The sequence below is a fragment of the Enterovirga sp. CN4-39 genome (genome assembly GCF_049446235.1).
Taxonomy (GTDB): domain Bacteria; phylum Pseudomonadota; class Alphaproteobacteria; order Rhizobiales; family Beijerinckiaceae; genus Enterovirga.
On record NZ_JBMSEF010000007.1, the window covers coordinates 1 to 112,823 of the forward strand.

99 protein-coding genes, 1 tRNA gene and 1 pseudogene (1 of these 101 running past the window's edge) are annotated in these 112,823 nt (G+C 67.2%); 50 read left to right on the plus strand and 51 right to left on the minus strand.

Going from position 1 to position 112,823, the window contains the following annotated elements:
- The first annotated feature begins 343 nt into the window (after positions 1–343).
- The 3 genes from ACO2SS_RS12990 to ACO2SS_RS13000 all read left to right on the plus strand — a co-directional run bounded on the left by ACO2SS_RS12990 (position 344) and on the right by ACO2SS_RS13000 (position 2,609).
- A complete protein-coding gene (locus ACO2SS_RS12990; protein ID WP_423278097.1) occupies positions 344–505 on the plus strand; it encodes a DUF559 domain-containing protein in 162 nt (53 codons plus the stop codon).
- A 326-nt stretch (positions 506–831) separates the two neighbouring features.
- A complete protein-coding gene (locus tag ACO2SS_RS12995; RefSeq protein ID WP_423278098.1) occupies positions 832–2,061 on the plus strand; it encodes an HD domain-containing protein in 1,230 nt (409 codons plus the stop codon).
- Entirely contained in the window at positions 2,058–2,609 is a 552-nt protein-coding gene (locus ACO2SS_RS13000) for a hypothetical protein (protein ID WP_423278099.1), read from the plus strand. The genes ACO2SS_RS12995 and ACO2SS_RS13000 overlap by 4 nt, the downstream gene beginning before the upstream one ends.
- A gap of 351 nt (positions 2,610–2,960) precedes the next feature.
- Here ACO2SS_RS13000 and ACO2SS_RS13005 read toward each other — a convergent pair whose 3' ends face one another.
- Positions 2,961–3,173 (minus strand): DUF2283 domain-containing protein, encoded by a 213-nt coding sequence (locus ACO2SS_RS13005; protein ID WP_423278100.1) that lies wholly within the window; start codon positions 3,171–3,173, stop codon positions 2,961–2,963.
- A gap of 295 nt (positions 3,174–3,468) precedes the next feature.
- Here ACO2SS_RS13005 and glyA point away from each other — a divergent pair, with 295 nt between their 5' ends.
- The 10 genes from glyA (at position 3,469) to ACO2SS_RS13055 (ending at position 11,374) form a co-directional block, all read left to right on the plus strand.
- Positions 3,469–4,773, plus strand: a complete 1,305-nt coding sequence (gene glyA, locus ACO2SS_RS13010) for a serine hydroxymethyltransferase (RefSeq protein WP_423278101.1) — start codon at positions 3,469–3,471, stop codon at positions 4,771–4,773.
- Between the two features lie 32 nt (positions 4,774–4,805).
- Positions 4,806–5,312 carry a transcriptional regulator NrdR gene (gene nrdR / locus ACO2SS_RS13015; RefSeq protein ID WP_423278102.1) on the plus strand — a complete coding sequence of 169 codons (507 nt, stop codon included), beginning with the start codon at positions 4,806–4,808 and terminating at the stop codon, positions 5,310–5,312.
- Positions 5,309–6,415: a bifunctional diaminohydroxyphosphoribosylaminopyrimidine deaminase/5-amino-6-(5-phosphoribosylamino)uracil reductase RibD gene (gene ribD, locus ACO2SS_RS13020; RefSeq protein ID WP_423278103.1), complete on the plus strand. Its 1,107-nt coding sequence runs from the start codon at positions 5,309–5,311 to the stop codon at positions 6,413–6,415. The genes nrdR and ribD overlap by 4 nt, the downstream gene beginning before the upstream one ends.
- Positions 6,415–7,044, plus strand: a complete 630-nt coding sequence (locus ACO2SS_RS13025) for a riboflavin synthase (RefSeq protein ID WP_423278104.1) — start codon at positions 6,415–6,417, stop codon at positions 7,042–7,044. Before ribD ends, ACO2SS_RS13025 begins: the two co-directional genes overlap by 1 nt.
- 53 nt (positions 7,045–7,097) lie before the next feature.
- Complete coding sequence (ribH, locus tag ACO2SS_RS13030; protein WP_423278105.1) at positions 7,098–7,592, plus strand: 6,7-dimethyl-8-ribityllumazine synthase; 495 nt, start codon at positions 7,098–7,100, stop codon at positions 7,590–7,592.
- Positions 7,585–8,073, plus strand: a complete 489-nt coding sequence (gene nusB / locus ACO2SS_RS13035) for a transcription antitermination factor NusB (protein WP_423278106.1) — start codon at positions 7,585–7,587, stop codon at positions 8,071–8,073. Before ribH ends, nusB begins: the two co-directional genes overlap by 8 nt.
- A gap of 8 nt (positions 8,074–8,081) precedes the next feature.
- Complete coding sequence (gene thiL, locus ACO2SS_RS13040) at positions 8,082–9,086, plus strand: thiamine-phosphate kinase (protein WP_423278107.1); 1,005 nt, start codon at positions 8,082–8,084, stop codon at positions 9,084–9,086.
- A 153-nt stretch (positions 9,087–9,239) separates the two neighbouring features.
- Positions 9,240–9,944 carry a L,D-transpeptidase gene (locus ACO2SS_RS13045; protein ID WP_423278108.1) on the plus strand — a complete coding sequence of 235 codons (705 nt, stop codon included), beginning with the start codon at positions 9,240–9,242 and terminating at the stop codon, positions 9,942–9,944.
- Positions 9,945–9,961: 17 nt separating this feature from the next.
- Positions 9,962–10,300, plus strand: coding sequence for a YciI family protein (locus ACO2SS_RS13050; RefSeq protein ID WP_423278109.1), 339 nt, complete (start codon positions 9,962–9,964; stop codon positions 10,298–10,300).
- A gap of 66 nt (positions 10,301–10,366) precedes the next feature.
- The gene (locus tag ACO2SS_RS13055) at positions 10,367–11,374 is read left to right on the plus strand and encodes a hypothetical protein (RefSeq protein WP_423278110.1); all 1,008 of its coding nucleotides are present in this window, start codon (positions 10,367–10,369) and stop codon (positions 11,372–11,374) included.
- A gap of 33 nt (positions 11,375–11,407) precedes the next feature.
- Here ACO2SS_RS13055 and ACO2SS_RS13060 read toward each other — a convergent pair whose 3' ends face one another.
- Positions 11,408–12,583, minus strand: coding sequence for a helix-turn-helix transcriptional regulator (locus ACO2SS_RS13060; RefSeq protein WP_423278111.1), 1,176 nt, complete (start codon positions 12,581–12,583; stop codon positions 11,408–11,410).
- Positions 12,584–12,804: 221 nt separating this feature from the next.
- On the opposite strand from ACO2SS_RS13060, the gene ACO2SS_RS13065 reads away from it, so the two are divergent.
- From ACO2SS_RS13065 to ACO2SS_RS13085, 5 genes are all read left to right on the plus strand, one after another.
- Positions 12,805–14,103 (plus strand): GNAT family N-acetyltransferase, encoded by a 1,299-nt coding sequence (locus ACO2SS_RS13065; RefSeq protein ID WP_423278112.1) that lies wholly within the window; start codon positions 12,805–12,807, stop codon positions 14,101–14,103.
- Positions 14,104–14,460: 357 nt separating this feature from the next.
- A complete protein-coding gene (locus ACO2SS_RS13070) occupies positions 14,461–15,672 on the plus strand; it encodes an MFS transporter (protein ID WP_423278113.1) in 1,212 nt (403 codons plus the stop codon).
- Between the two features lie 128 nt (positions 15,673–15,800).
- The gene (locus ACO2SS_RS13075) at positions 15,801–17,957 is read left to right on the plus strand and encodes a sodium-translocating pyrophosphatase (RefSeq protein ID WP_423278114.1); all 2,157 of its coding nucleotides are present in this window, start codon (positions 15,801–15,803) and stop codon (positions 17,955–17,957) included.
- Positions 17,958–18,042: 85 nt separating this feature from the next.
- Positions 18,043–18,120, plus strand: a tRNA-Pro gene (locus ACO2SS_RS13080).
- A 294-nt stretch (positions 18,121–18,414) separates the two neighbouring features.
- Positions 18,415–19,632, plus strand: a complete 1,218-nt coding sequence (locus ACO2SS_RS13085) for a transglycosylase SLT domain-containing protein (protein ID WP_423278115.1) — start codon at positions 18,415–18,417, stop codon at positions 19,630–19,632.
- Between the two features lie 20 nt (positions 19,633–19,652).
- On the opposite strand, the gene pbfA is transcribed toward ACO2SS_RS13085, so the two are convergent.
- The 10 genes from pbfA to ACO2SS_RS13135 form a co-directional block, all read right to left on the minus strand.
- Entirely contained in the window at positions 19,653–21,005 is a 1,353-nt protein-coding gene (gene pbfA / locus ACO2SS_RS13090) for a (R)-1-hydroxy-2-aminoethylphosphonate ammonia-lyase (protein WP_423278116.1), read from the minus strand.
- Positions 21,005–22,129, minus strand: a complete 1,125-nt coding sequence (locus ACO2SS_RS13095) for a TIGR03364 family FAD-dependent oxidoreductase (protein WP_423278117.1) — start codon at positions 22,127–22,129, stop codon at positions 21,005–21,007. Before ACO2SS_RS13095 ends, pbfA begins: the two co-directional genes overlap by 1 nt.
- On the minus strand, positions 22,126–23,844 hold the full coding sequence (locus tag ACO2SS_RS13100; protein ID WP_423278118.1) for a putative 2-aminoethylphosphonate ABC transporter permease subunit: 1,719 nt from the start codon (positions 23,842–23,844) through the stop codon (positions 22,126–22,128). The genes ACO2SS_RS13095 and ACO2SS_RS13100 overlap by 4 nt, the downstream gene beginning before the upstream one ends.
- 2 nt (positions 23,845–23,846) lie before the next feature.
- Positions 23,847–24,929: a putative 2-aminoethylphosphonate ABC transporter ATP-binding protein gene (locus tag ACO2SS_RS13105; RefSeq protein ID WP_423278119.1), complete on the minus strand. Its 1,083-nt coding sequence runs from the start codon at positions 24,927–24,929 to the stop codon at positions 23,847–23,849.
- Positions 24,930–24,964: 35 nt separating this feature from the next.
- Complete coding sequence (locus tag ACO2SS_RS13110) at positions 24,965–25,993, minus strand: putative 2-aminoethylphosphonate ABC transporter substrate-binding protein (protein WP_423278120.1); 1,029 nt, start codon at positions 25,991–25,993, stop codon at positions 24,965–24,967.
- 121 nt (positions 25,994–26,114) lie between these two features.
- Positions 26,115–27,566 (minus strand): phosphonoacetaldehyde dehydrogenase, encoded by a 1,452-nt coding sequence (gene phnY / locus ACO2SS_RS13115; RefSeq protein WP_423278121.1) that lies wholly within the window; start codon positions 27,564–27,566, stop codon positions 26,115–26,117.
- Positions 27,567–27,573: 7 nt separating this feature from the next.
- Positions 27,574–28,827 carry a phosphonoacetate hydrolase gene (phnA, locus tag ACO2SS_RS13120; protein ID WP_423278122.1) on the minus strand — a complete coding sequence of 418 codons (1,254 nt, stop codon included), beginning with the start codon at positions 28,825–28,827 and terminating at the stop codon, positions 27,574–27,576.
- A 10-nt stretch (positions 28,828–28,837) separates the two neighbouring features.
- On the minus strand, positions 28,838–29,995 hold the full coding sequence (locus tag ACO2SS_RS13125) for a 2-aminoethylphosphonate--pyruvate transaminase (RefSeq protein ID WP_423278123.1): 1,158 nt from the start codon (positions 29,993–29,995) through the stop codon (positions 28,838–28,840).
- Positions 29,996–30,005: 10 nt separating this feature from the next.
- Positions 30,006–30,845, minus strand: a complete 840-nt coding sequence (locus ACO2SS_RS13130; protein ID WP_423278124.1) for an EamA family transporter — start codon at positions 30,843–30,845, stop codon at positions 30,006–30,008.
- A 164-nt stretch (positions 30,846–31,009) separates the two neighbouring features.
- Complete coding sequence (locus tag ACO2SS_RS13135; RefSeq protein WP_423278125.1) at positions 31,010–31,774, minus strand: DeoR/GlpR family DNA-binding transcription regulator; 765 nt, start codon at positions 31,772–31,774, stop codon at positions 31,010–31,012.
- An 84-nt stretch (positions 31,775–31,858) separates the two neighbouring features.
- Here ACO2SS_RS13135 and ACO2SS_RS13140 point away from each other — a divergent pair, with 84 nt between their 5' ends.
- Positions 31,859–32,383: an RNA pyrophosphohydrolase gene (locus tag ACO2SS_RS13140; protein WP_423278126.1), complete on the plus strand. Its 525-nt coding sequence runs from the start codon at positions 31,859–31,861 to the stop codon at positions 32,381–32,383.
- Positions 32,384–32,461: 78 nt separating this feature from the next.
- On the opposite strand, the gene ACO2SS_RS13145 is transcribed toward ACO2SS_RS13140, so the two are convergent.
- Both ACO2SS_RS13145 and ACO2SS_RS13150 read right to left on the minus strand, forming a co-directional pair.
- A complete protein-coding gene (locus ACO2SS_RS13145; protein WP_423278127.1) occupies positions 32,462–33,298 on the minus strand; it encodes a MipA/OmpV family protein in 837 nt (278 codons plus the stop codon).
- A 144-nt stretch (positions 33,299–33,442) separates the two neighbouring features.
- The gene (locus tag ACO2SS_RS13150) at positions 33,443–34,501 is read right to left on the minus strand and encodes an amidinotransferase (protein WP_423278334.1); all 1,059 of its coding nucleotides are present in this window, start codon (positions 34,499–34,501) and stop codon (positions 33,443–33,445) included.
- A 261-nt stretch (positions 34,502–34,762) separates the two neighbouring features.
- On the opposite strand from ACO2SS_RS13150, the gene ACO2SS_RS13155 reads away from it, so the two are divergent.
- The 4 genes from ACO2SS_RS13155 (at position 34,763) to hpnK (ending at position 39,571) form a co-directional block, all read left to right on the plus strand.
- Positions 34,763–35,776, plus strand: a complete 1,014-nt coding sequence (locus ACO2SS_RS13155) for a flippase-like domain-containing protein (RefSeq protein WP_423278128.1) — start codon at positions 34,763–34,765, stop codon at positions 35,774–35,776.
- Positions 35,773–36,918 carry a bacteriohopanetetrol glucosamine biosynthesis glycosyltransferase HpnI gene (gene hpnI / locus ACO2SS_RS13160; protein WP_423278129.1) on the plus strand — a complete coding sequence of 382 codons (1,146 nt, stop codon included), beginning with the start codon at positions 35,773–35,775 and terminating at the stop codon, positions 36,916–36,918. Before ACO2SS_RS13155 ends, hpnI begins: the two co-directional genes overlap by 4 nt.
- A gap of 10 nt (positions 36,919–36,928) precedes the next feature.
- Positions 36,929–38,362 (plus strand): hopanoid biosynthesis associated radical SAM protein HpnJ, encoded by a 1,434-nt coding sequence (gene hpnJ / locus ACO2SS_RS13165; RefSeq protein WP_423278335.1) that lies wholly within the window; start codon positions 36,929–36,931, stop codon positions 38,360–38,362.
- A gap of 375 nt (positions 38,363–38,737) precedes the next feature.
- Positions 38,738–39,571, plus strand: a complete 834-nt coding sequence (gene hpnK, locus ACO2SS_RS13170) for a hopanoid biosynthesis-associated protein HpnK (protein WP_423278130.1) — start codon at positions 38,738–38,740, stop codon at positions 39,569–39,571.
- Here hpnK and ACO2SS_RS13175 read toward each other — a convergent pair.
- Positions 39,559–42,132 (minus strand): MMPL family transporter, encoded by a 2,574-nt coding sequence (locus ACO2SS_RS13175; protein ID WP_423278131.1) that lies wholly within the window; start codon positions 42,130–42,132, stop codon positions 39,559–39,561. The genes hpnK and ACO2SS_RS13175 overlap by 13 nt on opposite strands.
- 307 nt (positions 42,133–42,439) lie before the next feature.
- Between ACO2SS_RS13175 and ispH the strand changes: the two genes are divergently transcribed.
- Together ispH and hpnH are read left to right on the plus strand one after the other, a co-directional pair.
- Positions 42,440–43,396, plus strand: a complete 957-nt coding sequence (gene ispH / locus ACO2SS_RS13180) for a 4-hydroxy-3-methylbut-2-enyl diphosphate reductase (RefSeq protein WP_423278132.1) — start codon at positions 42,440–42,442, stop codon at positions 43,394–43,396.
- Between the two features lie 18 nt (positions 43,397–43,414).
- Positions 43,415–44,569, plus strand: a complete 1,155-nt coding sequence (hpnH, locus tag ACO2SS_RS13185; RefSeq protein ID WP_423278133.1) for an adenosyl-hopene transferase HpnH — start codon at positions 43,415–43,417, stop codon at positions 44,567–44,569.
- On the opposite strand, the gene ACO2SS_RS13190 is transcribed toward hpnH, so the two are convergent.
- From ACO2SS_RS13190 to ACO2SS_RS13225, 8 genes are all read right to left on the minus strand, one after another.
- Positions 44,510–45,223 carry a phosphorylase gene (locus ACO2SS_RS13190; RefSeq protein WP_423278134.1) on the minus strand — a complete coding sequence of 238 codons (714 nt, stop codon included), beginning with the start codon at positions 45,221–45,223 and terminating at the stop codon, positions 44,510–44,512. The genes hpnH and ACO2SS_RS13190 overlap by 60 nt on opposite strands.
- On the minus strand, positions 45,220–47,193 hold the full coding sequence (gene shc / locus ACO2SS_RS13195) for a squalene--hopene cyclase (RefSeq protein ID WP_423278135.1): 1,974 nt from the start codon (positions 47,191–47,193) through the stop codon (positions 45,220–45,222). Before shc ends, ACO2SS_RS13190 begins: the two co-directional genes overlap by 4 nt.
- A gap of 2 nt (positions 47,194–47,195) precedes the next feature.
- Entirely contained in the window at positions 47,196–48,470 is a 1,275-nt protein-coding gene (gene hpnE / locus ACO2SS_RS13200) for a hydroxysqualene dehydroxylase HpnE (protein ID WP_423278136.1), read from the minus strand.
- A 2-nt stretch (positions 48,471–48,472) separates the two neighbouring features.
- Entirely contained in the window at positions 48,473–49,309 is an 837-nt protein-coding gene (gene hpnD, locus ACO2SS_RS13205; RefSeq protein ID WP_423278137.1) for a presqualene diphosphate synthase HpnD, read from the minus strand.
- Positions 49,306–50,184 (minus strand): squalene synthase HpnC, encoded by an 879-nt coding sequence (hpnC, locus tag ACO2SS_RS13210; protein WP_423278138.1) that lies wholly within the window; start codon positions 50,182–50,184, stop codon positions 49,306–49,308. Before hpnC ends, hpnD begins: the two co-directional genes overlap by 4 nt.
- The gene (gene hpnA, locus ACO2SS_RS13215) at positions 50,181–51,176 is read right to left on the minus strand and encodes a hopanoid-associated sugar epimerase (protein ID WP_423278139.1); all 996 of its coding nucleotides are present in this window, start codon (positions 51,174–51,176) and stop codon (positions 50,181–50,183) included. Before hpnA ends, hpnC begins: the two co-directional genes overlap by 4 nt.
- Positions 51,177–51,192: 16 nt before the next feature.
- Positions 51,193–53,139, minus strand: coding sequence for a 1-deoxy-D-xylulose-5-phosphate synthase (gene dxs, locus ACO2SS_RS13220; RefSeq protein WP_423278140.1), 1,947 nt, complete (start codon positions 53,137–53,139; stop codon positions 51,193–51,195).
- Positions 53,140–53,203: 64 nt separating this feature from the next.
- Positions 53,204–54,136: a polyprenyl synthetase family protein gene (locus ACO2SS_RS13225; RefSeq protein ID WP_423278141.1), complete on the minus strand. Its 933-nt coding sequence runs from the start codon at positions 54,134–54,136 to the stop codon at positions 53,204–53,206.
- 109 nt (positions 54,137–54,245) lie between these two features.
- On the opposite strand from ACO2SS_RS13225, the gene ACO2SS_RS13230 reads away from it, so the two are divergent.
- Positions 54,246–54,479, plus strand: coding sequence for a hypothetical protein (locus ACO2SS_RS13230; RefSeq protein WP_423278142.1), 234 nt, complete (start codon positions 54,246–54,248; stop codon positions 54,477–54,479).
- Here ACO2SS_RS13230 and ACO2SS_RS13235 read toward each other — a convergent pair.
- Both ACO2SS_RS13235 and mfd read right to left on the minus strand, forming a co-directional pair.
- Entirely contained in the window at positions 54,476–54,892 is a 417-nt protein-coding gene (locus ACO2SS_RS13235) for a hypothetical protein (protein ID WP_423278143.1), read from the minus strand. The two genes, ACO2SS_RS13230 and ACO2SS_RS13235, sit on opposite strands and share 4 nt — an antisense overlap.
- A 33-nt stretch (positions 54,893–54,925) precedes the next feature.
- A complete protein-coding gene (gene mfd, locus ACO2SS_RS13240) occupies positions 54,926–58,195 on the minus strand; it encodes a transcription-repair coupling factor (protein ID WP_423278144.1) in 3,270 nt (1,089 codons plus the stop codon).
- A gap of 344 nt (positions 58,196–58,539) precedes the next feature.
- Between mfd and ACO2SS_RS13245 the strand changes: the two genes are divergently transcribed.
- From ACO2SS_RS13245 to ACO2SS_RS13290, 10 genes are all read left to right on the plus strand, one after another.
- A complete protein-coding gene (locus ACO2SS_RS13245; RefSeq protein ID WP_423278145.1) occupies positions 58,540–59,616 on the plus strand; it encodes an inositol-3-phosphate synthase in 1,077 nt (358 codons plus the stop codon).
- A gap of 34 nt (positions 59,617–59,650) precedes the next feature.
- Positions 59,651–60,229: a histidine phosphatase family protein gene (locus ACO2SS_RS13250; RefSeq protein ID WP_423278146.1), complete on the plus strand. Its 579-nt coding sequence runs from the start codon at positions 59,651–59,653 to the stop codon at positions 60,227–60,229.
- A complete protein-coding gene (locus ACO2SS_RS13255) occupies positions 60,226–61,317 on the plus strand; it encodes a CgeB family protein (RefSeq protein WP_423278147.1) in 1,092 nt (363 codons plus the stop codon). The genes ACO2SS_RS13250 and ACO2SS_RS13255 overlap by 4 nt, the downstream gene beginning before the upstream one ends.
- Before the next feature lie 3 nt (positions 61,318–61,320).
- Positions 61,321–62,127 carry a sugar phosphate nucleotidyltransferase gene (locus tag ACO2SS_RS13260; RefSeq protein WP_423278148.1) on the plus strand — a complete coding sequence of 269 codons (807 nt, stop codon included), beginning with the start codon at positions 61,321–61,323 and terminating at the stop codon, positions 62,125–62,127.
- On the plus strand, positions 62,124–62,894 hold the full coding sequence (locus ACO2SS_RS13265) for a TIGR04290 family methyltransferase (protein WP_423278149.1): 771 nt from the start codon (positions 62,124–62,126) through the stop codon (positions 62,892–62,894). Before ACO2SS_RS13260 ends, ACO2SS_RS13265 begins: the two co-directional genes overlap by 4 nt.
- A complete protein-coding gene (locus ACO2SS_RS13270; protein WP_423278150.1) occupies positions 62,891–63,811 on the plus strand; it encodes a beta-xylosidase in 921 nt (306 codons plus the stop codon). Before ACO2SS_RS13265 ends, ACO2SS_RS13270 begins: the two co-directional genes overlap by 4 nt.
- A gap of 108 nt (positions 63,812–63,919) precedes the next feature.
- A complete protein-coding gene (locus ACO2SS_RS13275; RefSeq protein WP_423278151.1) occupies positions 63,920–64,729 on the plus strand; it encodes a PIG-L deacetylase family protein in 810 nt (269 codons plus the stop codon).
- Positions 64,726–65,781 (plus strand): glycosyltransferase family 4 protein, encoded by a 1,056-nt coding sequence (locus ACO2SS_RS13280; protein WP_423278152.1) that lies wholly within the window; start codon positions 64,726–64,728, stop codon positions 65,779–65,781. Before ACO2SS_RS13275 ends, ACO2SS_RS13280 begins: the two co-directional genes overlap by 4 nt.
- Positions 65,778–66,764, plus strand: coding sequence for a GNAT family N-acetyltransferase (locus ACO2SS_RS13285; protein WP_423278153.1), 987 nt, complete (start codon positions 65,778–65,780; stop codon positions 66,762–66,764). The genes ACO2SS_RS13280 and ACO2SS_RS13285 overlap by 4 nt, the downstream gene beginning before the upstream one ends.
- Complete coding sequence (locus ACO2SS_RS13290) at positions 66,757–67,644, plus strand: class I SAM-dependent methyltransferase (protein WP_423278154.1); 888 nt, start codon at positions 66,757–66,759, stop codon at positions 67,642–67,644. Before ACO2SS_RS13285 ends, ACO2SS_RS13290 begins: the two co-directional genes overlap by 8 nt.
- Here ACO2SS_RS13290 and ACO2SS_RS13295 read toward each other — a convergent pair.
- From ACO2SS_RS13295 to ACO2SS_RS13335, 9 genes and pseudogenes are all read right to left on the minus strand, one after another.
- On the minus strand, positions 67,641–68,762 hold the full coding sequence (locus ACO2SS_RS13295) for a CgeB family protein (RefSeq protein WP_423278155.1): 1,122 nt from the start codon (positions 68,760–68,762) through the stop codon (positions 67,641–67,643). The genes ACO2SS_RS13290 and ACO2SS_RS13295 overlap by 4 nt on opposite strands.
- Positions 68,759–69,853, minus strand: coding sequence for a CgeB family protein (locus ACO2SS_RS13300; RefSeq protein ID WP_423278156.1), 1,095 nt, complete (start codon positions 69,851–69,853; stop codon positions 68,759–68,761). Before ACO2SS_RS13300 ends, ACO2SS_RS13295 begins: the two co-directional genes overlap by 4 nt.
- Positions 69,850–70,962 carry a CgeB family protein gene (locus ACO2SS_RS13305; RefSeq protein WP_423278157.1) on the minus strand — a complete coding sequence of 371 codons (1,113 nt, stop codon included), beginning with the start codon at positions 70,960–70,962 and terminating at the stop codon, positions 69,850–69,852. Before ACO2SS_RS13305 ends, ACO2SS_RS13300 begins: the two co-directional genes overlap by 4 nt.
- The gene (locus ACO2SS_RS13310) at positions 70,962–72,062 is read right to left on the minus strand and encodes a glycosyltransferase family 4 protein (RefSeq protein ID WP_423278158.1); all 1,101 of its coding nucleotides are present in this window, start codon (positions 72,060–72,062) and stop codon (positions 70,962–70,964) included. The genes ACO2SS_RS13305 and ACO2SS_RS13310 overlap by 1 nt, the downstream gene beginning before the upstream one ends.
- 49 nt (positions 72,063–72,111) lie before the next feature.
- Complete coding sequence (locus ACO2SS_RS13315) at positions 72,112–73,212, minus strand: NAD-dependent epimerase/dehydratase family protein (protein WP_423278159.1); 1,101 nt, start codon at positions 73,210–73,212, stop codon at positions 72,112–72,114.
- Entirely contained in the window at positions 73,209–74,318 is a 1,110-nt protein-coding gene (locus ACO2SS_RS13320) for an NAD-dependent epimerase/dehydratase family protein (RefSeq protein ID WP_423278160.1), read from the minus strand. The genes ACO2SS_RS13315 and ACO2SS_RS13320 overlap by 4 nt, the downstream gene beginning before the upstream one ends.
- Before the next feature lie 325 nt (positions 74,319–74,643).
- Positions 74,644–74,922: pseudogene (locus ACO2SS_RS13325) on the minus strand (hypothetical protein); the annotation flags it as partial.
- Positions 74,923–75,033: 111 nt separating this feature from the next.
- Complete coding sequence (locus ACO2SS_RS13330; protein ID WP_423278161.1) at positions 75,034–76,812, minus strand: hypothetical protein; 1,779 nt, start codon at positions 76,810–76,812, stop codon at positions 75,034–75,036.
- On the minus strand, positions 76,812–77,366 hold the full coding sequence (locus ACO2SS_RS13335; RefSeq protein WP_423278162.1) for a protein-tyrosine phosphatase family protein: 555 nt from the start codon (positions 77,364–77,366) through the stop codon (positions 76,812–76,814). Before ACO2SS_RS13335 ends, ACO2SS_RS13330 begins: the two co-directional genes overlap by 1 nt.
- 283 nt (positions 77,367–77,649) lie before the next feature.
- Between ACO2SS_RS13335 and rpsM the strand changes: the two genes are divergently transcribed.
- The 4 genes from rpsM to rplQ all read left to right on the plus strand — a co-directional run bounded on the left by rpsM (position 77,650) and on the right by rplQ (position 80,303).
- Positions 77,650–78,018 carry a 30S ribosomal protein S13 gene (rpsM, locus tag ACO2SS_RS13340; RefSeq protein WP_423278163.1) on the plus strand — a complete coding sequence of 123 codons (369 nt, stop codon included), beginning with the start codon at positions 77,650–77,652 and terminating at the stop codon, positions 78,016–78,018.
- Between the two features lie 229 nt (positions 78,019–78,247).
- Entirely contained in the window at positions 78,248–78,637 is a 390-nt protein-coding gene (gene rpsK / locus ACO2SS_RS13345; RefSeq protein ID WP_423278164.1) for a 30S ribosomal protein S11, read from the plus strand.
- A 58-nt stretch (positions 78,638–78,695) separates the two neighbouring features.
- A complete protein-coding gene (locus ACO2SS_RS13350; RefSeq protein ID WP_423278165.1) occupies positions 78,696–79,745 on the plus strand; it encodes a DNA-directed RNA polymerase subunit alpha in 1,050 nt (349 codons plus the stop codon).
- 138 nt (positions 79,746–79,883) lie between these two features.
- Positions 79,884–80,303, plus strand: coding sequence for a 50S ribosomal protein L17 (gene rplQ, locus ACO2SS_RS13355; protein WP_423278166.1), 420 nt, complete (start codon positions 79,884–79,886; stop codon positions 80,301–80,303).
- 60 nt (positions 80,304–80,363) lie between these two features.
- Here the strand turns inward: rplQ and ACO2SS_RS13360 are convergent, their stop codons facing one another.
- The gene (locus ACO2SS_RS13360) at positions 80,364–81,437 is read right to left on the minus strand and encodes a catalase family protein (protein WP_423278167.1); all 1,074 of its coding nucleotides are present in this window, start codon (positions 81,435–81,437) and stop codon (positions 80,364–80,366) included.
- 165 nt (positions 81,438–81,602) lie between these two features.
- On the opposite strand from ACO2SS_RS13360, the gene ACO2SS_RS13365 reads away from it, so the two are divergent.
- The 4 genes from ACO2SS_RS13365 (at position 81,603) to ACO2SS_RS13380 (ending at position 86,498) form a co-directional block, all read left to right on the plus strand.
- Complete coding sequence (locus tag ACO2SS_RS13365) at positions 81,603–82,826, plus strand: glycosyltransferase (RefSeq protein WP_423278168.1); 1,224 nt, start codon at positions 81,603–81,605, stop codon at positions 82,824–82,826.
- 61 nt (positions 82,827–82,887) lie between these two features.
- Positions 82,888–84,276 carry a Do family serine endopeptidase gene (locus ACO2SS_RS13370; RefSeq protein WP_423278169.1) on the plus strand — a complete coding sequence of 463 codons (1,389 nt, stop codon included), beginning with the start codon at positions 82,888–82,890 and terminating at the stop codon, positions 84,274–84,276.
- A 129-nt stretch (positions 84,277–84,405) separates the two neighbouring features.
- Entirely contained in the window at positions 84,406–85,380 is a 975-nt protein-coding gene (locus tag ACO2SS_RS13375) for a tripartite tricarboxylate transporter substrate-binding protein (protein ID WP_423278170.1), read from the plus strand.
- 41 nt (positions 85,381–85,421) lie between these two features.
- On the plus strand, positions 85,422–86,498 hold the full coding sequence (locus ACO2SS_RS13380; protein WP_423278171.1) for a tartrate dehydrogenase: 1,077 nt from the start codon (positions 85,422–85,424) through the stop codon (positions 86,496–86,498).
- Between the two features lie 95 nt (positions 86,499–86,593).
- On the opposite strand, the gene ACO2SS_RS13385 is transcribed toward ACO2SS_RS13380, so the two are convergent.
- From ACO2SS_RS13385 to ACO2SS_RS13405, 5 genes are all read right to left on the minus strand, one after another.
- Entirely contained in the window at positions 86,594–87,367 is a 774-nt protein-coding gene (locus ACO2SS_RS13385; protein ID WP_423278172.1) for a cold-shock protein, read from the minus strand.
- Between the two features lie 482 nt (positions 87,368–87,849).
- Complete coding sequence (locus tag ACO2SS_RS13390; protein WP_423278173.1) at positions 87,850–89,151, minus strand: O-antigen ligase family protein; 1,302 nt, start codon at positions 89,149–89,151, stop codon at positions 87,850–87,852.
- Positions 89,151–90,671: an undecaprenyl-phosphate glucose phosphotransferase gene (locus ACO2SS_RS13395; RefSeq protein WP_423278174.1), complete on the minus strand. Its 1,521-nt coding sequence runs from the start codon at positions 90,669–90,671 to the stop codon at positions 89,151–89,153. The genes ACO2SS_RS13390 and ACO2SS_RS13395 overlap by 1 nt, the downstream gene beginning before the upstream one ends.
- Before the next feature lie 51 nt (positions 90,672–90,722).
- Positions 90,723–91,919 (minus strand): glycosyltransferase family 4 protein, encoded by a 1,197-nt coding sequence (locus tag ACO2SS_RS13400; protein ID WP_423278175.1) that lies wholly within the window; start codon positions 91,917–91,919, stop codon positions 90,723–90,725.
- A 23-nt stretch (positions 91,920–91,942) separates the two neighbouring features.
- Positions 91,943–92,509, minus strand: coding sequence for a polysaccharide biosynthesis/export family protein (locus tag ACO2SS_RS13405; protein WP_423278176.1), 567 nt, complete (start codon positions 92,507–92,509; stop codon positions 91,943–91,945).
- Between the two features lie 201 nt (positions 92,510–92,710).
- Here ACO2SS_RS13405 and ACO2SS_RS13410 point away from each other — a divergent pair, with 201 nt between their 5' ends.
- The gene (locus ACO2SS_RS13410; protein WP_423278177.1) at positions 92,711–94,843 is read left to right on the plus strand and encodes a GumC family protein; all 2,133 of its coding nucleotides are present in this window, start codon (positions 92,711–92,713) and stop codon (positions 94,841–94,843) included.
- Positions 94,844–94,850: 7 nt separating this feature from the next.
- Here the strand turns inward: ACO2SS_RS13410 and ACO2SS_RS13415 are convergent, their stop codons facing one another.
- Positions 94,851–96,035: a GNAT family N-acetyltransferase gene (locus ACO2SS_RS13415; protein WP_423278178.1), complete on the minus strand. Its 1,185-nt coding sequence runs from the start codon at positions 96,033–96,035 to the stop codon at positions 94,851–94,853.
- A gap of 130 nt (positions 96,036–96,165) precedes the next feature.
- On the opposite strand from ACO2SS_RS13415, the gene ACO2SS_RS13420 reads away from it, so the two are divergent.
- Entirely contained in the window at positions 96,166–97,212 is a 1,047-nt protein-coding gene (locus ACO2SS_RS13420; protein WP_423278179.1) for a polysaccharide deacetylase family protein, read from the plus strand.
- Between the two features lie 3 nt (positions 97,213–97,215).
- Here ACO2SS_RS13420 and ACO2SS_RS13425 read toward each other — a convergent pair whose 3' ends face one another.
- Positions 97,216–97,425, minus strand: coding sequence for a DUF2842 domain-containing protein (locus ACO2SS_RS13425; RefSeq protein WP_423278180.1), 210 nt, complete (start codon positions 97,423–97,425; stop codon positions 97,216–97,218).
- A 112-nt stretch (positions 97,426–97,537) separates the two neighbouring features.
- Between ACO2SS_RS13425 and ACO2SS_RS13430 the strand changes: the two genes are divergently transcribed.
- On the plus strand, positions 97,538–98,656 hold the full coding sequence (locus ACO2SS_RS13430; protein WP_423278181.1) for a COX15/CtaA family protein: 1,119 nt from the start codon (positions 97,538–97,540) through the stop codon (positions 98,654–98,656).
- On the opposite strand, the gene ACO2SS_RS13435 is transcribed toward ACO2SS_RS13430, so the two are convergent.
- From ACO2SS_RS13435 to ACO2SS_RS13450, 4 genes are all read right to left on the minus strand, one after another.
- Positions 98,562–100,421 carry a glycoside hydrolase family 15 protein gene (locus tag ACO2SS_RS13435; RefSeq protein WP_423278182.1) on the minus strand — a complete coding sequence of 620 codons (1,860 nt, stop codon included), beginning with the start codon at positions 100,419–100,421 and terminating at the stop codon, positions 98,562–98,564. The two genes, ACO2SS_RS13430 and ACO2SS_RS13435, sit on opposite strands and share 95 nt — an antisense overlap.
- Positions 100,422–100,512: 91 nt before the next feature.
- Positions 100,513–101,799, minus strand: coding sequence for an O-acetylhomoserine aminocarboxypropyltransferase (locus ACO2SS_RS13440; protein WP_423278183.1), 1,287 nt, complete (start codon positions 101,797–101,799; stop codon positions 100,513–100,515).
- A gap of 175 nt (positions 101,800–101,974) precedes the next feature.
- Positions 101,975–102,631, minus strand: coding sequence for a PRC-barrel domain-containing protein (locus ACO2SS_RS13445; RefSeq protein WP_423278184.1), 657 nt, complete (start codon positions 102,629–102,631; stop codon positions 101,975–101,977).
- A 529-nt stretch (positions 102,632–103,160) separates the two neighbouring features.
- Complete coding sequence (locus tag ACO2SS_RS13450; protein ID WP_423278336.1) at positions 103,161–104,327, minus strand: hypothetical protein; 1,167 nt, start codon at positions 104,325–104,327, stop codon at positions 103,161–103,163.
- Between the two features lie 89 nt (positions 104,328–104,416).
- Between ACO2SS_RS13450 and ACO2SS_RS13455 the strand changes: the two genes are divergently transcribed.
- The 3 genes from ACO2SS_RS13455 to der all read left to right on the plus strand — a co-directional run bounded on the left by ACO2SS_RS13455 (position 104,417) and on the right by der (position 107,281).
- Entirely contained in the window at positions 104,417–105,010 is a 594-nt protein-coding gene (locus tag ACO2SS_RS13455; RefSeq protein ID WP_423278185.1) for an NnrU family protein, read from the plus strand.
- 251 nt (positions 105,011–105,261) lie between these two features.
- Positions 105,262–105,924: a tetratricopeptide repeat protein gene (locus ACO2SS_RS13460; RefSeq protein WP_423278186.1), complete on the plus strand. Its 663-nt coding sequence runs from the start codon at positions 105,262–105,264 to the stop codon at positions 105,922–105,924.
- Between the two features lie 10 nt (positions 105,925–105,934).
- Positions 105,935–107,281 carry a ribosome biogenesis GTPase Der gene (der, locus tag ACO2SS_RS13465; RefSeq protein WP_423278187.1) on the plus strand — a complete coding sequence of 449 codons (1,347 nt, stop codon included), beginning with the start codon at positions 105,935–105,937 and terminating at the stop codon, positions 107,279–107,281.
- 12 nt (positions 107,282–107,293) lie between these two features.
- Here the strand turns inward: der and ACO2SS_RS13470 are convergent, their stop codons facing one another.
- The 5 genes from ACO2SS_RS13470 to alr form a co-directional block, all read right to left on the minus strand.
- Entirely contained in the window at positions 107,294–108,037 is a 744-nt protein-coding gene (locus ACO2SS_RS13470; RefSeq protein ID WP_423278188.1) for an SDR family NAD(P)-dependent oxidoreductase, read from the minus strand.
- A gap of 15 nt (positions 108,038–108,052) precedes the next feature.
- Positions 108,053–109,567, minus strand: coding sequence for an amidophosphoribosyltransferase (gene purF, locus ACO2SS_RS13475; protein WP_423278189.1), 1,515 nt, complete (start codon positions 109,565–109,567; stop codon positions 108,053–108,055).
- 97 nt (positions 109,568–109,664) lie between these two features.
- Entirely contained in the window at positions 109,665–110,228 is a 564-nt protein-coding gene (locus ACO2SS_RS13480; protein WP_423278337.1) for a CvpA family protein, read from the minus strand.
- A 145-nt stretch (positions 110,229–110,373) separates the two neighbouring features.
- A complete protein-coding gene (gene radA, locus ACO2SS_RS13485; RefSeq protein WP_423278190.1) occupies positions 110,374–111,771 on the minus strand; it encodes a DNA repair protein RadA in 1,398 nt (465 codons plus the stop codon).
- Positions 111,771–112,823, minus strand: the 3' portion of a protein-coding gene (alr, locus tag ACO2SS_RS13490) for an alanine racemase (RefSeq protein WP_423278191.1). It continues 126 nt past the right edge of the window; only the last 1,053 of its 1,179 coding nucleotides appear in the window; its start codon lies beyond the right edge, outside the window; its stop codon occupies positions 111,771–111,773. Before alr ends, radA begins: the two co-directional genes overlap by 1 nt.

A 112,823-nucleotide genomic window follows, 5' to 3' on the forward strand; every position in this document is an offset into this window, starting at 1 on the left:
GAGCGGCAGCCGCGCAGGGCGGGGCGGCCGCGGCGGGTGATCCTCCCCCGCGTCCACGCGGGGGAGGGGGACCGGGCAAAGCCCGGTGGAGGGGGCGAGGGGCGCAGCCGGGACGATCCGTGCTCATAACATAGGAATATAAGCCGAAAAGCCGGCATTCGTCAAGGCGCCGCGGGATCCTCCCCCGCACCGAATCTCGGCTGTTGCCGAGATCAGCAATCAGGCATGCGCAACTCGGGCAGGCCCGACATGCGGCGGGGGAGGGGGACCATGCGGCCCCGGCGCAGCCGGGCTGCATGGTGGAGGGGGCCGCTAAGCCCGACCCGAGAGGCCGCTATGCACGGTGCGGAAGAAGCCTTCGCCCGATCCCGCCGCCTCCGCCGCACCATGGCGCTTCCCGTCGGTCCTGCTCTGGCGGGAGTTGCGGCGCGGGGCCATGAACGGCCACGGCTTCCACCGCCAACACCCGATCGGCCGCCATGTGCACGACTTCTACTGCGCATAGGCCCGCCTCGCCGGGGAGGTCGACCGCGCGGCGCACGATCAGCCCGGCTAGGCCGCCCACGACGACCGCCGCGGTTCCTGGCTGGCCGACTAGCACATACGGATGCTGCGTCTGCGGGTCGACGAGGTTGTGAAGCGGGAGGTGGCGCCAATTCCCTGGGCCCGGATTGGGATGGCGTCGAAGTAACGTTCGCGCAGGTTTGACCTGCAGTTTCGGCGCACGTACGGGTGGTGGGTCAAGGCTGACAAGTAGCAGCCCATCACTTGCCAGGTTTGGTGATGTCGAAGCTCACACAGCGGTACTCTGTCCGGGATCCCGTACACGGTATGATCGACTTCAATCCGCTGGAATGGGACATAATAAATTCAAAGCCGTTTCAGCGTCTGAGACGCATCAAGCAACTCGCCTGGACAGATTACATCTACCCAGGAGCAATGCACACACGTTTTGAGCATTCTCTGGGTGTCTGTCATACGGCGACACGGCTGTTTGATAGCATTGTTAGGAAAGATGCTGAACTTCTAAGAAGCGAGCACGGATTCGACGACGCTGGTCTGCTTCGGCAGAAGCAAATCATTCGCTTGGCGGCACTGACACATGATCTCGGTCACGGGCCTCTCTCTCATACCGCAGAGGATTGTCTCCCATTTCAGGGTGGTTCAGAGAAACGCTACACGCATGAGCAGTACTCGGCTGCTATAGTACGTTATGAACTTGCCGACTTGATCGAAAATCATCCATCAAACAAAAATAACTACGGAATAAAGTACTCTGATATCTCTTCGATGTTTGAGGGCGGGCTAGAGCTTGGGCGGTCAATTGTCTGGAAAGAGATCATTGCCGGCCAAATGGATGCTGACCGCATGGATTATCTGTTGCGAGATAGTTACCACAGTGGTGTCACATATGGCCGATATGATCTTGATAGAGTGATAAATACGGTTTGCCTGTGCGAGGATGAAGATGGGTCTGGGCACGTCATCGGCATCGAAGATGACGGAATTCATGCGGTTGAGGGGCTTCTAATCGCAAGGTACATGATGTTTACACAGGTTTATTTTCATAAGACGCGAGTGATTTTCGATTATCATTACGGTGAAGCAGCGCAGCACGTGCTGTCGAGTAAGGGCGGCACATTTCCTGCTCCGACCAAAGACGGAGTGAAGGAGTACCTCGCTTGGGACGACTGGCGGATGCTCTCAGAAATAACAGCTAATCAGAACGATCTAGACTGTAAAGCAATCCGGGCTAGGGATCATCACCGGCTTGTTTATCATACGCCAGAGTGTCCGAGCCTAGATGATCTTGAAGCATTCGAGGTTGCGGAGGAACGCCTAAAAGACTTGGATGTGGTGGTTCGCGATGCCACGAAATCATGGTACAAGTATCAGCGCGAGGAAATCAGACTGCGGGAAGCGAGGAGTGGAAAAATCCGCTCGGTTCCCTTGGCGACTCGATCGCCTGTCGTTAACGGACTTCAAACTGTGAATCAGCGTCGTATCTACGCGGCGCCATCGGCGCGAGGCGAAGCGCTCCGGCGACTGGAGGAATCATGAGCACGGCGGCTCCGGTCGGCATCAGGACTGCGGACAAAATCGCCCTCATCACTCGGCTGTCTGAGCGCTTCGGGGGTGATGGCCAGCTTGGAAAAAAGGCGCTTCAGAAGATTGTTCACCTTCTCGAAGAGGGCTTCAATTTCCGTACCGGGTACAGCTTTTCGCTGTACACTTACGGAGCGTTCAGCCGCGATCTAGCAGGCGACTTGGATATCGCCCGCGGCATCGGCGGCGTGAAGGTCGACTACATCTCGTCTGAAAATCGATACGTGGTCACTGGTGGTCCGGCGGTAGATGCGATTAAGGCGAAAGCTCCGTCTTACCTCTCAGCTCTGGATGGAGAGCTCGACCGCTTCGATGCACTCTTCGGTAAGCCGTCAGTTCGTCAATTGGAACTCGCTTCGACGCTAGTCTTTCTTCTCCGTCGGCGACGTAGCGATCAAGACGACCGTGAGATCGTGGAGCAGCTGGTTCAGCTCAAGCCTAAGTACTCGATCGACGAAGCTGCTCGGGAACTCGATGGCGTCAAACGTCTGATCGCCAGCTGATGCTGGGTTAGGGGGCCTAGCGCGCGCCTGCGAGGAGCTGACGGTCTGCGGCGAACCTGCATCTAGCTGGTCATCATCTGGGGGCGTGCTGCCCCCGGTTCTCCCGTTGCGCACCCCCGTGTTAACCCGCGCGCCTTCCGCGTTGGCCCGAATCCCATAGGCGCATCCCGGTCGGGCGGCTACCAGCCGTTGCACTCGTTCTTTTCCGGCGGCCTCGGCGAGGCCGATCCGGAGATCGCCCGGGCGATCTCGCTGAAGCTCGGGTGGTAGCGCGACGAGATCGAGATGAATCGTCCGTGCACCGCTTAACAGCGGCTGGCTGACGTTCGAGGCGGCCGCGTCGCGCCCGCCTTACTCGGCCGCTTGCGCGTGCGGAAGCGCGGCGGTCTCGACCAGCGACAGATCGAGCTTGCCCGAGGCGTCGTCGATGTCGAACCCGACGACGTTTCCGACCGCGTCGAAGTCGGTGAGGACGCATTCACCGATCTCGCGGGTCTCCGCGCCAGGCCATCCTTGAGCTCGATGTAGAGAGAGTCCGTCTCGGGCTTCGTAGTCCAGTCTCATGGCCCGTTTCCGCTTCGTCTCTCTTCGCGCAAACTGGGGCGCCCCCTCCGTCAGGCGCTGCGCGCCTGCCACCTTCCCCGCAGGCGGGGGAGGATCCAGGGCTCGCTGCCCCGCGAGGGCGGGGTGTCAGGTTCCTCCTCCGCGAGGCGGGGGAGGAGACAGGGCCCCCTCCGGCGCTTCGCGCCACCTCCCCCGCAGGCGGGGGAGGATCCCCCGCCGTTTGCCCCGCCCGCACCCCCCGTGCTAACCCGCGCGCATTCCGCGTAGGCCCTGATCCCGCGAAGGCCCGAGTCCCATGAGCGCATCCCCGTCCGGCAGCTACCAGCTGTCGAATTCGTTCTTTTCCGCCGGCCTCGCCGATGCCGATTCGGAGATCGCCCGGGCGATCGCGCTGGAGCTCGGGCGGCAGCGGGACGAGATCGAGCTGATCGCCTCGGAAAACATCGTCAGCCGCGCCGTGCTCGAGGCGCAGGGCTCGGTGATGACCAACAAGTACGCGGAGGGCTATCCGGGCCGGCGCTATTACGGCGGCTGCCAGTTCGTGGACATCGCCGAGCAGCTCGCGATCGAGCGGGCCTGCCGGCTCTTCGATTGCGGCTTCGCCAACGTGCAGCCGAATTCGGGAAGCCAGGCCAACCAGGCCGTGTTCATGGCCACCATGAAGCCGGGCGAGACCTTCATGGGGCTCGACCTCGCCTGCGGCGGGCACCTGACGCATGGCGCGCCCGTGAACATGAGCGGCAAGTGGTTCAACGTCGTGTCCTACAAGGTGCGCGAGGACGACGAGACGATCGACATGGACGAGGTGGCGCGCCTCGCGCGCGAGCACCGGCCGAAGGTGATCGTGGCGGGCGGGTCGGCCTATTCGCGGGTGTGGGATTTCGCGCGGTTCCGCGAGGTCGCGGACGAGGTGGGCGCGATCTTCATGGTGGACATGGCGCATTTCGCCGGGCTCGTGGCGGGCGGGGCGCATCCCTCGCCCTTCCCGCATGCGCATGTGGCGACGACCACCACGCACAAGACGCTGCGCGGGCCGCGCGGCGGCATGATCCTGACGAACGACGAGGCGCTGGCGAAGAAGATCAACTCCGCCATCTTCCCCGGGCTGCAGGGCGGGCCGCTGATGCACGTCATCGCCGCGAAGGCCGTGGCCTTCGCCGAGGCGCTGCGGCCGGAGTTCAAGCTCTACGCGAAGGCCGTGGTGGAGAACGCGAAGGCGCTTGCGGATTCGCTCTCCTCGGCCGGGTACAAGATCGTCGCCGGCGGGACGGACAACCACCTGATGCTGGTGGACCTGCGCTCCAAAGGCCTCACCGGAAAAGCCGCAGAAGCAACCCTAGGTTGTGCACATCTCACCGTCAATAAAAATGGGGTCCCTTTTGACCCCGCGAAGCCGACGGTGACCTCCGGCATCCGGGTCGGCACCCCCGCCTGCACCACGCGCGGCTTCGGCGTGGCCGAGTTCAGGCAGGTCGGCGGGATGATCGTCGAGGTGCTGGACGGCCTGAAGGCGAATGGCGAGGGGAACAACGGCGCCGTCGAGGCGGCCGTTGCCGAGCGCGCCCGCGAGCTGACCCGCCGGTTCCCGATCTACGGCTGACGCGCGCCGCGAGAGCGGGACGAGCCCCCGACATGCGCTGCCCCTACTGCGGAAGCCTCGACAGCCAAGTCAAAGATTCCCGCCCGACCGAGGACTCCGCCGCCATCCGGCGGCGGCGGGTCTGCCCGGATTGTGGCGGCCGGTTCACGACCTTCGAGCGCGTGCAGCTGCGCGATCTGACCGTGGTCAAGCGCTCCGGCCGCAAGGTCGCCTTCGAGCGCGACAAGCTGCAGCGCTCCGTCGAGATCGCGCTCCGGAAGCGGCCGATCGAGCCTGAGCGGATCGAGCGGCTGATCAACGGCATCGTGCGCCAGCTCGAAAGCTCGGGCGAGCCCGAGATCGCGAGCGAGACGATCGGGGAGTTGGTGATGGAAGGGCTGCGCACGCTCGATGCCGTCGCCTATGTCAGGTATGCCAGCGTCTACCGGGACTTCCGCGACGCCCACGATTTCTCGGAGCTGATCGGCCGGCTGGATTCCGAAGAGAAGGCGCAGGCCGAGGCCGACGAGAGCCGGCCTCTCGAGCGCAGCGGGGCGTGACCACTTCGGCTTCCGACGAGCGCTTCATGCGGCTTGCCCTGGCGCTCGGCTACCGGAACCTCGGCCGCACCTGGCCGAACCCCTCGGTCGGTGCGGTGCTGGTCGATCCCTCGGACGGTCGGATCGTCTCGGCCGGCGTGACGCAGCCGGGAGGGCGCCCTCATGCGGAGCGCGTCGCGCTGGCGGAGGCCGGCGAAGCGGCCCGCGGCAAGACGCTGTATGTCTCGCTGGAACCATGCTCGCACCACGGCAGGACGCCGCCCTGCGCCGAGGCCGTGATCGCATCAGGTGTCGGCCGCTTGGTCACCTCCCTCGAGGATGCGGACCGGCGGGTCGCGGGCCGGGGCCACGCGATGATCTGCGAGGCCGGGATCGCGCTCGCGACTGGAATTCTCTCGGCGGAGGCGGCTCGCGATCACCGGGGACACTTCACTCGCGCCCGCGAGGGCAGGCCGGCGGTCATCCTCAAGCTCGCCCGGACCGCTGACGGCTTTGCTGCCGCGGGTACGGCCCGCCTCATGATCACGGGCGAGGGGGCGAACCGGCGCACCCACATGCTCCGCGCCCATGCGGATGCTGTCCTGGTGGGTGTTTCGACGATCCTTGCCGACGATCCCGGCCTGGATGTGCGCCTGCCCGGCATGGAGGCGCGCTCGCCCGTCCGGGTCGTGGCGGACAGCCACCTCAGGACGCCGCTCGGCTCCAGGCTGGTGGAAACCGCCGAGGACAGGAAGACCTTCATTCTCTGCGGACCCGAGGCGGATCGTGCGGCGGAGGAGCGGCTGGAGGCGCGTGGCGTGACGGTGCTGCGTGTGCCGGCCCTTGATGGCGGCAAGCTCGAGCTCAGGTCGGCTCTCCGGCGTCTGGGCGAGGTCGGGCTCACCCGCATCCTGTGCGAGGGCGGGCCGACCCTTGCCGATGCGCTGGCGCGGGACGATCTCCTCGACGAGGCCGTCGTGATCACGAACGAGCGCCCGCTCGGCGCACGGGGGCTGGAGGCTGTCGGCCCGCATCTGTCCGCGGCACTGGCGGCCAAGTTCCGGACCCTGTCGGACGAGCCGGTCGGCCCCGACCGGATCCGGCATCTCGAAAGGGCGATTTGATGTTCACGGGTCTCGTCAGCGATGTCGGGCGGATCGTCGCGGCGTCGGCCGGCGACAAGCTCCGCCGCTTCCGCATCGCGTCGGCCTACGATCCGGCCTCCATCGCGCTGGGTGCCTCGATCGCCTGCTCGGGCCCCTGCCTCACCGCGGTGGGCTCGGGTCCCCGCGAGGGGGGCTCCTGGTTCGACGTCGACGTCGCGGCGGAGACGCTCGCCCGGACGAATGCAGCAGGCTGGGGTGAGGGGACACGGCTCAACCTCGAGCGCTCGCTCAAGATCGGCGACGAACTCGGTGGGCATATCGTGACCGGGCATGTGGACGGCGTGGCAGAGATCGCAGCGCGCGAGGAGGTGACGGGCGGCGGCAAAGGGGGGCCGACGGCGCGCTTCGTTCTGCGAGCGCCGGCGGAGCTCATGCGCTTCATCGCCGAGAAGGGCTCCATCACCCTGGACGGGACGTCGCTGACGGTGAACGCGGTCGAGGGCGACACCTTCTCTGTCCTCCTCATCCCGCATACCCTGGCGGTGACGACCTGGGGGGATCGCCGCGCCGGCGACCGGGTCAATCTCGAGGTCGATCTCATGGCGCGCTATGCCGCACGCCTTGTCGAGGCGGGGCAGGGCAGGTAGTCAGCCCCACCTGCCGCGTCTCCGTCCGAGCCGGGCAGCTTTCGCTGGACAAGATGATTACAGAGACAAGAACTCAGGGACGCGAACCGGTCCCGGGCGCACGCGTTCTCATCGTCGAGGCGCGCTACTACGACGGCATTGCCGATGAGCTCCTGGCAGGTGCCTGCGCGGCGCTCGAAGCCGCCTCGGCGGCCTTCGACATCCTCACGGTCGATGGCGCCCTCGAGATCCCCGCCATGATCGCGCTTGCGACGGATGCCGCACGGGCGGCGGACAGGCCCTACGACGCGGCGATAGCCCTCGGCTGCGTGATCCGGGGCGAGACGGGCCACTACGACATCGTGGCGGGCGAGAGCGCCCGCGCCCTCATGGATCTGTCGGTTCATGAGCGCCTGCCGCTCGGAAACGGCATCCTTACGGTGGAGAATGAGGACCAGGCCTGGGCCCGGGCGCGCGTTTCCGAGATGAACAAGGGCGGCGGCGCGGCCGAGGCTGCGCTCAGCGTCCTGCGGCATGTCCGCCGCATGAAGGATGGCGCCAATGGCTAAGCCGGCCGAGCGCAGCGCCGCTAGGCTCGCGGCCGTCCAGGCGCTGTATCAGATGGACGTTGCTGGCAAAGGCGTCCTCGATGCCATGGCCGAGTTCGAGGCCTTCTGGATCGGCCGCGAGGTCGAGGGTGTCAGCTTCAAGCCCGCCGAGAACAGGTTTTTCCGCGACATCCTGCGCGGCACCGTCAGCGAGCAGGTCGCGGTGGACCAACTGGTCGACAAGGCCCTTGCGACCGGCTGGCCACTGGCGCGCGTCGAGGCCGTGCTGCGCGCGATCCTGCGGGCGGGCGCCTACGAGCTCCGCTTCCGGAAGGACGTGCCCGCGCGCGTCGCCATCTCGGAATATGTCGACGTGGCGCACGACTTCCACAGCGGCGACGAGCCGGGCCTCGTGAACGCCGTTCTGGACGCCATCGCCCGGGAGGTCCGCGAGGACGAGATGAAGGATCGCGCCCGCGGTCCGTCGCGCCCGCGAGGCTGAGCGGCGCGGTGGCCCGCCCTGGCGAGGACGAACTGATCGCCCGCTATTTCGGGCCGCTGGCCGGCCCCGGGGCGCTGGACCTCAAGGACGATACAGCCCTCCTGTCCCCGCCTGCCGGGCACGACCTCGTCCTTACGGCCGATGCCGTCGTCGCTGGGGTGCATTTCCTGCCTGACGACGCGCCGGACACGATCGGCCACAAGGCGCTCGGCGTAAATCTCTCCGACCTCGCGGCGAAAGGCGCCGATCCGCTCGGCTTTCTCCTGACGCTCGCGCTTCCGGCGGATTGGACCGAGGACTGGCTCGCGGGGTTCTGTGCGGGGCTCGGCGCGATGGCGGGCGAGCTCGGCTGTCCTCTCCTCGGCGGCGACACCGTTAAGACGCCTGGCCCCCTCTCCATCTCGGTTACGGCGCTTGGGTCGGTCCCGGCCGGCACCATGGTCCGGCGAACGAATGCAGGCGCGGGCGAGGCCGTCTGCGTGACCGGCACGATCGGGGACGCGGCGCTCGGCCTCGAACTGGCGCGCGCCGATGCCGGCCTGGCCGCGGCGGAGCCGGCCTGGGCGGGGGCACTGTCGGATGGGGACCGGGCCTACCTCCTCGACCGCTACCGTCGCCCGCGCCCCCGCACCGCGCTCGCGGCTTCGCTCCGCCGCCACGCGAGGGCCGCCATGGACGTCTCCGACGGCCTCGCGGGGGACCTCGCGAAAATGCTGCGGGCGAGCGGCGTATCAGGCACGCTGGAACTCGACCGGGTGCCGCTCTCGCCCGCCGCCCGCGCCGCCCTCTCGGCCGCGCCGGATCTCCTGCCGAGGCTCGTCTCCGGCGGCGACGATTACGAGATACTCCTCACGGCCTTGCCGGACAGGCTCGACATAATCGCCCGCGACGCGGCGGCGCTCGGGCTGGGATTCGCCGTGCTCGGGGAGGTGAGGAGCGGGACGGAGCCGCTGGCGATCCTGCGCGACGGGGCGCCTTACGGTCTGGTCGACGGGTCGTTCCAGCACTTCTGACCGTGGCGCCGCCGATACACTTTTGGCAGCAATTCACGTGTAATCTCTCGCCGGGTCGAGCCGCCTGACTGCGCCTCGCGCCCGGAAAGGACTTTTAACGGGCGGATGCGAAGGTCATCGCTCGCCCGCAACCAGGATTGGAAAGTCCGGCACATGATGAAGGACGGTACAGCCAGCTCTCTCGGCGAGATGGACGAGACGGCTTCACCTGGGCGCAAGCAGGGCCTGATCGGGCGCCGGTCGTTCCTGTTCGGCTCGGGAAGTCTGGCCGCGCTGGGGCTCGCGGGCTGCCAGACCGACGGCATGAGCCTCGCCGAGGCGAGGAAGCTCTACGGGCCGGTGCCGGAGGAGAAGTTCCCGATCCCGGCTGCCGATATCAGCAAGGTCGACCCGAAATACTACCGCCAGACGGTCGCCTACGACACCAAGGAGGCTCCGGGTACGATCATCGTCGATCCCGCCAACTACTACGTCTACCGCATCGAGGGCGACGGAGCCGCCACCCGCTACGGCGCCAATGTTGGCCGTGACGGGTTCCGGTGGAGCGGGCACGCCTATGTCGGGCGGAAATCCGAATGGGCGACCTGGACGCCGCCGAGGGAGATGATCAAGCGCCAGCCCGAGGCGGCCAAATGGGCGCGCGGCATGCCCGGCGGCCTCGACAACCCGCTCGGCGCCCGCACGCTCCATCTCTACCAGAACGGCGCCTACACGCTGTACACGATCTACGCCTCGAGCGATCCCGAATCGATCGGCTCGGGCGTGACGAGCGGCTGTGTCGGCCTGCTGAGCCAGGACATGATCCACCTCTACAAGCAGACGCCGGTCAAGACGAAGGTGGTCGTCCTGCCGGCCTGAGCGGCAGGGCCAGCGACATGGCCAAGTACCTCATCTCGTTCCCGAGCGCGGCGATGGTGGTCGCGCAGGAGGAACTCCCACTCGTCGCAGCCGCGGCTCATGCGGTAATCGAAGAGGCCAAGGCGGCCGGGGTCTATGTCTTCGGCGGCGGGATCGATGAAAGCGTCGATCCCGTGCTGGTCTCCGCCGACGGAGCGGTGTCGTCGGGGACCTACCCGGGCAGCCGGCTCGACGGCGGCTTCACTGTCCTCGAAGTGCCGACGCGCGAGGACGCGATCGCTTGGGCGCAGAAGATCGCAATCGCCTGCCGCTGCGCGCAGGAACTCCGCGTCTTCGGCTACGACCCGGCGAGCTAGGGCCAGGCACCCGAGGCGTCGCAGCCTGGATTGACGAAGCCGGACAAGGATTATAATCCTTGGTCCATGACGGCAACAAGCGATCCCGCCGACCAGACCGCACAATCCTCGCCACCCCTCCGCGAGCCGTGCCGGCGCGGGCGACCCTATCGGGCCGAGGTGGTGGAGGCCGTCCGCGCGCTTCTCGGCACGGAGCTGCGCTTCGCCGAGATCGCCGCCCGGACCGGTATCGGGGAGGCGACGGTCGGGCGCTGGTCGCGCCAGTTCCGCTTCGCGGACGGGGAGGGTGGCCGCGCGCCGGGATCCCTCTCCGCAGGGGAGGGTCGAGTCGCGCGAAGCGCGAACCGGGGTGGGGAGCCGCTTGCCGCGTGTCCCCCTCCGTCAGGCGCTCCGCGCCTGCCACCTCCCCCTTCGGGGGAGGAGAAGGCCCACGTGGAGGGAAGGCGCCGCGGCCGCCACCCGCCCGAAACGCGCGAGGCGGCGCGCAAGATGGTCGAGGGCACCCAATTCGGCCTGGAGCGGATCGCGCTCGAACTCGGAATCGGCACGGCGACCCTGGCGCGCTGGGTGAAGCGCGGACGCTGGGCGCGGCCGCCTGGACCGGGGCATATCAGGCCGCCCCGCTCCCGCATCCGGCGCGGTCGGCCCTATCTGGCGGATGGGGTCGAACTCGCGCGCGATCTCGCGACCGGCACCCTCCTGTCCCAGAAGCGCATCGCCGCCCAGGCCGGCGTGAGCCAGGCGACGATCTCGAACTGGATCCGGAAGCGGGGCTGGACGCGGCCCAGCCCGCGGCCCGGCAGGCGGCGCTTCGCAGCAAGAGCCCGGACGGCGCCGCTCGCCGAAACCGGAAGCCGGCGTGGCAAGCCCTACGCGCCCGAGATCGTCGCGGAAGCGCGGCGGCTGTTCGTCCAGACCGAGCTGCCGACGCTGATCATCGCCTCTCGGCTGTGGGTCACGCCCGTCACGGTGGCGCGCTGGGCGAGGGAGGGCGGCTGGACCCGCCCGCGCGACCTACCCGAACCCGACGGAAGCCGTCGGCGTCGTCGGCGGCGCCGGCGCAGAGTGTTGTAGGCTGCCGTCCCGCGGAGTTCGGCAGCGCGGAGTTCAGCAGCCGATGCCGCCCCGAGGCGAGCATCTGTGCTTGCCCTTGTGGGGGTCAGATTCTCCCAGCATTGCCGGCGGTCGCTGACGGGCGACGCGGGTCAGGAGCGAGAGGAGCTCAGCCTGATTCCGAGTGCCCGTCTTTGCGAGAATTGACTTCAGATATGTACGAGCTGTTTCGTACGACACTCCCACCTCTTTGGCGGCGAGAGGAAGCTGGAAGGCTCCGGACAGAGAAACGGCGAGGCGCGCCTCTGCTTCGGTCAGATCGAATAATAGCCGAAGCGTTTCTCTCGCCGGCGCGCAGCGCTCGTCGGGGTCCGTGACAAATACGATGGCCCTTCCCGGAGCGAAGAAGTCCGAGCCCGCCCCCCTCAGCGACTGCGCCTGCAGGATCAAAGGCCGGCGTCCCGGTCGTGGCACAGCGACAGGAGAGAGAGAGGGTGCATCCGGGTAGATCGGGGACCACAGGACGGCCGCCACGTGGCGACGTATGGCGGCGCTAACGCCAGCCTCGCGTGGCGCTAGCAATTCGCCCCTGGCGATCGCCAGGTCCTGGCCCAGGATCAACTCTGCGCGGCGGTTGGCGCGAGTGACGTGACCGGCTCGATCGAGCAAGAGGCTGGCGCAGCCCACGGCTTCAAGGACGTCCGTCAAACCGGCAAGTCGGGCAGCGCTGATTCTTCTTCCCAAGGTCGCGGCTCGCGAGAGCGGTGCGGCGAGTCTGCGCAGCCCAAGCTGCTCGTCCCTCGTGAAAAAACCCTGCTCTTCCGTGCGTTGGAAGGCCAGGCACCAGACATCCTCGTCCGCCCGGACGGCTACCCCGCTGAACCAGCGCAGCCCGAAAGGGGCAAGCAACTCCTGATAGTACGGCTCCTTCCGCATTTGCGCTTCCGTCGTGAAATCCTGCTCCACGACGACACCGGTCCGGCTAAGCTTGGGTATCCCGCGAATACGAAAGTCCCGCTCCGCCCAACCACCGCGAAAGTAGCTGTCGGCGAGTTCCGAGAGGCTGTCGGAGTGCGGCGTCCCCGGAACGCGACCTTCCAACGGTAGCATCGTCGCACCGTATGCTCCCGCCGATCTGCAGATTTCGCCGAGTGCCAGCGACCAGGCCCCGGGATCCGTCGCAGCCTCGAGTACCAATGCCTCTGCGCGCCTGACTGCGTCGTCCATCATGCGGAACGGCCTCCCAAATCCGCAGCACTGTCCCGCAGCGCGGTTGGGTCGCCCCCGATCTCACCCGATTGGGGGGTGTGAGACACTACACTCGATGTTACTTGCGATCAAAGAGGTGCGAGGAGCCAATGCAAGGATAGTAAGATACATACATAGTCTTGACCTTGCGTTTCCTCCTGCATCGCGGAATTCGCCACGCTTGCTTCGAGTAAGGATCGAAGATGGCCGTTCTCTTTGCTGAAAAGATGCGGCGCGTTGCGCTTGCAGGTGCTGGCGAACGCAGGTTGGTCGCTCCCGCGAGGAAGGATGGTCGCCACAAGTCCGGTTCTCTGGATGTCGAGGTCGCCGGCCCCGAGCGATATCTGAAGTTCGAGAGTGAGTGGCGCGATCTTGTAAGCCGGGCATGGACCCCGAACGTCTTTATGGAGCCAGCCGTGGTCGCGGCTGCCGAGAGCGAAGCGGCCTCGACGCACACGCTGCTCGTTTGGGCTACCGAAAGCGACGGACGCCGACGGCTCGTCGGGGTGTGGGCCTTTGCGGTCGCCCCTGCAGCTCCTTGGTTTCCGATGAGACTTCTGCGGTCACCCCTCAACCGCCATTCTCACCTTGGAACTCCTGTGGTCGACCGAACCCTCGCGCGCGAGGTCATCTCGGCCATGGTCGAGGAATTTCAAAGGAACGCCAATCTGCCTAGCGTGATCGATGCAAGCGACTTCGAGGACGGCCTCCTCCTTGAACTGCTTCTGGGCTCAGTCAGGACGCGCCAACTCCCGTGGCTGTTACTCGATACCCGCCGGAGACCGAGGCTGGATTGCGAGTTCGACCCCGCATCTTACCTTTCAAAGCAACTCTCGCGCTCTCGACTGAAAAGGATCGCGCGCCTCAGGCGGCGACTGGAGGAACTTGGTCGCCTCGAGTACGAGATAGTGGAAGAGCCTGATGCGGTGTGCGCGGCTTTCGAGAAGTTCCTGGCCCTCGAAAGCGCGGGGTGGAAGTCAAGTCGGATCAGGCGTGGGCATGCGTTCCTCCTCCGCCCGCAATGGGCGCGCGTCGCTCGAGACATGATCGCCGGATTGGCCAAGGAGAGACTGGTTTCGATCCACATCTTGAAACTCTCCGGAAGAGAGATCGTGATGGACGTCCTGCTGCGCTCCGGGGCCGAGGCTTATACTTGGAGAACCGCCTTCGATGAGACGCTGCGGTCATACGGACCGGGGCTGGTGATGCTGCAGGATTACACGAAATTCCTGCTGGGCAATCCGACGCTGGCAGTCGTCGATTCCTGTAATCGCCGAGATACCGGCATAATGGCGGAGTTCTGGGCAGAGCGCCGGGCGGTGAAGGATGTTCTGCTCTGTACCGGCCGAAATCCCTTCGTGTTCTCGATAGTCGCCGTTGTGGCGCGGGTGCGATACTTGATTCGAGGCAAACTCAGAAGTGTACGCGACAAGGTTCTGCTGACAGTACTCGGCGTGCAGGGCGTCTTCTCGATCTCGACCCACGTCATCCTCGCAGCTTAGGCGAGCCTACCGGATGGTCCTCGTGGACGGGGAGAACCGAATGGTTGGCTCGTAGGCCGAAGAGATTGTCCGGGTCAGCTTATAATCCCGCCGGGAGCCGAAAAGCAGGGTATCGACGAGCCCGATCGGAGCCTGCCTGATGGCGGCCCCGGACGAAGCCTCCCCACCGATTTCGCCGGCCGTTTCCGTCCCCCATTGGGCAGCGCCTTCGTCCGACTGAGCAGGGTTGCTACGCGAGCACAGGAGGGTTGTTTCAGGTAGAACAAACTTCTCTCTCGCGACCATTGCGTGGAACGTTTTCGCCGCGTATCGGCCGGTTGCACATTTTTCGGCCGCTTCCGAGGCACGCGAATCGTGATGACCGATGACGAGGTGGCCCGCCACAATGCGAAGGTGCTCTTTTGCGCGCAGGCGCTCGGGGGCGCGAGCCCGGCGATCGTCATCTCGCTCGGCGGGCTCGTAGGGCAGGCGATCGCGCCGGATCCGACCTACGCCACCGTCCCCGTCAGCCTGCTCCAGCTCGGCATCGCGGCCGGCACCATCCCGGCGGCGCTCGCCATGCGCCGCTTCGGCCGGCGCGGCGGCTATATGGTCGGCACGACTATCGGCATGGTGGCCGGCTCGATCGCGGCGATCGGGGCGACGCGCGGAAGCTTCCTCCTCTTCTGCCTCGGCACATTCCTGGCCGGGTTCTACTCGGCCTATGTCCAGAGCTATCGCTTTGCGGCGACGGACGTCGCATCGGTTGCGTTCCGGGCACGCGCCATCGCATGGGTCATGGCCGGAGGCGTGGTTGCCGGCATCGTCGGCCCGCAGACTGTCATCTGGACGCGCGATCTCCTGCCCGGCTCGCCCTTCGCGGGCGGCTTCCTGGGCCAGGCCGGCCTCGCACTTCTGTCCTTCGGCGTAGTCGCCTTCCTGCGCAGCGCGCCGGCAGCGGTCACGGTTCCCGGGCAGGGTGGGGGCGGACGGCCGCTCGGCGAGATATTCGCCCAGCCGCGCTTCCTGCTCGCGGTCCTGGCCGGGCTCGTCTCGTACGGGCTCATGAGCTTCGTGATGACGGCCGCGCCGCTCGCGATGGTCGGCGAATGCGGCCACTCGCTCGCCAGCGCCACGCTCGGGATTCAGTGGCATATCCTGGCCATGTACGGTCCGAGCTTCTTCACGGCGCACCTGATGGACCGGTTCGGGCGGGTGCAGGTGGTGATCGCAGGCCTCCTCCTGATCGCGGCGGCGGCCCTGGTTGGCGTCGCCGGCACCTCCGTCGCGCATTTCTGGATCGCCCTGATTCTTCTCGGGATCGGCTGGAACTTCGGGTTCGTCGGAGCGACCGCACTGATTGCGGAAGGCGCGCGGCCCGAGGAGCGCACGAAGACCCAGGCCATGAACGACTTCCTGGTCTTCGGCTCGGTTGCGGCCGCATCCTTCTCGTCGGGAAGTCTGGTCAATGCCGGCGGCTGGGCGATGCTGAACTGGCTCGTGCTGCCTGTCGTGGCCATGACTTTGGCGGCGCTCATCTGGGGCATGCGGCGTCGCATTTTCACCACACCCGAGCCCGCTCTCACCTGAAGGTCCGAATTGCCCGTGAGGCGAAAGTTTGGCAGCTTAAGCTTCTCTTCTTGCCACAAGAGGGCGGACAGCCGCGTGGCCGTCCAGAACACCTCGGGCAATTCCTTAGGAAACGGACCGGGAACTCGATGCTGGCAATCCTCCTCATCGTGATCGGCGGCGCGCTGTCGATTGCCTACGGCCTCTGGGCCATCAATGACGTGATGAAGCGCGATGCCGGGACGGCCCGGATGCAGGAGATCGCCGCCGCGGTCGCCGAAGGCGCGCAGGCGTATCTGAAGCGGCAATACATCACCATCGGCGCGGTCGGGATCGTGCTCTTCGCCATCCTGGCGTTCCTGCTCGGCATCTGGGTCGGGGTCGGGTTCGCCGTCGGGGCGATCCTCTCGGGCGCGGCCGGGTTCATCGGCATGAACGTGTCGGTCCGTGCCAACGTGCGCACAGCGCAGGCCGCCTCCCGCTCCCTGGCGGACGGACTCGACGTGGCCTTCAAGTCGGGCGCGGTGACCGGGATGCTGGTCGCCGGTCTCGCTCTCCTCGGCGTCACGATCTACTACGCGTTCTTGACCCGGGTGGTCGGCGCGGCGCCGGCGAGCCGGCTCGTCATCGATTCGCTCGTCGCCCTCGGCTTCGGCGCCTCGCTCATCTCGATCTTCGCCCGCCTCGGGGGCGGCATCTTCACGAAGGGCGCGGACGTCGGCGCCGATCTCGTCGGCAAGGTCGAGGCCGGGATCCCGGAGGACGATCCGCGCAACCCCGCGACGATCGCCGACAATGTGGGCGACAATGTCGGCGACTGCGCCGGCATGGCGGCGGACCTCTTCGAGACCTATGCGGTGACGATCGTCGCCACGATGGTGCTCGCCGCGATCTTCTTCGCCGGGCAACCCGTCCTCGAGACGATGCTGCTCTATCCGCTGGCGATCGGCGCGGCCTGCATCGTGACCTCGATCATCGGCACCTTCGCCGTGAAGCTCGGGCAGAACCAGTCCATCATGGGGGCGCTCTACAAGGGCTTCATCGCGGCGGGCGTGCTCTCCGTGGTGGCGATCGCGGTCGTGAACCTCGTCATGTTCGGCGGGTTCGGCACCGTCTTCACGACCGTCGGCGGCGTGAGCTTCACGTCGGGCGCGCTGCTAGGCTGCGCGCTGACCGGTCTCGCCGTGACGGCGCTCATCGTGGTGATCACCGAGTACTACACGGGGACCGGCAAGCGGCCTGTGGTCTCGATCGCCCAGGCCTCGGTGACCGGCCACGGCACGAACGTCATCCAGGGCCTCGCGGTCTCGCTCGAATCGACCGCCATGCCGACGATCGTGATCATCGCGGGCATCATCGTGTCCTATTCGCTGGCCGGCCTCTTCGGCATCGCGATCGCGACGACCGCCATGCTGGCGCTCGCCGGCGTGGTGGTGGCGCTCGACGCCTTCGGGCCGGTGACGGACAACGCGGGCGGCATCGCCGAGATGGCGGGCCTGCCGAGCGACGTCCGCAAGTCCACCGACGCGCTGGACGCGGTCGGCAACACCACGAAGGCGGTCACGAAGGGCTACGCCATCGGCTCGGCGGGCCTCGGCGCGCTCGTGCTCTTCGCCGCCTATACGTCCGACCTCAACTTCTTCGTGACGGAGGCGAACAAGCCCGGCGCGACGGCCTTCCAGTACTTCAAGGGCGTGACGGTAGATTTCTCGCTCTCCAACCCCTACGTCGTGGTCGGGCTGCTGCTCGGCGGTCTGATCCCGTTCCTCTTCGGCGGAATGGGCATGACGGCGGTGGGCCGCGCCGCGGGTTCCGTGGTGCAGGAGGTCCGGCGCCAGTTCCGCGAGAAGCCCGGCATCATGGAGGGGCGCGACCGGCCCGATTACGGGCGCGCGGTCGACATGCTCACGCGGGCGGCCATCAAGGAGATGATCATCCCCTCGCTCCTGCCGGTGCTCGCGCCGATCGTGACCTACTTCGTCATCAACGCGATCGCGGGCCGCAACCAGGCCTTCGCGGCGGTCGGCGCGATGCTGATGGGCGTGATCGTCACGGGCATCTTCGTCGCCATCTCGATGACCTCCGGCGGCGGCGCCTGGGACAACGCCAAGAAGAGCTTCGAGGACGGCTTCGTCGACAAGGACGGCATCCGCCACATGAAGGGCTCCGAGGCGCACAAGGCCTCCGTCACCGGCGACACCGTCGGCGACCCCTACAAAGACACCGCCGGACCGGCCGTGAATCCGGCCATCAAGATCACGAATATCATCGCGCTCCTGCTGCTCGCGATCCTCGCGCACAGCTAAATTGCGCCGCAGCCCCGGCCGGTTCGCTGGCCGGGGTTGCGCGAAAGGCCGGAAGGCCATACCAAGCAGGCACCCGCCAGGGTGTCGGAGCGTAGCGCAGCCCGGTTAGCGCACTAGTCTGGGGGACTAGGGGTCGTGGGTTCGAATCCCGCCGCTCCGACCATTTCTTCTGGAAGCGGCAGGCTGTTTAGCCGCTGAACCCGCAAGCTCCTCTTTAAGGATCTGGATAGGTGCCCTCGGCCTGTTCCGCTCGCCGTGGGGGGCTGAAGCGCCGCCGGGTTCGCGCGCGCACCTAGGTGATCCTTCGATTCCAGGCTGGCGTACAAAGGCCGAACTAACGCCCAACGGTCCGAAACGGTTCCAAAAAATCTTCATCTGGTCGCATTCCAGCCACATGCCCCGGCCAATTGGCGCCCCCGTCGGCGGCCCGAGCTGGGCGGAGCTGATTGGAGGTGAGATGCGGGTCCGGAGTGAGGCAACGTTCGAGGCAGATGGCAATCCGGACACGCAAGATCCCGTTCATTGGCTTCCTTCGCGGTATGTCGCGAGGGATCGAGTCGCCCGCGTCCTCGATGCGGTCGATCGCGCCGGAACGCGTGTCGGGCGGGTCACCGCCGTGATCGGGTTCGGTTTTCTTGCCTGTGGCACGATACCCAACTCCGCACTCGCTCCCGTCGGGGTCGCGCAGGCAGCCGGTCACCGCTTCAAGCTTCAGCCGGTACTTCCCGCCCTCGTCGATCACGTTACCGAGCCGACGGAGCGGGGCCTCGAACCTGGCATGCCGGTGGTCCCAGGATCGATTGCGACGGCCATCCCGCCGAGTCTGGTCCTGTCTGCCTCGCTGCAGGCACCCGCCCATCACGCGAATGCCCTCGAGAAGCCGACGGAGAGCGCACTTCCCGTCGCAACGCCCATCCGGGAGCTTGATGCCGCATCGGTCACTGCCGCCGATATCAAGCATCCGAGCTTCGAGGCGAGCCGCGAGGAGGTCGAGGAATATCTCCGTTTCGGTTCGCGCGAGCTGCCGCGCCGTCTGGTTGAGACAATCGTGAAGGCTGCGCTCGCGACCGATGTCGACCCGATCTACCTGATGGCCCTTGCCGACAAGGAGTCGAGCTTCCGGACGGAAGTGAAAGCGTCGACGTCCAGTGCCGAGGGGTTGTTCCAGTTCATCGAGCGGACCTGGCTCGAGACTGTCAGGACCTTTGGGGCGAAGCACGGTCTCGCTGCCGAAGCCGCAATGGTCGACACGGTCGACGACAGGCCGTCGATCGCGGACGACGCCGAGCGTACGCGCATCCTCAACCTTCGGCGTGAGCCCTACATCGCGGCCGTCATGGCGGCCGAGATGCTTCGCCGCGATGCCGCTCTCATCGGCCTCAAGATCGGCCGCGAGCTGACGCCGACGGAGATGTACCTCGCCCATTTCCTTGGGCTAGACGGTGCAACCCGCTTCATCGCCATGAAGACGGCAAAGAAGGCGCAAAGCGCGACGGCAGCTTTCCCGGCCGCCGCAAGGGCCAATGCTGCAATCTTCTTCGAGAAGGGCAAGAAGGGGCGGCGGAAAGGACTCTCCGTCCGGGAGGTCTATGCGAAGATCGACAGCATGATCGATGCGAGACTGGAGATCTTCCGTCCCGTGAAGGTTATCGCCGAACTCGATCGGAACGGCTGATCGAGCCCTGAATTGCGGGCTCAACCGGCCGCAATGGCCTTCTCGATAACGCTGAGCGCCTGCATCATCTGCGCCTCGGTCACTACCAGGGGCGGGGTCAGTGTCAGGACGTTCCCCATGGTTGTCTTGAACGACACGCCCTCGTCCAGGCAGCGGTAGAGGACCGTCTCGGCAAGGTCGCCGTCCGGCTCCCGCGTGTCCCGGTCGCGCACGAGTTCGAGTCCCAGCAGAAGGCCGCGGCCCCGGACGTCTCCGATCGCGGGTAGGCGCGCCTTCATCTCCTCCATGCGGGTTAGGGCGGCGGAGCCGACGAGCGCGGCTTTGTCGACGAGCTCCTCATCCTCGATCACCGCGATCGTTTCGAGAGCGGCACGGGTGGTGACCGGATTTTTCTCGTGCGTGTAGTGCCCAAACGCCCAGGCGCCGCCCACGTCCAACTCGGGCCGAGCGATCACGGCGGCGATCGGCAGAATGCCACCGCCGAGCGCCTTTCCCATCACCACGATATCGGGCGCGACGCCATCATGGTCGCAGGAGAACATGCGGCCGGTCTTGCCGAGCCCGGTCGGGATCTCGTCGAAAATCAGGAGGACGCCGTGGAGATCGCAGATCCGGCGCACCTCCGCCCAGAAGCCCGGCGGAGGGATGTAGGGAACGGCCCGCGTCGGTTCGGCGATGAGGCAGGCGACATCCGTGTCATGCGACAGGATGTAATCGATCATTCGGGCGCAGGCGGCGCCGCTCTCCTCCGGATTTGAGGTGCCGTAAGGGCACCGATAGCCGCCGAAGGGAGCAACTTGCAGCGCGCCGGCGACCAGCGGCGCTGCCGGGCCGGAGCGGAACAGCACCTCTCCCGACATGGCCGACGCGCCGAAGCCGGCGCCGTGAAAGGCGTCCCAGAAGGAGAGGGTCTTGTGTTTCCCGGTCGCGGCTCGAGCGAGCTTCACGGCGACTTCGACCGCGTCCGAGCCGCCGGTGGTGAACAGCACCTTGGAGAGCGTGCCAGGCGAGATTTCGCCGAGCTTCTCCGCGAGCGCCAGCGCCGGCTCGCAGGCGTAACGGCGCGGCGCGAAAGGAAGGGTGTCCATCTGCTCGGCGATCACCCGCTTCACGCGCGGATGGCCGTAACCGATGTGATGGACGTTGTTGCCGTGGAAATCCATGTAGCGGCGGCCCGCCACGTCCTCGATCCAGATTCCCTCCGCCTTCGCGATGGCGTTCAGGCAAGGAGTGGACACGGATTGGTGCAGAAAGGCTGACGTATCGCGGTCGAGCAGATGGCGCGTCCGCGCATCGAGGCTGCGCGCCTGCCAGTCCGCTCGACGATCCGTCAGGTTCGTGTCGCTTTCCGATTCCGCTACCGCCCGAAGCATCAGAGGCCCATTTCCTCGACCACTTCCTCCGCAAGCGCGAAGGAGCATGACATGCCAGCACCCGTCGCAACGGTGACGACCCGGATCTCGGGAGAAGGTGCAGCAACGATCACGGGCGCTTCTCCCGACGAGGCGTAGGTGCCGGTCCAGCGCTCGACGATTGCCGGCCGCTCGCCGAGCAGCGCCTCGTATTCGTCTAGGATCAGTCTATCGGTGGCCTCGTCCGCGAACGGGTCCGGCGTTCGATCGTAGACATGGGAATCACCAATCACGCAGGTCCCGTCGCGCGCCGCGGCGACGATCAGGTGGATGCCCGCCGCAAGCTGCGGCCCGGCCTCACGCTCGAGCCTCGCCCGCAGCGGCGCCGCCTCTGGAAGCGTCGCGAAGGCCGCATACCGCACCAGCGACAGGTCGCTCATGAGGACGTGCGGCAAGGTTCCGCTCGCGGGCCGCACCCGCATCATCTGGAGCTTGCACCGGGTCAGGCGGAACGGGGCCAGCACCTCGGGGAAGAGCGTCGTGGCATCGTCGCCGGGGGCAACGATCGCGCGCTTCGCTCTGATCCGGCCTTGGCTCGTTCGGATGAGGCCGGGCTCCACGGCGAGGACAGCAGCCCCCCAGACGAAGGTGACACCTTGCTCCGCCTCGAGAAAGGCAGCCACCCGCGGAATCGCGTCGCGCGGTTCGATGCGAACTTCGTGCGGACTGAGGAGCGCCGCGGTGGCGCGCCCGGAAAGCGCCGGAAAACGCCGGCCGATCTCGCCCGTGCCGATCAACTCGCAGCCATTCGCCATCGGGCCTGCGGCAAAGGCCTCGAGGAGAGCAGCCGCTTCCGGGCGGCGCGCAGCGGTGAGCATGCCTCGCTGGTGGATCGGGATGTCCGCCGCCTCGGCCAGCTCGAGCCAAACCTCGCACGAGCGCCGAGCCCGCCGCCACATCGCTCCCTGTTCCTGGCCGGAGACGGTGACGAAGCCGAAGTTCCTGACCGACGCGCCGTTGGCCCGGGCATCGCGCTCGATGATGACGACCTTCAGGCCGCGTCTTCGGCAGGCAAGTGCATGCGCGAGGCCGACGATCCCTGCCCCGACGATGGCGACGTCGAATTCCTGTTCTGGAAGGTTCACCGGATGCGCCAGCGTTGCAGCCGCCCGGAAAGAATGCGCGAAAGCCCCAACTGCAGCAGCTTCGCGGCAATGGCCGTCGCGACGATCGCGGTGGCCATCGCGGCGGCGGACGAGGTCGTTCCTGCCTCGTCCATATGGACGATTGCCACCGAGGCAAGCTTCGTGTCGGCGCCATAAAGGAAGATTACGGCCGATACAGTCGTCATCGCATTGACGAACATGTAGACCGCGATGTCGAGGATAGCGGGCAGCGAGATCGGCACAGTAACCCGGCCGAATGTCACCCAGAACGGTACCTTGAGGGAGGCCGAAACCGCCTCGAATTCGCCATCGATGCTTTTCAGCGCCGTCGCGGCCGTCATGTGCGCGACGGTGTAGAAGTGGGCGATCGAGTTGACCACCAGAATCGCGAGCGAGCCGTAGAGCCAGTTCAGCGGGTTCCAAGGCGCGTTGAAGAAGAAGACGTAGCCTAGTCCGATCACGAGGCCGGGCACCGCCATCGGCAGCATCGCCAGAAGCTGCGCAAAGAAGCGACCGGCGGGAAACACCTTTGTCTTCTCGACAAGATAGGCCCCGATAAATATCAGCGCCGTGCCCACGACGGCTGTGAGCGCTGACATCTTGAGCGACGTCCAGTAGGGATCCCACCCGGCGGGGTCGAAGCGCTCGAAATCGAAATTCCCGAGTGTCAGCGACAGGTTGTAGGGCCAATAGGTGATGAACGACGCCCAGATCGCGACGCCGTAGGTCGCCACCACCATCCCGGCAACGGCCACGCAGAACAGCGTGAGCACCCGGTCGGCGACTGCCCTTTTCTTCGGTTCAAGCGGGACGGCACGAGCGGAGAGGAGCGCCACCTGTCGGCGCTGAACGGTTCTTTCGACCATGAAAGCCAGCACGGCAGGCGCCAGCAGGATGATTCCGACGACTGCGCCCATCGGGAAGTTCTGCTGCCCGACGACCTGCTTATAGGCGTCAGTCGCCAAGACATTGAACTGCCCGCCGATCACCTTGGGGATACCGAAATCCGTGACAACCAACGTGAAAACGACGAAGGCGGAACTGATCAGCCCGTAGCGGGCGCCAGGCAGCGTGACCGTCCGGAACACGCGTGCCGGCTTCGTGCCGAGCGCGTCGGCGGCCTCGTATAGCCGCGCATCGGCCATCGCGAGCGCAGCGACGTTGATCACGAGTGCGTGCGGAAGGGCATACAGGACCTCCGCAATGACGATCCCGATCGGGCCGTAGATCGAGTGCCCGAACAGCGCGCCACGCAGAAGGCCCTGGTTGCCGAACACGTAAGTCAGCGCGATGGCCGCGAGGAGCGACGGCGCGAAGACCGGCAGGAGGGCAGCCGCATAGAAGAGACCCTTCAGCCGCATCCGGCTCCTGGTCAGGGCATACGCGTAGGTGAACGCGATCGGCACCACGATCGCGGTGGCGAGTGCCGCCACCAGGATGCTGTTGAACAGCGAAGCGACCAAGGTCGGCGTGGAGAAATAGGTCGCGAAGTTGCGAAGGCCGACGAATGCGCCGCTGGTGTCCTCCACGCTCTTCGTCAACAGCGACGCGAGCGGCAGGGCTATGATGCCCATCAGGATGATGATGAGCAGCAGGATCAGGAGCCGGGCGATCAGGCGCTCGCCGAGCAGGGTGGAACGCTGCCCAGACGCTGTTTCCGCGTAGACGACGCTTCCTGCTAACGCCTGGGCCATCGTCAGGCCTGGGCCGGGAAGAGGCGGATCGACTCGGGCGGCAACGCGACGAGCAGGGTCTGTCCGCTCGCCATGCCGAGGTCCCGCATGAGGTTGGCCGAGAAATCGGCCGTGATCGGAAGCGCGCCGTCCAGTTGCGGCATCAGCCGGGCCCTGCAATAGGGCCCGAGGAACTCGAGCGCATCGACCCGTACGGGGACAGCATTAGCGTCGTCCTCGCGCACGCCGCGGACGCGGATCTCCTCGGGCCGAAGCCCGAGTTTGACGCCGGAACCCGGCAGAAAGCCCCGCTCGCCTGAGCAGAGGAGCTCGATCGGTCCGCTCCGGACCCGATCGGCCGCCACGACGGTCCCGTCCAGGAACGTCATCGCGCCGATGAAGTCCGCCACGAACGGCGTCGTGGGGCGTCTGTACACCTCCACGGGCGTTCCGACCTGCTCGATCACCCCGTGGTTCATCACCACGATGCGGTCGGCCATGGCGAGCGCCTCCTCCTGGTCATGCGTGACCATGATCGTGGTCACGCCGAGGCGGCGCTGGAGGTCACGAATCTCGGCGCGGAGGCGGATCCGCACCTTGGCGTCGAGTGCCGAGAGTGGCTCGTCGAGCAGCAGGAGCTTCGGCGAGGTCGCCAGCGCACGCGCGAGTGCGACGCGCTGCTGCTGTCCGCCCGAGAGCTGGACGGGGTACTTCGCGCCCTGATCTGGAAGGCCAACCAGAGCCAGGAGTTCCTGGACGCGTTGCAGCCGTTCTGCCCGGCGCACGCCCCGGTTCACGAGACCGTAGCCAACGTTCTGCGCAACCGTGAGGTTAGGAAATAAGGCATAGGACTGGAAGACGATGCCGAAATCGCGCTCGGCCGGCGGGGCGCGCGAGACATCCCGCCCGCCCATCCAGATCTGCCCGCCATCCTGAGGATCAAGGCCGGCGATAGCCCGCAGAAGCGTCGTCTTCCCGCATCCCGAGGGGCCGAGAAAGCAGACGAATTCGCCGCTCTCCACCTCGAGATCGATCCGGTCCAGCGCCGTGAAGGCGCCGAACCGTTTTACGAGGCCGGCGACCCTCAGGAAGGATGGAACACTCATCGAGGTCACTCCCTGGTCCACCGGCTGTGGCGCGCTCAGTTCTTCGGAGCCGCCTTCGCTTCGTAGCGCTTCGACCACTCCGCCAGCACGCGGTCGCGGTTCTCCGCCATCCAGCCGAGATCGTTCTTGATCATCGCCTTCTCGGCCCCGGCCGGATAGTTCGGCGGCGTGTTCTGGACACCCGGATAGGCGACGATGGCGTAGGTCTTGGAATAGAGCTCGTTCGCTTCCTTGCTGGCGGCCCAGTCTGCGACCTTCTTGACGAGGGCCAGGTTCTTCGAGCCCTTGACGATCGCGAACGCCTCTTCTTCCCAGCCCACGCCTTCCTTCGGCAGGACGACCTCGATCGGCGCCCCTTTGGTCTTCTCGGAGGCGCCGCGCATGTCGAGCGCGAGGCCGGCCACGCGCTCGCCGCGGGCCGCCTGCACGCAGGGTGCCGAGCCCGAATGAAGATAGGACGCAATGTTCTGATGCAGGCCGTCCATGAAGGCCCAGCCCTTCTCCTCGCCCATGCTCTGCAGCCAGCCTGCGACCATCAGGTAGCCGGTGCCGGACGAGGCGGGATGAGGCATCACGACCTTGCCCTTGAACTCGGGTTTCGTAAGGTCCGCCCAGGAGGTGGGCGTCGGAATCTTGTCCTTGGCAGCCTCGGCCGTATTGAAGCAGACGACGCCAAGATAGGCGTCCATGCCTGTCCAGGTGTGCGGGCCCTTTGCTGGCCGGAACGCTTCCTTCAGCTTCTCGGCTCCTGTCGGCTTGTAGTCTTCGAGCAGCCCCGCCTTATCGAAGACGAGCAGGCTCGAGGCGGCAAGCCCGATGACCATGTCGGCGCGGGGATTTTCCTTCTCGGCCATGAAGCGAGCGGTGATGACGCCGGTGGAGTCGCGCACCCAGACCACCTCTGCTTCTGGAACCGCGGCCTCGATCGAGCGCTTGAACGGTGCGAGCTGGTCGTTTTCCAGCGCCGTGTAGATCGTCAGTTTCGTTTTGGTCTGCGCGGCTGCCGCTCCAGCGAGGCCGCATGAAAGCCCGATTGCCAGGGCCGCGTTGATCCAGGATCTCATTCGAAAAACCCCCGCTCTTCGCGCCCGGTTAGCCCGGGCTCCGCTTCAGCCGCTCTTCATCAGTACACGCTGGCCAGCGATCTCCGACAAGTCGGAAGTTTCGCCACATATGCCCACTTTTTCACACGGACCAGGGCATCGACCAGGTGCGGACGTTGGTGAAGCTCTTCATCGCCTCGACCACGCCCTCCTTGTAGCCAAGCCCAGAATCCTTGATCCCGCCGAAAGGCGACATCTCGATCCGGTAGCCGGGCACCTCCCAGAGATTGACGGTCCCGACTTCGAGCTCTGCGACGAAGCGCTGGATGTAGTCGAGGCGGTTCGTGCACACGCCCGAGGACAGCCCATACGCGGTCGAGTTCGACAGCTTGATGACAGACCCGATGTCGTCCGGGCAGCGGATGATCGGGATGACAGGCCCGAAGGTCTCCTCGTGCACGAGCTCGCAATCGGCCGGCACGCGGTCCACGACCACCGGCGGGAACAGTGCACCGGAGCGGCGCGCGCCATGCAGCCGTTCGGCGCCCCGCGCCACGGCCTGGTCGACCCGCTTCTCGAAGAGCGCAGCCGAGCGCTCGTTGATGACCGTGCCGACATCCGTCTCGGGATCCATCGGGTCGCCGGCCTTCAGCTTCTTCGCCTTTTCGACGACAAGCTTGCTGAAATCATCGGCAACGCTCTCGACCACGAGGATCCGCTTCACGGCCGTGCAGCGCTGGCCGGAATTCTTGGTCGCGCCCTGCACGGCGAGCTCGGCCGCCTTGTCGAGGTCGGCATCCTCCATGACGATCAGCGGATCGTTGCCGCCCAGCTCGAGGACGAGCCGCTTGTAGCCGGCGGTGTTGGCGATGTGCTTTCCGACCCGTACCGAGCCCGTGAAGGTCACCAGATCCGCATCCGGATCAGTGATCATGGAATCGCCCATGGTCGAGGGATTGCCGGTCACGACGTGCAGCATCTCGGGCGGCAGCCCCGCCTCGTAGAGCACGTCCGCCAGAGCGAGAGCCGTCAACGGCGTCAGTTCCGTCGGCTTCAGCACCAGGCGGTTGTTGGTGGCGATCGCCGGGGCGAGCTTGTGGCTCACCATATTGAGCGGGTGATTGAACGGCGTAATTGCCGAGATGACGCCGAGCAGGGGCGTGCGGGTTGTGAAGATCTTCCGCTGCTTCCCGTTCGGGGAGATGTCGCAGGCGTAGATCTCGCCGTCGTCCTTGATCACGAGCTGCGCCGCGAAGGACCAGACGTCGTAGGCGCGGCTCGCCTCGTAGAGCGAGTCCTTCCAGCATAGGCCGGATTCCGCCGTGATCAGGCGGGCGAAATCCTCCTTGCGATCGCGCAGGAGTTCGGCCGTGCGCTGGAGAATCTGCTGGCGCTCGTAGCGGTTGAGCTTCGGCTTGAACGCGCGGGCCGCCTTGAACGCGTCCCGGACATGCTCCGGCCGTGCAGCCGGCACCGTGCCGACGACCTCGTTCGTGTATGGGTTGAAGACCTCGACCATGTCGTCGGTCGTGACGTGCCGGCCGGAGATGCGCATCGCCTCGCGGCGGAAGGGAAGCTTTACGGGTGCGTTCATGGCAGCCTCACCCGACGTGATTGAGCGCGACGTCGAAGACGTCGAAATTCCGAAGCGTGCGGCCCGCCGGAACGTCCAGCTTCCGATTGGCGATCAGCGGGACGACCTGCTCGGTCAGCCCGCCATGCGAGCGCAGGGGCTCGGTCAACCCGGAAAGGTCGTGCTTCGAGGCGGCCGTCCCGAGCACCTTGTGGCGCGTGGAAACGACGACGATATCGCCGATCCGGTCCGGCGGCAGCTCGAAGCGCTCGCACGCCTCTTCGCGGTCGATAGCGACCTCGACCCCATCCAGGGCCGACAGCCGTGCGATGATGCCCCCCGTATCCGCGCCCCTCGGCAGGTACACGGTCGCGAAGGAGCCGAGCGCACCGTGGTGGACAACGTAGGGATCCGTGATCGGCAGGATGACCCGTGCCTCCCCGGCTCCCAGCCAGCCGTCGAGCACTTCGTGCAGGTAGATCACGTCCGGCTCCCCGGAGGCGAGGTGCTTGTCGTTCATGCCGTGATCGGCCGTGAGGACCAGCACGCAGCCGGCCGCGTCCAGTTCGCCGACGTAGCGGTCGAGCATGGCGTAGAAGCTATTCGCCATCTCCGACCCGGGTGCCGCCTTGTGCTGCACGTAGTCGGTCGTCGACAGATACATCACGTCGGGGCGAAAGCTTTTCAGCAGGTTCACGCCGGCCGCGAAGACGAACTCGGAGAGCTCGGCCGAATAGACGTCCGGCACCGGCATGCCGACGAGGTCGAGCACGTTCTCGATCCCGTTGTCGGCGAGGTTCGCCTTGTCGGCCTTCTCCGACGAGAACGCGATCGCTCGCCCGGTCGAGAAATCGAGGCCGCGTCCGAGCAGCGTGCGCAGCTTGTCCTTTGCGGTCACCATGGCGACCTTGGCGCCCGCTTCGTGGAAGGCGGCGAGGATCGTCGGCGCCTGCATGAAGCGGACGTCGTTCATCATCACCTCCTCGCCGGTGGCCGGATCGTAGAAGTAGTTCCCGGCGATGCCATGCACCGCCGGCGGGCGGCCGGTGATGATCGAGATGTTGTTGGGGTTGGTGAAGCTCGGGATGACGGACAGCGCGGTCGTATTCGCGCCCGTCTTCATCAGCCGGTTGAGGTTCGGGGCCAGACCGGCTTCGATCGCCCGCTCGATATAGCCCGGCTCGGAGCCGTCGATGCAGACGACGACGGTCGGCGTCTTGGGCCAGCGATAGGTGCGACCGTTGACGGAGACGTCCTGGCCGATACGCGATTGCATATTCATCCTTGCCTCCTCACGCGGCCTGGGCGGATGGCGTGAGGTTCACGCCCATTTCGCGAAGGACTTCCGCGACTGCCGCGATGGCGCCGCGCATCTGGTCGGGCGTGATCCGGCCGATGCAGCCGATCCGGAACGTGTCGGCGACGGTGAGTTTGCCCGGGTAGATCACGTAGCCGCGCTCCTTCAGGGCGTCATAGAAGCGCCCGAAGACGAAGTTCGCCGCTTCCGGCATCCGGAATGTGACGATGATGGGGGCCTGGAGGTCCGGGGGCAGCAGCGGCTCGAAGCCGAGCGCCTTCATGCCCTCGATCAGGACCCGGCCATTCTCGGCGTAGCGCCCGCCGCGCCCTGCGACGCCCCCTTCGGCCCAGAACTCCTCCAGCGCCTGGTGGAAGGCGACGATCACGTGGATCGGCGGCGTGAAGCGGTACTGTCCCGTACGCTGGAATCCCTCGTGCTGGTCGAAGAGGTCGAGCACCAGGGTCGTGGCATTTCCCTTCGTTTCCGCCAGGGCCTCGCGGCGGCACAGGACGAAGCCGAGCCCGGGCACCCCTTCGATGCATTTGTTGGACGAAGCAGCGACCGCGTCGAAGGCGATCTGGCGTGAATCGAGGGGGAGGGCGCCGAAGGCACTCATCGCGTCGACCAGCAGCCGCTTTCCATGCCGGGCGACGACCTCAGCGACCTCTGCCACTGGGTTGAGAATGCCGCTCGTCGTCTCGCATTGGACCACGAACACGTGGGTGATGGCGGGGTCGGAGGAGAGCGCCTTGTCCAGATCGCCTGGCACGACCGGCTGATCCTCGGCTGTCTCCTGAACGATCGCGGCGCGGCCGGCGATATCCAGGATCCTCTTCGCGCGATGCCCGTAGGCCCCGTTGACGAGCAGAAGGCACTTGCCGCTCCGCGGCACGAAGGTGGTCAGCATGGCCTCGACCGCGAAGGTCCCTGACCCTTGCATGGGCACCGTGACGTAGCGGTCAGTGCCGTGGATGATCTCGGGCAGGTGCTCCAGCACTGCCTTGTTGATCGCCACGAAGGTCGCGTCGCGCGAGCCCCAGTCGTGGACCATAGCTTCCTTGACGCTCCGGGAGGTCGTGAGCGGGCCGGGCGTGAGGAGCAGCGCGTCTCCCGTTTCGGATGTGCCGCGCGGGGCGGGAGTCTGATTCATGCGGGGAGCCTCAACCAAGCTTGATGATGACGATGCCGGCGACAATCAGGAGCGCTGCCACTCCGCGGGCCGGGACGAGCGGCTCCTTCAGGAAAAGGACGGCGATCAGCATCGCGAAGAGCACGCTCGTTTCGCGCAAGGCCGCCACAAGGGCGATCGGCGCGACCGTCATCGCCCAGATCGCAATCCAGTAGGCCGCCAAGGACATGCTCGCGCCGGCGAAACCCGGCACCAGGAAGTAGCGCATCTTCGCGAACGGGGCAGAGCCGCGGCGCCAGAGCAGGTAGAGAGGCAGCGGAATGGCATCGAAGACGAAGAGCGCCGCCGAATAGGCGTGCGGGTCCCCGGCAATGCGCGCGCCCATGCCGTCCACGATCGTGTAGCCGCAGATGACGACGGAGGTGAGGAGCGCAAAGCCGACGGCCCGCCGGTCGAAATGCGCGCCCTTGCCGCGCAGCGACATGAGCGCGATCCCGGAGCCCAGGATGGCGATTCCGACCCCGGCGGCGGCCCCGAACGGCTCCCGCACCAGGAAGAACGAGACGAAGGCAGTGAGGAGCGGCGCCCCTCCACGGGCGATCGGGTAGACCTGCCCCATATCCGCCTGCCGGTAGGCTTCCGACAGGAAGAGATAATAGGCGAGGTGGATCACGACGGAGGCGAAGAGCCATGGCCAGGCCTCCGCCTTCGGCAGCCCCAACGCGATGAGAAAGGGCAGTCCGACCAATCCGGCCAGCCCCGTCACCATTGTCATCGCGACGAACGGCTCGAGCCTGACCTTCAGGACGGCGTTCCAGCCCGCATGCATGGCGGCAGCCAGGAGCACTGCCAGAAATACGCCCGTCGTCATCCCGACACTCGCTCAGGGACTCGAATAAGCCGCGCCGGCCGGAAGAGATGGCTCGTGCAGGAGACGGCGTGTGGCCATCGTCCATGGATGGTCTCGCAGGTAGACGGCGCTACTCTAGAGAGCCTTTCATGGGATGCAACACGTTCTCACAAAAAACCACATTTTCACGCGGCGACGATGACGTCCATGCCGCGGGCCTGTAAGCCCTCCGACATCGAGGCGGGGGGCGCGATGTCCACGATGAGACCGGCCGCGCGCTCGGTATCCGGGATGCGGATCGGCGTGAGCCGTCCGAACTTGCTCCCGTCCGCCACGAGGTAGGCCCGCTTGGCGGCTCGCAGCATCCGGCTCCGCTGTTCCGCGGCGACGCGGGTGAAATCCGTGACCTCGCCGTCCTCGGAAATCCCGGCCGCGCCCACGAAGGCGAGATCGAACCGGAACCGTTCGAGCGCCTCCATGACTTCGATCCCGAAGGCGGCCTCGTCCATGCAATCCACCTCGCCGCCGAGCATGTGGACGCGCGTTCCGGGGACGCGGCACATGACCAGCGCAATCGGGAGGGAGTTGGTTGCAATCGTGAGATCGCTCTTTCCCGCGAGGGCTTCGGCGACCTTGAGCGTGGTCGCGCCCGAATCGAGAAGAACCACCATGCCGTCTTCGACGAGCTCCGCGGCGGCGCGGCCGATGGCGGCCTTGCCGTCCGGGTTCTCGCCCAGGCGCTTCACCAGCGCGGTTTCGGAGCTTCGCCGGGAGGCGCCGCCATGCACGACGTCGAGCCTGCCGCGCTTGGCGAGGCTCTTTAGGTCCCGGCGGATCGTCTCGCGCGAGACCGAGAAGGACTCTGCCAGTTCCTCGACGCTGACGGTCCCGGCGAGTCTGAGGCGAGAAAGGATTTCGTCCTGGCGGCGCGCTGCTATCGGGCGAGACATTTCGGCTGATTTCTGCTCCTCGGCGAGCGTGCGTTCCGGCCTGCGTCCAGGCAAGCACTTCTTTGAAGCTTACTCGTGGATCCGATGACTGACAGGTTCCTCAGTTCCAGCCTCTACCGGCCGAATGTCGGGGTGGCTCTCTTCAACGGCGACGGACGCGTCCTCATCGCGAGACGAATCGGGGACGACGGGCCGGAGATCGTCGTGCCGGGCTGCGAATGGCAGATGCCACAGGGAGGGATTGATCCGGACGAGGACCTCGAGGCCGCCGCGCGTCGGGAACTCTGGGAGGAAACGGGTGTCACCTCGGCGGAGGTGATCGGGATCCTGTCCGGGCCGGTCCGCTACGATTTTCCGCCCTATGCGGGGCCGCCGCACCGTCTGGCCGCGTTCCGGGGGCAGGAACAGCGCTGGTACGCGATGCGCTTCACCGGCGAGGAGCGCGAGATCGATCTCGGCATCACCACGCATGGCTCGGAGCCCGAATTCGATTCGTGGCGCTGGGAGCGGCTGGACCGGATCACGGCGCTGGTCGTGCCGTTCAAGCGGCACATCTACGCGCAGGTTGCGGAGGAATTCTCGTCGCTGGCGCTGGTCCGCTCCGGCTGATCCAGAGCGGCCCGGCCGGTCGCGTAGAAGGTGGTCCGAAGCCATCCGCGAATGACCTCGGACCGGTTTCGGCTCGCGTCAGCGCGTCCAGTTGAAGGAATAGGAGACGCTTGCGCCGAACGTCCACTGATCCCGCGATCCGATCAGCCGGGTGATCGGGCTGCGGCCGGCGTCGCCAACCAGGCGGTTGTAGCCGCCGAAGACCGACGTGCCCCAGGTCTCGTCCCACTGGTAGCTGATCGAGCCGACGCCGCCCACGGTCGTCACGCCCCCGCCGGCCCGGAAGGCGGCTGGGATGATGGCGTTTGCCGCGGCTTCTCCGGGCGTGACCCCGAAATAGGTGCGGACATAGTTCGCATCGCCGAAGCCGATCCGCGGGCCGATTGCGAAGGTCCAGCGGTCGACCGGCGCGATGAAGTCGAGCCCGGCATTGCCGACAAAACCTTCTGCACCGTTCAGCGCGTAGCGGAGCTCGACGCGGGCCCGGATGAAGCTGACCGGGAAGTATTCGAGGAAGATGCCCGGCTCGACGCTCCAGTTGATCTTCCGCAGGCCTACGAGGCGGCGGTCATCGGAGTAGTAGCGTCCGCCCTGCGCCCGCACGACGGGGCCGATGCGGAAATTGGGGATGTCCTCGTAGAGCGAGATGCTCAGGCCGTCGTCTTGCGCCGCAAAGCGAGGCGCCTCACCGAGGCGCCGGACGTTCACGGACGGATAGCCGAGCGCGATGAAGTCGTCCGCCCCAGGATACCTGGGCTTCGCCTGGCCGGTGGCCGTGATGGTCACCACGTAGGTGTCCGCTTCCACCATCATGGGCGTGCGCGCCTGCCCGTTGCTGCCGAGATCGGCTGCAGGTGCGAAGGTGGAGGAAAACACGAGAGGCGCGGCCAGCATGGCCGCGTAGCGGAACGTCATTTTTCAATTCCCGAATGGCGCGCAGTCGCGCGCCAATGTGTCGGGTGCAGGTTAATGGTCTACGACCCGACGCAGCAACGCAGCAGAGGCTTGTTGCTGACGATCCTCCGCCGGCTGTGCTTTCCGGACATCAGGCTTGGCCGTTCAAGAGTAGTCGGCCAGCGTTCCGCGACGGCGAATGTCCAAAGTCGCACAATGGAACGCGCCGCCGAACGGTCCATAGGCCAGGAACGGGATGGGCAGCGGCTCGAAGCCCCAATCCTTCAGTGCACGAATCAGCGTGGGCTGCGAGGCATCCACGACGACCTTCCTCTCGGTCAGGGACAGCACGTTGATGGAGGTCCAGGGCGAGCACATCGAGATCTTCGCCATGATGCCCGAGACGGGGTCCGGCCGAGGGGCGACGAGAACGTCCCAGCGCTTCAGGGCCGGCGGAAGATTCTCGATGTCGCAATAGTCAGGGTTCACCAGTACCTTGCCCGGCGCGAGCGGCATGAAGGTGGAGTCGATGTGCATCGGCTGCGTGCACAGGCTCGGGATCTCGTGGATCCGGTAAGTGTCGCCGAGGTGCCGCTGCAGCCAGGAGATGCCGAACCGGTTCGTGACATTGGAGACGGTCACGAAGAGGTCGCGGCCGCAGCGCACGAAGTCGGCCGCGTCGAAGACGGGCTCGAATTCGTTGATGGTGTACTCGATCGGGCCGCCCTTCTTCGGCAGCTTGTAGTTGTACCGGTAGAGGTCGTCCGTCAGTTGCGGCCGGGGCGCGGAGGTCCAGCGGGCGCCCGCCTGGAAGTATTCCTTGAACAGGGGACGGTAGGCGTCCTGCTCGAAATGGCGGGAGCGCCAGCACATCGGGCTTTCGATGATCTCGTCGCCGACCACCATGTAGCCGTCCCGCGGGCAGGCGATGGTGAACCCGCGCGAGGACCAACTCGGGGTCCGATACTTCTTCGAGAAGTCCATGATCTCGGGCCGGCGCACCTTCACGCCCTCGCCCTCGAGCAGCGCGATGAAGCCGTCGAGCTCCTTCTGCGCCAGCTTCTTCATCCAGCCCGGGTACTTGAACCCGGCTGCGAGCCGGTAGAGGCCCATCACGGAAGGCGGCAGGTTGTAGGTGACCGTGATGTGGTTGGACGGGATCGTGGCCCCCTCGAGCCGTCCGACGATCACCTCCTCGAGCGGATCCCACTCGTTGTAGGACATCACCGGGCAGGTGCTATCGGCCTCGGGCAGGCGCGACGCAGGCGCCGCCCCCGTCGCCGACTGCGTCCGGTCCAACACGTCCGCTTGCGAGGTCACCCCGAGGTCCACGTCGCCTCTCTCCAGATTATGCCCGATCGCTCCACCCGTCTGATTTTCAGGCAATGCGACCACAAATTGGGGGCATTGTTGAGCGATCTCGGATAGATAGCACGCGCATTAAACAGAGTTAGGCCTGAAGGCCAGAGTGAGACCGCGGGCAAGATGAAGCGTTTGACGGTTCTTGCCGCCTTAGCCGGGCTCGGCCTGTTCACGGGCCTCGTCGTTTATTCAGGGGCGGACGACATCCTGGCGGCCGTGAGGAGCGCCGGCTGGGCAACCCTCCTCGTCGTCCTCCTGCGGGCGGTGGCCATCGCGGTCGACGGCCTTGGCTGGAACATGCTCTTCCCGCCCGGGAAACGCCTCTCCGCCGGGGTGGCGATGCTGCTGCGCTGGATCCGCGAAGCGACGAACCAACTCCTTCCGGTCGCGGCGATCGGGGGCGATTTCATCGGCGCGCGGCTCGCCACCTTCTGGCGCTGCGAGGGCGCGATGGCCTGGGCGAGCGTGATTGCGGATATCGCGGTCCAGGCTGGAACCCAGCTGCTCTTCGCCGTGCTCGGGCTCGGGCTCCTCGTGTGGCTCGTGGGCGATAGCGAGCTTGTCCACTATGCAGCCGGAGGTCTTGGTATCGCTGCCCTCGGCCTCGCCGGGTTCCTCCTCCTCCAGAGGCGGGGTGGCTCGAAGCTCTTCCTGGCCATCGGCCAGAAGCTGGCGGCAGGGCGGGAATGGGCAGCGCTCGCCGCCGTGGAGCGCTTCTACGAGCGCCTCCGGGAAATCTATGCCAATCCGCGCGGGGTCATGGCCTCGGTGGCGATCCATTCGGCCGTGTGGATCTTCGGTTCGCTCGAGGTCTGGGTCGCCCTGCACTTCATGGGCCATCCGGTGAGCTTCGCCGAAGCCATCGTGATCGAGAGCATGGGTCAGGCGGTCCGCGGTGCGGCGTTCGCCGTCCCCGGCGGCATTGGTGTCCAGGAGGGGGGCTTCGTGGCCATCTGCGCGCTCTTCGGCATCCCGGCAGGGCCGGCGATTGCCCTGTCGCTGGTGAAGCGCGTGGCCGACCTCGCCCTCGGCGTCCCGGGGCTGATCGCTTGGCAGTGGCTCGAGGGCCGTCGCGCCTTCAGCCGCTCCGCCGAGCTCGGCGGAAAGACGGGCAGCCTGGCGGGGGGGCGCCATTGAATCCGACGGGGCTCCTCGCGGGTCTCTTCCTCGTCCTGGCGGGGGCGGGGCTCCTCTACCTGGTCGCCGCGATCGTTTTCGTGGGTCGGATCGCCTCCCGGCGCGTGCCGTCGGTAGCAGCAACCCCCGCGGTGACGGTCCTGAAGCCGCTCCACGGAGCGGAGCCGCGCTTGTTCGAAAATCTGTCGAGCTTTCTCCGGCAGGATTATCGCGGGCCGGTTCAGGTCGTGTTCGGCGTCCAGAATGCCCGGGATCCGGCCATCGAAGTCGTGCGCGCACTCGAGCGGGCATTTCCGGGGGCTACGGTCGACCTCGTGATCGATGCCAGCCTGCATGGCTCGAACCGCAAGGTTTCCAACCTGATCAACATGGCGAAGCGGATCCGCCACGAGATCGTGGTCCTCGCCGACAGCGACATGGTCGTTGCCCCGGACTACCTGCGCCGCATCGTAGACGAGTTGCACGTTCCGGGTGTGGGGGCCGTGACGTGCCTCTATCATGGGGTTGCGGCGGGCAACGTCTGGTCGCGGCTGTCGGCGCTGGCGATCGAGACGCATTTCCTCCCAAGCGTTGCCGTGGGGCTCGGCCTCGGGCTCGCGCAACCCTGCATGGGTTCGACCATCGCGCTTCGCCGCGAGACGCTTGAGGCGATAGGCGGCTTCCGGGCCTTCGCTCATGACCTCGCCGACGATTACCTGGTCGGGGCCGCCGTTCGCCGGCTCGGCCTGAAGGTCGCCGTCACGCCCTTCACGATCGGCCACGCCTGCACGGAGCGCTCCTTCCGCGACCTCGTAGGGCAGGAGCTGCGCTGGGTTCGGACGATCCGCCAGATCGATCCGGGCGGTCATGCGGGATCCGTCGTCGCGCACCCGCTTCCGCTGGCGCTGCTCGCTCTGGCTCTGTCGCCGGGTTATGTCGCCGCCTGCTTCGTCGCCGCGGCGATCCTGCTTCGGATGGGACTGTACCTTGCCGTGAAGCGGGCCTTCGGCTTAAAGGCACAGGTTTACGGGCTCGCGCCTTTGCGCGACCTGCTTTCTTTCGGCATCTTCGTGGCGAGCTTCTTCGGCCGCGGCGTCAGCTGGAGAGGGCATAGCTACGATGTGACGTCCACGGGCGTCCTCACGGCCAAGACGAGGCACTGAACCCGAGATGATGCGCACGCTCTTCCTTCAGGCGCCGTCCTTCGACGGCTTCGACGGCGGCGCCGGCTCCCGCTACCAGGCCCGTCGCGAGATCCAGTCCTTCTGGTATCCGACCTGGCTCGCACAGCCGGCCGCTCTGGTCGAAAATTCAAAGCTGATCGACGCGCCACCCCACAAGACGACCTTGCAGGACGTCCTCGGCCAGGTGCGCGACTACGACCTCGCGGTTCTGCATACCTCGACGCCGTCTTTCGATTCGGATGTGAAGGTCATCGAGGCCATGAAGGCCACGAATCCGAACCTGAAGGTCGGGCTGATCGGCGCCAAGGTTGCCGTGCAGTCGAACGAGAGCCTCGAACAGGCACCGATCGTCGACTTCGTGGCCCGCAACGAGTTCGATTTTACGGTGAAGGATGTGGCCGACGGCAAGAGCTGGTCGGACATCAAGGGGCTGTCCTACCGGAACAGCCAGGGCGTGATCGTGCACAACGAGGACCGCGCGGTCATGCACGACATGGACACGCTGCCCTTCGTCACGCCGGTCTACAAGCGCGACCTCGTGATGGAGAACTACTTCATCGGCTATCTGAAGCACCCCTACATCTCGTTCTACACGGGACGGGGCTGCAAGAGCCGCTGCACGTTCTGCCTCTGGCCGCAGACGGTCGGCGGCCACCGCTACCGCACCCGCTCCGTCGGGCACGTCATCGAGGAGGTGAAGTACATCCTCAAGGCGTTCCCGCAGATGAAAGAGCTGATGTTCGACGACGACACCTTCACGGACGATCTTCCGCGGGCGGAGGCGATCGCGAAGGAACTCGGCAAGCTCGGCGTGACCTGGTCGTGCAACGCCAAGGCGAACGTTCCGCGCGACACCCTGAAGGTGCTCAAGGACAACGGCCTGCGCCTGCTGCTCGTCGGCTACGAGAGCGGCAACCAGCAGATCCTGCACAACATCAAGAAGGGGATGCGGGTCGAGGTCGCCGAGGAGTTCACGAAGAACTGCCACGAGCTCGGCATCAAGATCCACGGCACCTTCATCCTCGGCCTGCCGGGCGAGACGCAGGACACCATCCGCGAGACGATCAAGTTCGCCACCCGCATCAACCCGCACACGATCCAGGTCTCGCTGGCCGCGCCCTATCCGGGCACTTTCCTCTACAAGCAGGCCATGGAGAACGGGTGGCTCGACGAGAGGAACGCCGAGCTCATCAACGACAACGGCATCCAGATCGCGCCGCTGCACTATCCGGGCCTGAGCCACACGGAGATCTTCACCTCGGTCGAGGATTTCTACCGGAAGTTCTACTTCCGCATCCCGAAGATCGCCTCGATCGTCGGCGAGATGGTGACCGAGCCCGACATGATGAAGCGGCGGCTGCGCGAGGGCGTAGAGTTCTTCCGCTTCCTCAAGGAGCGCCGTGGCGTCGCGCAGGCGGCGTAACTTGACCAGCGCGGTGTGACGGACGGCGCGGAAACCGAGAAGGCGGTCGCCGAGCTTCCTCCCGAGGAACTGGCCGCCTTCCGCTCGTGCTTCGAGCCCTCCGATCCGGAGTGCTTCGACGGGCGGATCGCAACGCATGCCGCTCGCGTTTCCGACGCGCCGTTTCTTGACAGCCTGCGAGAAGCAGCCGGAGCCCCTCCGCATCCGCGCCGAAATGTGACGCTCGCCCCCCGTCGGTTCATCTGAAGAGGATGGGCCGCTTCTGGTCCGTGCGGGTCGGTCGCGGTATCGCGCCCTTACCGTCGAGGTGGTGGCCAACCTCGTTTGGTTTGGAATTGGGTCTCATGCCGATTACGACGCCTTGATCGACTGACCTTGAAGCAGCCCGAACGCATCCTCACCGTCACGGCAGACGATTTCGGCCTCTCCCGCGAGGTGAATGACGCCGTCGAGCTCGCGCATCGGGATGGCATCCTGACGGCCGCGAGTCTGATGGTCGCTGAGCCCTGGTGCGCGGACGCTGTCGAGCGGGCGCGCCGGCTTCCGAAACTCTCCGTCGGCCTGCATCTCACGCTCGTGGAGGGGAGGGCCGTTCTCCCGCCAGGCGAAGTGCCCGATCTGCTCGGCCCTGACGGGAAGCTGCAGACGGACCTCGCCCGCTACGGAGCCGAGATCTTCTTCCGCCCCCGCGTGCAGCGCCAGGTCGCCGCCGAGATCAGGGCGCAGTTCGAGGCCTACGCCCGGACCGGCCTGCCGCTCCATCACGTGGACGCGCACAAGCACTTCCACATCCACCCGACGATTGCCGGCCTCCTCCTGGAGATCGGGCAGGAATTCGGCATGCGGGCACTGCGCGTGCCGGTGGAGCCGGCCGCCGTACTGGGAAAGGTCGAGAAGGTGTCCCAGGGCCTCGAGGCGCGGCTTGCGGGCCCCTACGCGAAGCTTCTCCGGGCGCGAGCACGGCGGATGGGATTGGTGGTGGCCGACCACGTCTTCGGGCTCGCCTGGTCGGGAGCCATGTCCAGCGAGCGGGTTTTGGGGATCCTGGGGAACCTCCCGGTCGGGCGAACGGAAATCTACACTCATCCGGCCACCGCGGATGCGTTTGACGGCGCCGCGCAGGGTTACCGCTACCGGGATGAGCTTGCGGCGCTTCTGGCTCCCGAAGCACGTGCCGCCCTCCAGGCGAGCGGCGCTCAGATCGCGTAGTCGTTCGACGGCGGTGCGGGGCGCGTCTTCGGCGGGCCGAGGAAGGCCGGCACGACGAAGAAGGCGGCCAGGAGCGTGAACACCAGCGAGATCGCCAGGAGTTCGCCCATCGAGGCCGTCCCCGGATGGCTGGATGCCCAGAGCGATCCGAACGCCACCCCAGTGGTCAGGGCCGAGAAGAAGATGGCCCGCGTCAGGCTCGAGGCGAGGACGTCGGCGACGCCCTGGCGCCAGGCGATCAGGTAATAGATGTGGAAAGCGACCCCGACCCCGAACATGAGGGGGAGGGCAATGATGTTGGCGAAGTTCAGCTGGAGGCCGGCGAGTTGGGCCGCCTGCAGGGTCAGGATGCCCGCCAGGATGAGCGGTCCGATCGCAAGGACCACATCCCAGAGGCGCCGCATCGCGACCCAGAGGATGATGGTGATCGCAACGAGGGAGTAGATCCCCGCCTCCAAAAAGGCTCTGACGATCGTGTCGCCCGACTCCTTGATGGTGACCGGGGCTCCCGAGGCATGCGCGGCGACCGATCGGACGGCCGCAACGAAGCGCTCCGCCGCTTCGGGATCGGAGAGGTCCTGCTTCGGCTGCACCTCGAGCCGCGTTTGTCCGTCCGGAGCGACCCAGTCGCGCAGGATCTCCTTCGGCAGGTTCTCCCGCGTGATCGGCTCGGCCGTGAAGGCGGTCCTCAAGGTCGTCACGAGTCGATCGAAATCGATCAGCACGGCGTCGACGGCGGCCTGCTGGCGAGCCGGGCTGGCACGACTCAGCTCGTCCAGGGCCTCGGCAAGGCGCGCCGCGGCCGGGCCGCCTGGCGCGGCGGCACCCTTGGCGACCTCGCGCAATCCTTCCGCCGTTTTCTCCAGAGCGGCCTTGCCCTCCTCGTCGGACGGGGGCGGGACCCTGTGCGGGTCCAGGACCGCCGCGAGGCCCGGCTCCGCCTCCTTCAGCATGGCCAGCTTTCTCTCCTGGCCGGCGGGCAGGAACGTCTCGAGCGAGGCCACCCGCTGGACCTCGGGGAGGGCGGCGATCTTCGCCGCGTCGGCGCGGGCGGCCTCGAGCGAAGGGTACAGGATGTCGATGGTGGTCGGGCTCGTCTCCGCCCTGCTCGCGAGGTCGCGGAACGTCGCCACCGATTCCACGCGCGCGTCGCGCAGGTTCATCGGGTCGGAATCGAAGCGAAGCTTCAGCAGGGCCGGCGTTCCGGCCAGCACGATCGCGCCCGTGATCCCGATCACCAGCAGCCGGTGCCGGGCGATCCAATGGTCGACGTGGGCCAACCAGGCCGTTTCGACCGGAGCGCGCTCGGGGCCGGGCCGAAACACCTCGATCAGCGCAGGGAGCAGCGTGAAGCTCGCCAGGCAGGCGACAGCCATGCCCATCCCGGCGATCAGCCCCAGCTCCGAGACCCCGCTGAAATCGGTCGGCAGGAAGGACAGGAAGCCGGCCATCAGAGACAGCGCGGCGAGCGTGAGCGGAAACCCGACTTCACGTCCGGCAGCGCGTAGCCCGAACCCCAGTCCGCCGTGGTTATGGCGCTCGGCCCGGTAGCGGACGGCGAACTGGATGCCGAAATCGACGCCCAGTCCGATGAAGAGGACGAAGAAGGCCACCGAGATGAGGTTGAGCCGCCCGACGGCCAGCAGCCCGAGCGCCGACGTTACGACCAGCCCCGCGAACAGGGTGATCAGGACGGCGAGAATCAGCTTCGGCGAGCGAAGCGCGAGCCACAGGATGATTCCCACCGCGAGCAGGGTGAGCCCGATATTCAGTGCCATGTGCTCGGCGACCGTTGCGAACTCCTCGTCCGCGAGCGGTACCGGGCCGGTGAGGCGAATCATGACGCCGTTCTCGGGGGTGAGCCCGAGCTCGGCGGCCTTGCGGCGCAGGATCTCCGTTGCGGCGGCTCCCGGCTGCAATGCGCCGTAATCCATCACGGGGCGAACGAGGACGACCTTCCGCAGATCGGCGGGTTCCGGCGGGCGGCCGCTGACCAGCGACTGCCAGGAGAGGCGGGCGGGCTTCCCGGCGAGGGCCGCCTCGATCGCCTCCGCGAAGGCAACATAGCGGGGCGCGAGCTCGTCCGGCGTGATGTCGCCGGTCCGTATGCCCACGAGGGTCGCGCCAAGCGTCTGGGCGAGGCCCTGCAGGCTCGGATCGCCCGCAAGAATCGACAGCAGGCCCGCTTGCTCCGAAACCGAATCGAGCGTGGCTTTCAGCTCATCCTCGGACAGGAAGAGGAGCCCGTTCTTGGCGAAGAACGGGCCGCCGTCGGGACGCTCAACGCTGCGAAATGTGGCAGGGTCGCTGCGCAAGCCGGCGGTCAGCCGCTCGGCCGCTTCTTCCGCGATCTCGGGCGTCTTCCCGTCGATGACGACCGCCACGAGCTCCGTTCGCTGCGGGAACGCGCGATCGAAGGCGATCTCGGCTTGGCGCCACGGGAGCGACGGAGACAGAAGGCTCGCCGTATCCGTGTTGATCGCGAACCGTGTCACCGCGACGAACAGGCAGACGGCCGTGAGGAGGGCCGAGACCGCGAGAACGGTCCAGGGACGTCTCACGGAAACGTCAACGATCGCTTCAACGGGTCGCATCATCAGGGGTGTATCACGCCATCATTTCTGCGTGCGCGGGGGGGAGGCTGCTCCTCCTAGCGGCGGCGACCGGGCCAATCAACGATGGGGCCTGCCCCGCGGAGCTCGCCTGGATGAGGATGGCACGGTGAATGCTGCGGATACGGCCTCGTTAGGCCTGCTTCTCGACGAGAGGCATCGAAGGGTTCATAATGCTGTCCGTGATCGGTCGAATGGTGTATGCGCTGGCGATCCGGGGCCCTCTGGGCGCGATACTCAGCAAACGGGTAAGGGCATGAAGGTCGTTCTCGCGCAGCCGCGCGGATTCTGCGCAGGCGTCGTTCGCGCGATCGACATCGTTGAGCGTGCGCTCACCAAGTATGGTGCGCCGATCTACGTCCGGCACGAGATCGTCCACAACCGGCACGTCGTCGAGACCCTGAAGGCCAAGGGAGCGGTCTTCGTGAAGGAACTGTCGGAGGTCCCGACTGGCGCCGTGACGGTGTTCTCGGCCCATGGCGTTGCCCGCTCGGTGCAGGCAGAGGCCCAGGAGCGTCAGCTTCCCGTTCTGGACGCGACATGCCCGCTGGTCACCAAGGTTCATAACCAGGGCCGCCGCTACGTGACCCAGGGGCGTACCCTCGTTCTCGTCGGCCATGCCGGGCATCCGGAGGTCGTCGGAACGCTCGGCCAGATCGACGGGCCGGTGCACCTCGTTCAGACGGCGGCGGAGGTCGAGACCCTGCCGCTGGCCCTCGATACGCCCATTGCCTACATCACCCAGACCACGCTCTCGGTCGATGATACCCGCCACATCATCGAGGCGCTGAAGGCGCGCTTCTCCGACGTGATCGGGCCGGATACCCGGGACATCTGCTACGCCACGCAGAACCGCCAGGCCGCGGTCCGCGACCTCATCAAGCTCGTCGACGTTCTGCTCGTCGTGGGCGCCCGCAATTCGTCCAACTCGAATCGCTTGCGCGACGTTGGCGAGGAGGCCGGAGTGCCGTCGTACCTCGTCAATGACGGCAGCGAGGTCGATCCGAAATGGCTCGAAGGTGTCGAGCGAGTCGGTCTCACGGCCGGCGCCTCGGCACCGGAAGTGCTGGTCGACAGCGTGATCGAGGCGCTCCGCCGCCTGGGTCCGCTCGAAGTCTCGGTCCTTGACGGGACCGAGGAGAACATCACCTTCAACCTCCCCCAGGTGCTTCGCATTCCGGATGCCGGCCAGCCGGCTACGGCGAACGCCTAAGAGAAGCGAGAAAGCTCCGTGGGTATTCCTCTCCGCCAAGTCGTCGACGTCGGGTCCTACATCGTCAAGCAGCACCTGAAGGGCAACAAGCGGTATCCGCTGGTCCTGATGCTGGAGCCGTTGTTCCGCTGCAACCTCGCCTGCGCGGGCTGCGGGAAGATCGATTACCCGGACGAGATCCTCAACAAGCGCATCTCGGTCGAAGACGCGCTCGGCGCGGTGGATGAGTGCGGCGCTCCCGTCATTGTCATGGCGGGCGGCGAGCCGCTGATCCACAAGGATCTGCCGAAGATCGTCCAGGGCATCATCGCCCGGAAGAAGTACGCGATCGTCTGCACGAACGCTTTGCTGCTCGAGAAGAAGATCGACGAATACAAGCCGTCGCCCTACTTCACCTGGTCGATCCACCTCGATGGCGACGAGCAGATGCACGACAAGTCGGTCTGCAAGGCCGGCGTGTACGAGAAGGCCGTCGCGGCCCTGAAGCTCGCCAAGCAGAAGGGCTTCCGGGTCACGATCAACTGCACCTTCTTCAACGATGCGGAGCCGGAGCGCATCGCGAAGTTCTTCGACACGGTGACGGAGCTCGGCGTCGACGGCATCACGGTGTCGCCCGGCTATGCCTATGAGCGCGCGCCGGACCAGAAGCACTTCCTGAACCGCGCCAAGACCAAGGAGATCTTCCGCGGCGTGTTCAGCCGCGGCCGGGGCGGCAAGAAGTGGGCCTTCAACCAGTCCCTGATGTTCCTCGATTTCCTTGCCGGAAACCAGACCTACAAGTGCACGCCTTGGGGCAACCCGACCCGCACCGTGTTCGGCTGGCAGAAGCCCTGCTACCTCCTCGGCGAAGGCTACGCGAAGACCTTCAAGGAGTTGATGGAAGACACGAACTGGGACAATTACGGCGTCGGCAACTACGAGAAGTGCGCCGATTGCATGGTCCATTCTGGCTTCGAGGCGACCGCCGTGAACGACATCTTCCGCCGCCCCTGGGTCGGCGCGAAAGTCGCCTTGTTCGGCATCAAGACCGACGGCCCGATGGCGCCGGAGATCCCGCTCGATAAGCAGCGCCCGGCGGAATACGTCTTCTCGCGCAACGTGCAGAAGAAGCTGTCAGAGATCCAGGCCGAGAAGGCCGCCGCCCAGGCTCAGAAGGCCGCGAACGCGGCCTAAGACACGGAACGCGACGGCGGCATCCCGCGCCGTTGCAACCAGGGCGGGGATCTGGCGCGGCGACCGCGCCACCGACATCATCACGCCGAGTACATCGACGGATCCGTCGGGCCTCATGGCTGTACCGGCGGCGGGCGGCAGCACGTGGTCCGCCCTGTCGGAAATGACCCGGATCGCCCCGAAGGGCAGACCGTGCCGCGCGGCGAACTCGGCCGCGATGTGAGATTCCATATCCACCGCGTCCGCTCCCGAGGCTGCGAACAGGGCCTGTTTCGCACCCGGGGTGAGAAGCGGCTCGTCCACCCCCACGAGGGGGCACGCGACCAGGGGAATATCGGCCACGCCGAGGCCCTCGGCCCAGCGGGCACGAAACGCCGGGTCGGCGGTCCAGCGCCCGGCAGAGCTCCTGATCTCGGTCGCGAGCAGGACATCGCCGACGCGAAGACCCGGCTCGAGCGCACCGGCGATACCGAAGCTCACGACGGCCTTGAGGCCGCGAGGCTCGGTAGCCTCCAGCCTGGCCCGGAGCACCGGACTATTTCCCCCGCCCGCGATGGCGAGGATGCCGGGCCCTGCTGCGATGCGGGCTTCCTTCGTCAGTCCCGTGACGGCCAGGATGCGCGGCTCGCCGGCTTTCGCCGGAACGGGTGTCACAGCCCCCAGGAGACCTGACGCGAGTTCGAGCGCTGCAGGTTGCGGTAGCGCGCCATCGCCCAGAGTGGGAAGTACTTCGCGTAACCGTGATAGCGGAGGTAGAAGACGCGCGGGAAGCCGCCGCCCGTGTAATCCTCCTCCGGCCACAGGCCATCGGGCCGCTGCGTAGCCGCCAAATAGGCGATACCGCGGGCCACCGCCGGGTTATCCGCCTCGCCCGCCGCCATCAGGCCGAGCAGCGCCCAGGCCGTCTGCGAGGCGCGAGAATCCGCAGGCTCGTAGCCCTTGTAGTCGAGCTTGTAGCTGTCGCAGTCCTCGCCCCAGCCGCCATCCGGGTTCTGGATCGAGACGAGCCAGTTCACGGCCTTCCGCACAGGCTCCGATTGCGGGTCCATGCCGGCCGCGTTCAGCGCGCAGAGCGCCGACCAGGTGCCGTAGATGTAATTGACGCCCCAACGCCCGAACCAGCTGCCGTCGGCCTCCTGGTCTTTCAGCACGTAGGCCAGCGCCTGCTGCATGCGCGGGCTGTCCTTCGGCTCCCCGAGCTGCGCCAGCATTCCGACGCAGCGCGCGGACACGTCCACGGTCGGCGGGTCGAGCAGCGCGCCGTGATCCGCGAAGGGGATGTTGTTGAGGTAGTGGTAGGTGTTGTCGATATCGAAGGCGCCCCAGCCGCCGTTCTGGCTCTGCATGCCGGCGATCCATTCGCAGGCGCGCTCGATGGCCTCGTCGTTCGCCGCAGCTTCCGGGTACTTTGCGCGCAGGCGGTCCATGGCCATGGCGACGACAGCGGTGTCGTCGGTGTCGGGATAGTGGTCGTTGCCGTACTGGAACGCCCATCCGCCCGGCCGCAGGCCCGGTCGGTTCTCCGCCCAGTCCCCGGCGACGTCGAGGATCTGCCGCGGACGGAGCCACGTCGCCCCATCGAGTGCAGCGCGTTCAGCCTTTGGATCGCCAGTCTCGAGAAGGGCATGGCTTGCGAGCGCCGTATCCCAGACCGGCGAGACGCACGGCTGGCAATAGGCCTCGTCCGCCTTCACGACGAGGAGATTTTCGATTGATCGCCTTGCGATGGCCCGGTCGGGATGCGTGTCCGGATACCCGACGGCGTCGAACATCATCACGGAGTTCGCCATCGCCGGATAGATCGCGCCCAGGCCATCCTCGCCGTTGAGGCGCTCGGTGGTGAAGGCGACGGCACGCGCGATCGCGCTACCCCGCACCCGCGATGGCCAGAACGGGTCGACCTTCTTCAACACGACGTCGAGGCCGTTGAAGAAGGTTGCCCAGGCTGGGTGCGCGTGGCTCGGCTTCTTGGGAGGCGGGGGCGAGCCCGGGGGCGCGAACAGCTCCTGTACGCGCACGCCACGGGGATTGCGGGCGAGCGGTTTCAGGACCTGCAGGACCAGGAGCGGCACAATGACCGTCCGGGCCCAGTACGACATCTTCGACAGATGGATCGGGAACCACTTGGGGGCGAGCATCAGCTCGACCGGCATCGTGGGCACCTGATCCCAGCCGATCTCGCCGTAGAGGGCGAGCTGGAACCGCGTGAAGACATTTGCTGCCGCCGCGCCGCCCCGGGCGAGGATCCCCTCGCGGGCGCGCACCATGTGCGGCGCATCGATGTCGTCGCCGATCATCTTCAGCGCGTAGTAGGCCTTCACGGTCGCGCTGATGTCGAAGTCGCCGCCGTGGAAGAGCGGCCAGCCGCCGTGGTCGCCCTGGATGCGACGGAGATAGTTTCCGATCTTCCGCTCGAGTTCGAGATCGTCGGCCTCGCCGAGGAAATGGCGGAGGAGGACGTACTCGGACGGGATCGTGGCGTCGGCCTCGAGCTCGAAGCACCAATGCCCGTCGCTCCGGCGCGCGGCGAGAAGCGCGTCGGTTGCGGTCTCGATGCGCTCATCGAGATCCGCGGGTACTGAATTCGAGAAAGCTCCGTCTCGGAGCGGGGAAATGAAGTTCACGCCTACGCCTTTGACACGAAACGCGAAATGCCGGTATCGCCGCGCCGCAACACACGGGCGGCAGTTTCGCCGGAGCGTATCGCCCCTTCGATCGTCGCGGGCAACCCCGTCTGGGTCCAGTCACCGGCGAGGGCGAGGTTCGCGTAACCGGTGGTAGCGGCCGGCCGTCGCGCATCCTGCTGTGGCGTGGCTGCGAACGTCGCGCGCTTCTCCTTCACGATCTGCCAGGGCGGAAGCTCGGCAGGCAGACCCGCAACCTTGGCGACCTCACCCCAGATCGTCCGGGCAAGCTCCTCGCGCTCGGTGTCGAACAGGCGGTCGGCCGCGCTGACCGTGACGGACATGCGGTCCGGATAGGCGAACACCCATTCCGAGATGCCGCCGATCGTGCCGACGAAAAGCGGCTGCCCTGGCGGCGGCGGCGCGCGAAAATGCACGTTCAGGATGCCGCGATGGTCATCGGGCATGGGAACCTGCGGCAGGAGGTCGCCTGCAACCCAGGGCGGCACGGCCATCACCACCGCGTCCTCAGCCCCCAGCGTTAGCTCACCCCCGGCGAAACCCAGCTGCCGAACAATGCCGTCAGCTGCCGTGATTGCTCGCAGCCTCTCGCCGAACCGAATCTCGCCACCCTGTCGCTTCAGGTAGGCGATCGCTGGATCCACGAAGGCCGCCGCCAGGCCGCCCGTGGCGACGACGGGGCGGGATGCGTCTCCACCCGCGCCGAGGCTTTCGCGGACGATCGCTCCTGCGAGGCGAGCCGAGGCCTCCGGGACCTCCGTGTTGAGGGCGGAAAGCAGGACCGGCTTCCAGAGCCGGTCGTAGAGCGCGCCCGAGCACCGCATCACGTCCGCAATGCGCGTCTCCGCGGCAGCGCCGAGCAGCCGGGCGGGTGCGAGATAGTCGGATGCCCGCGTGCCGGGTACGCGGCGGGATCCAACGAGGATCCACCAGGGCAGCCGCCCGCGGTTGGGACGGAGACGCCAGCGCTCGCCACTGCGGAGATCTGCGAAGTCGAAGGCCGCTTCCTCGGCAACCGTCAGCGCCGCCGAGCCGCCGGTCAGCTCGACATAGGAGAGCGCCGAGCGGTTGCCGGAGAGGAGGAGATGGTTGCCGTTGTCGATCTCGAGGCCGAGCCCCGGGTCGAAATAGGAGCGGCAGCGTCCGCCGGCCTGCTTGGCGGCCTCGTAGAGGATGACGCGTTGCCCGGCCTCTGCCAGGCGCACGGCTGCGCTGAGGCCGGCGAGACCTGCGCCGACCACGTGGACGACACGCATGATCAGGCGATCCCGTAACGGATCAGGGCCGCGAGCACCCGCAGCTTGCCCGTGCTGACGCGAGCACGTGGCGGCGCGAAGCCGCGTTTCATCGTGCGCTCCAGAACCGAGCGGTAGGCCGCTTCCATCATGCGCGGCGCGCGGACGAGCCGGCGCGGCTGCCGCGACATGACCGCGTCGGCGTCCCGGTAATGCGAGCGGGCGCGTTCGGCGACCTCGGCGCAGACCTTCGGGAGCCCGGGATGGGCCAGCACGCGGGCGGGGTCGCGGGCATCGATTCCCGCGCGCACCAGCCCCTCGCGGGGAATATAGAGCCGGCCGATCTCCGCGTCCTCGTCGATATCGCGCAGGATGTTGGTGAGCTGCAGGGCGCGGCCGAGATGATGCGCCAGCTGGTCCGCATCGGCATCCCCGAGGCCGAAAACCCGCGCGGAGAGGCGGCCGACCGCGCTCGCGACGCGGTCGCAGTAGAGGTCGAGCGTCTCCCAATCCGGCGCCCGGACCGTATCGACGACGTCCATCTCCATGCCGTCGATGACGTCGTGGAAACTCTGCTTCTGCAGCCGGAAAGGCCGCACATGCGGGGCGAGCGCCGCGGTGTTTGGGCGGACCTCGCCGCGATAGAGCGCCTCGATGTCGTCGCGCCAGCCGTTCAGCGCCTCGATGCGGCCCTCGCGCGGCCCGGGCGAGTCTGCGATGTCGTCGACATCCCGGCAGAAGCCGTAGATCGCGTACATCGCCTCCCGCTGCGCCTTCGGGAGGATACGCATGCCGAGGTAGAACGAGCTGCCGGAGGCCGGCAGCTCCGAGGCGTTCTCGGTCGAGGCAGCGGCGCTCATGGCGCGAGCTTCGCCTGAGCACGGATGCCGCGCCCGGTCATCCGCTGGAGGATTGCCTTGGTAACCCCCGTGCCGGCGGCAAGGAGGGCCTCGGGCTTCGTCGCATGCACGCGCTCGCTGAGCGGATCCTTCGTCCGAAGCTTGCCGGCCAGCGACTCGGCGAGGCTCTGGATCACGGCGACCTCCATCGCGAGGCGGCGGTCGGCGATGATCGATGGGAAGACCGCGCTCTCCCGGAGAAGCGCCGCGCAACCCTCGTTCAGCTCCCGGATGACCGCGAGGAGGGCAGGGGAGGCGGATGCCGCCGAGAGCTCCTCGACCCGCGCTCCATGGCGGGCCAGCGTATCGGCGGTCAGATAGACCCGGTCGAGGGAGCGGTAATCCTTCGCGCAATCCTGCAGGTGGTTGATCACCTGAAGGGCGGCGCAAAGGGCGTCGGAAGCGGCCCAGGTGCGGCGATCCTCGCCGTGGACGTCGAGCACGAACCTGCCGACCGGCATCGCCGAAAGGGCGCAATAGCCCATCAGCTCGCCCCAATCGGCATAGCGGGTCTTGCGGGCGTCGAGCCGGAAGGCGTCCAGCAGGTCCTGCGCGTGTTTCGGCGACAATCCCCGCTCGGCCAGGGCGCGCCGCAGCGGCTCCGCTTCCGGATCCGTAGGGCCTTTGCCCGTCAAGGCTGCCTCGAGGCCGTCGAGCATCCGCAACTTCTCGTCCGGAGACAGCGTCGCGTGGTCGGAGACGTCGTCGGCGGCGCGGACGAAGCGGTAGAAGGCGAGGATCGGGCCGCGATGCCGCGGGCTGATGAGGCGCGAGGCGACGGGGAAGTTCTCGTCCTTGTGGCCCTTCCCGGACTTGGCGTCGGTGGCGGTAGTCACGGGACATACCTCGCCTGGCGGAACCAGCCGATCGCGTCGACGAGGCCCTGGCGGTAAGGCCGCGAGACATAGCCGAGCTCACGCCGGGCCTTGCTGTCGTCGAAGAACATCTTGTACGCCGCCATCCTCAAAGCATCGCGGCTCACGAAGGGCTCGCGGCCCGTGATCTGCGCAACCGCCTCCGCCCCGACCGCCAGCGGCCAGACCGCCAGCCGCGGGATGCGCAGGCTCGGCGGGCGTCGGCCGACGATCTCCGCGATATCGGCCAGCATGCGGGACAGCAAGACGTTCTCGCCACCGAGAATGTAGCGCTCGCCGATACGGCCGTGGCGGAGCGCAAGCAGGTGGCCGGCCGCCACGTCATCCACATGCGCGAGATTGAGGCCGGTATCGACGAAGCCGGGCATCTTGCCGGACGCCGCCTCCACGATGACACGCCCGGTGGGCGTCGGCTTTACATCGCGCGGGCCAATCGGCGTGGACGGGTTCACGATGACGGCCGGCAGCCCGTCCCGCTCGATCATCTCCTCGACGGCGCGCTCCGCCAGCACCTTGGAGCGCTTGTAGATGCCGATCGCCGTCTCGGGCGTGAGGGGGTGGGTCTCGTCGTGGCCCGGCGTGATCGTGGCGACGCTCGAGGTGTAGACGACCCGCTCCACGCCCTGCTCCAGCGCGGCTCGCATGATGTTCCGGCTGCCCTCGACATTGGCGTCGATGAGGTCCTGCGGGCGCTTGGCCCATAGCCGGTAATCGGCGGCAGCATGGACGAGATAGCGGGCGCCCTTCAGGGCCGGCCCGAGCGTCTCGGGCTTCGTGAGGTCGCCGGTGACGACCTCGTCCTCCTCCGACAGGTTGGTGCGGGGCGAGGTGCCGCGCACCATGACCCGCACGGCGAATCCCGCGTCACGGAAGACGTTGGCGATCGCCGAGCCGAGGAAGCCGGAGGCACCGGTTACCAGGACGCGATCGCGCTCTCCGGCCACCCCGGCCATGCACCCTCGATCCGGCTCAGGCGCGGGCCTTCAGGGCGGCGGCGTTGCGGCCCAGGATCTCGAACACCCGGCGGACGATCGACTGTGCGTCGAGACCGGCCTGCGCGTACATGCGGTCCGGCTTGTCGTGGTCGATGTAGAGGTCCGGCAGGATCATCGAGCGCACCTTCAGGCCACGGTCGAGCATGCCGCGGTCCGACAGGAGGTGAAGCACGAAGGAGCCGAAGCCGCCGATCGAGTTTTCCTCGATCGTGATCAGCACCTCGTGCTCGCGGGCCAGCCGCAGGATGAGGTCCTCGTCGAGCGGCTTGGCGAAGCGCGCGTCGGCAACGGTGGTCGACAGGCCGCGGGCCTCGAGCTCCTCGGCGGCCTTGAGGGCCTCGGCGAGCCGCGTGCCGAGCGACACGAGCGCGACGCGGGTGCCTTCCTTCACGATGCGGCCGCGGCCGATCTCGAGCGGAATACCGCGCTCCGGCATCTCGATGCCGACGCCCTCACCGCGCGGGAAGCGGAAGGCGATCGGGCCCTCGTCATAGGCGGCGGCAGTCGCGACCATGTGGACGAGCTCGGCTTCGTCGCCCGCCGCCATGATCACCATCTCCGGCAGGCAGCCGAGATAGGAGATGTCGAAGGAGCCGGCATGGGTCGGACCGTCGGCCCCGACGAGGCCGGCGCGGTCGAGCGCGAAGCGCACGGGAAGCTTCTGGATCGACACGTCGTGCACGACCTGGTCGTAGGCGCGCTGCAGAAAGGTCGAGTAGATCGCGCAGAACGGCTTCAGGCCCTCGGTCGCGAGGCCGGCCGCGAAGGTCACGGCGTGCTGCTCGGCGATGCCGACGTCGAAGGTGCGGCCGGGGAATTCCTTGCCGAACAGGTCGAGCCCGGTGCCGGATGGCATGGCGGCCGTGATGGCGACGATCTTGTCGTCGTGCCGAGCCTCCTTGGCGAGGCTCTCGGCGAAGACCTTCGTGTAGGACGGGGCGTTCGCCTTGGCCTTGGCCTGCGTCCCGGTCACGACATCGAAGGGAACGACGCCGTGGTACTTGTCGGCCGCGGCCTCCGCCGGGGCGTAGCCCTTGCCCTTCTGAGTCACGACGTGGACGAGGATCGGGCCCGTCTCCGCATCGCGCACGTTCTTGAGCACGGGGAGAAGGTGATCGAGGTTGTGCCCGTCGATCGGCCCCACGTAGTAGAAGCCGAGTTCTTCGAACATCGTCCCGCCGGTCACGAAGCCGCGGGCGTATTCCTCGGCCTTCAGCGCCTTGTCGTGGAAGAACTTCGGCAGGTGGTTGGCGAGCTGCTTCCCGATCTCGCGAAGCGAGCGATAGGTCTTCCCCGAGACGAGACGCGCAAGATAGGCCGACATGGCGCCGGTCGGCGGCGCGATCGACATGTCGTTGTCGTTGAGGATGACGATCAGGCGCGAATTGGCAGCGCCGGCATTGTTCATCGCCTCATAGGCCATGCCGGCCGACATCGCCCCGTCGCCGATCACGGCGATGACGTTGTTCTTCCCGCCCTGGATGTCGCGCGCGACGGCCATGCCGAGGCCGGCCGAGATCGACGTGGACGAGTGGGCCGCCCCGAACGGGTCGTATTCGCTCTCGGCGCGCTTCGTGAAGCCGGAGAGGCCTCCGCCCTGGCGCAGGGAGCGCATGCGATCGCGCCGGCCGGTCATGATCTTGTGCGGGTAGGCCTGGTGGCCGACGTCCCAGATCAGACGGTCGCGCGGCGTGTCGAAAACATAGTGGAGGGCGACGGTCAGCTCGACCACGCCCAATCCGGCCCCGAGGTGACCGCCGGTGACGGACACGGAGTCGATCATATCCACCCGTACCGCCTCGGCGACCTCCCGGAGATCACTCTCGGGGAGCTGCCTCAGCTCTTCCGGGGTCGGGATTTTGTCGAGAATGGAAGAGGATACTGGCAACGCCGGACTCTCGATGGTCGTTCTGGTTACCATACGTCCTGCACCGTTTCTGCGAAAAAGAGAACCGGAATCCGCGTTAAGGATACCGGCAAACCCTTCAGTTGCGCCTTTCTGCAACAAATCTGGCGGTCTGCCTCAACACGTCGGCTCGCTCCCCGAATGGGGACAACGCACGTTCTGCTTCATCGACCAGCGATGCGAGGCGAAGCCGGGCATTGCTTGCGCCGAGCAGCGAGACGAGGGTCGACTTACCTTTGGCGGCATCCTTTCCGGTCGCCTTTCCGACCGTTGCGGCCTCGCCTTCTGCGTCGAGAAGATCGTCGGCGATCTGGAAGGCCTGGCCCAGGGCGCGGCCATAAACCGCAAGCGCTTGCCGGTCAGCCTCGCTCGCCCGCCCGAGAATGGAGCCCATCTGCACCGATGACGCGAGGATCGCCCCCGTCTTCATCGCCTGCAGCCGCAAGGTGGAGGTCTCGTCCCCCGGAATCGGCTTGCCTTCGGCGGTGAAGCGTCCCTCGGCTTCGAGATCGAGCATCTGGCCCCCGACCATCCCGCCGAGGCCGGACGAGCGCGCAAGCGCCAGGGTGAGCTGAATGCGGATCGCGGGGTCGGGATCGGTGGCCTCGTCGGCCAGAATGTCGAACGCGAGGGTCTGGAGGGCGTCGCCGGCGAGGATCGCCGTCGCCTCGTCATAGGCCTTGTGAACGGTCGGCTTGCCGCGCCGGAGCGCGTCGTCGTCCATGGCAGGCAGGTCGTCATGCACGAGGCTGTAGCCATGGATGCATTCCACGGCTGCGCCCGCCCGCAGCGGGCCCACGCCCTCGCTGCCGAATAGGCGCGCAGCCTCGACCACGAGGTGGGGCCTCAGCCGCTTCCCGCCGCCCAGCATGGCGTAGCGCATGGCGTCGAGGAGGAGAGCGGGACGCGCGATCTCGCCGTCCAGCTGAGCCGGCGAGAGAAGGTCACCGAGAAGGCTCTCGATGTCGCGCGCGGTGCCCTCGAGCCGGGCAAGGAATGTGTCGTGCGTCAAGGCGGTCAACGTTAGAACGATTGAAGAAGACCGCTTGGCGGATGGACAGCGAGAGGTCAACCTGCTCCACCGTACTGGCACGGCGGGTGGTGCGCCGGAGGAGACCGTGATGCGACGCTGGATGCTGGCTGCTGCGCTTTGCCTCGCCGGGCATGCATCGCCGTCGTTCGCTCAGGACGCGACCACAGCGCGACCGGGCGCAAAGGCGAACCCGTCCGCGCTGCAGCGTCAGGCCGGCCCGGATATCGCCAACCAGGAAGCCCGTCGCCGGGAGGAGGAGCGGCACAAGCGCTGGAACGACCGCATGCGCCGGGCCACGCGCTCGCTCTGCCAGGGCTGCTAGCGGAGAGGATCCGGAGCGCGGCGTGAAGCCCGGGCCACCTGCCGCGGGTCGGAGCACCGGTAATCGTACTCGGTGTGGAAGTCCGTCAGGGGAGTTTCGCGCGTGATGCGGCATTCCGGCCGGGACGTGGTCTCGACCAGATAGATCTCTGCCGTGCGACGCCTGCGTTCGGCTTTCGGCAGGCCCGCGAGGCCCGGGCAGTTTCCAGCGACGGCCTCGTTCACGGGGTTGGTGACCACGACGAAGCTGGCCGCGTCCTTGCGATCGAACACCTCATAGGCGTCGTTGCAGCCGAGGCGAACGCGCACGCCCTTCACTTCGCCATAGCGGTCCATCGTGTACGTGAAGGTCTCGACCGCGCATCCGGTCAGGAGCGAGAGGGCCAGGAAGGGCAGGACGAGCTTGCGGAGCATTGGGCGATCGGGGTTCCGGCGGCTGCGCCCGCCTTAAGCCATGACGCTCGGCTTGTCCTGTCGAATCCGGGTGCCGCGTCTGAGGGCGGCCAGCAACTCCTCGACTGCCTCGAGACGGGTATCCATCTCGTCCGTCGGCGTCGCCGATACGAGTCGCCCATTGCGCCAGTCGAGCGTCTCGGTCCGGTCGACGAGCGCCTTGATCGCCGCGTCGTCCTCGTCCCGATCCTTGAAGGTCAGCGCGATCGCCTGTGGGCCGGCATCGACGCGGGCCACCCCTGCCTCCCTGCAGAGACGCTTCAGGCGGTTGACCGCCAGAAGCGCTTCGACCTCGCCCGGATACGCTCCGAAGCGGTCCTCGATCTCGTCGGCGATCCGGGCTTCCGCGGCCCGATCGAGGGAGCGTGCCATCCGGGCGTAGAGGTTCAGGCGCACCTCCGGCTCGGGCACATAGGAGGGCGGAATGCGGGCCGCGACGCCGATGTTCAGCTCCGGCACCCATTCCTCCGGCGGTGTCTCGCCTCGCGCCGTCAGAAGGGCGCGCTCGAGCAGACGGCGATAGAGCCCGCCACCGATGAGCTTCACATGGCCGGCCTGCGTGTCGCCCAAAAGATCGCCTGCGCCTCGCTGCTCCAGGTCCTCGGCGCTGATGGCAAAGCCTGCTCCGAGGCGGTCCAGGCGCTCCAGGGTGCCCAGGCGCTTCCGGGTCTCCTCCGATACTTCCTCCTCCGGGTCGGTCAGGAGATAGGCAACGCCACGCGGCCGCCCTCGGCCGACGCGTCCGCGCAGCTGGTGCAACTGCGCCAGACCGAACATGTTCGCGCGCCAGACGATGATGGTGTTGGCCCGGGGAACGTCCAGCCCGCTCTCGATGATGTTGGTCGCGAGCAGCACGTCGCCCTCGCCGTCGGCGAAGCGCACCATCGTCTCGTCGATCTCCTCGGCGGGCAGCTTTCCGTGCGCCACGAAGACCCGGAGTTCCGGGACGAGGTCGGCGAGCTGGGCGACCATCGGCTCGATATCCTCGATCCGTGGGCAGACGAGGAAGCTTTGGCCGCCGCGCCGGCGCTCCCGGAGCAGGGCGGCCCTGACGGTCACGCCGTCGAAGGGGGCGACGAAAGTTCGTACCGGCTGCCGCTCCGCCGGGGGCGTCGCCAGCACACTGACATCCTGCAGGCCGACCAGAGCGGATTGGAGCGTGCGGGGGATCGGTGTCGCCGTCAGCGTGAGGACATGCGCGTTCTGGCCGAGTGCCCGCAGCCGCTCCTTGTGCGCGGCGCCGAAACGCTGCTCCTCGTCGATGACGAGGAGGCCGAGATCGTCGAACGAGACGCCCTTCGCGGCGAGCGCATGGGTTCCGACCACGACCCGAACCGTCCCGTCCTTCAAGCCGGCCTTTACGGCCTTCGCCTCGGCTGGCTTCACCAGTCGCGACAGGTGGGCGACCTCGATGCCGAACTCGGCGAAGCGGCGGGCGAAAGTCTGCAGGTGCTGGCGCACCAGCACGGTGGTGGGCGCGACGATCGCCACCTGCTTGCCGGCCAGGGCCACGGCTGCCGCCGCGCGCAGTGCCACCTCCGTTTTGCCGAAGCCGACATCGCCGCAGACCAGCCGGTCCATGGCCCGGCCGGAGGAGAGGTCGTCGAGGATGTCGGCGACCGACGTAGCTTGATCGATGGTCGTGCTGAAGGGAAAGCGCGAAACGAAACGCTCGTATTCACGCCGGGGCGGGCGGATCTCCGGCGCTTCGATCGCCCGGCGCTCTGCCGCGATGCGGGCGAGCTCGGCCGCTGCCTCGTTGATCTCCGATTCGACCTTCGCGCGCCGCTTCGGCCACGACTCCCCTCCCAGCCTGTCGAGGCTTGCATGCTCACCCGAGCCGTAGCGCCACATCAGGTCGATGTCGGAAACGGGGACCATCAGCTTGGCATCGCCGGCATAGGTGAGCCGGATCGTGTCGGTGACGTCCTCGCCACCTGCGGAGACGGTCTCGAGGCCCTCCAGCAGGCCGAGGCCATGCTCCAAATGGATCACGGCGTCGCCGATGCGAAACTCCTCCTCGCCGAAGATTTCGGCCTCGACCCGCTCGGCTCCCGACTTGCGTGCGCGGCTGCCCAGCAGATCGGTGGGGGCGATCGCGACCACGCCGGCTTCCCCGTCAACGAAGCCGCGCTCGAGGTCGAGCACCATCGACAGAACCGCCCCGGGCTCCGCCGCGAGGATCTCGTCCCAATCATCGACGGGTTCGCACGGCGTGCCGGCGGCCCGCTCGACCGATCGGGAGATCCGCTTCAGGTCGCGCTCACTGGCCGCGGTCGCGAGAATGCGCCGGCCCGCCTTCCGCTCCCCTTGGAGAAAGCGCCGTAGGGCCTCCGCGGGCCGTGCCTCCGCCGCGAAGGATGGAACGGCGGTGTCGGACGCGTCGCCTTCGAGGATGCGGAGGACGGGCCGCGCGTCGGCGAGCCTGCCCCAGGCCTCCTCGTCGAGGTACAGCCGATCCGGAGCCGGCGCATGCCCGCCGGCCTCCAGCCGCTTTCGGCCCTCGTGGGCATCGGCGATCTGCTCGAGGAACGCCGTTCGCCGGTCCTCGGCCCGTGCCTCCAGGAGGACCGAGGCCTCCGGTGCGTAATCGACCAGGGTCTCGAGGGCGGGATAGAGCAGCGGAAGCCGATGCTCGACCGGCATGGGTTCCCCGCCGTTGCGATTGGGCGTGATCGCTTCCGAAACCGGGCGGAGCGTCAGCTCCTCGAATTCGTCCGTCCGGCGCTGGGTCGCGGCCTCGAAGGAGGCGATGGCCGTGATCCGCCCATCCTCGTGCTCGATCCGGACGGGCAGGTAGTATCCCGCCGGGAACACGTCGACGACATGGCCCCGGATCGCAAACTCGCCGGCCTCGTCCACGCGGTCGTCATCGCGGTAGCCGATCCGGGTGAGCTCCGCTTCGAGCCAGTCGCGATCGATCTCGTCGCCGCGCGAGAGCCGGATCGTGGAGTTCTCCCACACGCCGCGCGGCGGCACGCGCTGCACCAGCCCTTCGGAGGTGGTGATGAGGATCCAGGGGCGGTCCGGTCCGCTTGCCAACCATGAGAGCGCGGCGACCCGCAGCCCCATCGTCCGGGCCGAGGGAGGGGAACGATCGTAGGGCAGGCAATCCCACGGCGGGAAGATGAGGGCCTGGATGTCGGTCGCGAGGCCCCAAAGCAGGCGCGCCATGCGCTCGATCTTCGCCTCGCTCCCGACGACGTAGATGAGGCCTTTCGCGCCCGCATCACGGGCAAGTGAAAGGAGGCGGACCGCACGCATTCCCTCGTCGGTGGGCAGAACGAGTTCGGCTCCCTCCGCACGGGGCGGGGTTTCCCTGCGGGGGCGTGAGGTTTTTGCCATGTTCCCAAAAGCATCGCGAAGCGGAGCGGAGAACCTGGAGCAAACGGCCGAGTTCCGCGTTTGGTACGCCGCTGGACAATGAGGGGATTAGCGACTTGGGGTTGCGCGCTGTGCTTCCGGCTCCGTGCCATGAAAGGTAAGTTCCGGCTTTGTGCCCCGCCCTCCGGCGGGGATCCGTCCATGTTCAAGCGCCGGCTTGTTCAGTGGAGAGTTTGGGATTCAGAGCCGCGGCCTCTCGCGACCTGGACAGCCGGAGAGATGCAGTGAGCGGCAGCCTCAGGGTCGGTATCGTCGGTGTCGGGAATTGTGCGTCGTCTCTCGTACAGGGCCTGACCTATTATCGGGACGCCCGCTCGAACGAGCCCGTGCCGGGGCTCATGCATGTCGAGCTCGGCGGCTATCACGTCAGCGACATCGAGATCGCATCCGCCTTCGACATCAATGCCCGGAAGGTCGGCAAGGACGTCGCCGAGGCAATCTGGGTGGCGCCGAACAACACGCATCGCTTCGCGGATGTGGCCCGCACGGGCGTCACGGTCGAGCGCGGGCCTACCTTCGACGGGCTCGGCCGCTACCTGCGCGACGAGGTGGAGGAATCGGAGGCGCCAGCCTGCAACGTCGCCGAGGTCCTCGACCGGACCAAGACCGAGATCCTCGTCTCCTACCTGCCGGTCGGTTCCGAGAAGGCGACGCGCTTCTATGCCGAGCAGGCGCTCGAGGCCGGCTGCGCCTTCGTCAACTGCATCCCGGTCTTCATCGCGTCCGATCCGGAATGGCGGAAGCGGTTCGAGGCGAAGAAGCTCCCGATCATCGGGGACGACATCAAGAGCCAGGTCGGGGCCACGATCGTGCACCGCACGCTCGCCAATCTCTTCCGTGAGCGGGGCGTGCGGCTGGACCGGACATACCAGCTGAATTTCGGCGGCAATGCCGATTTTCAGAACATGCTGGAGCGGGAGCGGCTCGAGTCGAAGAAGATCTCGAAGACGCAGGCCGTGACCAGCCAGCTCGACATCCCGCTCCCGGCCTCCGACGTCCATGTCGGGCCGAGCGATTTCGTGCCCTGGCTGACCGACCGGAAATGGGCGCATATCCGGCTCGAGGGCACGACCTTCGGGGGCGTGCCGCTGAATGTCGAGCTGAAGCTCGAAGTGTGGGATTCGCCGAACTCGGCCGGCATCGTCATCGATGCGGTGCGATGCGCCAAGATCGCGCTGGACCGCGGCATCGGCGGCGCGCTGACCGGACCTTCGAGCTACTTCATGAAGTCGCCGCCGCAGCAATTCACCGACCACGAGGCGAGGGACCTCGTGGACGCCTTCGTGAAAGGAACTGCCTGAGCCGGTGGCGGATTCGGGAACAACGATCTTTCTCGTGCGTCATGCCGCGCATGATCGAGTGGATCGCATCCTGTGCGGGCGAATGCCGGGCGTGAGCCTCGGGGAGAGAGGGCGAGCCCAGGCGGCCCGGCTGGCGGAGCGGTTCTCGGGAGAGCAACTCGCGGCCATCTACTCGAGCCCGCTGGAGCGCGCCCGCGAGACGGCCGAACCGATCGCCGCTTCGGCCGGTGTGCAGATGACGCTCGCACCTCGATTGAACGAGATCGATGTCGGTGCCTGGACGGGCAGGGGCTTTGCGGAGCTCGGGCCGGATCCGCGCTGGCAGCGCTGGAATGCGGAGCGAGGTGGCGCCGAGGCGCCCGGCGGGGAGCGGATGCTTTCCGTCCAGGAGCGCGTCCTCGCCGAGCTGGACGCGATCCGGCTGCGCCATCCCGGCGGGCGCGTCGTGACGGTCTCGCACGCCGACGTGATCAAGGCCGCGATCTGCGGCGTGCTCGGCCTGTCGCTCGACCGCTACTACGCCTTCGAGGTCGAGCCCGCCTCGATCTCCGCAATCGTCCTCTGGGATGGCGGCGGCAAGGTCCTGAGCCTGAACGAGCGGTGTGCCCCATGAAGATCGTCGTCTTCGGCCTGACGATCTCCTCCTCGTGGGGAAACGGCCACGCGACCCTGTGGCGGGGCCTCTGCCGCGCGCTCGCGGGACGCGGACACGAGGTCGTGTTCTTCGAGCGGGATACGCCCTACTACGCGGAGAATCGTGACCTCCACGAGATCCCAGGAGGCCGGCTCGTCCTCTACCCCGACTGGGAATCCATCCGGGGGAGGGCGGCCGCAGAGATTGCCGATGCCGATGTCGCGATGGTCACGTCCTATTGCCCGGACGGTCTGGCCGCGACGGAGGCCGTCCTGGATGCGCGGGGCGCGCTGCGGGTGTTCTACGACCTCGATACGCCCGTCACCCTGTCCCGGATGGCTCGCGGCGAGACCACCGGATATATCGGGCCGGACGGGCTCGCCGGCTTCGATCTCGTGCTCAGCTACACGGGCGGCGTTGCCCTCGACGAGCTGAAGAGCCGCCTCGGCGCCCGCCGCGTGGCGCCGCTCTACGGGCATGTCGATCCCGAGACGCACCGGCCGGCAGCGCCGCTGGAGCGCTTCCGGGCGGACCTCTCCTATCTCGGCACCTATGCGGCGGACCGGCAGGCGGCCCTCGAGCAGCTCTTCGTCGAGCCCGCCCGGCTCCGGCCGGGGCGGCGCTTCCTGATCGGCGGGGCGCAGTACCCGCAGGATTTTCCCTGGACGGACAACATCTTCTTCGTCCGCCACCTGCCGCCCGACGAGCACCCCGCCTTCTTCTGCTCCGGACGGCTCACCCTGAACGTCACCCGGGAGGCGATGGCCGCGATGGGTTGGTGCCCATCCGGCCGGCTGTTCGAGGCGGCTTCCTGCGGCGTTCCGATCCTCTCCGACACCTGGGAGGGGCTCGACGCGTTCTTCGCGCCTGATGCCGAGATCCTGACGGCCGAGACCACCGAGGATGCGCTCGCCGCGATCGATCTCTCCGATGCCGAGTTGAATCGCATCGCCAAGGCGGCTCGCGAGCGGACGCTTGCGGAGCACACCTCGGTTCGGCGGGCGATCGAGCTGGAGCAACTCGTCAGCGAGGCGCTTCGGCCCACGCCGGCACTGGTGGAGGCCTGACCCATGTGGGGCATCATCCCGGCCGCGGGGCGCGGCAGCCGTATCCAGCCGCTCGCCTTCTCGAAGGAGCTGCTCCCGGTCGGCAGCCGCCTCCATGACGGGGTGGAGCGGCCCTGCGCGGTCTCCGAATATCTCGCCGAGCGGATGATCAAGGGCGGCGCCGACAAGATCTGCTTCGTCATCTCCCCGGGGAAGTCGGACATCCTCGCCTATTTCGGGGGCTCGTTCGGCGAAGCCGCCATCTCCTACGTCGTCCAGCCGCAGGCGGCGGGGCTCTGCGACGCGATCTTCCGCTCCGTGCCGTTCGTCCGTCAGGATGAGCCGGTCATCGTCGGGCTTCCCGATACGGTCTGGTTCCCCGACAACGCCCTGGCGGATCTTCCGGACGACACTCTCTCCTTCCTGCTCTTCCCGGTCGAGCGGCCGGAATTCTTCGATGCCGTGCTGCTCGATGAGGCGAACCGCGTCCTCGAGATCCAGGTGAAGCGGCCCGATGCCAGCTCGCGCTGGATCTGGGGCGCCTTCAAGATGCCCGGCTGGGTGCTGCACGAACTGCATGCGCTCTGGCGCGAGCGCGACTGCGAGGACGAGTTCATCGGGACGCTCGTCAACGCGTACCTCGCCCGGGGCGGGGGCGCGGTCGGCGTGAAGGCCGGACAGTCCTATGTCGATGTCGGCACGCTCGGCGGATACCGCTCCGCCATCACCCTGCTGTCGGGCATGCATGCCCCGGGCGCCGCAAAAGCCGCCCGCGAGACGACGGGCGGCCCTCCACGATCAGCCATCAAGGAAGAGGTTTCAGCCGGATGACAAAACCGTTCTCCCCGGACGAGATACGCCGGAGAGCGGAGGCGCTAGGGCCGTGGTTCCACAACATGGATCTCGGCGGCGTCTGGACCGCGCCCGACCATTTCCTGGGAGATTATCCCGGCGTGAAGTTCCGGGGATTTGCCCACGCGCTCCCGGAAGACCTGACGGGCAAGTCGGTCCTCGATATCGGCTGCAACGGCGGCTTCTACTCGATCGAGATGAAGAAGCGGGGCGCCGCCCGCGTGCTCGGGATCGATTTCGACGAGGACTACCTCGCCCAGGCTCGCTTCGCGGCCGAGGTGACCGGCCATGACATCGAGTTCCGGCAGCTCTCCGTCTACGACGTGGGAGCGCTCGGGGAGCGCTTCGACGTCGTGATCTTCATGGGGGTGCTCTACCACCTCCGGCACCCGCTTCTCGCGCTCGACCTGATCCACGAGCACGTCGCCGGCGACCTCCTCGTCTACCAGTCGCTGCAGCGCGGCTCCGCCCAGATCGACGAGGTCCCGCAGAACGCCGATTTCTGGGACACGGCGATGTTCGACAGCCCGGGCTACCCGAAGCTGCACTTCATCGAGCACAGCTACTCGAACGACCCGACCAATTGGTGGGCGCCCAACGCCGCCGGCTCGGCCGCGATGCTGCGCTCGGCCGGGTTCGAGATCCTCGCTCATCCCGAGGAAGAGGTTTTCGTCTGCCGCCGCGTCGAGGTCGATGCCACGCCCTGGAACGGGCCGGTCTACCCCGCAAGAGGAGTTCGCCCGTGATCGAAGCGGCGATGATCTGGAATGAGCCCAACAACAAGTCGCACTGGGACCCGAACCTCGATCCGGACTGGTCGAAGTTCGGCCACATGGTCAATCTCGCCGGCCAGGCGATCCGGGCCGAGAACGCACACCTCCCCCGCGTGGTCGGCGGCATGTCGCCGATCGACCCGCATTTCGTGAACCTGCTCACGGGCTATGGCGTGATGGACAATGTGGACGCGATCGCCGTCCACGGCTTCCCGCTCGACTGGAACCTCTGGCAGGTCCACGAATGGCCGGCGAAGATCGACGAGATCCGGGCCGTCACGAACAAGCCGATCTGGGTCAGCGAAGTCGGCATCTCGACCTTCGGGGCCGAGGAAGTTCAGGTCTGGGGGCTGCGCCGCACGGCCGAGCTTCTCATCGGCAAGGCGCCGCGCATTCACTGGTACAGCCTCTACGACCTGCCGAAGGCCTGGGAGGCCACGACCCGCCACAAGGAGGCCGAGGGCTCCTCCTATTACCGCCACTTCCACATGGGGATCCTGCGTGAGGACGGCTCGCCGAAACCCGCGGCCGAGATATTCTCCGAGTTCACGCCGGAGCTCGGCATCTGCCAGTGGTTCCACTTCGAGGATCACCGGCTCGACGAGGCGGTCGCCTGGATGAAGCGGCTCGGCGTCACCTATCTCCGCACGGGCCTGTCCTGGGCGGACAGCTTCAGGCCGGACGCGCTGCGCTGGTTCGACCGGCAGATGGAAGCGCTTCGCGACTTCGACGTGACGGTGACCTTCTGCTTCACGCCCGAACATCTCGGCATCGAGCCGCACCACACGAGCCCGCCGCGCGAGCCGGAGCTTTTCGCCGAATTCTGCGGCGAGATGATCAGGCGCTACGCGCCGTCCTCATCGGTGGTGCCCGCCGTAGCGGCCGAGTGAGCACGCCGGGGTCATGGCCGGGCTTGTCCCGGCCAACCCGACCTGAAGGGCGCGCCAGAAGTCGTTCGGGATCACCGGGACAAGCCCGGTGATGACAAGGAGGAGGTGATGGACGCCGCGAGCATCCTCGCCCGCATCACCGGCCCAACCCGGCCGCGCATCCCGGGCCGGACGGTTCTCGTCTTCGCCCATCCGGACGACGAGACGCTCGCCTGCGGCGCCCTGCTGCCGCGGCTGGAGGACGTCACGATCGTACACGTCACCGACGGGGCGCCGCGCAACGGCGAGGATGCGCGCCGGCGCGGTTTTGCGACACCGGCCGACTATGCAGCCGCACGCCGGAACGAGCTTCGGGCCGCGATGGCGCTCGCCGGCGTGCCGGGCGACCGGGTGACCTGCCTCGGAGTCCCGGACCAGGGCGCCGCCTTTGCGCTCGCCGAGATCGCACGCCGGCTCGTCCCGATCCTCGATGGCGCGGATGTCGCCGTCACGCACGCCTACGAGGGCGGGCATCCCGATCACGACGCGGTCTGCTGGGCCGTTCATGGCGCACTCGGGCTCGTGAGCGCGCCCCGGCCGGCGCTCGTCGAGGCGCCGCTCTATCGCCTTGGTCCGGATGGAGGGTGGCTGCGGCAGACCTTTGCGGAGGAGGAGGGCGTCGCGATCCTGCGCGTCACCGAAGCGGAGCGCGAGCTGAAGCGGGGCATGGTGGCCGCTCACGCGAGCCAGTCGCGGACCCTGGCGCATTTCACGGTCAGCGACGAGCCCTTCCGCCTCGCGCCGACCCCTGATTTCGGGTCGCTGCCGAATGGCGGCGCGCTGCTCTACGAACAGTACGGTTGGGGCCTGACGGGAGGGCAGTGGCTCGAACTCGCCGCCGATGCTGCCCGCGCGCTGCGGCAGGAGCGCGCCGCGTGAGCCTGACGATCCTCAGCGTCGCCTTTCCGCTGGCGCCCGTCTCGCCGGACGCGGCGGGCGGGTCGGAGCAGATCCTCTCCATGTTGGACCGCGCTATCGTCGCGGCGGGGCATCGGTCGGTCGTCGTCGCGCAGGAAGGATCGCAGGTCGTCGGGACGCTGGTCCAGGTGCCGGCCCCCGTCGGCCTGTTGGATGAAGACGCCAGGGAGATGGGCCAGGCTGCGACGCGGGCTGCCGTCGCCTCGGCGCTGGCGCGCTATCCGGTCGATCTCGTGCACATGCATGGGCTCGATTTCTACACCGCGCTTCCGCCGCCGGGTCCACCCGTGCTGGCGACCCTGCACCTTCCGCCGTCCTGGTATCCGGCCGAGGCCTTGCGGCCGTCCCGTCCCGATACCTGGCTTCACTGCGTGTCGGGATCGCAGCAGGGCGGTTGCGGGGCCGGCGACAGCTTCCTGCCGCCGATCCCGAACGGGATCGATGTCGAGGCACTTCAGGCACGCCACGCCAAGCGCGACTACGCCATGTTTCTGGGCCGCATCTGCCCCGAGAAGGGCGTGCATGTCGCCCTCGATGCCGCCAGGGCAGCCGGCATCCCGCTTCTCATAGCCGGGGAGCTTTTTCCCTACGCGGAGCACCGCCGGTATTTCGAGGAGGAGGTGCAGCCGCAACTCGGCCCCCGGTATCGGTTTCTCGGCCCGGTCGGGTTCGCGCGGAAGCGCCGGCTCCTCACGGCGGCGCGCTGCCTCCTTGTTCCCTCGCTCGTGCCCGAGACGTCGTCGCTGGTCGCCCGGGAGGCGGCCGCCTGCGGTACGCCCGTCGTCGCCTTTCCGAACGGCGCCCTGTCCGAGGCGGTCGAGCACGGCCGGACGGGCTTCCTCGTCGATGACGTCGAGGGCATGGCCGCCGCGATCCGCAGGGCGGGCGAGATCGATCCCGAGCTTTGCCGCGCGACGGCCCGCCTCCGCTTCTCCAAGGAGAAGATGATCGCCGCCTATTTCGACCTCTATTCGCGTCTCGCGGCGGGCCGCCTCCTGCACGGCGCAGCATGAGCGGCGCGCTGGCTGCGGCGCTCGTCGAGGACGAGGAAGGTCTCGAGGCGCTTGCTCCCGAGTGGTGGGAGCTCTGGCGGCGGTGCCCGGCGGCGACGCCCTTTCAATCGCCGGCCTGGCTCCTGCCATGGTGGCGCGCGTTCCGGCCTGGGCGGCTGTCCACGATCGCGCTTCGGGCCGGCGGCAGGCTCGTCGCACTTGCACCCGTCTATCTCGAGGAAGGCGCGCTCGGCCGCCGGCTGCTGCCGATCGGGATCGGGATCACGGACTACCTGGACGTGCTTCTCGACCCGACCCTTCCCGAAGCCGCTCCGATGCTCAGCCGGTCGGTCCGCGAATACGCACCCGATTGGGACAGCTGGGAACTCGAGGAACTCATGCCGGCCGCCGCCGGGTTCGCCATCCCGGCACCCGTGGACAGCTGCGAGGAGCTCATCCGGCAGAGTGCCTGTCCGGTTCTGGAGCTCACCGACGAAGTTCCGGTTCCCGCCCGCAAGCGGCGCAAGTTGCGCATGGCGGAGAACCGCTCGGCGCGGCGGGGAGGGCAGGTGACCCCCGTCGGCCAGGGGGGCGTCCCCAGCTTCATCGATCACCTCGTCCGCCTGCACGGCGCCCGTTGGGCGACTCGCGGCGAGGATGGGGTTCTGGCCGACGATCCGGTCCTCCGCTTCCACGAGCGCGCGCTCCCCCTCCTGGCAGAAGCTGGGCTCACCCGCCTGTGGATCCTTTCGATCGAGGGCCAGGTGGTCGGCGCCTATTACGGCCTGCATCACGGCCAGCGCGCCTACGCCTATCTCGGCGGCTTCGATCCCGGCTTCTCCTTCGAGAGCCCGGGGACCCTGCTCGTCGGCCATGCCATCGAAGCCGCCCGGCAGGAGGGCGCGAGCGAATTCCACTTCCTGCGCGGGCAGGAGGCCTACAAGTACGAGTGGGGCGCCGCAGATCGCTGGAACCGGCGCCGCAGCTTCAGGCGCCATGGCTGACAAGCTCCTCCCGATCCTGGACGCCTATCTCGCCGGCGGGATGCCGCCCAACATCGCCCTCATGCGCCTCTGCATGGAGGCGTCCTCGCCGGAGGAGATGAGGGCTGCGGTCGGGGAGGTGGGAGAAGGATTGACCGGTGTAGAGGCCGTGCGCCTTGAAGCGCTCGCCAGGCTCCTGGACGAGCACGGCTCCGCCTGGGCCACCATCCGCCAGGTGATGGTCGAGGCCGAGCACGATCGGGGCTCCGCCTCTGCGGACGAGGCAGTGGTCTATTGGGCGTCGGTCTTCGATCGCCTCGCGAAGGCGCAGCCGGAGGCAGGTGTGGCGCTCTACGCCCTCGGCTCGCCCGAGCTGCTGGCGCGCGCGACGGCGGAGATCGTCGAGGCGCTGCGGGGTTGGGGCCTGCTCGCGAGGAACGGCCATGTGCTGGAGATCGGCTGCGGCATCGGCCGCTTCGTCCGCGCCCTCGCGCCGGAGGTGGCGGTGGTCACTGGCATCGACGTGTCGCCGGGGATGATCGCGGCTGCCCAAGAGCGCTGCGCAGGCCTTCGGAATGTCCGCCTCGAGGTATCCTCGGGGCGCGACCTCTCGGGCTTCGACGGCGCCAGCTTCGACCTGGTCCTCGCGGTGGACGTCTTTCCCTATCTCGTCCAGGCAGGCGCCGAAGTCGCGGCGAGGCACATTGCCGAGGCCGGGCGCCTCCTCCGCCCCGGCGGAACCCTGGCGATCCTCAACTACTCGTATCGCGGAGATCCCGATGGTGACCGCTCCGAGATCGCCCAGGCAGCTGGGAATGCGGGGTTCCCTCGGGTCGAGGAGCCGTCGCCCAATTTCGAATGCTGGGACGGCTCCGTCTTTCTCCTGCGGAAACCTGCCTAGACCGCAACGGCCTGGAGGCGGGGCGCCTCTGCCTCGCGCCGTCGCCCGGCGGCCTCTGTCAGATAGCCTTCGAGTTCGAGGGCCCGGCAATCGGCCGTGTGCGCGCCGAGGATCCGCGCCCGCGCGGCCTCCCCGAGACGGGCAGGCTTCTGCTCGTCGGGATCGGCCAAGGTCAAGACCACCTCGTCGGAGGTCATCGCGAGGAGGATCTCGCGGCCGGGCGTCAGCACGTCCTCGATCCCGCGCCACACGTCCGAGATGACGGGCGTCGCGCAGGACGCCGCCTCGAACAGCCTGACGCTCGGGCTCCAGCCTGCCGCGACCATGTCGGCGCGGGTAACGTTGAGCGTGTAGCGGCTCGCGGCGTAGAACTCGGGATGGTCCACCGGGCCAACATGCTGGAAACGCTCGACATTTTCGGGCCAGGCGATGTCGTCCGGATATTGGGGCCCGGCCACCACGAAGCGGAGATGAGGCAGACGGCGCGCCGGCTCGATCAGCAGCCGCTCCAGCACGGGCTGCCGGTCGGGGCTGTAGGTGCCGAGATAGGATAGGTCCCACCGCTTCTCCCGCTCGAGCGGCGGATAGGCGGCTGGATCGACGGAGCAGTAGAGCGCCCGCGCCGCCGGCGAGCCATAGCGGCGTTCGAGCAGGTCCAGCGTCGGCCCGCCCGTGAACGACAGATAGACGTCGTAGCCGGGGATCAGCTCCGGCGAGACATACTCCGTGTCGCCCCGGGCGAGCTTCGCGAGCGTCACGGGCGTGTCGATATCGTAGAACGCCGTTACGCCGCGCGCCCAGTCCTGCACGAGCCGGCCCACCGCGACGCCGTCCGGCACGTAGGACCCGACGATCACCGCATCCGCACCGGCAATCATTGCGCGATGCTCGGCGAGGTCTTTCGTTTCCTTATAGAAGAGCAGGCGGCACCAGTCGGGGTCGGCGAGGTCGCGATGCGGTCCGGAATACCAGGGTACGTCGCGTTCGAGGAACGTCACGTGGTGTCCCCGCGCTACGAAGGCCTTGAGCAGTGCGCGGTACGTGGTCGCGTGGCCGTTGCCCCAGGAGGAGGAGAGGCTGAGGCCGAGTACGACGACCTTCATGTTCCGCGTGCTCACGCCGCGCTCCGCTCGCGCTTGGCTGCCGTCACATCGCGGAGGAGCCGGTCGAGTTCCACGCCGCGGCGCTCATAGGTGTGCTCCTTGAGGATGCGGGCGCGGCCGGCTTGGCCGATCTCCCGGGCACGCTCGGGCGTGAGGGTGCGGACATGCTCGGCCACTTCCGCCCCATCGCGGGCGACGAGCACCTCCACGTTCTCCTTCAGGAACATGTCGAGCCCGACCCAGGCATCCGTGATCAGGCAGGCGCCGGCGCCGCACGCCTCGAAGACGCGCGTTGCGGGCGAGTAGCCGACGCTCGCCATCGAGTCGCGGGCGATGTTCAGGACCGCCATCGACGAGGTGTTGAAGGCGTTGTGATCGCGTGTGTAGACGTGGCCGATATGCCGGACATTGGCCGGCATCCCCTTCGTTTCCCAGCCGTTGCCGCCGATCAGGAACGAGCGTTCGGGCAGGCGCGCGGCCGCGTCCAGGAAGAAGCTTTCTACCCGTGCCTCCCGGTCCGGCAGACGGTTACCCAGGAAGGAGAGATCCGCCTTGAAGCGATCGTCCGGCGGCACAGGATGGTGCGTCTCGGGATCGAGCGCGTTGTAGATCGGCACGCAGAGCGGGGCGCCGAACCCCTCGTAAGCCTCGATCACCGGTGCACCGCCGCCATAGGTGATGACGAGGTCGAGTTGGGGCAGCGCCTCATGCATCGGGTGATCGGGATGCTCGCGTAACTCCGCGAGCGTCGCTGGCGCGTCCACGTCGCAGAACATGCGGATGGCACCGGGGCGGGACGCTTCCACCACTCCTTGCAGCAGCACGTCGTCATAGACGCCGACCCCGCTCGCCTTGACGACGACATCCGCCAGCGCAGCTTCGGCGATGACCGACCGCACGGCCTCGTCCGTCGCCGGATAGACCTTCACCTGGCACCAATCCGGCGGGTCGATGTCCCGATGCTTCTGCCGATCGAAAGCATCCGGCTCGTAGAAGGTGATCTGGTGGCCGCGCTTCGCCAGCTGCGAGAGGAGGCCCCGGTAGTAGGTCGCGGCGCCGTTCCAGTACGAGGACAGGAGGCTCGAGCCGTAGAAGGCGATTCTCATGCGACGTTCTCCAGCGGGCGGCTCTGCGCCACCCGGCCGAGGATGGCCAACAGCTCGTCGGCCCGATGTGAACAGGTATGGCGAGCGAGGATCGTCTCGAGCCCGCTGCGAACGAGCGAGGCGCGCAGCTCCGCGTCGTCGCGCACGGCTTTCAGATGCCGCCCCATCTCGACGGGATCCCTGGCCATCAGGAAGTCCGTGCCGACCCGGAAGAGGTTCTCGTCGTCCCGCCACGGCGCCGATACCAGCGGGATGCCGCAGGCGAGCGCTTCGAAGACCCGGATCGTCGGGATGCCCGGGAGCTGCTGCACGTAGAGCCTGCGGGGCACGTGGGCTGTCGCGAGGTGGCGGGCGAAGACCTCCGGGGCCCGGGCGTTCGGCAGCCAGCCGAGATAATGCGCCCCGTGGCGGGCGAGCGTGCCGAGCGCCATCTCGGGGTAGCGAACGCCATAGATGTCGAGCGACAGCCCGAGCTCGGCAGCGGGGCGGAAGAGATAGGCCTCCAACTCCTCGCTGCGCTCGTCGTCGCCCCAATTGCCGATCCAGACGAGACCGGCGCGCTCTCCTTCGACCTCCGGAGGCTTGAACAGGCGCGTATCGGCCGCCTCGTGCCAGGTGAAGACGCGTCCACCCCAGCCCCAGGCGCGATAAACGTCGCTCAAGGTTTCGCCGAAGGCGAGCACGCCGTCATAGCCGGACAGGTCGTAGGCACGCATTGAGCTCGGGTCGCTCACCGCCCGGTGGTGGGTGTCATGGAAGAGGAGCGTGTAGCGGCCGCCACGGCGCCGATGCGCGCCGATCGCCGCGACCAAGGCATGGTCGTTCCACTCGTGGACGATCACAACGTCTGCGCCGTCCAGCGCCCGGTCGAGATCCAGGTCAGCGCCGTAGCTGACCGAGCTGAGCTCCGGATAGCCGGCGTGGAACGCCTCGAGCCCCGCCTCGCCGTGGTCCCGCAGCAGGTTGTCGAGGCTCCAGTTCCCGGCCGGTTCGAAGACGCTTGTCTCGTGCCCGCGCGCGATCAACTCCCGGAAGACGCCACGCAGGAAATGCGCGTTGCCGTGGTTCCAGCACGAGACGAGCGAGTGGGTGAAGTAGACGAAGCGCATCAGGCGGCAGTCATCAGGTGCGGGCGGCGACCCTTGCTGGCGAGCACGTCTCGATAGGCGCCGGCTACGCCCTCGACCATGCGGTCCAGCCTGTAGCGGCCGGCGCGTTCCTGCGCGGCGCGGCCGAGCCTGTCGCGCTCCGTCGCATCCGCCAGGAGGCCAGTCAGGATCGCGACGGCGCCATTCTCGTCCTCCGGATGGACGAATAGCGCCGCCTCGTCCCAGAGCTCACGGAAAGTGGGTATGTCAGAGAGGACGAGCGGGCAGCCGGCCTGGGCGGCCTCCAGCACGGCCAGGCCGAAAGGCTCGTAGAGCGCCAGCGACGCGAAGACGGGCTGCCGAGCGAAATGCCCGTCGAGCGTTGCCGCATCGACGTAGCCAAGTTCAGCGGCGTGATGAAGAGTGATCGCAGCGCCGTTCGGGCCATGCGTCGGACCGGCGGCCAGCATCGGAGCGGGTAGCTTCTGGGCAACTCGGTCGAGCGCCGCGATGTTCTTGCCCTCGTCCCAGAGGCGGCCGGCAGTGAGCACGACGCATCGCCCGACAGGTTCGCGTGGAGAGGGGTCAGGCCGGGCGGCCCGGCCATTGTGCACGACGCGCGGCAACTCTCCGAGCGCGTAGGCGGTTGCCGTCGCTCTTGCGAAGGCGGCGCTCGGGGCGAGAAGCAGGTCCGCTGCCTGATAGCCGCTGCGGACGAGATCCGTCCGCCAAGCGAAATCCTCCGGGAGCGAGCCGCCGCGCACGGCCGCCCACCAGGTCGCCACGCAGGAGTGACATACGGAGATCACTGGGCAGGGAAAGGCTGCATCGGCCGCTAGCGCGGGGCTGTTCAGTTGAACGAGTTCGCAACCCGTTTCGGCTGCCAGGGCAGCGAGCGCGGCTCCCGCTCCCACCACCTCGTCGCGGCTCCCGGCTGTCCAGTCTAGCGGCAACCCTGTCTCGATGATGCGCAGGCCGGCGATTCCTGCGGCGGCCTGCCGCTGCCCGTCCGATGGCGCCGGCCCGAGGATCGCGAGCGTGATCTCGATGTCTCTCTCCCGGAGGCCGGCCGCGAGGTCGAGCGCGTAGGTCCACACGCCGCCGACTGCGTCAGTGGTCATGAGAACCTTGATCGGCGTATTCATCAGCGCCAGCCGGTATCGGCCGCCATCACGAGAGAGCGCCGACGCGCACGGCGCGCTTCGTCTCGGGCTCACCCGAAAGGCCTCGCTCGGCACGGAGCCACGCCACCAGATTGGCGACGCCGGTGCGCCATGGCACGGGCGCCTTCAGCCCGAGGGCCGTCTGGATCGAGCGGGAATCGGCCACGAAGTAGCGCTGATCTCCCGGCCGCCAGTCGGAATAGTTTGCCTCGACCTCGCGGCCGACCAGGTCCGAGAGATGCGCGATCAGGTGGCGTAGGCTGACGGCGTTCTGCGCGCCCCCGCCGAGGTTGAACGCCCTCCCGGAGATCGCCTTGATGTCGCGAAGCGCGGCCACATAGGCTTCGACCGCGTCCGAGACGTCGAGAATGTCCCGCACCTGCGCGCCGTCGCCGTAGATCGAGATGGGGCGGCCCTCGAGTGCCCGTATGGCGAAATGCGCCACCCAGCCCTGGTCCTCCGTCCCCATCTGCCGCTGGCCGTAGATGCAGCTCATGCGGATGACGGAGGTCGGCACGTCGAAGGAGCGCGCGTAGTCGAGGACGTACTGGTCCGCGGCACCCTTCGAGCAGCCATAGGGCGTGTGGAAGTCGAGGGGCCGGCTCTCGCCGATACCATGGCACCGTATGGCCGGATCGATCGGGAGATAGGCCGCATTCGTCAGCTCGAGGCCGACATCGGCAAGATCGCCATAGACCTTGTTTGTCGAGGCGAAGATGAGCGGCGCCGGCTCGGGCCGGGCGCGGAGCGCTTCCAGCAGCGCAAGCGTCGCCTTCACGTTGATCTCGAAATCCGAGACGGGATCGACGAGGCTCGTCGTCACGGCGACCTGCGCGGCCATGTGGAAGACCGCGGAGGCGTCGCGGGCGGCGGCGGCGAGGTCGGTCCCTGCGCGCACGTCTGCGATCACGGCCGATATCCGCCGCGGATGCCGTTCGGTCAGCCATGCGAGGTTGCGATCGACCCCCGGGCGCGCGAGCGCGTCGTAGATGAGGACGTCGTGGCCTTCGGATGCGAGGCGGTCGGCGAGGTTCGATCCGATGAAGCCTGCCCCGCCTGTGACCAGGATGGGCCGGCGGCCGACGACAGCGGGTGTCGCCGCGTTCATGCCACGAGGCCCCGGGCCTCAAGTTCCTTCCGCGCCTCGCTCACGCGATCATGGGCCTGCTGCTGGGCCACCCATTCGGCGAGTTCACGCAGCCCCTCGGAGAAGTCCTTGCGAGGCGCGTAACCGAGCTCGGCTTGTGCCTTGGTGATGTCCGGAATGTTGTGACGAATATCCCCCGCGCGCGCCTTTCCGGCGATCTCAGGCGTCAGGTCAGGCCGGCCCATTGCCTCGGCGAGGAGCTCGGCGACCTCTTGAACCGTCCGGTCGACGCCGCTGCCGATATTGTAGACTTGGCCCGCCGCCTGCGGCCGGTCGAGCGCAAGCAGGAAGGCCTGCGCGACATCCTCGACATGGACGAAATCCCGTCGCTGCTTGCCGTCCTCGAAGATGACGGGACGATTGCCGTTGTGGATGCGGGAGGCGAAGATCGCGAGCACGCCCGTATAGGGATTCGAGAGCGCCTGGCCGGGGCCGTAGGCGTTCCAGAGCCGCAAGGCGACACCCTCCATGCCGTAATAGGGCGCGAGCGTGAGGGTCAGCCGCTCCTGGACGTGCTTGGTGATGGCATAGACCGAGGCGAGCGTCGGACGTTTCGATTCCGGCGTCGGGACCGGGATCATCGGACGGCCCTTCGGGTCCGGCGGATCCCAGGGAGCACCGGCATTCGGCTGCCGGATGGCATCCTCCACGTGCTCGCCGTCCATCGTGCGGTAGAGGCCCTCGCCGTAGATGCTCATGGACGAAGCGACGACGACCCGCTTCACCGGCTGCGCGATGAGCTCCTGGAACAGCACCGCCGTCCCGAGGTCGTTGACCGAAACATAGCGGTCGATCGCGTACATGCTCTGTCCGACGCCGACCTCGGCCGCGAGATGGACGACCTTGTCGACGCCCTTCAGGGCGGCGCGGACGACAGCATCCTCCCGCACGTCCCCGATGATCAACTCGGCGCGGGGATCCAGCCCGTCGGGCTCGGCCTTGCCGCCGTGTACCTGCTCGATGAGGCTATCCAGGATAACGACACGGTCGCCGCGATCGAGCAGCGCGCGCGAGACATAGCGGCCGATGAAACCCGCGCCGCCTGTGATGAGGATCGTCTCTGCCACGTTGTTCGTCTCAGCCTTTTGCCTTCGCCGCCTTGGGGCGGCTCGATTTCGTTCCGGCCGCTTTTGACCCGCTTGCCGAGGCGCTCTTCGACGTTGCGCCTCTTGCCGCGGTCGCCTTCGCCTTGGGGGTGGAGGGCGCCTCGTCCCCGCCGGCGCTTCCGCTCGACTTGCTCGAGGCGGATCTCGCGGCCGCCTTCTTCTGCGCGGACTTCTCGCCGGAAGACTTTGCAGCCGCGGATTTGGTGCTCGTCCTTGCGGGGGCGTCCTTCCTGGCCGTGCTCGCCTTCCGGGCGGTCTTCTTCCTCGAGGGCTGATCCTCTTCTGGCGAGCGCTCGACGAATTTGTTGAAGCGGCTTTCCTTGCCCCCCTTCGTCTGGTCCTGATGCAGGAACGAGACGTGGGACTGGTCGAACACCGCGAAGAACTCCTCCCAGGAGATCTCCTCGAATTTCTCTTCCTTCGGGCCGAAGTCGATGCGGAGCACGCCGCCCGACTTGTTCTTGCCCCTGGCTCCGCCCGTACGGACGATCGATGGGCGGCCGCCACGCGCCTCGGCCCACTTCCTGATCTCGTCGTGATCCACGGTCTTCGAAGAAGCGCTCATCGCGTCATCCTTTCGATTTGGAGATCATCCGCCGGACCTGCGTCCGGCAGAGGGAGCTCGCGAGAGTTGGGTAGGCCAGCCCGGGGTGGGAAGTTGTAGAAGAGGGAGACTCTATTCCTTTTTCTCGAAACCCGCGGGAAACGCGTTCGGTTCTGCGTCGCTCGCGAGGAGCTTGGAAAGGTACGAAGCGTACCGCTCCGCCGCGGCGCGAAGCCGACCGGCCTCGTCCGCGTCCTTTGTAGAGGCTGCTGCCTCGCGATAGTAGCCGAGCTGGAAGGCGGGATAACAACGTGTCGCGAACCGTACCTGCGCGCGATCAACTACGAACCCGCCAACTTGTTCGATCCGGCTGATCAAATCCTGTCGTTCACCGGCCGTCAGAGTGAACTCGATCGAGGCGCCGGCGATGTCCCACGCGATGTCCTGGCAGCCGACGAGGTCGTGAGCGGCGTGATGGTCGACCGCGTCCGCCTTGAGGAACCGTCCGTCCGGCAAGACCAGCCATTCCCAAGCGTGCAGCCGGTTGTCGGTCTCAATGCGGCGGACCTCGGCCTGGAGCCGTGCCAGTAACGGACGCCATGCCGTCGATTGGCGGGCGGGCTCGGGGCCAAACTCCTCTTCCGCATTGACGTGCAGCATGTCGAACAGCTGCTGGCTCGAGGCTCCGGTAGCGGCATCCGACGCGAAACTGCGGCCTCGGAAGCCGAGATAGTTCCCGAGATGCGTGAGGAAGCGCTGCCGCTCGGGGCCGGACGCGTCGAGCGGACGTGCGTCCCCGTGCCAGCGCTCGACGATGAAGCCGTGTCGGAGGCCGAGCGGCTTTGGCGCGAACCCAGCCTCCGCCAGCGCCTCGGCGCGCGCGAGTTTTTCAAGTCCGATCCGGCCGAGACCCGCAAATTTCAGCAGCCAGCTTCCGGATCGGCTCTCGAGAAGGAATTTCCGCTTCTCCTGCCAGGGGTGAACCGGAGGATGGTCGCCATGCCACCCGCGCGTCCCGCGCCATGCCCCGCCCGTGATCTCCCTTAGGTCGCCCACCGGTTCGCCCGTGAGATCGGCGACCCAGGAAACGAGCCCCCGTTCGTCTCCCGCGACGACGGCCTCGTCAAAGGTGCGGAGGTGAAGCTGCGCCGCCTCCCAGAAACTCCGGACAGCCTCGCTGGCCTGCGGGCCTGGCCCGTTCGCGTGGCTCGGAAACACGTGGACCCGCCCGCGTGCGATGCCGACGGCTTGCAACTCCTTCGCGACAGCCGTGATGGACGAGCCGGAGAGCCCAGGCCCCTCGTCGACGATGGCCACCTCGATCCCTGGCGGAAGCGCGAGCGGTTCGGCGAGCGCGAGCGTGCGATCGAATGGATGGCCTACGGGTCGCACCGTCTTAGGGCAGGGTGCGCCGGCGCCTGCTGCCACCATTCCGGCTAGCGTCGTCCCGATACTGCGAATCCCGATGACGCTAAGGTCGCGTCCGGCAAGCGCGCGCGCCGCCTCATAATAGGTCTCCGGATAGAGCGCATAATGCGCAAACCCTTCCGGCAGCTTGACCGTGAGATCGCCTCCCTTTGCGCTGGCCTCGATCGTCGCGATCGCCGCGAAGGCTGGCTCCGTGCAGATCCTCCGCTCGCTCCAGGACAGGCCGACCGCCTCGGCAAGTGCGAGGGTGAGCGACATGGCGGCACCGCTCTCGTCGGACGGTGTATCTTGGCGACCGTGCGCCTCGAAGGCGCGGTCGGCCAGGCCCTGGGCCAACTCGCCCGCTTCGATGAGGGCTGCGACCAGCAGGCCATGCGCGGCGATCCAAGGCTCGGCGCTCGCAGCCTCGGACAGGTAATGCCGGACGGCCCCGATCTTCTGCGCGACCGTCTCTCGGCGGACGGCGTCGCCGTAGACCAGCATCAGGTGACGGGCTGTAGATGCCGATAGGCGATGGCCTTGAAGGCGTCGAAGGACGGGATCTCCCAGCTGGCCCGCCGCTCCCGGCCGAAGCGCGCGAGCCACGCCGTCCAGGCATGATACTGGGCAGGGGAGGGGGAGATGAGCGCGCGCCTGGTCTTCGAAAGCTCAAGGGCTTCGAGCGGTTCGTAGCCCCGCTCGACCAGGACACAGAGCGCGAGCGTGGCGGAGCGGCCGATGCCGTGCTCGCAATGGATCAGCACTCTCTCTCCGCGGTCGAGATAAGGCCGCACGAAAGTGACGCCGTCCTCGAGCATCGGCTGGCTCACCGCGTGGTGGTCGTCCGTCGGAAGATGAAGGAGCGAGATCCCATGCCGCTGCAGCAGGATTTCATCGTCGCAGGCCTCGCTGCGTAGATCGACCACCGCGCGGATGGCCAGGTGGTGCGCCATAGTCTCGGCACGCTCGACCGGGAATCGACCGCCGACGGCCAGATGCTCGGTGATCCAGCTGAGATTCGGCTCCCATGGAGCGGGTGCTTGGATGGTGCTCGCCACGTCTCCGGCTAGGCCGGGCTGGTCAGGCGGGTCAAGCGCCCCTATATAGCGGTGGTGCACCGGTGAGCCGCCCTCGAAGGGTTTGGGTCTCGGGGTGGAAACCTGTTCCAGGTTGACATCGACGGGCGGCGTAGCTAGAGCGCCGCTGTCAATCGAGGTTTTAGAGAGTCGCGCGGCGCCTCCCCAGAGAGGGTGTCGGCGCGCTCTTTTTGGCGGTTGAGACGACGCCGGCGGCGTCAGACATGATCGAGCGTCGGCTGGTTCGGCGCGAGGAGAGGCGGACGTGGCCCGTATCGCAGGCGTCAATATCCCAACGAACAAGCGCGTTGTTATCGCGCTTCAGTACATTCACGGCATCGGCGCGAAGAAGGCGCAGGAGATCGTCGAGAAGGTCTCCATCGAGCCCGAGCGTCGCGTCAATCAGCTGACGGATGCCGAGGTGCTCCAGATCCGCGAGACGATCGATCGCGATTACCTCGTCGAGGGCGACCTCCGTCGCGAAGTCTCGATGAACATCAAGCGGCTGATGGATCTGGCCTGCTACCGCGGCCTGCGTCACCGTCGCAACCTGCCGGTCCGCGGTCAGCGTACCCATACCAATGCCCGTACCCGCAAGGGTAAGGCGAAGCCGATCGCCGGCAAGAAGAAGTAAGATTCAGCGCCGCGTGCTGAATCTTATCCCGGACGCCACCGAGTGGTGAGCTGGGACTTTATGACGAGAAGCCGCTCTCTTGTGTGCGGAATGGCAGGGCAAGCCCGGCCATGACGACTGAGAGGGCGATGGCCGGGTGGAGCCCGGCCGGTAGCCGCCCGGCATTGCCGGGAGATCACCTCCACATCCCGAGCGCCTGGGAATACGGGCGCGCCTGAAGGATCTTTTGATGGCCAAAGAGGCAACCCGCGTCCGCCGCCGCGAACGTAAGAATATCGTCTCTGGCGTTGCCCACGTGCACGCTTCGTTCAACAACACGCTGATCACGATCACGGACGCGCAGGGCAACACGATCTCGTGGTCCTCCTCCGGCTCGATGGGCTTCAAGGGCTCGCGGAAGTCGACCCCGTATGCGGCACAGGTCGCTGCCGAGGATGCCGCCCGGAAGGCCGCCGAGCATGGCATGCGGACGCTCGAGGTCGAGGTCTCCGGTCCGGGCTCCGGTCGTGAATCGGCCCTTCGCGCCCTGCAGGCCGCCGGCTTCACCGTGACCTCCATCCGGGACGTGACGCCGATCCCGCACAACGGATGCCGCCCGCGCAAGCGCCGCCGCGTCTGATCTACGGGGCGGGAAGCCCCTACATCGCTGAAGACCTCCGCGGGGCCGGCACTTGCCGATGCCCCGCGTCCGCCGTCCGAGGGGAAGAGCCGTGATACAGAAGAACTGGAAAGAGCTGACGAGGCCGGACAAGCTCCAGGTGTCCCAGGGCGACGACCCGCGCCGCGTCGCCACCATCGTCGCGAGCCCGCTGGAGCGCGGCTTCGGCACGACGCTCGGCAATGCTCTGCGCCGCGTCCTGCTGTCGTCCCTCCAGGGTGCAGCCGTCACCGCTGTCCACATCGACGGCGTTCTGCACGAGTTCTCGTCCATCCCGGGCGTGCGCGAGGACGTGACGGACATCGTCCTCAACATCAAGACGATTGCCATCCGCATGCAGGGCGAGGGGCCGAAGCGCCTGACGCTCCGCAAGACGGGACCCGGCGTCGTCACCGCTGGCGATATTGCGACCACGGGCGATATTTCGGTCCTGAACCCCGAACTCGTGCTCTGCACCCTCGACGAGGGAGCCGAGATCCGCATGGAGTTCACGGTGACGACCGGCAAGGGCTACGTCCCGGCCGAGCGCAATCGTCCGGAAGACGCGCCGATCGGCTTGATCCCGGTCGACAGCCTCTTCAGCCCGGTCAAGAAGGTTTCGTACCGCGTCGAGAACACCCGCGAGGGCCAGGATCTCGACAAGGACAAGCTGACGATGACCATCGAGACGAATGGCGCGCTCAGCCCCGAGGATGCGGTCGCCTACGCGGCTCGCATCATCCAGGATCAGCTCTCGGTCTTCGTGAACTTCGAGGAGCCCCGTCGCGAGGAAGCTCAGGCCCTGGCGCCGCAGCTCCCGTTCAACCCGGCGCTCCTCAAGAAGGTCGACGAGCTCGAGCTGTCGGTCCGCTCGGCGAACTGCCTGAAGAACGACAACATCGTCTATATCGGCGATCTCATCCAGAAGTCCGAGGGCGAAATGCTTCGCACCCCGAACTTCGGCCGCAAGTCGCTGAACGAGATCAAGGAAGTTCTCGCCGGCATGGGCCTTCACCTTGGCATGGAGGTGCCTGGTTGGCCGCCGGAGAACATCGAAGACCTCGCTAAGCGCTTCGAGGAGCACTACTGAGCGGCTTCGCCGCCTGACCCCGGCAAAGGTGCCGGGGTTTTCGACCCGCTGGGCGCCGGCTTCGCCGGCATGGGCGGGAAATGATCAGAAGGAACGGCCGGCCCTTGGCACGGCGGCCGTGAAAGATAGGAGAGCCACATGCGTCACGGATTTCGCGGTCGCCGCTTCAACCGCACGGCGGAGCACCGCAAGGCGATGTTCGCCAACATGTCTGCGGCCCTGATCAAGCACGAGCAGATCGTCACCACGCTCCCGAAGGCGAAGGACCTCCGTCCGGTCGTCGAGAAGCTGGTCACGCTCGGCAAGCGCGGCGGCCTGCATGCGCGCCGTCAGGCGATCGCGCAGCTGCGCGACGAGACGATGGTGAAGAAGCTGTTCGACGTGCTCGGCCCGCGCTACGCCTCCCGCCCGGGCGGCTACCTCCGCGTGCTTAAGGCCGGCTTCCGCCAGGGCGACAACGCTCCCATGGCAGTCATCGAGTTCGTCGACCGCGACGTCGATGCGAAGGGGCAGGATTCCGGCCCGACGCAGAAGACCGAGCTCGTCGAGAGCGAGTGAGCTGGGGGTTTCTCCGGGTATCGAGGGCGGCTTTCGGGCCGCCCTTTTTTGTGGCCGGCCTCAGGCCGGCTCGTGGATCGGGCAGAGATTGAAGCGGGCGCGGAAGTCGGAGGAGTGCCGGTAGGGTTCCCGCCTGGCCCGGTTGATGTTGCCAAGAGGCTGATGCGCGGCGAGCCCGGTCCAGACACTGAAGCGCATCTCCTCGTCGACGGCGCGGACGAGTGCAGGATCCCAGCTATCCTGCCGCTTAGCGATAACAGTGCCGACGCGGAGGAAAGGCGCCTCCTCCTCCTTCCACTCGACCGTCGGGTCCTCCACGGGCTGCTTCTGGAGGTCCCGGCAGAGCTGCACCCTGAACTCCCAGGCCGCGTCGATCCCGGCCATGTCGGCCTGGATCCTGTGGCGCAGCGCGTCGCGATCGTGGCTCGCGTCGATCTCCACGCCGGCCAGGGCGACGATCTCGGGCGCGATCGGCTTCAGGCTGAACTTGGCGATATAGTCGCCGTAGCGGAACGGTGTGACGCTGTAATAGGTCTCGCCGAGCGGATGGGCGTTCGGGGCGCCTCCGAGCGCCTTCACGGTCGCGCTTTCGATGCCGATCGCTCCGAGCGCCTTGTTCACGCCCCTCAGGAAGGTGGAGAGCACACGTTTCCCGCCCTCGGCAACGTCTGTGGTCTTCGCGACGAGCTTGAGAGCCCCGAGGAACTCCTTCGCGGTCCGTGCCTGGAAGGTCGGGCCATCCACCATGACGAAGTCCTGCGTGGAGCCCGTAGCGCCGGGGAGGCGTTCTCCCTCGGCGCCGACGACCTTCATGGCCAGCCCGCGAGGGAGCGAGATCGCGTCGTCGAGTATGTCGCCGGCGTTGGTGGAAATCCGGAGAAAGGTCTCGTAGCGGCCCGGGCGGGCGAACAATCCCTGTGAGAGTTCCGGCAGCAGGCCGTCGTTGATGGTCAGCGTCGCTTTCAGGAGCCCGTGCGCCTTGGCATGCACGGCCCGGACGGCATGGCCGTAATCCCTCGAGGTGGTGTTGAGGATCGTGTCGAAGGTCTCGTTGATCTGCCTGACCGTGTCCTCCTCGTCCGGCAGGATCGTCTCGACGTCGGGAGAGTAGCGGACGGGTAACGGCAGGCTCATGTCGCATCCTCGGGCTGATCCGCATCGCGACGACGCGGACGGAGAACTCATGCAACGCGCTGGCCGCCGGAACTGTCCGCGACCAGCGTCCAAGAACCCGTAACTGGGGTGACCGCCCCTGAACTCACTCAATCGCAACACAATTCGCACAGGCTCATTCCGGCCATGCGCGTCGTTGTCATAGCGGATTTTCCTCAAGCCTCGGGAGGAGCGCAATCCGTCGCGATCCAGTCGGCGGCGGCGCTCGCAGCGCGAGGCGTGCCCGTCACGTATATCCACGCGATCGGCGGCGTGTCCGACAAGCGGCTCGACACCCCGGGCGTGGAGGTCGTCGGGCTCGACCAGGCCGACATCTGGGACCGGCCGGCGGTCCGGCAACTCGGCGCTGGAATCTGGAACCACGATGCCGCAGCGCGCCTGCGCGCCGTGCTCGGGCGACTGCCGCCAGGCCCGAAGATCCTGCATCTGCATCAGTGGACGCGATCGCTCTCTCCGGCAGCGTTCCCGGTCCTTCTCCGCTCGGGGTCGCCCGTCGTCGTGACTCTGCACGACTACTTCATCGCCTGCCCGAACGGCGTCTATTACCGGTTCGAGCGCGACGAGCCCTGCGCCGTGCGGCCGCTCTCGTTGGCTTGCCTCCTCGCGCCATGCGATCCGCGATCGATGGCCCACAAGGGGGTGCGGGTGCTGCGGGCCGCCGTCACGCGAGCGGCCCTCGCCGGACACTCGTTCGACGTGGTCCATGTGTCTGACCGAGCCCAGGCCACATTGGCGCCGTTCATGCCGCCGCAGATCCGCGAACATCGGATCGACAACCCGGTGGAGGCGACTCAATCCGCTCCTGCGGCGATCGCCGAAGGCGCAAAGCTCGCCTTTATCGGTCGGCTGACCCGCGAGAAGGGAGCGGACATCGTCGCACAGGCTGCCGCGCTCGCAGGAATGCCGGTGATGTTCATCGGTGAGGGGCCCGCCGAGGCGGCGATCCGGAAGGCGAATCCGAGTGCCCAGATGCTGGGCTGGCGAAACCGGGCTGAGATCGAGCGACTGCTTCGCGGGGAGGTGAGGGCGGTCGTTGCGCCGTCCCGCTGGTACGAGACCGGTCCGCTGACCGTGTATGAGGCGCTTGCCGCGGGTGTGCCGGCCGTGGTCTCCGACCGGGCGGGAGCGGCCGAGAAGGTGATCTCGGGCGAGACGGGCTTCGTCGTCGAGCCCCAGGTCCATGCGCTCGCATCGGCCTTCAGGCGACTCAGCGATACGGATCTCGCCCGTCGCATGGGAAGTACCGCCCATCGGCGCTACTGGGCCGCGCCGCTGAGCCCGGAACGCCACGCCTCAGCCCTGATCGCTCTGTACGAGGCGCTGCTCGGTCGTGGGAGCAAGGCTGTCTAGGCCTTGTGGTGCCCCTTCGGGCGCCTATACCGCTTCCGCTACACGCGAATCGAGTTCCCCGATGAGATGCGCCGCGCTTGCCCTCGTACCCCTCCTTGCGCTCTCGATCCCGGCGGGCGGGCAGACCCGCGCCGCGCCCGAGAGCCGGGCCCAGGTACAGCTTTCATTCTCTCCGGTCGTGAAAACGGCCGCTCCGGCCGTCGTCAACGTCTACGGCGCACGCGTGGAGCGCACCAGGCGGAGCGCCGGGATGGACGACTTCTTCCGCCGGTTCTTCGGAGACGTTCCCTCGATGCCGCGGGACCGCGTCCAGCGCTCGCTCGGATCGGGTGTAATCCTCGATGCTTCGGGACTCGTGGTCACGAACCATCACGTCGTCGCCGAGATGACCGAGGTGAAAGTCGCGCTGTCGGATAACCGGGAGATCGAGGCGGAGATCGTGCTGCGCGATCCCCGGACCGACCTTGCCGTCCTCAAGCTGAAGCCGACGCAAGGCCTGAAGGCGCTCGAACTCGGCGACGATGACGCCCTGGAGGTCGGCGACCTCGTCCTGGCGATCGGCAACCCGTTCGGGGTCGGGCGCACCGTGACCCAGGGGATCGTGTCCGGCCTCGCGCGGACCAACGTCGGCGTGTCCGATTACGGCTACTTCATCCAGACCGACGCGGCCATCAATCCGGGTAATTCGGGTGGCGCCCTCGTGGACATGCACGGCCGACTTGTGGGCATCAATTCGGCTATCTTCTCGAACTCGGGCGGGAGCGTCGGGATCGGCTTCGCCATCCCTGCCGCCATGGTGAAGGTCGTGCTCGACTCCGCCCGGGCCGGCGCCAATACCGTCCGGCGCCCCTATCTGGGCGCCTCCCTGCAGGCCGTGAACCAGGAACTCGCCGACGGGCTCGGCCTCGATCGTCCGACCGGCGCACTCGTCAGCTCGGTGCGCGACAGGGGCCCGGCGGATGCGGCGGGCCTGAAGCGCGGGGACGTCGTCCTGGAGGTCGATGGGCGTCCGGTCGAGGACCCGGACGCGTTTGGCTGGCGCTTCGCCCTCAAAGGCACATCGGGCGAGGTACCGGTCACGGTCAACCGGGGCGGGACGCGGCGGGTGCTCACGGTCAAACTTCAACTCGCCCCAGAAATCCCGGCGCGCGACCAGATCGTGATGAAGGGGCGTTCGCCTTTCGCCGGAGCCGTGATCGTGAACGCCTCCCCTGCGGTTGCCGAAGAGATGCAACTGGAGGCGCATGAGGGGGTGGTCGTCTCGGACGTGCAGGAGGGAAGCCTCGCGGCACGTGTCGGCCTGCAGAAGGGCGACGTGCTCCTGGCCCTGAACGGGGAGAAGATCGGCTCGACCCGCGAACTCGATCGGATGGCGCGGGCTGGAGCCCAGCTGTGGCGCATCACGATCAGCCGGGGCGGCCAGGTCATGACGACGGTCCTGGGCGGCTAGGCCCAGCGTCTGCCCCCTAGACTTTCGAGGGCTGTGCTTGCCGCCTGTTCAGGCACGCAAACTGCGCTAAGTTGCCTCCCAAGATCAGGAGCGCTGCGCCTCGTAAGCGGCGTCCGTCTGGGAGGTATCATGAAGCGCGCCTGGGCCGCTCTCGCGGCCGTGCTGACACTCGCATCCCCCGCCGCCGCGCAGGACGCGTTCCCCCAGCGGCAGATCACGATGGTCGTACCCTTCGCGGCCGGCGGCACGACCGATGTGATCGGCCGGATCATGGCGGACGACATGTCGAGGACGCTCGGCCAGCAGATCCTGGTCGAGAACGTCACCGGTGCAGGCGGAACCGTGGGCGTCGGCAGGGTCATGAAGGCCGCACCTGACGGCTACACGCTGCTGATGGGTAATCTCGGCACCCAGGCGGCCAGCGTAGGGCTCTATCCGAAGCTCGCCTATGACCCGAGGACGGATTTCGAGCCGATCATGAATGCGGCGGCAACGCCGATGCTCGTGGTCGCCAAGAAGGACCTGCCCGTCAAGGATTTCAGGGAGTTCGTAGCGCTCCTGAAGGCAAAAGGCGAGACGCTGAACTATGGGACGGGCGGCGTCGGCGCGACCTCGCACCTGACGTGCCTCTTCCTGGATTCGTTGGTCGGCGCGAAGCCCCAGCACGTGCCTTTCAGGGGCTCCGGCCCCGCGCTGAACGCGCTGCTTGCGGGACAGATCGACTATGTGTGCGACCAGACCGTGGCGGTGGTGCCCCAGATCCAGGCCGGCTCCGTGAAAGGATTGGTCGTCGCCGTGCCGAACCGGCTCGGCGTGGTGCCGGACGTGCCGACCTCCGCCGAGCAGGGCTTGGCCGAGTTCCAGGCGACGGGTTGGAACGCCCTCTTCGCGCCGAAGGGTACGCCGGCTCCGATCCTGGAGAAGCTGAACGCAGCCGCCCGCGCGGCGCTCGCGAACGAGACTACGAGAAAGCGCCTGCTGGAACTCGGCGCGGAACTCCCCGACGCGGCAGGCCAGACCCGTGAAGCCCTGGGCCAGCTGGTTGCGAGCGAGATCGACAAGTGGGTGCCCGTCATCAAGAAGGCCGGTGTCACCGGAAACTGAGGCCCGCCAACGCCCTCGCTCTGCATCGGAACGGAACAGGAATGCGCACGCATAGGATCGCTGCCATCGGCGGTGACGGAATCGGTCCCGAGGTGATCGAGGCTGGGCTGGAAGCGCTTCGCGCCTGCGCGGAGCGCGACGGCGGCTTCGAACTGCAGGTCGAGCATTTCGACTGGGGCTCCGACTATTACCGCCGGAACGGCGTCATGATGCCGGAGGGCGGCGCCGACCTGCTTCGCAGCTTCGACGCCATCTATTTCGGTGCGGTGGGCGCGCCGGACATCCCGGATCACCTCACGCTCTGGGGCTTGCGCCTCGCGATCTGCCAGCCGCTCGATCAATATGCCAACGTTCGTCCAACCCGGATCCTCCCCGGGATCACCAGCCCGCTCAGGAACGTCTCCGGACCGGAGCTCGACTGGGTGATCGTCCGCGAGAACTCCGAAGGGGAATATGCGGGCGTGGGCGGCCGCGTGCATCGCGGGCTGCCCGAGGAGGTCGCGACGGACGTCTCGATGTTCACGCGTGCGGGCGTGCTCCGCATCATGCGCTACGCCTTCGCCCTCGCGCAGTCACGCCCGCGCAAGCTCCTGACGGTGGTCACGAAATCCAACGCACAGCGGCATGCGATGGTGATGTGGGACGAGATCGCGGCGGAGGTCGCGGCCGAGTTCCCGGACGTGACCTGGGACAAGATGCTGGTCGACGCGATGACCATGCGGATGACGCTGCGGCCGCAAACGCTCGATACGATCGTTGCCACGAACCTTCATGCCGACATCCTGTCGGATCTCGCAGCGGCTCTCGCCGGTTCGCTCGGCATCGCCCCGACGGCGAACCTCAATCCCGAGCGGAAGACGCCATCGATGTTCGAGCCGATCCACGGATCCGCCTTCGACATCACGGGGAAGGGAATCGCCAATCCGGTCGGCGCCTTCTGGACCGCCTCGATGATGCTGGACCATCTCGGCGAGAGGGCAGCCTCTGAACGCCTCATGCGGGCAGTCGAGCGGGTGACCGCGGAGCCAGACCTGCATACGCCGGACCTCGGCGGCCCTGCGACGACCCGGCAGGTCACGGACGCTGTCTGCGAGGCTCTGCGCGGCGCGAACGAGTGAGCGCAGTCGGCGCGGGGCAAAAAAAGGGCCGCATCGCTGTCGATGCGGCCCCTTGATTGGCTCAGGTGCCCCGCTCGCAAGCGGTGCCGCCGGTATCAGTCGACTACGTCGATCGTCGCGACTTCGCGGCCCTTCTGGCCCTGGGTCACGCCGATCTGCACGCGCTGGCCTTCCTGAAGGTCGGCGAGGCGGGCGCGCTCGAGCGCGGAACGGTGAACGAACACGTCGCGGCCGCCATCATCCGGCGCGATGAAGCCGAAGCCCTTGGCGGGGTTGTACCACTTCACGACGCCGGTCATGTCCTCGACCGGACCCGTCTCGCGAGGGGCGCTCGGGAAGGACCGACGCGGAGCGCCGCCGAAGCGATCACCACCGCCGCCGTAGCCGCCGCCACCACCACCACCACCGCCGAAGCGATCGCCGCCGCCGCCGTAGCCGCCACCACCACCGCCGCCGAAGCGGTCGCCACCGCCGAAGCCGCCGGAGCGCCGGGCCTGGCGCGGCTCAGCCGTCGACGTATCGACGCTGACCACCTCGGTGACTTGCGGGCCGCGTTGGCCGGCAGCAACCTTCACGACCAGCTTCGTGCCGGGATCCAGCTCGCTATGGCCGGTCGCTTCGACCGCGCGGATGTGGAGGAAGGCGTCGCCCGACCCGTCGGAAAGCTCAGCGAAGCCAAAGCCTTTCTCGGGGTTGAACCACTTTACGGTCGCCTCCTGCTCCGGACCGGAAGGGGCCATAGCAGGACGCCCGCCGCCCATGGGAGCGCGCGGCGGGGGGGAATCATAGGGGCTCGGACCACGGTCGGAACCAAAATCGTCACCGAAACCGCGCCGCCGCTGGTCCCGGAAATCTCGTCCTCTGCTCATCTCGTAAACTCGTGCGAAGGCCTGCTCGGCTGGTTGACGCTGACCGGATTGTCCCTGACCGCTTGGCGGCTGTGGGTACGAAAGTCCTTTTTGACTGCGGCTCCGGGTCGAAAGCGCCTGATCGGATCGGTGTAAAGCGTCAAAGGCGAGACACGTCGTTGGATCGGCGGCGACGTCCCATCATCGCGAGACGCGGGAAAGAGGTCAAGAGTTCCGATGGGGGATGGTGGCTCATTTTCGTGCAACTTCCGGATTAGTCTGCCGAGATTCACTCAAGACCACGCGCAACCGGTGGTTCCAGGCACCGCTAATCTGGTGTTGAAGGGGGCAGACGATCCCCCGTCCGAGGGCGCCGATCCGGAGCGCAGGAGGCCGGAGGTTAGGTCGGGAGAGCCCTTCCCTGCGGGGCTGCGCCTCGCCGGACGATGCTCTCGCCCCGGCAAGGGGAAGGATCTACTTTGCCGGGGAGTACGCGAGCCCGCTCAAGCCGTGCGCGGCTGAAAACTCGAGGCGTGTACAGGGGCCGGCGGCAGGTGCGTGGATCTCGCGGCGGAGGCCGCCATCCAGCGCCAGCGTCCGGCCTCAAGCCCCCAGACCATGCCGAGCATGATGTACACATGCCGCCAGTGATCGATGTCGATCTGGAATGCCTGGAGGAAGAACATCAAGAGCGCCGGAAATACGATCTGTGCTTGCCTCTGATAGGGAGACGGCGTGAAGCACAGTCTGAAGCCGACGAAGGTGGTGAGCAGCACCAGGCCGATGAAGCCGAGTCCACCCGTCCAGCCTCCATTGGCGAAACCGCCGATGTAAGAATTGTGCGGTTCCAGACCAAAGACGAGGCGGAATCGCAGCGGGCCAAAGCCCTCCGGTCGCTCGATCAGCATCGGGATGGAGCGGAGCTGGTTTCCGAACCGTCCCGTGACGCCCTCGTCATAGCTCTGCGTGAGCTGCGCGCGATCGGCGAACCGCTCTCCCACGTCTCCCACGGAGAGCAGGCCGGCGAGGAGGAGTGTCACCGCCACAACGCCCAGCATGGCGAAGGCCACGATCCGGCGCCTCACCCGACTTTGGCTCGTGACGAAGGTCATCGCGGTCATCACGGCGATGCCGAGGAGCAGAGCGCCCCAGGAGCCTCTCGAGAAGGAGAGGAAGATGCAGGTCACGAGGATGAGCAGCAGGGCCGTTGACAGGACCGGGCGCCGGCTCTCTCCGGTCAGGAGCCCCCGCAGGAGGAGGAGCACGCCAAGAACAAGGAAGGAGCCGAGCACGTTCGGATCCTCGAAGACGCCGGCCGCCCTCCCATCCATCACGAAGAGTACGCCAGTATCCTTGAAGTAGGAGAGGATGCCGGCCAGTGCGGCGAAAACGCAGCTCGCCAGGTAGGCCTTGAGCGTGAGCTCCACTCTCCGCCCGGTTTCGTGGGCGAAGAACATTACGAAGAAGATGGCCGTGACCATCAGATAGAGGGACTGCAGCGTCCACGTCGTCGGCAGCGGCTCGGCGAAATAGGGCACCAGCGCCAGCACGAGCGAGACCTTGTAGACCAGGAGGAGGGCTACGAAGGGAACGGACGAGCGATGGAGGCGCACGCCCAGGACCAGCCACACCACGATCGCCGGTATCGCCGCGAAGTCGTAGGGCGAAGGCCGCAGGAAGGTGAAACACGTGAAGAAGATGAACAGAGCGAATAGCAGGTAGCCTGCTGTCTCCAGGACCTTCCGCGCCGGAAGGGTCCTGAGCCGGCTGACCTCCGGGGCCGTGGTGGGATCCCGCCCGCTCATCAGTAGGCGTTTTCAGTCTTCAGCAGGGAAAACGGCGTCGCGAGAAGAATGTAGAGGTCGAAGAAGACCGACCAGTTCTCGATGTAGTAGAGGTCGTGCTCGACGCGGCGCTGAATCTTTTCCGAGGTGTCCGTTTCCCCGCGCCAGCCGTTGATCTGCGCCCAGCCCGTGATCCCGGGCTTCACCCGATGCCGAGCGAAGTAGCCGTCGACCACCTGGTCGTAGAGCCGGTCCTGGGCGTTCGCCTTCACGGCATGGGGCCTCGGGCCGACCAGCGACATGTCTCCCTTGAACACGACGTTCAGGAGCTGGGGCAGCTCGTCGATCGACGTCTTGCGGAGGATGCGGCCGACGCGGGTCACGCGCGGATCATCCTTCGTGACCAGGCGCGAGGCCGTCGCGTCGGTCTTGTCGGTGTACATCGTCCGGAACTTCAGGACCTCGATCAACTCGTTGTTGAAGCCGTAGCGCTTCTGCCGAAAGAGGATCGGTCCGCGGGAATCGAGCCGCACTGCGAGCGCGGCCGCAAGCAGGAGAGGCAGCGCAAACACCAAGAGGATGCTCCCGACGACCTTGTCGAAGATCCATTTGACGACGAGGTCCCAGTCCGCGATCGGCCGGTCGAACACGTCGAGGACCGGCACCGAGCCGATATAGGAGTAGCTTCTGGGCCGGAGGCGCAGCTTGCTCGCGTGAGCCGACAGCCGGATGTCGATGGGCAGCACCCAGAGCTTGCCGAGCATCTGCAGGAGTCGGTTCTCGGCCGAGATCGGCAGGGTGAAGATCACGAGGTCGAGCGGTGTCTTGCGCGCGTATTCGACGAGGTCCGCGACGGTGCCGAGCTTCTCATACCCGCCCACGACGGGAGGCGAGCGCGAATCGTCCCGGTCATCGAACACGCCGACGATGCGGATCCCCGTCTCAGGCTGTGCCTGGAGCGCCCGGATGATCTCGTTCGCCGGGTCTCCGCCGCCCACAATCGCCGTGCGCCGCTCGAAGCGGCCCGCGGCCGCCATGCGCCGGACCGCGACGGACAGGCAGATGCGCTCCAGGACGAGGGCCGCGAAGCCGGCGAGGTACCAGGAGCCGAGCCACACGCGGGAGAGCGACTGTCCGGCCTTGAGGAAGAACACGAAGGCGATGGCGCACAGGAAGACGAACGACCATGCCCCAAGGAGCTTCAACCCTGTCGGCACGAGAGAGCGCAGGGCCGTGACCGTGTAGGCTCCGACTGCCTGGAAGGCGAAGGCGGAGAGAGCCGTGATCGCACCGAGGGCGACGACGTAGCTCAGGCTGAGCGAGACGTGCCCACGCAGGTAGACGAGGTAGACCAGGATGCCGCTCGCCGCTACCAGCAGGAGCTCGACAGCCCGGACGAGGCCGGCCAGGACCACTGGCGAGATCCGCCCTGCGGGAGCGAAGCCCCGGGGCGCGTCGTCGGCGGCGGCCTGCTGATCTTCGGGACCGGCTGCATCCGCTGCTCGCGCAGCGTTGATCAGATCACGAACATGCAGTCCCATGCGCTCACGTCCCTGCCGAGCCCTCCATGGCCCGTGGCGATCCGGGACAGTTTACGGCGCGAGCCTTTCGGAAGGCTCAACACGATCGAGCACAAGCGACGGTGCCGCCTTGATCCCGCGGCTGTCCCGCGCCTCGCGATAGCCCTGGAGGACGCCTTCGACCATTCGGTCGATCCGGAACCCCACTCTTACGTAGTCGGCAAGAGCGCTCGCCTTAGCACGGCGGACCTCCTCAGGTTCGCCGAGGGAGGACAGGATCTTGGAGGCCAGCACCTTCGGATCGCCGGCGGGGATGAGTTCGTCGGAATGGGGTCCGAAGATCTCGCCGATCCCGCCGACACTGGTGCAGACGAGCGGCTGCGCGGCGGCGGCGGCTTCCAGGACGACGTAGGGTAGCGATTCGGCCTTGGATGGCACCACCATCACGCGACCCCGCGACAATGCCCCCCGGATCTTCTGCGGCGGCACGAAGGCGATCGAGTCCCAGACCCCGGCCTCCTGCGCGCGGGCCTTCAGTTCGCCTTCGCTCGGGCCTGAACCCACTGCCAGCAGTGTCAATCGCAGGCTGTGGTCGCGGCGGATCAGTGCGAGCGCATCGATGAGCGTATCGACGCCTTTGGCGACCCGAAACTCGCCGATGTAGACGAGATCGAAGGGATCCGGCTGCTGCTGGATGGGTTCGAATTCCGATTCCGCAATGCCGTTGTGGATGACACGGACGAGCTTGTCCGTCGCCCCCACGAAAGCTTCGAACCGGCGCTTCACATAGGCGCTCTCGAACAGAAAGACGTCCGTCCGCCGCGCGAAGAATGCCTCCGCGCCCATGTAGATCCGATGTGAAAGCGTGCCGGGATTGTAGTTGAAGCTGCCCCCATGCGGCGTGTAGGCCCGCACCGTCTTGCCATCGAGGGCCGGCCAGGTGACGAGCCGCGCATAGGCGCCGCCCTTCGACCCATGTCCATGCAGGACATCCGGCTGCAACTCGCGATACAGGGCCGTCAGGCGAAGAACCGCGTAGGTGTCGAGCACGTGCGGGAGGCGGCGCATGGGAATCCGCGTGATCCCGAGCGACAACCCCGGACGCAGTTCATCCAGCGCCTGTTCGGCCCGCGCTCCGCCGGTGCTTGCGTCGCAGAAGATGCCGACGTCGTGACCTCGCTCGATCTGTCCTTTGGCGACGTCGACGACGTGCCGGAACAGGCCGCCGACGGGCGCCCTAAAGACGTGGAGGATGCGGAGCTTCGTCACGTCGGGGCTCCTGTCGGCGCCGCTCAGAACCATCGCTCCTTGATCACGATCGTGTCGCCGGGGCGAACCGTGTAGGTGATCGGAACCTCGGCCGTCTGGATGCCGCGGCTCGTCCGGCGCGTGACTTCGGCGTAGCTGCGCTGCGCGCGCGGCGTGAACCCGCCGGCGATCGCGACGGCAGTCTGGACCGTCATGCCGTTCACGAACGGAAACTGGCCCGACGTCGTCACCTCGCCGAGGATGAAGAATGGCCGGTAGGTATCGACCTCGACCGTCACCTTCGGCTCGCGGATGTAGCCGCCCTTGAGGCGTCCCTCGATCGCCGCGCTCGCGGCGGCGGTCGTCATCCCGCTGACCGAGACCGAGCCGATGAGCGGCATCGTGATCCGGCCGGAGGCATCGACCTGATAGATGTTGGACAAGGAATCCTGCCCGAAGACGATGATGCGGAGCTTGTCTCCGGTGGACAGCGTGTAGCTTCCCCCGCCGGGCGGCCTCGCCGCGACGATCGAGCCGGTTGCCTGCGGCTGCACGCAGGCCGCCAGTGGCAACGCGGATGCGAGGACGAGGAGAGCTCTACGCCTGTTCATACTACGCCTGGACGAAGTCGATACCCACTGTCGTCCTAGCGTTCCCATGGTTAACAGAGCGTTCCAGGCGACAATCTGCTGCTCTGCAAGCAAATCTGATGCTTCGGCTTCGGCACTACACGGGTTTAACTCGGTTTCAACCTTAACGGGGTTTGATGCTCCCGCCTCTCGGCATGTGTTGCGTAGCCCGGAATAGAATCGATGGCACAGCCTTACGTCGCTCCTTTCGCTGCGCCCGTGGCGAGCGGTGAGGCGACCGTCGCAGACCTTCTGCGTTCGATGCGGACGCATTGGCGCTACATCGCGATTCCGACGCTGCTGGTATTCGTTGCGGCTACGATTTTCGTCAGCGTCGTATCCCCGCGCTACACGGGAGAGGCCAAGCTCCTCCTTCAAACGGCTGACAGCTACTACACGCGGCCGGGTCAGGATCGAGGGGATGCAAGCCAACTGATCGACGAGCAGGCGGTCGCGAGCCAGGTTCAGGTCGTCATGTCGCGCGACATCGCGCGGGAGGCGATCCGGCGCCTCCAACTTGTGGGAAATCCCGATTTCGATCCCGGCGTACGGGATGTGGGGCTCCTGCGGCGCGTCATGATGATGCTCGGCCTGGCAAGGGACCAGAACCCCCGGGCGCCGGAAGATCGCGTGCTCGACAAGTATTACGACGCCCTTCTCGTCTATCCGGTCGGGAAGTCCCGCATCGTCTCGATCGAGTTTCGGGCGAAGGATCCTGATCTTGCGGCCCGGGCGGCGAACACGATCGCGGAGATCTACCTGTCTCAGCAGGAGGACGCGAAGAAGGACCTTGCCCGTTCCGCCTCGACCTGGCTGGGCCAGAACATCGAGACGCTGCGCACCCGCGTTGCCGATGCGGAAGCTCGGGTTGAAGCATTTCGCGCCAGGACCGGGCTGCTGACCGGCAGCGGGACGAATACGCTCTCCGCCCAGCAGCTTTCCGAGCTTTCCGCACAGCTTGCTCAGGCGCGCACCGCGCAGAGCGACAGCCAGGCGAAGGCGCAACTCATCCGCGAGATGATCCGCGAGGGGCGCGCCTTCGAGATCCCGGATGTGGCCAACAACGAACTGATCCGGCGCCTGATCGAGCAGCGCATCAACCTCCGCGCCCAACTCGCCCTCGAGTTGCGCACGCTCATGCCGCAGCATCCGCGTATCAAGGAGCTGAACGCGCAGCTGCAGGACCTCGAATCCCAAATCCGTGGTGCCGCCGAGCGGACCGCGCGCACGCTGGAGAACGATGCGCGCATCGCCGGAAGCAGGGTTCAGGCCCTCCAGGCCGCCATCGACGAGCAGAAGAAGGTCGTCGTCCAGGCGAACGAGAGCGAGGTCCAGCTCCGGGCGCTCGAGCGCGAGGCCCGCACGCACCGCGAGCAGCTCGAGTCCTACCTGACGCGCTACCGGGAGGCGACCGCGCGCGACGCCGAGAACGCCGCTCCGCCGGACGCGCGGATCGTGTCACGGGCAGTGGTGCCCCAGGTTCCGTCCTTCCCGAAGAAGCTGCCGATCATCGCGATCACGACCTTCGCGACGCTGATGCTGTCCGCGGGCGCGATCGTCGCGCGGGAGCTTCTCGGCTCGGGCCAGCCGCGCCCGGTCCTTCCCGCGGCTTCGCCGGTCGGCGCCGTCGTAGCCGCCCCTCCTGCAAGGCCGTACGATCACGCCCCCTCGCCGAACCTCGCTGATCGTGCGCAGCCCGGCCGGCTTCACACCAGCCCTGAAGTGGCCTCGCCGGAACGGGACGCCCGCTACGACTTTGCCAACCTAATCGATCGGCTCGAACAGACGGATGTCGACGACCGTGCGAGGCGGATCCTTGTCGCGGGCGTGGACCGAAGCCCCGAGGCGGTCGATGTCGGGCGGAGTCTTGCGCTCACGCTCGCCGCGACGGGCCGTGCGATTCTCGTGGAGATCGACCCGGACGAGCGGACCTCGGTCGAGAAGGGGTTCACGGACCTGGTTGCCGGCGAGACCTCCTTCACGGATGTCATCGTGCGCGAGCGCGGCTCCAGCCTGCACCGGATCGCGATGGGAACGCTGAAATACGATGCGCTCGCAGCGGAGCCGGAAGCATTGGACGTCACGCTCTCGGCCCTTGAGAAGACCTATGAATGGGTCATCTGCGTGTTCCGGGTCAACGTCCGCACCGACCTCCTGAGGATATTCGCCCCGCGGGCGGATGCCGTGGTCATCGCGTCGAACCTGGAGCCCGCCAGCCACGATCTCGTGCGCACCTACGAGGAGATCCGCGGGGCGGGAGCGAAGGACGTGATGGTCGCGCGCGAGCAGGCGACCCCGGTCGGGGAGGCGGCCTAGCGTCTCGCTAGGCCGGCTTCAGCCGGCGCAAACGGCTCACAAGCCGCATCGCGGCCGGGCTCTGCTTGATGCGCCGCTTCAGCCCCGCGAGCCCGCGAAGGCCGAGTGCATAGACCCGGCCACGGGAGCTGACCGGCAGGAAGACATCCACGAGCTCGACGGTGTCGTTGCAGAAGGTCGACTTGTACCTCGCCTCGCCTACGCCGAGATCGAAGTAACGACGCCCGCGCAGGCATTGCTCCCGGACGACGCGGGAGACCAGGATGTCGCCCGGGCTGAACTTCGTTGCCTCCCGACAGGCTTCGAACGAGATGAACATGCCGGATAGGCGAGATGCGTCTGCGGCCCCGCCGAGTACGGCGGCAACGCGCTCGCCGACCGTCAGGCCATAGAGCTCGATTGCCGGCCGACCCTCCGAGAGGCCTTCCAGTGAGGCCGTGCGAATGAAGCTGCGGATCGCCGGATCGCGAAACGGGTCCGGGATGCCGAGGTCGCGGAAGCGCTCCTCCTTCTGACGGAAGAATGCGTCCAGCAGACGTTCTGCGCTCTGCTCGTCGAGTGCCTGGGCGAATGCGACCTCGCCCAGCTTCGCGAGTCCCCGTTCCTTGTTGCGCAGCCGCTTGCGCGCCTCGTTCGACATCGAGCGTCGGGCCGTCGCGTCCGGGTCGGGCTCGAGCAGGACCTCGTATCCGTTGCTCGGGCTGGCAGTCCCGAGTGCGGCGAGCGGGTTGGGCTTGGCATCCCAGTCCCGCGGGACATACGGGATCGCGATCACGTCGACTCCCGCCCGACGGGAGAGCTCGCGCAGGATCCCCAGGACGCCCCCAGGCGGGATGGAGAGATCCCATCCGGCCTTGCCGATCATCAGGTTGAAATTGGCATGCTTGCCGCCAAGGGCCGTGGCGATGCGGATTCCGGCGCGACGCTCGACAAGGAAGGGAAACAGGACGACCGGAGTACCGGCCCCGTCCCGTGCGACGGCAATCCGGATATCGGCCCCGGGCATCACCTTCTCGACGAAAGCCTTCACCCAGTCGAAGCGCTGATAGGGAGAAGCCGTCCCTTCCGCCTCGAGCTCTCGCCAGGTCGTCTCGGCAGCTCCGAGGCCAGTGAGGAGTTCGAGGCGAAGCTGCGCTGCGCGGCCTTCGGCTGCCATGCCGAGGGGGGAGGGGGCCGCAGCTGCACTCGACATCTCGTGCCCTCGACCCTTCTGGACTGCCCGGTCACCATTCTCCCAGGCCTGCAGGAAGGCGGACGGTAACGGAGCTTTGTTAAGTGCGGGCTAAGCGGGTCCGGCAGGTTTTTGAGGGAGGGTGCCGGCGATGGGCGGCGGCCTGAAGCATCGGGTGATCGATGCCGGATTTCGGGCCATCGCGGCGACGCGGGCGGACCGCTGGCTGGGGCCGCTCGCCCGCGGACGCGGCCTGATCCTCACGCTCCATCATGTTCGGCCGGCTTCCGCCGATCCCTTCCAGCCGAACGCGCTGCTCTCGATCACGCCGGAGCATCTCGACCTGTCGCTGCGGCTCGTGCGGGAGATGGGGTTCGAGCTTGCCTCCCTCGATGAAGTGCCCGAGCGGCTTGCCTCGCCTTCCGAAGGCCGTCCGTTCTGCGTCCTCACCTTCGACGACGGCTACCGGGACAACCGCGATTTCGCCCTGCCGATCTTGCGCCGCCATGACGCGCCCTGGACGCTCTTCGTCACAGGCGAGTACGCATCGGGCCGCGGTCGCCTCTGGTGGCTCGAGCTCGAGGAAGTGATCCGGCGGACCGACAGATTGGTCCTCGAGGGCGAGGAGCTATCGGCCGGCACAACTGAGGAGAAGCAGTCGGCCTTCGCCCGGGCCTATTCGAGCCTGCGCGCCGGACCGGAGGTGGTCCTTCGCGATACGATCGCGCGCTGGTGCGAGGCCGCCGGGATCGCGCCGGAGGAACTGGTCCGTCGCAACTGCATGAGCTGGAGCGAGCTTGCCGACCTATCGCGCCAACCGGATGTGACCATCGGGGCGCACACGCTGACCCACCCGATGCTCGCGAAGCACCCGGAGGGTGTCGCCAAACACGAGATCGAAGCCAGTCAGGCGATGATCGCCGAGCGGCTCGGCACCGCGCCGCGGCATCTCTCATATCCGGTCGGCGACCCGACTTCCGCCGGCCCCCGTGAATTCCGCCTGGCAGCCGAGGCCGGCTATCAGACTGCGGTGACCACACGTCCGGGGCACCTGTTCCCCGAGCACGCCCATCATCTGATGGCCCTGCCGCGCGTGTCGCTGAACGGCCTCTACCAGAGCGAGGCTGCGCTCCGGGCTCTCCTGTCGGGGGTGCCGTTTCTTCTGTGGAACCGCGGCCGCCACCTGAATGTCGGCTGAAACCTAGCTCTGCCGGCCTCCTTCCATCCAGCGGATCAGGGGCATGAGCGGGAGGATCCAGATGGTGCCCAGGACGCAGTAGGCGAGCGTCTGGACGAGCTTCGGCGCGTTCACGATCCGGCTGTCGGCGATCGCGATCGCCGCCAGGGCATAGACGCAAACGAAGACGAGGATCAGGGCCGTGCCGATCAGTGTGCGGAGGCGTCGGGGCATCGTCGTGTCGTCCGGTTCGGTTCAGGTGCGGCGCCGGCGTTCGTTGCCGGGCTGGTTGGCGGGTTCTATGTGTCCACCCGACGCCGCCTGCAAGGCGGCATGAAGGCGAGGAATGGCGGTGGAGAGCGCTCTGACGGTCGGCGCGAGTCGATCTGGCGCGAATGCGAACCGGGCGGTGCGGATCTGGCTCTATGCGCTCGCGGTCCTCGTCCTGCTCATGGTCGGCATCGGTGGCGCGACACGCCTGACCGGCTCCGGCCTGTCGATCACGGAGTGGAAGCCGGTCACGGGCGCCGTGCCGCCCCTTTCGGACACCGCCTGGCAGGCCGAGTTCGAGAAATACCGCGCCTCCTCGCAGTACCAGAATCTGAACCGCGGCATGGAGATGCCCGAGTTCAAGACGATCTATTGGTGGGAGTGGAGCCACCGCCAGTTGGGGCGCCTGATCGGCGTCGTGTTCTTCCTGCCGCTGCTCGTCTTCTGGTGGCGGGGCGCGCTGAACCGTCGCATCGCCCTGGCGCTGCTCGGAATCGGGATTCTCGGAGGCCTTCAGGCGACCGTCGGCTGGATCATGGTGGCGTCCGGTCTGCAGGCGGGCATGGTGGCCGTCGCGCCGATCAAGCTGATGCTGCACCTCCTCCTTGCGAGCCTCATCCTGGTCCTGCTGGTCTGGGTCGCCGCCGGGCTGCGCGCGCCACGGGCGGACCGCGGCGAAGCGCGTGCGCCTGGCGCCGCGGTGGTGTTTCTGGGGCTCGTTCTGTTCCAGATCGCGCTCGGAGGCCTCGTTGCGGGTTCCAAGGCGGGGCTCACCTACAACACCTGGCCTCTCATGGACGGGCAACTGATCCCTGCGGGCGAGGCGCTGCTGAAGGGCAAGCCCACCTGGGAGAACTTCGTCGACAATCCGCTGACGGTTCAGTTCCAGCACCGGATGGTCGCGTACCTCGTCGTCCTGTTCGCCCTGTGGCACGCCTGGAGCCTCAGGAAGGCGGCCCCGGGGAGCTCGGCGGCGCGGAGCGCCACGGGGCTTGCCGCGATGTCCATTGCCCAGATGGTGCTTGGAATCGTGACCCTCTTGCTCGTCGTGCCGTTATGGGCCGGGCTCGCCCATCAGCTCTTCGCGATGGCCATCCTGGTCATGGCGACGGTGCATGCACGGCTGTCGCTTCCCGCGTTGGCTGCGCGCCCCGTGACTGGGCCAGCTTCTGTCCCAGCCGGTGCGCTGCGGTGATCAGCGCCACGTGAGAGAAGGCTTGCGGAAAGTTCCCGAGCTGGTGGCCTGAGCGGGGGTCGTATTCCTCCGCGAGGAGGCCGAGGTCGTTGCGGATCGACAGCAGGCGCTCGAACAGCCCGCGGGCGTCGTCCGTTCGCCCAAGTCGCAGATAGGCATTCACGAGCCAGAACGAGCAGGCCAGGAAGGCGCCCTCGTCGCCCGGGAGCCCGTCGACGGTCGCCTCCGGCCGGTAGCGCAGCACGAAGCCGTCGACCAGCAGTTCGCGCTCCACCGCCTCGATCGTGCCGCAGATGCGCGGATCATCGTCCGGCAGGAACTCGAGGAAGGGAAGCAGAAGCAGGCTCGCATCGGTGTTTCGCGAGCCGTAGGACTGCACGAAGCTGCCGAGCTCCGCGTTGTAGCCGTGGCGGCAGACATCCGCGTGGATCTCGTCCCGGATCGCTCGCCAATGCTCGAGCGGCGCCTCGTCCAGGCCGAACTCCTCGGCATCCCGAATGCAGCGGTCGAAGGCGACCCAGGCCATGACCTTGGAGAAGGTGAAGTGGCGGGAGGGCCCGCGCACCTCCCAGATCCCCTCGTCCGGCTGCCGCCAGAGCGCTTCCAGCCGCGTCAGCATCGCACGCTGGAGAGCCCAGGCCTCCTTGCTCTCATGGAGGCCGCCTCGCCGGGCGCCGTGCAGCAAGGCCATCACCTCGCCGAAGACGTCCAGCTGGTGCTGGCTTGCGGCCGCGTTGCCGACGCGAACCGGCCGCGCCCCGCCAAAGCCCGGAAGCCAATCCGCCTCCCATTCGAGCAGGCGGCGCTCGCCGGCTACCCCGAACATGATCTGCATCTGGTCGATGTTGCCGGCCATCGCCCGGATCAGCCAGTCGCGCCAGGATTCCGCCTCGTCGAAGTAGCCGCCGTGCATGAACGCGTAGAGCGTCATGGCGGAATCGCGCAGCCAGCAATACCGGTAGTCCCAGTTGCGCGGGCCCTGCGGCCATTCCGGAAGGGAGGTCGTCGGCGCGGCCACGATGCCGCCGGTTGGCGCGTAGGTAAGCGCCTTCAGCGTTACGAGGGACCGGACGATCGCATCGCGCCAATGCGGCTCGAGCGTCATGCCGCCATTGAGCGCATGAGGATTGTAGCGGCCGGCCCAATCCGACCAGAAGCTGTCCGTCTCCTCGAGCGCCAGGAAGGCGTCGATCGCCTCGGGGATCGGCAGGTGCGAGAGGCCGTAGGTGAGCACGAAGGGGAGGCATTCCCCGGCCGCGACGGTGAAGTTCGAGACGGTGCTCATCCCCTCGCCATGCAGCTCGGCGGGAGTCCGGAGCGCGACCATGTCCGGCCCGGCAATGGCGCGGAGGGTCCCATCCTCCATTCGCGTGACCCACGGTACGGTCTGCCCGTAGCCGAACCGCAGTGTGAGCTCCATCCGAAGCCGAACGGCGCCGCTCTCCCCCCGGACGAGGCGGACGATGTCCGAGTTCTTGCCGCGCGGCGGCATGAAGTCGATCAGCGTGACGACGCCGTCGGCTGTCTCGAACCGCGTCTCCAGGATGAGCGTGTCGCCACGATAGCGCCGCGAGGAGGACCAGCCGTCGCCGTCGGGGACGATCTGCCAGTGACCATGATCGCGGGTACCCAGAAGCGCGGCAAAGCACGCATCCGAATCGAAACGCGGCCAGCAGAGCCAGTCGATCGAACCGCTGCGGTCGACCAGCGCCGCCGTCTCGCAGTCGCCGATCAGGGCGTAGTCTTCAATCCGGCAACCCTGCATTCGGCGCGCATCGATCCGTTCGGAGCAGGGATCCGCTCCGTCGGGGCGACAAGCGCGCCGGGCGGATTACGTTCCCGCCCGGACGAAGGAGCTACGACGCGGGCGCCAGAGCCTGGTCGAGATCCGCGATCAGGTCCTCCGGGTCCTCCAGGCCGATCGAGATGCGCACGACATCCGGGCCGGCGCCAGCCGTCATTTGCTGGGCCTCCGTCAATTGCCGATGCGTCGTGGAGGCCGGGTGGATCACGAGCGAGCGCGTGTCCCCGATATTCGCCAGGTGGGAGAACAGCTTCAGGTTGGAGACGAGCTTCACGCCGGCCTCGTACCCACCCTTCACGCCGAAGGTGAACACGGCGCCCGCGCCCTTCGGGCAGTAGCGCTGCGCGAGTTCATGGTAGCGGTCGGCCTTCAGGCCCGGATAGCTGACCCAGGACACGCGCTCGTGCGTCGAGAGGAACTCGGCCACGCGGAGCGAGGAATCCGACTGGCGCTGCATGCGGAGCGGCAGCGTCTCGATGCCCTGCAGGATGAGGAAGGCGTTGAAGGGGGACAGCGCCGGCCCGAGGTCCCGCAGGCCCAGCACGCGGCACGCGATCGCGAAGGCGAAGTTTCCGAAGGTCTCGCCCAGAACCATCCCGGCATATTCCGGGCGGGGCTTGGAGATCATCGGATAGCGATCGTCGCCCGACCAGTTGAATGATCCGCCGTCGACGATGAGGCCCGCGATCGAGGTGCCGTGACCGCCGAGGAACTTGGTCGCGGAGTGGACGACGATGTCCGCCCCATACTCGAACGGGCGGATGAGGTAGGGCGTCGCCATCGTGTTGTCGACGATGAGCGGGATCCGGTGCTTCTTGGCGATCTTGGCGATGGCCTCGATGTCCACGATGACGCCGCCTGGATTGGCGATCGACTCGATGAAGATCGCCTTCGTCCGATCGTTGATCGCCCGCTCGAACGAGGACGGATCATCCGCATCCGCCCAAGCGACGGTCCAGCCGAAGTTCTTGTACGAATGGTTGAACTGGTTGATCGAGCCGCCATAGAGCTTGTTCGCGGCCACGAACTCGTCGCCCGGCTGCATGAGCGCATGCATCGTCAGGAATTCGGCCGCGTGACCGGAAGCCACGGCGAGGGCGGCCGTCCCGCCCTCGAGCGCGGCGACCCGCTCCTCGAGAACGGCGTTCGTCGGATTGCCGATGCGCGTGTAGATGTTTCCGAACGCCTGCAGCCCGAAAAGTGAGGCGGCATGGTCGACGTCGTCGAAGACGAAGGAGGTCGTCTGGTAGATCGGCGTGGCGCGCGCACCCGTGGCTGCGTCGGGAGCCGCCCCGGCATGAATAGCGAGCGTGTTGAAGCCTGGTTGCCGGTCAGCCATGAACGCGATCCGATCCCTCTTGCGAACGTTCCGTTCTGAATACCGAACGGCCGGGCGCTCGGTCAAGCTGTGCTTTTAGGGGCGTTTGCGACGGCCGGCCCCGAGCAGCGGCGGAAACAAAAAGAGCCCGGCGAATGCCGGGCTCTTCCAAGGCTTAGGCGTTACGAACCTTCGGTTACTTCTTGTCGCCGTACCACTTGAAGGTCGGCGCGTTCTGGAGCTCCGACTTCGACATCCGAACCTTGCCGTGGTCCGGATAGCCGTTCGCGGCGGCCGTCTCGGCGGTCGAGCGCGCCGGAGCCGCCGTCGTCGAGCCCGTCGTGGACGCGTCGCGCGAGGCGGTCGTGCCTGCGCCCATGCCGGCCGAGGATGCTGCCGGCGGGCTCGCGTTCGTGGTCGCGGTGCCGGTTCCGGCCGTCCCGCTCGTCGACGCGGTGGTCACGGGACGCTCGTTGACCCATTCGACGGCCGAGAAGGGTACGGCGACGTTCTTCTCGCCGATCCCGAGGAAGCCGCCGACGCCGATCACGACCGCCTTGGCGTTGCCGGTGCCGTCGATCAGGATTTCGTTCACGTCGCCGATGCGCTGGTTGTCCGGGCCGTAGATGGCCAGTCCGACGAACCGGGACGCGCGATACTGGCCCTGATCCTGCTCGGTGAGGAACTGCGCCGAGCCGCTCGTCGCGGCCGGCGAGGCCGCAGGCTGGCTGGTCGTCATTGCCGGCTGGCCGGCCGCCGGCGCCGTATCCGTCGTGGTGGCGGTTTGGGCGAAGGCCGCGCCGGTCATCAGGGCTGACGACAGAAGCAGAGCGGCAGCGCTCGTCTTGATCATGTTCTCCTCCGGTGGTTTTCCGCTGGCCGGGCCGATCTCTCAGCGTAGCCAAGCGCACGTTCATTCAACGACGGGACGTCCAGGTGGTTCGCCGAAAGCTCACGGTTTTCGATCGAACTCAGCGTGGAGCGTTCATCGAGCCCGAGGACGACGTGCCCGAATTGCCCTGACCTCCCTTGGAGGATTGGCCGGTTCCGGAGGTCGCGGCACCGCCTATCCGCCCGACCCCGGAATTCGCCGAATTGCCACTACCCTGCACGGCGGAGCCGGCGGAAGGTGCCGCAGCGCCCGTGCCGTGCGTAGAGCCGGCGTGGGGTGGCGTCCCCGTCGCCTGTGAACCCCCCGCCGGGCTCCCGGCACCCTGGGCGGCAGCACCGGTCGCTGCAGCGAGGGCGAGAGCACAGGACATCGCGAGAGCCGTTGAGAACCCCTTCATGCATTCCTCCCGGGCCGACCTTCGGCCCACATCGCGGAGGCAACGAGTAGACGTAACGGCCGTTCCGGCGTCCTGGGGATGGCAGTCCTGGCCTCAGGGCCAGACCTGGATGGCCACGCGGCGGCGTAGGAGGTCGCGGTCGGATGTAATCTGGCAGCCCTCGACCTTCAGGGTCGCGTAGTACAGGTCGGCCGACACACCTACGTCGTCGAAATTGCGGCCCTCCGCCTCCGGGTCGACCAGCGACGGATAGGAGATGAGCCGTCCGCCGGACGTGCAAGGATCGTCATAGAGCGTCTTACCCGCGAGCAGCAGGCGGGGCTTGTCCCAGCGCAGGAGGTCGCGCGACGAGGTCGAGTAGAAGCCGGGCTCGGGGAAGAGGTCGCCGCTGGCGGAGGCCTGGAAGACCGCGATCCAGGCGCCAGTCGGTCGATGCCTCGTGACCGAGCCGACCGGTGCGGGAAAAGGCCAGATCGTCCTGCACGGCTTCACCCCGGCGCCGTTCCGGTAGGGATCGCCGAACCGGAGGACAAAGTCCTTCCCGTCGAAGGCGCGCCAGGAGGACGGGTCGGCCGGCTGATCAGTCCGGAAAAGGCACGCGCCGCCGTCCTGTCCCGCCCAGCCCGTTGTGGACGACAAGAAGAAGCGCTGCCGGCCCTGCCCGAAGATGTTGGAGGGATTGAAGAATCCACGGTGGCGCCCCTGCCCGACCTCCTGCCGGAACGGGGCGGCCGCCACCACGACCGGCGGTGCTCCACGCTCGAAGCTCCGGCCCCCATCCCGTGACGAGGCGGCCACCACCGTGTTGTACCAGCAGGCGAGATATTCCTTCCGGCTACATCGGCCGGGATGCGTGTTGGCCTGGTATTCATGATGCACCAGCGCCTGCACGCTGCGCCCGTCCTCGCTCCATGTCGCGGCGATCCAGCTTGCATCGTCATACGAGGCAGGCTCGGCATCGCCCCCGGAAGGCATCGTGGGCTGGCAATCGATCTTGAGCGCGGCGAAATCGCGTCCCCGCAGGGCCCGGTTCTTCGTGTGAAGGCCGAACATCACGATCCCGCCCTCCGCGTCCCGGAAGGCCCGTGCAGGTGCGTCCGGGACGTCGTCCCCGTCGCAGGCGTCGCGTTTTGCCGAGAACACCATCTCGGTGGGACCGACCAGGGTTACGGCCGCAAGAGGGGGCTCGCTTGCACCCCTGGCGGACGTTGCCGACAGCGCTGCCGCGAGCGCGATCGCTCCCCAACCGCCTTGGGACATTCGCATGGGAGATCCTTCCGCTCGAGATGTGACGTTCGCCGGCTGGACCGTATCCGCTATGCTTTGACGGGCTCTTGCAGAGATACCCGATGTTGATTCTGGTCCTCGGACTTGTCCTATTCCTCGGCACCCACGCCTTCACCATGGCGCGCGAGCGTCGCGCAGCCCTTGTCGCAAGGTTGGGGGAGGGGCCTTACAAAGGGCTCTACTCGCTCCTGTCCGTGGCCGGCATTGTCCTGATCGCCTACGGCTTCGGCCAGTACCGGGCGGGGGAGTGGATCAACGTCTGGTACCCGCCGGTTTGGACGCGGCACCTCGCGCTGACCCTGAATCTGCTCGCCTTCATCTGCGTCGCGGCCGCGTACCTTCCGGGGCGAATCAAGCGGACGCTGAAGCATCCGATGCTCGCGGGCGTGAAGATCTGGGCCTTCGCGCACCTCATCTCGAACGGCGATCTGGGCTCCATGCTCCTGTTCGGCGGAATACTCGCCTGGGCCGTCATCGCCCGGATCAGCCTGAAGCGGCGTCGCGACGAGGTCCGCGACCACGCCGGCCCCGCGGTCGAGCAGGCCGGCTGGCGTAACGACGTGATTGCGGTGGTGGTGGGCGCCGTGGCGTGGTTCGTCTTCGCGCGTTGGCTGCACCCCTGGCTGATCGGGGTCCCAGTCTGGCCTGGTGCCTGATCGCCACACCTGCAGCTTACGCCTCATACACGCGTAAATAGCAGGAACCTTCCCGAGGATTCACGGTTACGCTTCCCGCACGACGGTCCTCGTGGTCCAACCGTCGCTCAAACCCTGCCGGCTCCGTCCGGCGGGGTTTCTTTTTTCTTGGCAGCCGACGATGCCGCATGGCGGTGGTGCGCCTCGCCTTCGCGGAACCTGTATGTTAGCGAGCGCGGCTCTGGGCATGACGGCCCGCCGCCGAGACGGACATGGACGAGTTCATCCGCGAGGTCGACGAGGAGTATCGTCGCCAGCGAATTGCAGAGATCTGGAAACGCTACAGCGCTCTGATCGTCGGGGTCGCTTTCCTGCTCGTGGCCGGCGTAGCGGGCTGGCGCTACTGGCAGCATGTCGAGTTGCAGCGCTCGGAGGCCGCGTCCGCCCAGTATGACGCAGCCGCAGCGCTCGCGCGTGACGGCAAGGCCGACGAGGCACAGAAGGCGTTCGATGCACTTGCTGCTCAAGGAGGCGGCGGTTACGGGCCGCTCGCTCGTCTGCGCGCCGCGGCCGAAGCCGGAAAAGGAAGCCCGGAGGCGGGCGCAAAGGCCTTCGACGCCGTCGCGAATGACACCTCGGTGGAGACTTCGCTTCGCGATCTCGCGCGTCTGCGGGCGGCGATGCTGCGGCTTGGCGGGGCCGAGGCGCAGGGCGCCACGGCAGAGCTCGAGCGGCTTGCGACGCCTACGAATGCCTGGCGGCACACTGCCCGGGAGCTGCTTGGCTTGACCGCCCTGCAGGCCGGCAACATGGATGTGGCGAGCCGCTGGTTCGACCAGATCGCAACCGACCGGGACACGCCGCCTGGGCTGCGGTCGCGGCTTGAGATCTACACGGCGCTCGCCGCTGGCGGCCCAGTCCAGACAGTTCAGTAGAGAGGGGCCGATGCGGACGGTCGCGATCATCGGCCGGCCTAATGTCGGCAAGTCGACGCTTTTCAATAGGTTGGTCGGGCAGAAGCTCGCGCTGGTGGACGACCGGCCGGGGGTGACCCGCGACCGCCGCGAAGGCGAGGCGGAACTCGGGCATCTCGACTTCCGGGTCATCGACACGGCGGGGCTGGAAGAGGCCGAACCGGGCTCGCTGTCCGACCGCATGCGCCAACAGACGGAAGCCGCCATCGACGAGGCGGATCTCGTGCTCTTCCTGGTCGACGCGCGGGCCGGCATCCTTCCCGCGGACCAGACCTTCGCCGAACTCGTCCGGCGCTCCGGGAAGCCCGTCGTGCTCCTTGCCAACAAGGCCGAGGGCCGCGGCGGGATAACCGGCGCCTACGATGCCTTCTCGCTCGGCCTTGGCGACCCGGTCCCGCTCTCCGCGGAACATGGCGAAGGCATGGGCGGCCTCCTGGAGGCGATCGAGCCCTACCTCGAAGGGTCGGAGGACGACGACGAGGACTCCACCGGCAAGCCGCTGCGCGTGGCTATCGTCGGGCGACCCAATGCCGGGAAGTCGACGCTGGTGAACCGGATGATCGGCGCCGATCGCCTGCTCACCGGGCCGGAAGCGGGCATCACCCGCGACACGATCTCCGTCGACTGGCAATGGCGCGACAAGGCGATCCGCCTCTTCGACACGGCCGGATTGCGGAAGCGAGCCCGCGTCGAGGACAAGCTGGAGAAGCTCTCCGTCGCCGACGCGCTGCGGGCGATCCGGTTCGCCGAAGTTGTCGTCGTGCTGCTCGATTCGACGATACCCTTCGAGAAGCAGGATCTCTCGATCGTGGACCTGATCGAGAGCGAGGGCCGTGCCCTGGTCATCGGCCTGAACAAGTGGGATCTCGTCGCGGATCGGCCGGGGCTCCTCAAGGAACTCCGGGAGGATGCCGAGCGGCTGCTGCCGCAGGTCCGGGGGGCGCCCGTCATTCCGCTCTCCGGCCTGGCCGGAGAGGGTCTCGACCGCCTCATGGCGGCGGTCGTGCAGGCGTCCGAGGTCTGGAGCCGCCGCGTTTCGACTGCGCGGCTGAACGATTGGCTGGCCGAGGCATTGTCGGCCCACCCGCCTCCGGCCGTGTCCGGCCGGCGGATCAAGATCCGCTACATGACGCAGGTTAAGGCGCGCCCGCCGCACTTCGCGCTGTTCGGCAACCAGCTCGACGCGCTGCCGAAGGCCTATACGCGCTACCTGGTGAACGGATTGCGGCAGACCTTCGACCTGCCGGGCGTGCCGATCCGGCTATCCCTGCGCTCGGGCAAGAACCCGTTCGAGGGCAAGAAAAAGGTCTGGGACTAGGTCGGAGGGCGCTCAGGCCGGCATCTGCGGCGTGAGCAACCGGTCCTGAGGGAAGTCGTAGATCTTCCCGCTTTCCGTCCAGCTCGGGGAGGCGAGGCGGAGGATGTGCGGCGCGAGATCCTCTGGAGTACGCAGGGTTTCCGGATCCTCGCCCGGCATCGCGGCCGCCCGCATGCGGGTGCGGAGCGGGCCCGGATTGACCAGCATGACCTTAACGGGCGTCGTCGCCGTCTCGGCCGCGTAGGTTCGGGCCAGAGCCTCGAGGGCGGCCTTGGAGACCGAGTAGACGCCCCAGTAGGCGGTGCATTTATGCGCGGCGCCGGACGACACGAAGATCGCCCGCCCCGCATCCGACTTCTGCAGCAGCGGATCGAGCGAGCGGATGAGGCGCCAGTTCGCCGTGACGTTGACGGCCATCGTCCCGTCCCAGGTCTTCGGGTCGTAATGTCCCAGGGGAGCGAGCCCGCCCAGGATGCCGGCATTGCCGAAGAGGATGTCGAGCTTGCCCCAGCGCTCGTTGATGCCGGCTCCGAGCCGGTCGAGCGCCGCGAAGTCCATCAGGTCGACGGGAACGAGGGTCGCGGTGCCGCCCTTTTCCTGGATCTCGTCGTCCAGTTCCTCCAGCGCCCCCTGCGTGCGGGCGAGCGCGATCACATGCGCGCCGGCTTCCGCCAGCGCCAGAGCCGTCGCCCGACCGATGCCGCGCGAGGCGCCGGTCACCACGGCAAGGCGGCCGGCGAGAAGCTTGTCTGCCATGTCTCGAACTGCGTTTCAGTCGGCTTCGGCGAGGATCGCGAGCTTCCTCGGGCTCGCGACCGCGAGGTCCGTAAGCGGCGTCGGGTAATCGCCGGTGAAACAATGGTCCGTGAACTGCGGCCGGATCGGGTCGCGGCGCTCATGGCCCATCGCCCGGTAGACGCCGCCGACGGAAAGAAAGGCCAGGCTGTCCGCTCCGATGTAGCGGCACATCTCCTCCAGATCCATCGTGGCCGCGAGCAGCTTGTCCTTCTCCGGCGTGTCGATGCCGTAGAAGTCGGGATGCGTGATCGGCGGGCTGGAAATGCGGAAATGCACTTCCTTCGCGCCGGCATCGCGCATCATCCGGACGATCTTCACCGAGGTCGTGCCGCGCACGAGGCTGTCGTCCACGAGCACGATGGACTTGCCCTCGACGACGGCCCGGTTGGCGGAGTGCTTCATCCTGACACCGAGTTCACGCACGGATTGCGTCGGCTCGATGAAGGTGCGCCCGACATAGTGATTGCGGATGATGCCCAGCTCGTAGGGAATGCCGCTCGTCTGGGAGAAGCCGATCGCCGCCGGGACGCCGGAATCCGGCACCGGGATCACGACGTCCGCGTCGGCGGGGGCCTCCCGGGCGAGCTCCGCACCGAGCTCCTTGCGGACCGTGTAGACGGGTAGTCCGTTCACGACCGAATCCGGCCGGGCGAAGTAGATGTATTCGAAGATGTCCGGACGCGCTGGCTCCTTCGGCCAGGGCCGAAGCGACTGCACGCCGTCCTCCGAGATCACCACGACCTCGCCGTTCTCGACGTCGCGAACGAAGCGCGCGCCGATCATGTCGAGCGCACAGGTCTCGGATGCCAGGATGTAGCGGCCGTCCAGCTCGCCGAGCACCAGCGGCCGGATCCCGAGCGGATCGCGTGCACCGATGAGCTTGGTGTTGGAAAGCGCAACGAAGGAATAGGCGCCCTCGATCTCCCGGAGGGCATCCACGAAGCGGTCGACGATGAAGGGCTTGCGGCTCCGCGCCACCAGATGGAGGACCACCTCAGTATCGGTGGTCGACTGGCAGATCGCGCCGTCCCTGATGAGCTGTCGCCGCAGCGAGATCCCATTGGTGAGATTGCCATTGTGGGCGACTGCAAAGCCGCCGCCCTCGACTTCCGCGAAGAGCGGCTGAACGTTCCGCAGCACCGTCTCGCCGGTCGTCGCATATCGCACGTGGCCGATCGCGCCGTGTCCGCGAAGCCGCTCGATCGTGTTGCGGTCGGAGAAATTGTCGCCGACCAGGCCGAGCTTGCGTTCGAGATGGAAGACCCGGCCGTCATACGAGACGATACCGGCCGCCTCCTGGCCACGGTGCTGAAGTGCGTGCAGCCCCAGGGCGGTAATCGTCGCCGCGTCTGGATGGCCGAAGATGCCGAACACGCCGCACTCCTCGTGCAACCTGTCGGATTCCAGATCGAATTCGCCGATGTCGCTTGGCTCGGCGCGCGACGCTGGGGGCAAGGTCCTGTCCTCTCGCAGCGGTAAAGCGGTCATGTAGTGCCATCCGCGCCATTACGCCAGCGCGATGCAACTTGATTCAGCGCGTTTCCCGCGCTGAACTCCGTCGAAGACCGCCGGTCCAGAAACCCGATCAGCCGCGGCTGGGAGCGGGAGCCGAATCGTCGGCCGGGGCGCCGGTGCCATCCTCGCGGCGCTTGCGAAGCTGCGCCATCAGGCCGTCGGGATCGGGCAGCATCCCAATGAGGCTGTTGCCGGTGTTCTCGAGCATCGGACGCGAGCGCGCCGTGTTCGCCCATTCGGGCATCTTGCCCTGGACAAGCCACGCCAGAAACACCCAGCCGACCACGCAGATCAGCAGGCCACGGGCGGCACCGAAGACGAAGCCGAGGGTCCGATCGAGCGCGCCGATGCGCGAATCGAGGATGAAGTCCGAAACCTTCACCGTCACGATCGAGACGATCAGCAGCGTGATGATGAAGATGATGCCGATGGCGGCCACGAGGGCGACTGTCGGATTGGCGATGTGCTCCGCAATCTTGGGGCGGAGCAGCGGGTGAAGGAACCACGCCGCCGCGGCTGCCGTGACCCAGGCAACGATCGCGAGAACCTCGCGCGTGAAGCCCCGGACGGCCGCGAGCAGCGCCGAGATGATGACGACCCCGATGACGACGAGATCGAGGATCGAGATGGGCAGCGAGGCCGACATGAGGCTGTCCGAGGGTGGTGCGGGACGACAAGACGTCTACGTGCGAAGCTCCGCTTATAGCCGCTGCGCTTCGAAGCGTCACCAAATCCAAGGGGCCGCGCGGTTTTCCCGCATACGGTGTGGGCTTCCCGCACTACTCCGCGGCGGCAGCGCGGCGGCGCGAACCGGCGACCCGCGCGACGAGGTCCGCGACATGCGCCAGTCCGATAGCGGCCGGGCTGCGCTCCTCCCGCTCGCCTGAAGGATTGGGGCAATAGGCGGCCGCAAAGCCCAGTTTCGTCGCTTCCTTGATCCGGGCGGAGCTCTGCGTGACTGGCCGGACCGAGCCGGAGAGGCCGATCTCGCCGAAGAACACGCTTTCTGCAGGCAGGGCCGTGCCGGTCAGGGACGACACGAGCGCGGCCGCAGCGGCCAGGTCGGCCGCCGGCTCCGAGATGCGAAGCCCGCCCGCGACGTTCAGATAGACGTCGTGGCCGCCGAGCCTGACGCCGGCATGCGTCTCGAGCACGGCCAGAACCATGGAGAGACGGGCGGGATCCCACCCGACCACCGCGCGCCTCGGCGTGCCGAGCGACGTCGGGGCGACCAGCGCCTGCACCTCGACGAGAAGCGGGCGGGTGCCCTCCATGCCGGCAAAGACCGCCGCGCCGGGCGTCGCCATGTCGCGGCCGGCAAGGAACAGCTCTGAGGGGTTCGGGACCTCGGCGAGGCCTTGGTCCGTCATTTCGAAGACCCCGATCTCGTCGGTCGGGCCGAAGCGGTTCTTGGCGGCGCGCAGAATGCGGAAATGGTGCGCCGAATCGCCTTCGAAGGAGGCGACGCAATCCACCATGTGCTCGACGACCCGCGGGCCCGCGATCTGCCCGTCCTTGGTGACGTGGCCGACGAGGATGAGGGCCGTCCCGTGCGTCTTGGCGAAGCGGATGAGCGCCTGCGCGCTGCCGCGCACCTGGCTCACCGTGCCCGGGGCGGATTCAACGGTTTCCGTCCACATGGTCTGGATCGAGTCGATGACCGCGAGACGCGGAGCCGCGCCCTCGGAGAGGGTGGCTACGATGTCCTCCACATTCGTCTCGGCCGCGAGTTCGACGGGAGCGGACGAGAGCCCGAGGCGCTCGGCGCGCATTCTGACCTGGGCCACCGCTTCCTCGCCCGAGATGTAGGTGACCCGGTTCCCGCCGCGGGCGAGGGTCGCCGCGACCTGGATGAGCAGCGTCGATTTACCGATGCCCGGGTCGCCGCCGATGAGGATCACGGAGCCGGGCACAAGGCCGCCGCCGAGCACGCGATCGAACTCGCCATTCAGCGTGCGAGTCCGCGGCGGATCGCGGTTTTCGCCCGTGAGCGCCTGCAGGGGAAAGACGCGGCCCTTCGCGCGGGACGGCCTGATGGCAGCCGGGCCGGCGAGGGGACCCGCCGTCCCGCTCTCCTCCGCGACGGTGTTCCATCCGCCGCAAGCCTCGCACTTGCCGCGCCATCGATTGTAGACCGCGCCGCAGCTCTGGCAGATGAAGTTGGGGTGCTTGGCCATCAGGCGCCCACGTAGCGCCGCGCATAGCGGCGGCCCAGGCCCGTCAGGATCTCGTACCCGATCGTGCCCGCCCGGCGGCCCACCTCGTCCAGGTCCAGGCCGTCTCCGATGAGCACGGCCGTACCACCCCGTTTGGCCTCCGATGCCGGGGCGTCCGTCACGTCCAGCACGATGAGGTCCATCGAGACGCGGCCGACGAAGGGGCAGAGGACACCACCGACGAGAGCCGCGCCTCGGTCCAGCCCTGCCTCGGCGTCGGCATCCGTCGCGCCGGCGACGCGTGGGTAGCCGTCTGCATAACCCACGGAAAGCGTGGCGACCCGTCGCCGTCCCGGGGCGGACCAGCGCCCGTTGTAACCGACGCGATCTCCCGGGCCGATCTCGCGAACCTGGAGGATGCGCGCCTCCAGCCGAACCACCGGGCGCATGGGATTGGGCCGGCCGGGAGTCGGGTTGCCGCCGTAGAGGGCGTAGCCGGGCCGCACCAGGTCATGCATCGGAGCCTCGGGCAGGAAGAGGCCCGAGCAATTGGCGAGCGAGCCAGGAATGCCTGGATGTGCGGAGCGGATTGCCGCAAAAGCCGCGATCTGCGCGGCGTTGACCGGATCCTGCGCTACCTCGGCGGCCACCAGATGGCTCATCAACAGGGCCGGCTCGAAATGGGTGAGAAGAGGATCGCCGCGGAGCGCGATGGCCTCGCTCGGCGGAAGGCCCAGCCTGTTCATCCCCGTATCCACATGGATGGCCGCCGGCAGGCGCGCTCCCTCGGAGTCGCAGAACGCCGCCCAGTCCCGCAACTCCTCGGCCGAGCCGAGAACCGGACGGAGTTTTCCCGGCGGATAGCCCGGCGCGGCGTCGGGCAGCAGTCCGTTCAGGACGTAGATCGTGGCCTCTGGCAACTCGGTGCGGACGCGCCCGGCCTCGGATAGATGCGCGACGAAGAAGGTGCGGCACCCGGCGCCCCAGAGCGCGCGGACGGCAGGCTCGATGCCGATCCCATAGGCGTCCGCTTTGACGACCGCTGCGCATTCCGCGGGCGAGGCGCGGTCGCG

Bases quoted from the DNA above. Each gene is read 5' to 3' on its own strand.
- ACO2SS_RS12995 (WP_423278098.1), top strand. From the start codon at position 832: ATGATCGACTTCAATCCGCTGGAATGGGACATAATAAATTCAAAGCCG.
- pbfA (WP_423278116.1), bottom strand. From the start codon at position 21,005: ATGCTTCGGGCGGTAGCGGAATCGGAAAGCGACACGAACCTGACGGAT.
- ACO2SS_RS13025 (WP_423278104.1), top strand. From the start codon at position 6,415: ATGTTCACGGGTCTCGTCAGCGATGTCGGGCGGATCGTCGCGGCGTCG.
- ACO2SS_RS13365 (WP_423278168.1), top strand. From the start codon at position 81,603: ATGCGCGTCGTTGTCATAGCGGATTTTCCTCAAGCCTCGGGAGGAGCG.
- mfd (WP_423278144.1), bottom strand. From the start codon at position 58,195: ATGCGTGCGGTCCGCCTCCTTTCACTTGCCCGTGATGCGGGCGCGAAA.
- ACO2SS_RS13265 (WP_423278149.1), top strand. From the start codon at position 62,124: ATGACAAAACCGTTCTCCCCGGACGAGATACGCCGGAGAGCGGAGGCG.
- ACO2SS_RS13395 (WP_423278174.1), bottom strand. From the start codon at position 90,671: ATGGGACTGCATGTTCGTGATCTGATCAACGCTGCGCGAGCAGCGGAT.
- ACO2SS_RS13150 (WP_423278334.1), bottom strand. From the start codon at position 34,501: ATGTCCTACAACGAGTGGGATCCGCTCGAGGAGGTGATCGTCGGACGG.
- dxs (WP_423278140.1), bottom strand. From the start codon at position 53,139: ATGGTAACCAGAACGACCATCGAGAGTCCGGCGTTGCCAGTATCCTCT.
- rplQ (WP_423278166.1), top strand. From the start codon at position 79,884: ATGCGTCACGGATTTCGCGGTCGCCGCTTCAACCGCACGGCGGAGCAC.
- nusB (WP_423278106.1), top strand. From the start codon at position 7,585: ATGGCTAAGCCGGCCGAGCGCAGCGCCGCTAGGCTCGCGGCCGTCCAG.
- ACO2SS_RS13235 (WP_423278143.1), bottom strand. From the start codon at position 54,892: ATGCTCCGCAAGCTCGTCCTGCCCTTCCTGGCCCTCTCGCTCCTGACC.
- ACO2SS_RS13370 (WP_423278169.1), top strand. From the start codon at position 82,888: ATGAGATGCGCCGCGCTTGCCCTCGTACCCCTCCTTGCGCTCTCGATC.
- ispH (WP_423278132.1), top strand. From the start codon at position 42,440: ATGAAGGTCGTTCTCGCGCAGCCGCGCGGATTCTGCGCAGGCGTCGTT.
- ACO2SS_RS13445 (WP_423278184.1), bottom strand. From the start codon at position 102,631: ATGATCAAGACGAGCGCTGCCGCTCTGCTTCTGTCGTCAGCCCTGATG.
- ACO2SS_RS13045 (WP_423278108.1), top strand. From the start codon at position 9,240: ATGATGAAGGACGGTACAGCCAGCTCTCTCGGCGAGATGGACGAGACG.
- ACO2SS_RS13315 (WP_423278159.1), bottom strand. From the start codon at position 73,212: ATGAACGCGGCGACACCCGCTGTCGTCGGCCGCCGGCCCATCCTGGTC.
- ACO2SS_RS13435 (WP_423278182.1), bottom strand. From the start codon at position 100,421: ATGCAGGGTTGCCGGATTGAAGACTACGCCCTGATCGGCGACTGCGAG.
- ACO2SS_RS13140 (WP_423278126.1), top strand. From the start codon at position 31,859: ATGACTGACAGGTTCCTCAGTTCCAGCCTCTACCGGCCGAATGTCGGG.
- ACO2SS_RS13470 (WP_423278188.1), bottom strand. From the start codon at position 108,037: ATGGCAGACAAGCTTCTCGCCGGCCGCCTTGCCGTGGTGACCGGCGCC.
- ACO2SS_RS13385 (WP_423278172.1), bottom strand. From the start codon at position 87,367: ATGAGCAGAGGACGAGATTTCCGGGACCAGCGGCGGCGCGGTTTCGGT.
- ACO2SS_RS13065 (WP_423278112.1), top strand. From the start codon at position 12,805: ATGGCCGTTCTCTTTGCTGAAAAGATGCGGCGCGTTGCGCTTGCAGGT.
- ACO2SS_RS13330 (WP_423278161.1), bottom strand. From the start codon at position 76,812: ATGCTGGTCTACGGCGACGCCGTCCGCCGAGAGACGGTCGCGCAGAAG.
- ACO2SS_RS13125 (WP_423278123.1), bottom strand. From the start codon at position 29,995: ATGAATCAGACTCCCGCCCCGCGCGGCACATCCGAAACGGGAGACGCG.
- ACO2SS_RS13050 (WP_423278109.1), top strand. From the start codon at position 9,962: ATGGCCAAGTACCTCATCTCGTTCCCGAGCGCGGCGATGGTGGTCGCG.
- ACO2SS_RS13000 (WP_423278099.1), top strand. From the start codon at position 2,058: ATGAGCACGGCGGCTCCGGTCGGCATCAGGACTGCGGACAAAATCGCC.
- ACO2SS_RS13305 (WP_423278157.1), bottom strand. From the start codon at position 70,962: ATGCGCTTCGTCTACTTCACCCACTCGCTCGTCTCGTGCTGGAACCAC.
- nrdR (WP_423278102.1), top strand. From the start codon at position 4,806: ATGCGCTGCCCCTACTGCGGAAGCCTCGACAGCCAAGTCAAAGATTCC.
- ACO2SS_RS13110 (WP_423278120.1), bottom strand. From the start codon at position 25,993: ATGAGATCCTGGATCAACGCGGCCCTGGCAATCGGGCTTTCATGCGGC.
- ACO2SS_RS13105 (WP_423278119.1), bottom strand. From the start codon at position 24,929: ATGAGTGTTCCATCCTTCCTGAGGGTCGCCGGCCTCGTAAAACGGTTC.
- ACO2SS_RS13055 (WP_423278110.1), top strand. From the start codon at position 10,367: ATGACGGCAACAAGCGATCCCGCCGACCAGACCGCACAATCCTCGCCA.
- ACO2SS_RS13130 (WP_423278124.1), bottom strand. From the start codon at position 30,845: ATGACGACGGGCGTATTTCTGGCAGTGCTCCTGGCTGCCGCCATGCAT.
- phnY (WP_423278121.1), bottom strand. From the start codon at position 27,566: ATGAACGCACCCGTAAAGCTTCCCTTCCGCCGCGAGGCGATGCGCATC.
- ACO2SS_RS13380 (WP_423278171.1), top strand. From the start codon at position 85,422: ATGCGCACGCATAGGATCGCTGCCATCGGCGGTGACGGAATCGGTCCC.
- ACO2SS_RS13230 (WP_423278142.1), top strand. From the start codon at position 54,246: ATGCGACGCTGGATGCTGGCTGCTGCGCTTTGCCTCGCCGGGCATGCA.
- ACO2SS_RS13155 (WP_423278128.1), top strand. From the start codon at position 34,763: ATGAAGCGTTTGACGGTTCTTGCCGCCTTAGCCGGGCTCGGCCTGTTC.
- ACO2SS_RS13285 (WP_423278153.1), top strand. From the start codon at position 65,778: ATGAGCGGCGCGCTGGCTGCGGCGCTCGTCGAGGACGAGGAAGGTCTC.
- ACO2SS_RS13060 (WP_423278111.1), bottom strand. From the start codon at position 12,583: ATGATGGACGACGCAGTCAGGCGCGCAGAGGCATTGGTACTCGAGGCT.
- ACO2SS_RS13420 (WP_423278179.1), top strand. From the start codon at position 96,166: ATGGGCGGCGGCCTGAAGCATCGGGTGATCGATGCCGGATTTCGGGCC.
- glyA (WP_423278101.1), top strand. From the start codon at position 3,469: ATGAGCGCATCCCCGTCCGGCAGCTACCAGCTGTCGAATTCGTTCTTT.
- ACO2SS_RS13070 (WP_423278113.1), top strand. From the start codon at position 14,461: ATGACCGATGACGAGGTGGCCCGCCACAATGCGAAGGTGCTCTTTTGC.
- ACO2SS_RS13440 (WP_423278183.1), bottom strand. From the start codon at position 101,799: ATGGCTGACCGGCAACCAGGCTTCAACACGCTCGCTATTCATGCCGGG.
- ACO2SS_RS13260 (WP_423278148.1), top strand. From the start codon at position 61,321: ATGTGGGGCATCATCCCGGCCGCGGGGCGCGGCAGCCGTATCCAGCCG.
- ACO2SS_RS13450 (WP_423278336.1), bottom strand. From the start codon at position 104,327: ATGTCCCAAGGCGGTTGGGGAGCGATCGCGCTCGCGGCAGCGCTGTCG.
- ACO2SS_RS13300 (WP_423278156.1), bottom strand. From the start codon at position 69,853: ATGAGAATCGCCTTCTACGGCTCGAGCCTCCTGTCCTCGTACTGGAAC.
- ACO2SS_RS13390 (WP_423278173.1), bottom strand. From the start codon at position 89,151: ATGAGCGGGCGGGATCCCACCACGGCCCCGGAGGTCAGCCGGCTCAGG.
- ribH (WP_423278105.1), top strand. From the start codon at position 7,098: ATGATTACAGAGACAAGAACTCAGGGACGCGAACCGGTCCCGGGCGCA.
- ACO2SS_RS13310 (WP_423278158.1), bottom strand. From the start codon at position 72,062: ATGACCACTGACGCAGTCGGCGGCGTGTGGACCTACGCGCTCGACCTC.
- ACO2SS_RS13085 (WP_423278115.1), top strand. From the start codon at position 18,415: ATGCGGGTCCGGAGTGAGGCAACGTTCGAGGCAGATGGCAATCCGGAC.
- ACO2SS_RS13430 (WP_423278181.1), top strand. From the start codon at position 97,538: ATGGCGGTGGAGAGCGCTCTGACGGTCGGCGCGAGTCGATCTGGCGCG.
- hpnA (WP_423278139.1), bottom strand. From the start codon at position 51,176: ATGGCCGGGGTGGCCGGAGAGCGCGATCGCGTCCTGGTAACCGGTGCC.
- radA (WP_423278190.1), bottom strand. From the start codon at position 111,771: ATGGCCAAGCACCCCAACTTCATCTGCCAGAGCTGCGGCGCGGTCTAC.
- ACO2SS_RS13290 (WP_423278154.1), top strand. From the start codon at position 66,757: ATGGCTGACAAGCTCCTCCCGATCCTGGACGCCTATCTCGCCGGCGGG.
- ACO2SS_RS13410 (WP_423278177.1), top strand. From the start codon at position 92,711: ATGGCACAGCCTTACGTCGCTCCTTTCGCTGCGCCCGTGGCGAGCGGT.
- ACO2SS_RS13460 (WP_423278186.1), top strand. From the start codon at position 105,262: ATGGACGAGTTCATCCGCGAGGTCGACGAGGAGTATCGTCGCCAGCGA.
- hpnE (WP_423278136.1), bottom strand. From the start codon at position 48,470: ATGCGTGTCGTCCACGTGGTCGGCGCAGGTCTCGCCGGCCTCAGCGCA.
- ACO2SS_RS13375 (WP_423278170.1), top strand. From the start codon at position 84,406: ATGAAGCGCGCCTGGGCCGCTCTCGCGGCCGTGCTGACACTCGCATCC.
- ACO2SS_RS13100 (WP_423278118.1), bottom strand. From the start codon at position 23,844: ATGGCCCAGGCGTTAGCAGGAAGCGTCGTCTACGCGGAAACAGCGTCT.
- ACO2SS_RS13405 (WP_423278176.1), bottom strand. From the start codon at position 92,509: ATGAACAGGCGTAGAGCTCTCCTCGTCCTCGCATCCGCGTTGCCACTG.
- purF (WP_423278189.1), bottom strand. From the start codon at position 109,567: ATGACCGCTTTACCGCTGCGAGAGGACAGGACCTTGCCCCCAGCGTCG.
- ACO2SS_RS13360 (WP_423278167.1), bottom strand. From the start codon at position 81,437: ATGAGCCTGCCGTTACCCGTCCGCTACTCTCCCGACGTCGAGACGATC.
- der (WP_423278187.1), top strand. From the start codon at position 105,935: ATGCGGACGGTCGCGATCATCGGCCGGCCTAATGTCGGCAAGTCGACG.
- ACO2SS_RS13455 (WP_423278185.1), top strand. From the start codon at position 104,417: ATGTTGATTCTGGTCCTCGGACTTGTCCTATTCCTCGGCACCCACGCC.
- ACO2SS_RS13255 (WP_423278147.1), top strand. From the start codon at position 60,226: ATGAAGATCGTCGTCTTCGGCCTGACGATCTCCTCCTCGTGGGGAAAC.
- rpsK (WP_423278164.1), top strand. From the start codon at position 78,248: ATGGCCAAAGAGGCAACCCGCGTCCGCCGCCGCGAACGTAAGAATATC.
- ACO2SS_RS13350 (WP_423278165.1), top strand. From the start codon at position 78,696: ATGCCCCGCGTCCGCCGTCCGAGGGGAAGAGCCGTGATACAGAAGAAC.
- hpnJ (WP_423278335.1), top strand. From the start codon at position 36,929: ATGCGCACGCTCTTCCTTCAGGCGCCGTCCTTCGACGGCTTCGACGGC.
- ACO2SS_RS13275 (WP_423278151.1), top strand. From the start codon at position 63,920: ATGGACGCCGCGAGCATCCTCGCCCGCATCACCGGCCCAACCCGGCCG.
- hpnD (WP_423278137.1), bottom strand. From the start codon at position 49,309: ATGAGCGCCGCTGCCTCGACCGAGAACGCCTCGGAGCTGCCGGCCTCC.
- ACO2SS_RS13005 (WP_423278100.1), bottom strand. From the start codon at position 3,173: ATGAGACTGGACTACGAAGCCCGAGACGGACTCTCTCTACATCGAGCT.
- ACO2SS_RS13075 (WP_423278114.1), top strand. From the start codon at position 15,801: ATGCTGGCAATCCTCCTCATCGTGATCGGCGGCGCGCTGTCGATTGCC.
- ACO2SS_RS13135 (WP_423278125.1), bottom strand. From the start codon at position 31,774: ATGTCTCGCCCGATAGCAGCGCGCCGCCAGGACGAAATCCTTTCTCGC.
- ACO2SS_RS13415 (WP_423278178.1), bottom strand. From the start codon at position 96,035: ATGTCGAGTGCAGCTGCGGCCCCCTCCCCCCTCGGCATGGCAGCCGAA.
- ACO2SS_RS13145 (WP_423278127.1), bottom strand. From the start codon at position 33,298: ATGACGTTCCGCTACGCGGCCATGCTGGCCGCGCCTCTCGTGTTTTCC.
- ACO2SS_RS13425 (WP_423278180.1), bottom strand. From the start codon at position 97,425: ATGCCCCGACGCCTCCGCACACTGATCGGCACGGCCCTGATCCTCGTC.
- phnA (WP_423278122.1), bottom strand. From the start codon at position 28,827: ATGAATATGCAATCGCGTATCGGCCAGGACGTCTCCGTCAACGGTCGC.